The organism is Paraburkholderia sp. J67, assembly GCF_905220265.1.
Lineage (GTDB): Bacteria > Pseudomonadota > Gammaproteobacteria > Burkholderiales > Burkholderiaceae > Paraburkholderia.
This window is the reverse complement of sequence record NZ_CAJMZK010000002.1, coordinates 571,984-677,726: the sequence shown is the minus strand read 5'-3', so window position 1 is coordinate 677,726 and position 105,743 is coordinate 571,984. Positions and strand designations below refer to the sequence as shown.

The window sequence follows — 105,743 nt, the reverse complement described above, 5'->3', positions numbered from 1 at the left end:
TTGCTGCATCAGCAGCAGAGAAACGAGATTATGAGGCCTCTTTTCCGCTTCGTCAACCTCTTTTTTTGCGCTACCGCTTAAAAGCTGTTGGTCCGGCGAACCGCCGTTTCTTCCGGCAGTCTTCGCTGCGAACACGTCAGCAGCGAAGGAGCGGAATTCTAGTCGCATAGATGACATAGCGCAAGCGCTTTCTCGCCTCCCGGCGATCCGCCTCTTCCGCGGCCATCTCAAAAGCGCATCGTCGCGACGCAGCAACGCCTCCTCCTCCAGACACCCTGTAGGGCAAACCGATGGCCCGCGCGGAACAGACTAGAATATGTGGTTCTCCGCATCCCAACTCACAAGATTTATGCGCTCGCGAATCGCCAAACGCCTCCCTCCCGATGCCGACAAACTCGTCGGCCTGTCGCTCGCCCTGTTTGCATCGGGTAGCCGCACCGAAGACCGCTTCTGGGAGGCCAAGCTCGACACGCTGCTTTCGAAGGTCGTGCGCAACGGCAATCAGACTACGCTCGACGCCGCGCTCGATCATCTGCAGCAGAACCACCCGGATGCCTACGGCGCGCTCGCAGACATGGCCGAGACCCATAGCGAGTCGTTCATCGTCGAGCACGAAGGGGGGCAATACGAGGCGCTGCTCGTCGCTGCGCCCGTGCTCGCCTGGACGCGCTACGTGATTCCGTCAGGCCCGCTGAAGGCGGACGCGTCGGAAGCCTTGCGTACGCATCTACAAGCGCATGTGCTGGCAGGCGGCACGCGCGTCGCGATGGCGCCCTATCTCTATAGCATCGATCAGTTGCCGCGCCATCACGTCGAGACCTGGCGCCTCGCGCAACAGCTCACGCAGGCGGCGCTCAACGGGACGGTCGCGAAGGTCAGCGCGGGCGAGTTGCCTGAGACGTCGCCGATCCTCGCCGATCCGCGTTTCCTGCTGGCCGTGGTCGCAGCGCCCGTCGGCACGCCACTGTTCCGCTGGCAAGAAGAAGATAACGGCTCGCGCATTGAGCGCGGTCAATGTCTCGAGCAGTGGGCGACGCAAGGCGGCGCGAACCTGGCCGTCGCCATGCCGGGCTGCGAATTCGAATGTCTGTTGCCAGACGCCTACTACTCCGCCTGTCGCGATGCCGACGAGCGCGTACGCCCGCACACCATCCGTACCGCCGTGCGTTATCTGCTCGACACGATCGGCGCGACTGCGCAGGACCTGCGCGCCGTCGTCGCCGGCTTTGGCGAACGCCGCATCGACGAGTATCGCGTCGGCTTCACGAAGCGCGGCAGCAACGACGTTCTCTACGGCGTCGTCTGGCCACTTTATGGTCGTGAGAATGGCGATGCTGACATCGACGAAGAACCGGCCGAGGAAAATGTAGGAGGCGGCCCGCTCGAAGAGATCGTCGCGCTGCTGAAGGAATCGGGCATCACCGATATTCGCCGTCACGCCGGCCGCTTCGAGCCCGAGTACTGCGACGACTGCGGTGTGCCGCTCTATGCCGATCCCCTCGGTGAGATTGTCCATGCAGAGATGCCGGAAGATGCTGAGCCTGTTCAGCCACACTTCCACTAAGCAACACGTCGTTTTCCTACCCGGTCCCGCCTGAGTGCGGGATTTTTTTTTGCCCTATGTCCTACGCCATTTGGACAGGCCGTTGGAAGGTTCTCTTTTTGTCATGATGATGCTGTTGGCCCGGTTCAAAAGCGGCGTGTACAGCAGCTGTCGCGCCCGATATTTCGAGAGGCCTCATCCAGGAGGAGGGCATTCCATGCGGTTCGCAGTATTCAATCCGGACGCCGAAAGGCGCGAAGGGCTCAAGGCGCTGTTACGACAAATCGACCGACGCGCTCGTTTTAACGACGCACCCGACTGGCGCAGCGCCGAACGCGCGATGCAGCGCTTCACGCCGAATCTGCTAGTGATCGACTGGCACGAGGGAATCGTTCCTGGCGAGCTACGCAACTTTGCAAACCGGCACCGAACGCTGCCCATCGCCGTACTGGTGGATCGCACCGAACCGCCGCATGGCGTGAAGGCGGTGCTCGACGAAGGCGCGCGCGGCATCATCCGCCGCACCACCGATTCGATCCTGATCGTCAAGCTTCTCGAACTGATCCTGCTCGGCGGCGACCACCTACCCGCCGACATTTTCGGCCCGTCGTACTGCCCACCCGGCCCCTGGCCCGTTCCACCGCGCCGCAACGCCAAGGGCACGACCGTACTTCGCAAGGGACCGCCCAAGGTCGAACTCTCGCCGCGCCAGGAACAGATCCTCCGCTGCGTGCACATGGGCAACACGAACAAGATGATTGCCCGCGCACTCGGCATCAGCGAGGGCACCGTCAAGGTCCATCTGGCAAGCATCTTTCAGCAGCTCGGCGCGCCCAACCGCGCCGCCGCCGTGGCCATCTACCACGGCCTGCTGTCCAGCCAGCTACAGGTACTGCGAACGCGCCGCGAAAGCGCGGCTAAACCGTCGTACGGCGAGCACGGTCAGGTGCCGTTACGCAAGCGCAGCAAGACACCCTTCCGCTATCCGTTGCGGACAGACGACACCCTCGAGGCCCTGCCTCTCGCTGCGGAGCCGGGCACGACCTACGCCGCCACGGCTGCGGCCACGCCTGCGCCGCCCGTCGAACCGGAGCACGAAGCCGGCGAAGAGCAGGAGGGACCGCCCGGATGCGCACACCTTTTGCCCTCCAACGAGTAATATGAAGCACATGGGGTTCCTATATACGCCGCTTCCGCTTTGGGTGATCGTCGGTGCATGGATTGCATCGGCGGGTTTGCTTGCGCTCGCGTTATGGAACAACCCATTCAAGCGTCTCCAGGACGCGACGCTCCAGCACGTGTGGCTCGCCATCATCGTGGCCGTCGCCGTGCTGTGGGCGAGCAACGCGTGGCTCGAAGACGGCACCGTTCTGCATCTGCTCGGTGCCACCCTCGTCGTCACGCTGTTCGACTGGGGGCTTGCGCTCGTCGCCATGGCAGTGGTCGTCGTACTGGCCGCTGTGGTGTTCGATGCGCCCTGGGACGGCGTCGCCCTCACCTTCCTCGTGTTCGGCGCCTTCCCCGTGGGCGTCTCGGCTCTGTTGCAGCGCGCCAGCGTCGCATGGTTGCCCCGCAATCTCTTTATGTTCATCGTCGGCCAGGGCTTCGTCTCACCCGCCATCGCCGTTTCGGCCGCAGCTTATCTGGCGCTCGGCACGCACATGGCGCTCAATGGCAACTCGCTGCTCACGATACCCGCGGGCTATGCTTTCAGCGTATTCCTGCTCGCGTCGGGGGAAGCGTGGTTCACCGGCATGGCCACCGCGCTGATCGCCGTCTATCGCCCCGCGTGGGTCACGACCTACGACGTGCGGCGATATCGCCTCGGCGGCCCGCGCGCCTGATGCTCGCCTCACCCGTCGCCGGCCTTCCATCTGACGGGTTCCTCGAACGCCGCACTGTAAGCCTGCGCTAGAATGGCCCGGCTTCCGAACGCGTGGGCATCGAGCTTCGTTAACCCGCCAGCCACGCGCAAAGACGATCCCCGTAGCAGTTTGTGCGAATTATTTGTCCCAAGACTGGAACTCATACCAGCGCCGCGGCATCTTACGGTGCCTGACGTCCCACCCTCATCCAGAAAAAAACAGATGGACCGCAACAACGCATCCCGCCAGTTGCTGACCGTACTCGGCCGACTGGCCGCCTGCGCCGCGAGCCTGGCACTTCTCTGCTCGCTCCCGGCCCAGGCCGATCAGCTCGAACAGCAAAGCGATCTCGTCAATACCTATGTCACGCAGATGCACGCCGACCCATTGGTCGCCAGTTGCGCGGCACACGGCAAATTCATCGCCAGTACCTCGAGCGTGCTCGATCACGTCGAGTTTCCGCCCAGCTCCTTTGACAGCGCGCACGCCACCGTGACGCCCTGGAACGATTCGTTCGACGAAGGCAAGCAGCGCGTGAAGGTCGACACGATCGTGACCGTCGATGGCGTTGGCGTCCCGCAGGACAGCAGCCAGGCGCCCTACGATCTCAAATTCCGCTGCGGCTATGTGGGCCAGCAGATCCTCGCGTTCAGCTGGAACGATCCCGTGCCGCCGTCGCGCGCGCATAGCGAAAGCAGCGCCGCTGCGGGTGGGACTGCCGCGCATGTGAGCGGCAAGCACGGCGCCAAGTCGAAGAAGGCAACGGGCAAGGGCAAGAACTCGAAGAAGGCAACGTCGGGCAAGTCGAGCCACAAGTCGTCGGCGACGACGAAGAGCAGCACCAAATCGTCGACGAAATCTTCGAAGTCCACGGCAAAGAAGACCGCCACGAAGAAGAAGTCGACAACGCACTGATCTCGCGCACTTCGACCGAAGCGCATGCAGCTCGAAACGAAGAAGGGGGAAACGGCTCACACCGTTTCCCCCTTCTTTCATTGCGTAGCCGCGTTCAACACGCCGCTACGCCCCATCAAGCGATCAAGCAAACGTCTCGACGTGATGCAGGATGGCTTGCAGCATCGCGGCGCCAAGCGCGGCGCTACGCTCGCCGTTCCAGCCCACGCGCTCATCGGGCAGATTGGCGTTGTCCTTGAACGGCATTTCCAGCGTGAGCGACAGGCAGCCGTACTTGTGGCCGATGTACTTCGACGCCAGCTTGAGGGCATCCTCGCGATAGCGGCTCGCCTCGTAGCCGTGCTTGTCCTGGAAGTCCGGGCTCGCGATCTTGAAAGCCTCGATGAACGCCGTCTGCTCCTTGCGCTGCTGGTCGGTGAAGCCCGGCAGCATTTCCGATCCCGCCACGAACACGTAGGGCAGCGTTTCGTCGCCGTGGATGTCGAAGAACAGATCGCAACCGGTGTCCTCGATCGCCTCGCGCACGAGCAGCACTTCGGGGCTGCGCTGCGCGTCCGGCTCCATCCATTCGCGGTTCAGGTTCGCGCCCGCGGCGTTGGTGCGCAGATTGCCGTGACGGCTACCGTCCGGGTTCATGTTCGGCACGATGTGGAACACCGCGTGGTCGAACACCTTGCGCGCGACCGGGTCGCCTGCCCAGTCGCCCATGCCCGCGAGACGCTTCACGAGGCCTTCGACGAACCACTCGGCCATCGTCTCGCCCGGATGCTGGCGCGCGATGATCCAGACGGTCTTCTTGGGCTTGCCTGCGGGCGTGTCGTCGCCGGGAGTGGCGAGCGTGAGCAGCGACATCGGCCGGCCTTCGACGCTCTGACCGAGTTCGGTCAGCATCGCGTGCGGCAACTGCTGCATCATGCCGAGGAATTCCGAATGGCGCTCTTCGCCGTACGGCTCGAAATAGGCGTAATAGATGCTGTCGAAATCGGGCGTATGGTCGATGGTCAGCACCTTGCCGTCATACGAGGTCGGCACGCGGAACCAGTTCACGCGATCGTAGCTCGCCACCGCTTCGTAGTTGCGCCAGCCTTCCGGAAACGCGCAATCCGCCGCGTTCTCGAACGTCATCACGCAGCGCTCGCCGCGCACGCCCGAGATGCGGAAGTAGAACCACTGCGCGAATTCCGATTGATTGTCGGCGCGCACGCGCAGACGAATTTTTTCGGCCTCTTCGCACGACAGCACTTCGATCGCACCCGCGTCGAACTGGCTGGAAATGGAAATCGTCATGACTTTTCCTTCGCTGGGTCAGCAATCAATATCGTTGAGTCAAACCGCTCAGTCGGCAATGCGCCGGCGGAATACATAAGTGGCATCGTTCGATGCGTCCGCATCGAATGCATAGCCTTCGAGGTCGAAGGCCTTCAGCGCTTCGGGCTCGGCAATGCGGTTCTCGACCGCATAGCGCGCCATCAAACCGCGCGCGCGCTTCGCATGGAAGCTGATGATCTTGTAGCGGCCGCCCTTCCAGTCTTCGAAGACCGGCGTGACGACTGGCGCCGCGAGCTTCTTCGGCTTGACGGCCTTGAAGTACTCATTGGATGCGCAATTCACGAGCACGCGCGCGCCCTTGTTGTTGCGCTCCAATTGTGCGTTGAGCGCCTGCGTGATGCGCTCGCCCCAGAATGCGTAGAGATCCTTGCCGCGCGGATTCTCGAAACGGGTGCCCATCTCCAGACGATAAGGCTGCAACAGATCGAGCGGTCGCAGCACGCCATACAGCCCCGAAAGCACGCGCACGTGGTTCTGCGCGTAGTCGAGATCGGCGTGTGAGAGCGAGCGGGCATCGAATCCTTCGTAGACGTCGCCATTGAAGGCCAGCACGGCCTGCTTCGCGTTTTCGCGGCTGAACTGCGTCGACCAGTCGGCGTAACGCTGGAAGTTCAGGCGCGCGAGCGGGTCCGAGATGCTCATGAGCGTGCCGATCTGCTGCGGTGAAAGGCGGCGCAGGCCGTCGATCAACTCGGCTGCATCGTCCACGAAATCGGGGATGGTGTGAGTGTCGATGTGCGTCGGCGTGTCATAGTCCAGCGATTTGGCCGGCGACAGAACGATTATCATAGAGGCTTGCAGGCACACACGTGCCGATGTTCAAAGGCGAAAGCCCGATTGTAGCGAATTCACGAATGACCGGTCTCACGCCCCCTGATCACGCCCCCTCCCCGAGCGATGCCGCCCCGCTGGCCGTGGTGCTCGACTCCAACGTCTGGCTCGACATTCTCGTCTTCGACGATCCGCATACGCGGCCGATTCGCGCCGCGCTCGAACGCGGCACGCTCGCGGCGTTGATCGACGTGCGTTGTCAGGGCGAACTGGCCCACGTGCTCGACTATCCGCAGTTTCAGGGGCGCGGCACCGACAAGGCAGCGGCGCTCGCGAAACTAGGCACGCTGGTGCGCCTGATCGAACTGCCCGAATTGCCCGCCGATGCCCGTGCGCTGCCGCAATGCCGCGACCGCGACGACCAGAAGTTTCTGGAGCTGGCGCGCGCAAGCGGCGCGGCCTGGCTGGTTTCGAAGGACCGCGCCGTGCTCAAGATGGCCAGGCGCATTGCGCGCGATTTCGGTTTTCGCATCGCCACGCCCGACACCTTCGTGGCCGAATGCGCGCTGGCCCCCGAGGCAACCACCACGCCGACGGCATCCGAACCGTCGGCAGTCTGAGCAGGGCTGCCCTACAATCGGAATTTCGCAGCAGCCTTTCAAGACCTTCCCGTTCCACCGTCTTCCTACCATCCGCGCCATGAACGCACCGCATCCGTCGCAAGAGTCGCAGCAAAACCTGTTCACACCCTCATTTCCGTCGCGCCTGCCCAATGTCGGCACGACGATCTTTACGGTGATGAGCGCGCTCGCCGCCGAAAAAGGTGCGGTGAACCTGGGACAGGGCTTCCCCGATTTCGATTGCGACGCGCGCATCGTCGATGCGGTTGCGCAGGCGATGCGTGACGGTCACAACCAGTATCCGCCGATGGCCGGCGTCGCCGCGCTGCGCGAAGCGATCTCCGACAAGATCGCGAGCGTCTACGGCCGCCGCTACGACGCCGCCAGCGAGATCACGGTGACGGCGGGCGCCACCCAGGCGCTGCTCACGGCGATCCTCGCGACCGTGCATCCCGGCGACGAAGTGATCGTGGTCGAGCCGACCTACGACAGCTACCTGCCGTCGATCGAACTCGCCGGTGGCAAGCCCGTGTTCGTGACGCTCAACGCGCCCGATTACGCGATTCCCTTCGACAAGCTCGCAGCGGCCATCACGCCGAAGACGCGCCTGATCCTCATCAACACGCCGCACAACCCGACCGGTACGGTCTGGCGCGCCGAGGACATGCGCAAGCTCGAAGACATCGTGCGCGGCACCAACGTGCTGATCCTCTCCGACGAGGTCTACGAGCACATGGTCTACGACGGCCAGCCGCACGAGAGCGTCGCGCGCTATCCGGAACTGGCCGCGCGCAGCTTCATCGTCTCGAGCTTCGGCAAGACCTATCACGTGACGGGCTGGAAGCTCGGCTACGTAGCCGCGCCCGCCGCGCTCACGGCGGAATTCCGCAAGGTGCATCAGTTCAACGTGTTCACGGTGAACACGCCGATGCAGGTGGGCCTCGCCCACTATCTGCGCGATCCGAAGCCGTATCTGGAACTGCCCGCGTTCTACCAGAAGAAGCGCGACTTCTTCCGAGCGGGACTCGCCAACTCGCGCTTCAAGCTGCTGCCCTGCGAGGGCACCTACTTCCAGTGCGTCGATTACTCGGCGATCAGCGACCTGCCCGAGGCCGAGTTCTCGAAGTGGCTCACGGCGGAAATCGGCGTGACCGCAATTCCGGTCTCGGCGTTCTATCACGAAGCCCACGAATCGGGCGTTGTGCGCTTTTGCTTCGCGAAGCAGGAAAGCACGCTCGCTAGCGCACTCGAACGCCTCGCGCGCCTCTGATACAGGGCGCGCACGCGAGCACCCGCGCGATGCGTCCGCGAACGTCCAATCGTTGCGGCCCATCGCGCGAGAGGCGGCGCACTCAATCGAGCGCGCGCCTCGCTTCAATCACTGCGTCAGGCAGTCGCCTCGATATACGCCTTGCGATCGGCCGCGACACGCTGCGCCGCGGGCCGCTCGCCCACCGCTTTCACATACGCCTTCCAGTCCACGCCGGCCTCGGCGAGCATGTCGCGGCCGTAGATCTTCTGCGTGGCCATCGCAACGAGCGGCAGGCTCACGAACGCCGCCATATCGACGATGCCGAAGCTCTCGCCACGCGCGTAAGGCGCGAACGACGCGAGCCGCGTGAGACTCCCGAGATAGCGCTTCACGCGCTTCTCCACACTCTTCTTGACCTCGTCGCTCACTGTGCCGCCGAAGAACGCTTCGCCGTACAGCTCGCGCACGACCAGTTCCAGATGCGTTTCGATCACGGTGATCAGTTCGCGCTCCTTGGCCGCCTGCCAGGGATCGGCGGAAAAAATCCGCTTCTCGGGATAACGCGCCGCCAGATACTCGACGATCACTTCCGACTCGCACAGAAAGCCCAGCTCCGTCTCCAGGAACGGCACCTTGCCCGTGGGCGACTGCACGAGCTGCGCCTCGGCGAGCGGCAGTTTCGTCAGCACTTCCTCGAACTCGATGCCGTGCTCGAGCAGCACGAACTTGACCTTGTTGTAGTAGTTCGAGAGGGCAAAACCATGCAGCTTGATCATCCTCGTTTCCTCCTGGGGGCGACGGCCTGCAATCCCGCATCGGGTGAACCCGAAGTACACGGGATAAGCGCAGAACCTTTTTCATAAAAATGTACGACCGTGCTATTCTAAGCCACTCATGGAGCCACGCTTCCAATGACTTCACATCATTTCAATATTGAGACAACCGGCGTCGCGGCCGCCAGCGCATACCTCGCCGACACCTTCGCCAAAGTCACGGCAAAAGGCAAGCTCGGGCTGTCCCTCGCGCAGCCCGACGTCACTCCGTACACGCTTTCGAACGAGGCATCGCAATGAGCGCCGAACTCCGCACCTCCCGCCCGCAGAACCACGAATCGACGCTCGTCCTGACGCTGTCGAACCCCGGCGCGCGCAACGCGCTGCACCCCGACATGTACGCCGCCGCGATCGAAGCGTTCGACGCGGCCGAGCGCGATGAATCGTTGCGCGCGATCGTCCTCACGGGCGCCGACAACTTCTTCTGCGCAGGCGGCAATCTGAACCGCCTGCTCGAAAATCGCGCCAAGGATCCGTCGGTCCAGGCCGCCAGCATCGACATGCTGTCCCACTGGGCCACGGCCATGCGCCAGTCGAGCAAGATCGTGATCGCCGCCGTGGAAGGCGCGGCCGCGGGCGCGGGCTTTTCACTCGCGCTGGCCGCCGACCTGCTCGTGGCCGCCGAAGACGCCAAGTTCGTGATGGCCTATTCGCGCGTGGGCCTCACGCCCGACGGCGGCGGCTCGTGGTTTCTCTCGCGCGCGCTGCCGCGTGCGCTTGCCTTCGAAGTGATGGTCGAAGGCAAGCCGATCGGCGCGCCGCGTCTGGCCGATCTGGGTGTCGTCAATCGCGTGGTCAAGCCGCAGACCGCACTCGATGCGGCGCTCGCCTGGTCCGACGAACTCGCGAAGATCTCGCCTAACTCGGCCTCGCGCATCAAGGCGTTGACGAACGCCGCGCCGCTTCAGTCGCTCGATGCGCAACTCGTCGACGAACGCGAGAGTTTTGTGAGTTCGCTGCATCATCGCGATGGTCTCGAAGGTATCACCGCGTTCCTCGAAAAACGCACGCCGGTCTACAAGCGCTGATCAACAGGTGAGCCAACAATGAGCGAATTCCAGTTGCCCAAGCGCCGGCGCATCTATCTGATGCGTCACGGCGACGTCACCTATTTCGACGACAGCGGCCGCGCGATCGACCCCGATACCGTACCGCTCAACGAAACCGGCCGCGCCCAGGCCACCGCCGCGGGCGAGGCGTTTGCGCAGCAAGACGTGCGCTTCGACCGCGTGATCGTGAGCGGTCTGCGGCGCACGGTCGAGACCGCGCAGCGTGTGCTCGCCGCCACTGGCCAGCCGATCGCGCTGGAAGAGCAACCCGCGTGGCAGGAGATTCACGGCGGACGTCTGGCGGACATTCCGCCCGCCGATGTCGAGGACGCATTCCTGCGCGCCTTCGATGGCATCGTCCCCGAAGCGACGCGCTTTCTCGGCGGCGAATCCATCGGTGAACTGCTCGACCGCGTGCTGCCGGCGGTCGCCGCACTGCGCGCCGATGCCTCGTGGGACACGGCGCTGCTGGTCCTGCACGGCGGCGTCAACCGCGCGATCCTCTCGCACGCGATCACGGCAGGCGGGCGCCAGTTCTTCGGCCATCTCGCGCAGACCACGGGCTGCATCAACGTGCTCGACGTGGGCGCCGCACCCAGCGACTGGGTCGTGCGCACGCTCAATTTCGCACCGCCATCGTCGCTGCATCGCGACGTGCGCAACACAACGATGGAGATGCTGTACGCGCAATTCCTGCGCTATCGCCCCGAGCGCTAGCGCGGACCACCCATACTGGAGAAGGGAGACAAAAATGGCGCAAGCCACCCCGGATGGAGACAATCGCGACGCCCGCCTTTCAGCCGATCGCTCGACCGACTTTTCGGCGTTCGAAGGCACCCGCCCCGTCGCCGAGCGGCAGCGCTTCGATACGGCGACACTAGCCGCGTGGCTCGCGACGCACGTCGCGGGCTTCGAAGGTCCGCTCACCGTCGAGCAGTTCGCAGGCGGCCAGTCGAATCCCACCTTCAAGCTGGTGACGCCCTCGCGCAGCTACGTGATGCGCGCGAAGCCCGGTCCGAAGGCGAAGCTGCTGCCCTCCGCGCATGCGATCGAACGCGAGTACCGCGTGATGGATGCGCTCGGCGCTACCGACGTGCCGGTCGCGAAGATGCTGGCGCTGTGTGAGGACGAAGCCGTGATCGGCCGCGCGTTCTATGTGATGGAGTTTGTCGAGGGCCGCGTGCTGTGGGATCAGTCGCTGCCCGGCATGACGCGCGAGGAGCGCGGCGCGATTTACGACGAAATGAATCGCGTGATCGCAGCACTCCATAACGTGGACCCGAACGCGATCGGCCTCGCCGACTACGGCAAACCAGGCAATTACTTCGCACGCCAGATCGATCGTTGGAGCCGCCAGTATCAGGCGTCGGAGACGGAGTCGATCGACGCGATGAACCGCCTGATCGAATGGCTGCCGCAACATATTCCCGATGAAAGCAGCGAAGGCGCCGCACGCGTCTCGATCGTGCACGGCGACTTCCGCCTGGACAACCTGATCTTCCACCCCACCGAGCCGCGTGTGCTCGCCGTGCTCGACTGGGAACTGTCGACGCTCGGCAACCCGCTCGCCGATTTTTCGTATCACTGCATGGCGTGGCATGTGGAACCGGGGCAGTTTCGCGGCATCGGCGGGCTCGACTGGGCCGCGCTCGGCATTCCCGACGAAGAGCAGTATGTGCGCCGCTACCGCGAACGCACGGGTCTGACCATTCAGGGCGACTGGAACTTCTATCTTGCCTACAACATGTTCCGCATCGCGGCCATCTTGCAGGGGATCATGAAGCGCGTCGTGGACGGCACAGCCGCCAGCGCCCAGGCAGCCGATGCCGGCCGCCGTGCGAAGCCGATGGCCGAACTGGCCTGGCAGTACGCGCAGAAGGTGCGCTAAGCGAGCGCCTTCAAGTAGCACGCGTTTCCCGTATTCAATCCGCACTCGATTCCTGGTCGGTGCATTCTCAGTGCTCTATTTGCGAGGTTCTGGATGAATTTCGATTACACCCCGAAGGTGCAGGCGCTGCGCGAGAAACTGCTCGCGTTCTTCGACGAACACATCTATCCGAATGAAGCCGTCTATCACGCGGAAATCGAGCGCAATCGCGCCAATGGCAATCCGTGGGTGGCGACCGAGATCGTCGAACAACTCAAGGTGAAGGCACGCGAAGCGGGCTTGTGGAATCTGTTTCTGCCCGAGTCGCATCGCGGCGCGGGGCTGACGAACCTCGAATACGCACCGCTGTGCGAGATCATGGGCCGCGTCATCTGGGCGCCCGAAGTGTTCAATTGCAGCGCGCCCGACACCGGCAACATGGAGACCATCGAGCGCTACGGCAGCGAGGAGCACAAGCGCCAGTGGCTCGAACCCCTGCTGCAAGGCCAGATTCGTTCGGCATTCCTGATGACCGAACCTGAAGTCGCCTCGTCGGACGCCACCAACATCCAGACGCGCATCGAGCGCGACGGCGACGACTACGTCATCAACGGTACGAAATGGTGGTCGTCGGGTGCGGGCGACCCGCGCTGCGCGATCTATATCGTGATGGGCAAGACCGATCCCGATGCGCCGCGCCACGCGCAACAGTCGATGATCCTCGTGCCCGCCGACACCGCTGGCATCACCGTCAAGCGCCCGCTCACTGTGTTCGGCTACGACGACGCACCGCACGGTCATATGGAAATCAAGCTGGAAAACGTGCGCGTGCCGGCATCGAACATCCTGCTGGGCGAAGGGCGCGGCTTCGAGATCGCGCAAGGCCGTCTCGGGCCGGGCCGCATTCACCACTGCATGCGCCTGATCGGACTCGCGGAACGCGCGCTCGAATTCATGTCGAAGCGCGCCCTCTCGCGCGTCGCTTTCGGCAAGACCATCGCGCAGCAGACCGTCACGCAGGAACGCATCGCCGAGGCGCGCTGCATGATCGAGCAGGCACGCCTGCTCACGCTCAAGACCGCGTACATGATGGACACCGTCGGCAACAAGGGCGCGCGCGGCGAGATCGCGATGATCAAGGTGGTCGCGCCGAACATGGCCTGCCGGGTGCTCGACTGGGCGATCCAGGTGCACGGCGGCGGCGGCGTGAGCGGCGACTTCCCGCTGGCCTATTCCTATGCGCAGGCCCGCACGCTGCGCTTCGCCGACGGTCCCGACGAAGTCCACCGCAACGCGATCGCCAAGCTCGAGCTCGCGCGCTACATGGATGCAGGTGCGGCTTCGCGCGTGGAGTTGCCGGTTACGCGCTCATAAGCTGCGGGGAACGACTGGCGCATTGGTGGATGCGCCAGCTAACTTTCCGGCTGCATGGCCAGCGTTTTCGCCACGGCGGCGAGTGTGCGCCGCCGGATCCATCCGCTCGACGCACGTATGGCTAGCCAGTACGGAGTCATCAGCGCTTTCGTGCCCCACGACGGACAAGCGACGAAAGTTTCAGTGACGAGGCTGGCCTCGCTCTGCCCGTCGTCCGGCACGCGAAAGCGCAGTACCAGCTTCGCGACATCGGTACGCTTTAGCGCCAGGAACGCAGCGGCATCGGCCACATCCACCAGCCCGAAATCGGGACGCCAGAAGCGCCCGGCGAGACCGAATGTCAGTTCGCGTTCGTCACGATGCAAGGGCGTGAAATTCGCCAGGCCGAACGGCTCGCGCGTCGTGCCTCCCACACGCTGCCTGAGTCGATCGGGCCACTCGCGCACACTTAGCAAAACGTCGATCACGGGATCGCTGCGCGCATCGAATGCCGCGACGGCGTCGATGATGCGCGACGGCAGCGCCACGCCCACAGTGGCTTCATGCCGTTCGTAAAAGGTGTAATGCGAGAGCCAGGGCGAAGGTGACGCTGTTTGATCGGGCATCGTGTATCAGGGCGAAGCGCCCCTGTTTCAACGCAACGCGCCATGATGCCATCGACTGCCCGAAGCGCGATCCCACGCTGGCATTGAGGTCACTCGAGCGCCTTCTGCGGCGCACATCGAACTATGCTAACGTCCGCGAGATCCGGCGCGCGGCAAGCGACGATACAAGCGACGACAAGCACGCGCCTTCGTTCATGGAGCTTCAAGGAGTCACGATGATCGATGTCTATAGCTGGGCCACGCCCAACGGCCACAAAGTCCATATCATGCTGGAGGAAACCGGTCTCGAGTACCGCGTGCACCCCATCGATATCGGCGCGGGCGACCAGTTCAAGCCTGAATTTCTCGATATCAGCCCGAACAACAAGATCCCGGCCATCACCGATTCCGAAGGCCCGGCGCGCGCGGACGGCAAGCCGTTCTCCTTGTTCGAGTCGGGTGCGATCCTGATCTATCTGGCCGCGAAGACCGGCAAGTTCATGCCCGAAGACCTTGCCGCGCGCTATGACGTGCTGCAATGGGTGATGTTCCAGATGGGCGGCCTCGGCCCGATGCTCGGCCAGGCGCACCACTTCCGCATCTATGCGCCCGAGAAGATCGAGTACGCGGTGAACCGCTACACGAACGAAGCAAAGCGTCTCTATAACGTGATGGAAACGCAACTCGAAAAGACCGAATATCTCGCGGGCGATGAATACACCATCGCCGATATCGCTGCGTTCCCGTGGACACGTTCGTGGCAGAACCAGGGCATCGACCTCGATTCGCTTCCGAACGTGAAGCGCTGGCACGAGGCCATTGCAGCGCGGCCCGCCGTCCAGCGCGGCGTCGAAGTGCTCGCGAGCGCGCGCAAGCCGCTGATGGACGACAAGGCCAAGGAAATGCTGTTCGGCGCGACGCAGTACGCGAAGCACGACTCGAAAGCGGCCTGAGTCTCTCACCGTTAAGCCGATAAAAAAGGGCGTCTGGTTCTCAAGCAGACGCCCTTTTTGTTGCCGTCACACGCGGCGAATCAGAAGATCAGAAGTAGTGCCGCGAAATAAACTCGGCGATACAGGCGGGCCGCTCGCTACCTTCGCATTCGAGGCTCACGTTCCAGACCACCTGCGCGCCACCACCTTCGATGTCGGTGACTTCTTTCACGCCAAAGCGTCCGCGCAACTTCGCGCCCACCGGCACCGGCGAAGTGAAGCGCACACGGTTGAGCCCATAGTTGACGCCCATGCGTTGACGCAACGACACCGTCGATGCGAGCAGCACAGGCACGAGCGACAAGGTGAGAAAGCCGTGCGCGATCGGGCCGCCGAACGGCGACTCGCGGCGCGCACGCTCCGCGTCGATGTGAATCCACTGATGATCGCCCGTGGCATCGGCGAAACCCTGCACGCTCGGTGCGCTCACCTCGCGCCAGGGGCTCACGAAAGGCTCGGTGCCGACGAGCGCGCGCAGGGCGGCCAGATCGGCGATTTCCACAGTGGCAGCGACCTCGCTCATGCAGCGTCTCCCGTGTTGTGCGCGCCCGGATGGCGCAGTCCAAACAATCCTTTCGAGCTGACCGTGACGACGAGTTCGCCGTGCTGGTTGCGCCCTTCCCAGCGCGTTTCGACAATGCCGCGGTCGGGCTTGCTCTGCGAGACGCGCTTGCTGACGATGATGTTGAGCATCGACAGCGTGTCGCCCACGCGCACCGGCTTGATCCATCGGATCTCGTCGATGCCCGGCGAGCCCATCGAGGTCGAGTCCTTGAAGAAGTTGCGCACCAGCATGCCCATCATCGTCGAGCAGGTATGCCAGCCGCTCGCCACGAGTGCGCCGAACATCGATGCCTCGCCGGCGGCCTCGCTCAGGTGGAACGGCTGCGGATCGTACTTCTGCGCGAATTCCACGATTTCCTCGCGCCCGAACGTGTGCGAGCCCACTTCATAGGACTTGCCCACTTCGAGATCTTCATAACTCAAACCCATCGATGGCTCTCCGTTTCCTCTTTTACGCGTGCTAACGCGCGCTCACGCAGCGGCCTGCGCGAAACCCGGCACCGAAGCGAAACGTTCGAGGTGGTAATCGACGTCGCCAAGCGTGGTCTCGATGATCGCGAGCCGCTTGAACATGTGCGCCGCCGCGACCTCGTTGGTCACGCCCATACCGCCGTGCAACTGCACCGCCTGCTGGCCGACATGGCGCGCCGCCTGTCCCACGCGCACTTTCGCCGCGGAAATCGTGCGTCGGCGCTCGTCGGGCGATGCGCTACTGTAACGCGCCGCCGCGAGATACGTGAGCGAGCGGGCCTGCTCGCCGTGGATCAGCATCTCGGCCATACGGTGCTGGAGGGCCTGGAAGCGCGCGATCGGCACGCCGAACTGCTGGCGCGTCTTCGTGTACTCGACGGTGGCGTGATTGAGCGCGTCGATCAAGCCCACGGCTTCCGCGCACAGCAGGAAGGTGGCGTAGTCGGCGACCTGCTCCCACGTGGCCGCGCCCGCGTTGCCCAGACGCCGTGCACGCGCGCCGTCGAACTTGAGCGTGGCGGCGCGTTGGCCGTCGATGGTGCGATAGTCGCTGACCGTCACGCCCTGCGCGTCGTGCGCGACGATGAACAGCGCGACTTCGCCTGCCAGACGCGCCGGGACGATCCAGTAGTCGGCCTGTGCGCCGTGCTGCACGACCGACTTGCTGCCCGTGAGCGCAAAACCGTCGCCGGTTTCCTTCGCGCTCGTGGCAAGCGAGAACAGGTCGTAGCGTGCCTCGGGTTCGTGAAATGCCGGTGCGAGCTTGATTTCGCCCGTGGCGACGCGTTCGAGCATCGCAGCGTTCTCGGCATCATTTGCGCCTGCGAGCTTGAGCGCCTCGATCCCCACTGCGCTCGCCCAGTACGGCTCGACCACGAGCGCGCAGCCCAGTTCCTGCATGACCACGAGCATGTCGAAGGGCGCGCCGTCAAAACCGCCCTGCTCCGCCGGCACCGGCAGCGCCGTCAAACCGAGTTCGACGAACGCATTCCAGTGCGCGGCCGAGACGCCTTCGGGCGTCTTCACGATCGCCTGGCGCGCTTCGAAGCCGTAGTTCTTGTCGAGATAGCGACGCAGCGCGTCGGCGAGTTGCTGTTGCTCTTCGGTGAAATTGAAGTCCATTGCGCCGCTCCTCAAATCCCCAGAATCATCTGCGCGATGATGTTCTTCTGGATTTCGTTCGATCCGCCGTAAATCGACGTCTTGCGGTAGTTGAAGTAGTACGCCGCGAGCGGCGCTGCGTCGTCGTCGCCCGCCACCGAATGCGCGTGCTCGCCTTCGAGGAAAGCCGGATCGAACGGCGCGGCGAGCGGACCGACCGCATCGACCATCAACTCGGTCAGCGCCTGCTGGATTTCGGTGCCCTTGATCTTGAGCATGGAGGCTTCGGGACCGGGGCCGCGACCGTTGCCGCTGCTCGCGATCACGCGCTCGGCGGTAACTTCGAGCGCCATCAGCTCGATCTCGACGGCGGCCACGCGCGACGCGAAGACCGGGTCGTGCAGCAGCGGCTTGCCGTTTTTCTTCTGGTTCAGCGCGACGTGCTTGAGGAACGCGAGTTCGCGGTTCGATACACCCACGCGTGCGATGCCGGTGCGCTCGTGGCCGAGCAGATACTTGGCGTAGGTCCAGCCGCGGTTCTCCTCGCCCACCAGGTTCTCGACCGGGACCTTCACGTCCTCGAGGAACACTTCGTTGACCTCATGGTCTTCGTCGAGCGTGATGATCGGGCGCACGGTGATGCCGGGCGTTTTCATGTCGATCAGCAGGAAGGAGATGCCTTCCTGCTTCTTCGCGGCGGGATCGGTGCGCACGAGGCAGAACATCATGTCGGCGTGCTGACCGAGCGTGGTCCAGGTTTTCTGGCCGTTCACGACGTAGTGGTCGCCTTCGCGGACGGCGCGCGTGCGCAGCGAAGCGAGGTCGGAACCCGAACCCGGTTCCGAATAGCCCTGGCACCACCAGTCTTCGCCCGAGAGGATGCGCGGCAGATAGCGGCGCTTTTGCGCCTCGTTGCCGTACTTCATGATCACGGGCGCGACCATCGACACGCCGAACGGCAGGACCGGCGGCGCGCCGATGCGCCCGCATTCGTCATCCCAGATATGGCGCTGCGTTTCGGTCCAGCCGGGTCCGCCCCATTCGGCGGGCCAGGCCGGCGCCGACCAGCCCCGGGTGCCGAGCAGCTTGTGCCAGCTCGCGATGTCCTCGCGGCTCAGGCGTTTGTGATTGAGAACTTTGGCGCGCGTGTCCTGAGGCACATTGGCCTCGAGCCAGGTGCGGACTTCGGCGCGAAACGCGTCGTCGGTGGGGGTGTAGTCGAGATCCATGCGGTTTGTCTCCTGGCCGCGGCTGGTTGGGAGCGAACCCGAGCCGCGACGAAGACCCGCATGGTTACTGGAGCGGATCCTTCAACGCGGCCGGTACCGGCAGCGGCATCACATCGATGCCTTCTTCGACAAGGGCTCGCGCATCCTCCGCGGAAGCGACGCCGCGAATATTGCGCGCCGGCGCTTCGTTGTAGTGCATGCGCCGGGCTTCCTCGGCGAAACGGTCGCCTACGTTCTCCGTTTTCTCCAGGACCTCGCGAATCGCGCGCAACGCATGCGCCTGCCACTGCGCAGCCGGCCCGGCATGGGATGCCTGGCCCGCCGCAGCGGACGGCGCCTCGCTCGCACCCGACAGATTCAGCCGGGGCGCCGACGGCACGCGGGTCACATGGGTGGCGCCGCACATCGGGCAGGCGACCAGCTCGCGCGAAAGCTGCGATTCAAAATCGTCAGCGGAAGCGAACCAGCCTTCAAACCGATGGCCGTCTGGGCACTGTAAATCGAGGACCTTCATGGGGAATCAAGGCTTGCGTTGAAGTTTATCGCAAAACGAAAATTTCTGAACGATCGTTCGTAAAATTTCTCGACGGGGAAAACACCAATGTCGAGCGGATTTCTGGGCGGAGCGAAAACACGCCTGCACACCGTCCGGCGACCGGTGGTCGATTGTAGCGCCGTGCGAGACGCGCCGCTTGCCTTTGCCTGAAGCAAAATTGTGTCGCCGATGTGAAGACGGCGGCCTTGCGGGCCGCCGTCTTCGAGATGTTTGAAGCCGTCTCGCACAAAATCTGCGTGGCTTACTCCGGCTGCGCGAGCGGCCAGCTACCGGACAGCGCCTTTTCAAGCCAGAACGTGCCGATGATGGTCTTCACGTCCGTGATCTTGCCCTCGCGGACCCAGTCGAGCAGTTCGGGCAGCGTCGCCGTGAAGGTTTCCAGGAATTCGCCATCGTCGAGCTTCGACTCGCCCGCCGTGAGGCCGCGCGCGAGATAGATGTCGATGAACTCGGTCGAGTACGAAATCACCGGATGGATCTTGGTGAGATAGATGTACTCGCGCGCCTCATAGCCGGTCTCTTCCTTGAGTTCGCGTTTCGCGCAGGCGAGCGCGCCTTCCTGCGGATCGAGCTTGCCGGCGGGGAATTCGGTCATCACCCGTGCGAGCGGGTAACGGTACTGGCGTTCCATCAGCACGCGGCCGTCGTCGAACAGCGGGATCACCATCACCGCGCCCGGATGCTGGACGTATTCCCGCGTGGCGTGCTTGCCGTCGGGCAAGGCCACCGTGTCGCACTTGAGCGTGAGGAACTTGCCCGCGTGGAGCGTCTTGCTTTCCACACACGTCTCGGCGAGCGCCGGGTCGTGTTTCTGATCTTCAGCAGCCATGTTCAACCTCGGGAGGATCGGAATGGAGAGGCGCGGAAAACCGCGATGCAATTGAATATTCTTCGGAAAATGCAGCGCCCCGCTCTTGCGAGGCGCGTGCATCACGCCGGACGGCGTTTGACGAGATATTGCCAGGCGAAGCCGGGAAACGCGAACACGACAAAAAGACTGAACGTGATCGCGTAGAACTGCCAGCCCTGGTCAAAGCGGTTACCGGCGCGCGCTTCCAGCAGGAAGCCGAACGCGCCGACCACGAAATACAGCACGATCAGCTCGACGATGCGGATCCACGCGCTCTTTCTGGGCGCGCGCATCGGCATGATGCCGAGCAGACGCTGATTGAGAAACGGCAGGTTGGCGCCCGCGAGCGCCAACAACACGATAAACCAACCGGCTGCCGACATTACAGCGGCAGCGTGTGCGTGACGGCCTGCAAGCAGAGCGACATCAGCGGGCCCGGCACGATGCCGAGCACGAGCACGGCCACGCCATTGATCGTCAGCAGCGTGCGATTGGCCGCGTGGCCTTCGATCGGCGAGCTGTCCTGCGGCGCGTCGAAATACATCAGCTTGACGATACGCAGGTAGTAGAACGCGCCGAACAGCGACGTCACCACGGCGAGGATCGCAAGCCAGGTCAGGCCGGCGTTCATCGTGGCTTCGAGCACGGCGAGCTTCGCGTAGAAGCCGACCGTCGGCGGAATGCCGGCGAGCGAGAACATCACGAGCATCATGACGAACGCTAGCATCGGGCTGCGATGGTTCAGGCCCTTGAAGTCGTCGAGCGTTTCGGCTTCGAAATCGTGGCGAGCGAGCATCATCACCACGCCGAACGCGCCGAGCGTCGTGATCAGGTAGACGATGCTGTAGAACATGGCCGAGCTGTACGCGCTCGCCGCACCCGTCGCCTTGTTGTCGACGATGCCGGCCAGCAGGCCGAGCAGCACGAAGCCCATGTTCGAGATGGCCGAGTAAGCCAGCATGCGCTTGACGTTACGCTGGACGATACCCGTGATGTTGCCGACGATCATCGACAGCGCCGCGAGAATGATCAGCATTTCCTGCCAGTCCACGGCCAGCGGCAGCAGACCCATGACGAGGAAACGCACCGCCCACGCGAAGGCCGCCACCTTCGGGCCGCCGCCGGTGAGCAGCGTCATGGCCGTCGGTGCGCCCTGATAGACGTCGGGCACCCACATGTGGAACGGCACCGCGCCCATCTTGAACGCCACGCCCGCGACCACGAACACCACGCCGAACAGCAGCACGATGTCGTTGATATGGCCCGAGGCGACCGCCTTGAACACGTCGGACAGATCGAGCGAGCCGGTCGCGCCGTACAGCATCGAGATACCGTAGAGCAGGAAACCCGAAGCGAGCGCGCCCAGCACGTAGTACTTCATGGCCGCTTCGTTCGACTGCGAGGCGTCACGGCGCAGCGCGATCAGCGCGTAGAGCGAGAGCGACATCAGCTCGAGGCCGAGGTACAGCGTGAGGAAGTTGTTGCCCGAGATCATGACGATCTGGCCGAGCAGCGAGAACATGCCAAGCAGGAAGAACTCGCCCCGGAACAGGTCACGGTCTTCGAGGTACTTGCGCGAGTACACGATCGACACGGCATAACCGAGCGTGACCACCGACTTCATCGCGCTGGCGAACGGATCGATCACGTACATGCGCGTGAAGTAGTAGTTCACGTGCGGGTCGAACGCGTTCACCGCGAACCAGATGCCGGCGACGACCGTCGTCAGCAGCGCGATGAGATAGGTCGTGCGCCGGCCCGAAGGACCGGAGAACGTGTCGTTGAGCCACGCGACGATGATGCCGGCGAGTACCAGCGCATCGGGTAGCAGAGCGTTCATAGGGGCGTTTGGCATGATCTTTTGTTCCTCCGCTCGGTATTACTGTGACAGCGGCAGTTTCGACACTGCGACGTGGGAGAGGAGGTTTTCCACGGAAACGTGCATCACATCGGTAAAGGGCTTCGGGTAGATGCCCATGAAAAGCGTAAACAGCGCGAGTACCACGAGAATCCCGTATTCGCGGCAGTTGATGTCCTTCAGCTCGCGGACATGATCGTTCGCGACCGCGCCAAAGTACACCCGCTTGTACATCCACAACGTGTAGGCCGCGCCCAGGATCAGCGTGAACGCCGCCCCGAATGCGATCCAGAAGTTGTACTTCACAGCCGCCAGAATCACCATGAATTCGCCGACGAATCCCGAGGTGCCCGGCAAACCGCAGTTGGCCATCGCAAACAGCATGGCCAGCGCCGCGAACTTCGGCATCGTGTTGACGACGCCGCCGTAATCGGCGATCTGACGCGTATGCATGCGGTCATACAGCACCCCGATGCACAGAAACATGGCGCCCGAGACGAAGCCGTGCGAGATCATCTGGATGATCCCGCCTTCGACCGCGAGCTGGCTCGACGGGCCGAACATAAAGAAGCCGAGCGTGACGAAGCCCATGTGGGCGATCGACGAATACGCGACCAGCTTTTTCATGTCCGACTGCACCATCGCCACGAGGCCGATGTAGATCACCGCGATCAACGACAGCGTGATAATGCCCGGCGCCAGGTAGTGGCTCGCGTCCGGCGTGACCGGCAGCGAGAAACGCAGGAAACCGTACGCGCCGAGCTTGAGCATGATGGCAGCCAGCACCACCGAACCGCCCGTGGGCGCTTCGACGTGCGCGTCCGGCAACCACGTGTGGACCGGGAACATCGGCACCTTGACGGCGAACGCGAAGAAGAACGCGATGAACAGCAGAATCTGCGGCGTCATCGCAAGCTTGGCGTCCTGCCAGGCGGCGAGTTCGAACGTACCCGTCACGCGGTAGAGATACAGCAACGCGATCAGCATCAACAGCGAGCCGGCCAGCGTGTACAGAAAAAACTTGAAGGCCGCATACACGCGGTTCGGGCCGCCCCACACCCCGATGATGATGTACATCGGGATCAGCGTGGCTTCGAAGAACACGTAGAACAGCAGGCCATCGGCGGCGCAAAAGACGCCGATCATCAGACCCGACAGGACAAGGAAGGCGGCGAAATACTGCGCGACGTCTTCCTTGATGACCTGCCAGCCCGCGATCACCACGATCACGGTAATGAGCGCCGTGAGCACCACGAACCACATCGCGATGCCGTCGATGCCCAGGTGATAGGCAATATTGAACCGGTCGATCCAGAGCGACTTCTCCTCGAACTGCAGCGCAGCCGTGGTGGTGTCGAAGCCCGAGATGAGCGGAAGCGTAACGAGGAAACTAAGCACTGAACCGATGAGCGCGAGCCAGCGGGCTCGGCCCGGGTTCCGGTCGGAACCCACTACTAAAACGATGATGCCGAAGATGATCGGCATCCAGATCGCAATACTGAGAATCGGGGTTGCGTGCATGCGTTTCCTCGCCTTATTTGCCGCTGAGCGTTACAAACAGGGTAAGGAGGCCAAGCATGCCAATGATCATGGCGAATGCGTAGTGATAGATATAGCCGGATTGCAGGAAACGAATGACAGTTGCAAACCAGCCGATAAACTTGGCGCTCCCGTTCACGACGCCGTCGATCACGACGACATCGCCCTCCTTCCACAGACCGCGACCGATAGCGACTGCTCCGCGTGCGAAGACGATTTCGTTGATCTTGTCGAGGTAATACGCGTTTGCCAGCAGCTTGTAGACCGGTGCGAACGTGCGCTGCACGACGGCCGGCAGATCCGGGCGCTTCATGTAGAAGAACCACGCCACCACCACACCCGCGAGTGCGAGCCACACCGGAGCGCCCGAGAACGCATGCGCGCCCATCGCGGCCCAACCCTGGAACTCTTCGGCCATCTCGGTCAGACCCGGATGGTTCTGGCCGATGAAGATCACCTTGTCGAACGCCACGCCGCTCTGGAAGAACGAGCCGAACAGCAGCGGCTGGATCGCGTAGGCGCCGGCAATGATCGACGGAATTGCGAGCAGGACGAGCGGCAGCCAGATCACCCACGGCGACTCGTGCGGCACGTGCACGTGATGATCGTCGTGACCGTGATCGCCGTGGCCGTGGGCTGCTTCGATCGCCATCGGCGATTCCGGATGCTTCGGACCGCGGAAGCGCTCTTCACCATGGAACACGAGGAAGTACATGCGGAACGAGTACAGCGCCGTCACGAACACGCTCGCCACGACCGCGAAGTACGCGAAGCCCGAACCTGGCAGGTGCGAGAGCTTCACGGCGTCGATGATCGAATCCTTCGAGTAGAAGCCCGAGAAGAACGGCGTGCCGATCAGCGCGAGCGAACCGACGAGCGAGGTGATCCACGTGATCGGCATGTACTTGCGCAGGCCACCCATGTTGCGCATGTCCTGGTCGTGGTGCATACCGATGATGACCGAGCCCGCGGCAAGGAACAGCAGCGCCTTGAAGAACGCGTGCGTCATCAGGTGGAAGATCGCGACCGGGTAAGCCGAGACACCGAGCGCCACCGTCATGTAGCCGAGCTGCGAGAGCGTCGAGTACGCGACCACGCGCTTGATGTCGTTCTGCACAATGCCAAGGAAGCCCATGAACAGCGCGGTAATGGCGCCGATCACGACGATGAACGAGAGCGCGGCGTCCGAGAGTTCGAACAGCGGCGACATACGCGCGACCATGAAGATACCGGCCGTCACCATGGTTGCCGCGTGAATCAGCGCGGAGATCGGCGTCGGGCCTTCCATCGAATCGGGCAGCCAGACGTGCAGCGGGAACTGCGCCGACTTACCCATTGCGCCGATGAACAGGCAGATACACGAAACCGTCAGCAGGTTCCACGAGGTGCCCGGGAACGTCAGCGCGGCGAGTTCGTGGCCCTTCGCGAACACGTCGTTGTAGTTCAGCGAACCGCCGTACGCGAGCAGGAGACCAATGCCCAGCAGGAAGCCGAAGTCACCCACGCGGTTCACGAGGAACGCCTTCATGTTCGCGTAGATGGCGCTTTCACGCTTGAAGTAGAAGCCGATCAGCAGGTACGAAACCAGACCCACCGCTTCCCAGCCGAAGAACAGCTGCAGGAAGTTGTTGGCCATCACGAGCATCAGCATCGAGAACGTGAAGAGCGCGATGTACGAGAAGAAGCGCTGGTAGCCCTCTTCTTCCGCCATGTAGCCGATCGTGTAGATGTGCACCATCAGCGACACGAAGGTCACGACGATCATCATGAGCGCCGTGAGCGAGTCGACGAGGAAGCCCACTTCGAACTTCATGCCGCCGACCGACATCCATTCGTAGACGGTCGCGTTGAAACTCGCACCACCCAGCACGTCGAAGAACGTCATGCACGAGAGCACGAACGCAATCGCGACGCCGAGAATGGTGACCGTATGTGCGCCAGCGCGCCCCACTGTCTTGCCGAACAGACCCGCGATGAGCGAGCCGGCGAGTGGAGCCAGCGGAATCGCCAGCAGCAAGTTTTCGTTGAGTGTCGTAGCCATAACCGCCTGCCTTAGCCTTTGAGCTGATCGAGATCCTCGACATTGATCGTGTCGAGGCTGCGGAACAGAGTCACAAGAATAGCCAGACCAATTGCTGCTTCCGCCGCCGCAACTGTAAGCACGAAGAACACGAAAATCTGTCCGTGAACGTCACCGAGATAATGCGAGAACGCAACGAAGTTCGTGTTCACCGCCAACAACATCAGCTCAATCGCCATCAGGATGATGATGACGTTGCGCCGATTCAAAAAGATACCAACGATCGAGATCGCAAACAGGATCGCGCCGAGGACGAGGTAATGGGCCAGGGTCAACATGGTGGTTCGCTCCTTCGCGCTTAGCTCTTTGTTGCGGGCGCGGCCGGCGCGGCACCCTGCGCCGCCGGGGCGGCTGCAGCGGCATCGGCCGACGCGGCTTCCTCGACTTCCGGCACTTCGACCACGGCCTGCATCTTCACGAGGCGCACGCGGTCCTGGCGACGCACGCTGACCTGCTTCGACACGTCCTGGCGCTTGCTGTCTTTCGGCTCGCGCACGGTCAGGCCGATCGCCGCGACGATCGCCACCAGCAGCACGAGGCCTGCGACTTCGAACGCGAAGATGTAGTCGGTGTAGATGATCTTGCCGATCAGATGCGTGTTCGAGATCGACGACGCAGCCGCGGCCGAGGTGTCGGCCACGGGCGACGTGGTCGCGCCATAACCGTGCCAGAGGATCAGCGCGGTTTCGACCACCATGATCGCGCCCACGATGGTCGCGACCGGGATGAAGCGCTTGAAGTCGCGGCTCAGCACGTCGACGTTGATGTCCAGCATCATCACCACGAACAGGAACAGCACCATCACCGCGCCCACGTAGACGAGCACCAGCAGGATCGCGAGGAACTCGGCCTCCAGCAGCATCCATACCGCGGCCGCGTTGAAGAACGCGAGCACGAGAAAGAGCGCCGACGAGACGGGGTTGCGCGAGGTGATCACCTTCATCCCTGATAGCGTGAGCAACAAGGCGAAGATGTAGAACAGGACGGTCGTGAATTCCATGATTACTGGTTCATCGTTGAGGCCATCATAAGGCGGATTGCGCAGCGCAAACTGGCGGCCAGACCAGGGAGCGCCGCGCCGCGAGGGTCGGCATGCAGGGTCGCCGCGATTTCAGGCGCAGGCGTGCCCCGCAGCCGGCCCGAACCGCGGGCCGATGCAGCGTCAAACTGAAGATCAACGGTACGGTGCATCTGCTGCCTTGTTTGCCGCGATCTGCGCTTCGTAGCGGTCGCCGACAGCCAGCAGCATTTCCTTGGTGAAGTACAGGTCGCCACGCTTCTCGCCGTGATACTCGAGAATGTGCGTTTCGACGATCGAATCCACCGGGCAGCTCTCTTCGCAGAAACCGCAGAAGATGCACTTGGTCAGATCGATGTCGTAGCGCGTCGTGCGGCGCGTGTTGTCGGCGCGCACGTCCGATTCGATGGTGATGGCCATCGCCGGGCACACGGCTTCGCACAGCTTGCACGCGATGCAGCGCTCTTCGCCGTTTTCATAGCGGCGCAGTGCGTGCAGACCGCGAAAACGCGGCGACATCGGGGTCTTCTCTTCCGGGAACTGCACCGTGAACTTGCGCTTGAAGGTGTAACGACCCGTCAGCGCGAGGCCCTTGAGCAGCTCGGTCAGGAAGAACGTCTTGAAGAAGTTTTGGATAGCGGTCATGTTTCTTTCGCCCCTTATTTCCAGATGCTCAGCGGCGACATATACCAGAAACCGACCACGATCAGCCACACGACGCACACCGGAATGAACACTTTCCAGCCAAGACGCATGATCTGGTCATAGCGGTAGCGCGGGAACGTCGCGCGGGCCCAGATGAAGACCGACAGAAGGCAGAAGACCTTCAACACCAGCCAGAACACGCCGGGGATGAAATCGAGGAAGCTGAACGGCGCGCTCCAGCCACCGAGGAACAGCGTGGAAGCCAGCGCCGAGATCACGATCATGTTGATGTACTCGGCGAGGAAGAAGAGCGCGAAGCCCATCCCCGAGTAATCGACCATGTGACCCGCGACGATTTCCGACTCGCCTTCCACCACGTCGAACGGGTGACGGTTGGTTTCGGCGAGGCCCGAGATGAAGTAGACGACGAACATCGGCAGCAGCGGCAGCCAGTTCCACGAGAGGAACGTGATGCCCCAGTTCGCGAAACGACCGTGCATCTGGCTCTGGACGATGTCCGAGAGGTTCAGGCTGCCCGACACCATCAGCACCACGACGAGCGCGAAGCCCATCGCGATTTCGTACGAGACCATCTGCGCCGCGGCGCGCATCGCGCCGAGGAACGCATACTTCGAGTTCGAAGCCCAGCCCGCGAGAATCACGCCGTAGACGCCGAACGACGAGATCGCCATCACGTAGATGAGACCCGCGTTGATGTCGCCGAGCACCGCCCCCGCCTGGAACGGAATCACCGCCCAGACCGCGAAGGCCGGCACCACCACCATGATCGGCGCGACCATGTAGACCCAGCGGCTCGCCTGGGCGGGCTGGATCACTTCCTTGAGCAACAGCTTCAGGACGTCGGCGATCGGCTGCAGCAGACCGCCCGGGCCGACGCGGTTCGGGCCCAGACGCACGTGCATCCAGCCGATGAGCTTGCGCTCCCACAGGATCAGGTAGGCCACGCACAGCAGGATCACCACCGAGACGACGAGAATGCGCACCAGCGCCCACACCGTGGGCCACGCCACGCCGAGCAGCTGGCTGCCGCCTGCATTGATCGTATCGAACAAGCTCATTTACGCCTTCTCCACCAGCAGTTCACCGAACAGGCTGCCGAGTTGCGCGCCGGCCGGCGTCGCCGCCGACACGCGCACCGCCGTCGGCGCAAGATTCGCATCGCGCGTCGCGGGCGCCGTCACCGACAGCTCGCCCTGACGCACGCGCACCGCGTCGCCTTCCTTCAGACCGAGCTGGTCGAACAGCGCAGCCGGCAGGCCGACCGTGTTCGCCACGCGAGCGGCCGTCGTGAGGTGCAGCGCTTCGGAGCGGCGCACGATCGGATCGGCGTGATAGATGGGCACGTCAGCGATACGTTCGAAGCGGCCTTCCGCCGCCTTCGCGACGCTGCCGCGCGCGACCGTGGCGCTGGCCTTGTTCGACAGACGCGCGTCGAAGCTGCCGTCGCCGATTGCCTTGCGGCGCACTTCTTCAGCGGCGTCGTATTCGAAGCCGGACAAGCCCATCAGCGTGCCGAGCACGCGCAGGACCTTCCAGGCCGGACGCGTGTCGCCGAGCGGGCGCACGACGCCGTTGAAGGTCTGCACGGTGCCTTCGGCGTTGACGAAGGTGCCCGACGTTTCCGTGTACGGCGCGATCGGCAGCAGCACGTCGGCGTAGTCGAGGCCGGTCTTGAACGGCGAGAACACGGCGACCATTTCGGCCTGCGCGAGCGCGGCGCGGGCGGCAGCCGGGTTGACCGTGTCGAATTCGGGTTCGACGTTGAACAGCAGATAACCCTTGCGCGGCTGCTCGAACACTTCGCGTGCGTTCAGACCGTCGCGGCCCGGCAGTGCGCCCACGAGGTGCGCACCGACCGTGTTGGCGGCTTCGCTCAGGAAACCGAGCGTCGCGCCCGTCGTGTCGGCGATGAACTGCGCAGCAGCGTGCAGACGCGAGAATTCCGGATGCTGGACCGCGGCGTTGCCGAGCAGCACGAAGCGGCGCTCGCCGCTCGCGAGCGAGGCGGCAACCTGCTTCGCGGCGTCAGTCGCTTGCGCGCCGGCGAAACCTTCGGGCAGTGCCACACCCTTCGCTTCAGCGACGGCGGCAGCGATCGCAGCGAGCTCGTCGAGCCATGCCGACGGCGCAGCGACGATGCGTTGTGCGTTCGGTATCAGCGAACCATCGGCCGTCGCGTTCAGGAAGGACACCTGCGCCCCGCCCTTCGCAGCCTGGCGCAGACGCGCGGCGAACAGCGCGTGGTCACGGCGCAGGAACGAACCGATAACGAAAGCCGAGTCCGCGTAGGACAGATCGGCGATCTTCGTGCCGAGCCACGGCGCGCCTTCGAGCGGCGCCGAGAAGTCGCTCTGACGCAGGCGGAAGTCGACGTTCGGCGTGCCGATCGCGTCCGCGAGCTGCTTCACGAGATGCAGTTCTTCGAGGGTGCTATGCGGGCTGACCAGCGCGGCGAGCATGTTTTCGCCGTGATCGTCGCTGATACCGCGAATGCCCTTCACCACGTAATCGAGCGCGGTCTGCCAGTCGGTTTCCACCCACTCGCCGCCCTGCTTGATCATCGGGCGCGTGAGGCGGTCTTCCGCGTTCAGGCCTTCGTACGAGAAACGATCCTTGTCCGAGATCCAGCATTCGTTGACGGCTTCGTTCTCGAACGGCAGCACGCGCATCACGCGGTTGTTCTTGACCTGCACGACGAGGTTCGCACCGGTCGAATCGTGCGGGCTCACCGACTTGCGGCGCGACAGTTCCCACGTACGCGCCGAGAAGCGGAACGGCTTGCTCGTGAGCGCGCCGACCGGGCACAGGTCGATCATGTTGCCCGACAGTTCCGAATCCACGGTCTTGCCGAGGAAGGTGCTGATTTCCGAGTGCATGCCGCGACCGAGCATGCCGAGCTCCATCACACCGGCGATCTCGTCGCCGAAGCGCACGCAGCGCGTGCAGTGGATGCAGCGCGACATCTCTTCCATCGAGATGAGCGGGCCGACGTTCTTGTGGAACACGACGCGCTTTTCTTCGCTGAAGCGCGACGCCGACTTGCCGTAACCGACGGCCAGATCCTGCAACTGGCACTCGCCGCCCTGATCGCAGATCGGGCAATCGAGCGGGTGGTTGATCAGCAGGAATTCCATCACGGCTTGCTGACCCTGCACGGCCTTGTCCGACGTCGTGCGCACGACCATGCCTTGCGACACCGGCGTCGCGCACGCGGGCACGGCCTTCGGCATCTTTTCGACATCGACGAGACACATCCGGCAGTTGGCCGCGATCGACAGCTTCTTGTGATAGCAGAAGTGCGGAATGTACGTGTCCACGCGCTGCGCAGCCTGGATCACCATGCTGCCCTCGGGCACCTGCACCTTCTTGCCGTCTATTTCAAGTTCAACCATGATGGTTAATCGTCCCTAACCTGTTACCGCTCAATTTCTCAGCGGCATTCCCCGTTACACCGCTAGTGCGGCGTGCCACGTGGTTCGCGCACCGCGCGCTGTCCTTGCTCGCCCTTTCAGGCAGCCACCGTTTCCGAGGCCGCATGCGAGCCGGCGTGACCGCCGACGAGACAACGCTTGTTGTGCACGTGATATTCGAATTCGTCCCAGTAATGCTTGAGCATGCCGCGCACCGGCATGGCCGCCGCGTCGCCGAGCGCGCAGATTGTACGGCCCATGATGTTGCCCGCGACCGAGTTCAGCAGATCCAGGTCTTCCTGGCGGCCCTGACCATGCTCGATACGGTTCACCACGCGATACAGCCAGCCCGTGCCTTCGCGGCAAGGCGTGCACTGACCGCACGACTCTTCGTAGTAGAAGTACGAAAGACGCAGCAGCGAGCGCACCATGCAGCGCGTTTCGTCCATGACGATGACCGCGCCGGAGCCGAGCATCGAGCCCTGCTTGGCGATGGAGTCATAGTCCATGTCCGTCTGCATCATCAGGTCGCCCGGAATGACCGGCGCCGACGAGCCGCCCGGAATCACGGCCTTGAGCTTCTTGCCGCCGCGCACGCCACCGGCGAGTTCCATCAGCGTCGCGAACGGCGTGCCGAGCGGAATCTCGTAGTTGCCCGGACGCTCCACGTCACCCGAGATCGAGAAGATCTTGGTGCCGCCGTTGTTCGGCTTGCCGAGTTCCATGTAGGCCTGCGGGCCCACGGTCAGCAGGAACGGGACGGCTGCGAACGTCTCGGTGTTATTGATCGTGGTGGGCTTGCCGTACACGCCGAAGCTCGCCGGGAACGGCGGCTTGAAGCGCGGCTGGCCTTTCTTGCCCTCGAGCGATTCGAGCAGCGCCGTCTCCTCGCCGCACACATACGCGCCATAGCCATGGTGCGCGTGCAGCTGGAACGAGAAGTCCGAGCCAAGAATGTTGTCGCCGAGCAAGCCCGCGGCGCGCGCTTCATCCAGCGCGGCCTCGAAGCGGCGATACACCTCGAAGATCTCGCCGTGGATGTAGTTGTAGCCCACGGTGATGCCCATCGCGTACGCGCCGATCGCCATGCCTTCGATCACGGCATGCGGATTCAGGCGCAGGATGTCGCGGTCCTTGAACGTACCCGGTTCGCCCTCGTCCGAGTTGCAGACGAGATACTTCTGCCCCGGGAACTGACGCGGCATGAAGCTCCACTTCAGGCCAGTCGGGAAACCCGCGCCGCCTCGGCCGCGCAGACCACCGGCCTTGACGTCGGCGATCACCTGTTCGGGCGGCACCTTGCCTTCGACGATACGGCGCAGCTGCGCATAACCGCCGCGCGCAACGTAGTCCTGGAGATGCCAGTTCTCGCCGTTGAGGCCCGCGAGAATCAGGGGTTTGATGTGACGATCGTGCAACGCAGTCATTTCGCAAGCTCCTCGAGCAGCTGGTCGATCTTCTCGCGGCTCATGAAGCTGCACATACGGTGGTTGTTCACGAGCAGCACCGGTGCGTCGCCGCACGCGCCCATGCATTCACCTTCTTTCAAGGTGAACTTGCCATCCGACGTGGTTTCGCCGAAGTCGATACCGAGCTTCTGCTTCAGGTATTCCGCGGCGCCTTCCGCGCCGCCATCCGGGCCGAGCTGACACGGCAGGTTCGTGCAGAGCGTGATCTTGTGCTTGCCGACCGGCCGGGTCTCGAACATCGTATAGAAGGTGGCCACTTCCTGGACGGCAACCGGCGGCATGCCGATGTAGTCGGCCACGAACTGCATCAGTTCGGGCGACAGCCAGCCATGCTCTTCTTGAGCCACGGCCAAAGCCGCCATCACGGCGGACTGTCGCTGATCGGCGGGGTACTTCGACAGCGCGCGATCGATTTCTTTCAGGCCTTCAGCTGAGATCATTTTCAGACACGACTCTTTCAATTCCTACCGTTTCAATTCCCGCCAGACAAACTCCTGCCGCGCGTTACGCATTCCTGCTCGCTGCGACAGATGTGGCGTTCCCGGTATTTCGCCGCGCGCCCTGCTTTTCGCTGGCGCGCCGGCAGTTTGCTGCTTAGCGGTCGATTTCACCGAACACGATGTCCTGTGTACCGATGATCGTGACCGCGTCGGCAATCATGTGACCGCGCGCCATTTCATCCAGCGCGGCCAGGTGGGCATAACCCGGTGCGCGGATCTTCAGACGATACGGCTTGTTTGCGCCATCCGACACCAGGTAGATGCCGAATTCACCCTTCGGATGTTCGACGGCAGCGTAAGCCTCGCCCGCCGGCACATGGAAGCCTTCCGTGAAGAGCTTGAAGTGGTGAATCAGCTCTTCCATGTTCGACTTCATGTTCACGCGTGACGGCGGCGCAACCTTGTGATTGTCGACCATCACGGGGCCAGGATTCTTGCGCAGCCACTCAATGCACTGTTTCGCGATCCGGGTGGACTGACGCATTTCTTCGACACGCACGAGGTAGCGGTCGTAGCAATCGCCATTCACGCCCACCGGAATGTCGAAGTCCAGTTGGTCGTAGACTTCGTACGGCTGCTTCTTGCGCAGATCCCACTCGATGCCCGAACCGCGCAGCATCGCACCCGTCAGACCGAGTTGCATGGCGCGCTCTGGGCTCACCACGCCGATGCCCACGAGACGCTGCTTCCAGATGCGATTGTCGGTGAGCAGCGTTTCGTACTCGTCGACACAGCCCGGGAAGCGCGTGAAGAAGTCGTCGATGAAGTCCAGCACCGAGCCCTGGCGCGCTTCGTTCATCTTCGCGAGCGCCTTCTCGTTGTGGATTTTCGACGCCTTATATTGCGGCATTGCGTCCGGCAGATCGCGATAGACACCGCCCGGACGGTAATACGCCGCGTGCATACGCGCGCCCGACACCGCCTCGTAGACGTCCATCAGGTCCTCGCGCTCGCGGAACGCATACAGGAACACCGCCATTGCGCCGACGTCGAGCCCGTGCGAGCCGATCCACATCAGGTGGTTCAGCACGCGGGTGATTTCGTCGAACAGCACGCGGATGTACTTCGCGCGGATCGGCACTTCGAGGCCGAGCAGCTTTTCGATCGCGAGCACATAGCCGTGCTCGTTGACCATCATCGACACGTAGTCGAGACGGTCCATGTACGGCACCGACTGAATGAAGGTCTTGCTCTCGGCGAGCTTTTCGGTCGCGCGATGCAGCAGGCCGATGTGCGGATCGGCGCGCTGGATCACTTCGCCGTCGAGCTCGAGCACGAGGCGCAGCACACCGTGCGCTGCCGGGTGCTGCGGGCCGAAGTTGAGCGTGTAGTTCTTGATCTCTGACATGCGACCCTCTTAGTGTTTCCTCAGACCACCGTAACGATCCTCGCGGATCACGCGCGGCGTGATCTCGCGCGGCTCGATCGTAACCGGTTGATAGACTACCCGCTTCTGCTCCGGGTCATATCGCATCTCGACATAACCGGAAACCGGGAAGTCCTTGCGGAACGGATGGCCAATGAAACCGTAGTCGGTCAGGATACGGCGCAGGTCGGGGTGGCCTTCGAAGACGATACCGAACAGGTCGAACGCTTCACGTTCGTACCAGTTGGCCGAATTCCAGATCTCGACGACGGAGGGAACGATGGGCACTTCGTCGTCCGGCGCGAACACGCGCAGACGCAGACGCCAGTTGTTTGTGATGGAGAGCAGCTGCGAAACGGCCGCAAAACGCGGACCGTCCCAGGCGCCGTCGCCATAGGTTTGATAGTCGACGCCGCACAGGTCGATCAACTGTTCGAAGCGCAGCGACGCATTGTCGCGGAGTTCCGTCGCAACATTGAGGTAATCTACCGCCTTTATGACCAAGGTCAACTCACCGAGCTTTTCAGTGAGGCTGACGATGCGCGCACCAAGGGTCGCTTCGAGGTTCGCTTTCAGGGTCTCGAGTTTGCTTGCCATATTGTGGGGAGGCGCTTGGCCTTTATTGACGGGCGATGGTGCTAGTGCGGCGAATCTTCGCCTGCAACTGGATCACCCCGTAGACCAGGGCTTCCGCTGTAGGCGGGCAACCTGGCACATAGACGTCGACCGGCACGATGCGATCGCAACCGCGCACGACCGAATACGAATAATGGTAGTAACCGCCGCCGTTGGCGCAGGACCCCATCGAGATGACCCAGCGCGGCTCGGCCATCTGGTCGTAGACCTTGCGCAGTGCCGGCGCCATCTTGTTGCAGAGGGTACCGGCGACGATCATGACATCGGACTGACGCGGACTCGGGCGAAACACCACGCCGAAGCGGTCGAGGTCATAACGGGCCGCGCCCGCGTGCATCATTTCGACCGCGCAACACGCCAGGCCGAACGTCATCGGCCACAGCGAGCCGGTGCGCGTCCAGTTGATCAGCTTGTCAGCCGTAGTGGTGACAAACCCTTCCTTCAAGACCCCTTCGATACTCATGTGCTTTCCACTCCAGCGGACGGCCTGCAGTGTCCCCACAGTGCCGCCCATGCTATCCGGCGATTTAACCCGTCATTCCCAGTCGAGACCGCCCTTCTTCCAGATGTAGGCAAAGCCCAGCAGGAATTCGAGCAGAAACAGCATCATCGACAGGAAGCCCGGCCAGCCAATGTCGCGCAGGGCTACGCCCCACGGAAACAGGAATGCCGTTTCGAGGTCGAAGATGATGAAGAGAATGGCCACGAGGTAATACCGTACATCGAACTTCATGCGCGCGTCTTCGAACGCTTCAAAGCCGCACTCGTACGGTGAATTCTTTTCGCTGTTGGGGCGATTGGGACCGAGGATCTTGCCGATGCTGACCAGCGCCACGCCCAGACCAAGACCTACGAGAAGGAACAACAGGACGGGGTAATAGGTAGCGAGGTTCAAGGCTATCCTCTATCGGGTTGGTTCTGAGGTTCCGCAGGAGAACTTCTGGTCGCTCCGCGGGAATTGCTTTACGTACTTCGCGCTGCGAACGAAACAAACACGACGTATAAAGCAAAAATGCCAGCCGAAGCTGATGAAGCAAGCGGCTGGCATTTTATCGAATACATTGGTGCCGACGGCGAGACTCGAACTCGCACAGCTTTCGCCACTACCCCCTCAAGATAGCGTGTCTACCAATTTCACCACGTCGGCACTACATGCAATCCGGGACAACAATTTATTGAAACCCGCGAATCGCTTCAAGACTTAAATTCTAACCCGTTCTGGCGATTTGTTCAATGCACAAAAACAGATTTTTGAAACTTTATTTCGGAACGTCGTTACCAGGAGCCGATGCTGCTGCCGACGATGCCACTGCCGGAACGCTTGCATTGGACGCTGCGGAAACACTCGCTGCGACCGGCGCCGAAGCTACGACCGGGGCTGCTGCCGAACCGCCAAGCACGCCCGCCGAAGGCTTCGCATGATACGACCCCAGGTAAGTTAACGCAAGCGTCGACACGAAAAAGACCGTTGCGAGAATTGCGGTGGTACGCGACAGGAAGTTCGCGGAACCGCTCGCGCCGAACAGGCTGCCCGACGCGCCGCTACCGAAAGCCGCGCCCATGTCGGCACCTTTGCCGTGCTGCAGCAATACGAGGCCGATCACCCCGAGCGCCGACAGAAGCTGAACGACGATAATCAACGTTTTCAAATACAGCATCACACTCACCTGAGTCCTGGTTGAACGCACCCTCGTTCGAGGATGCGCAGAGTCGGCCGGCACGGCCCTCGCAAGAGTCGCCGTGCGGAACCTTTAGCCCGCGACGCTCGCGCCCGCCGCAGCGGCCGCGCAGATCGCGAGGAAATCTTGTGCCTTGAGCGATGCGCCGCCGATCAGGCCGCCATCGATATCGGCCTGACGGAACAGCTCCGCCGCATTCTCCGGCTTCACGCTGCCGCCGTACAGCAACGGTACGTCCGCCACGCTCGCACCCTTGGCGGCAAGACGCGCACGCAGAAACGCGTGCACCTGCTGCGCCTGCTCCGACGTAGCGCTCTTGCCCGTGCCGATGGCCCACACCGGCTCGTAGGCGACGACGATTTGCGCCGCTTCCTGCTCCGACAGCACGGCCAGCACCGCATCGAGTTGCGCGCCGACGACCTGTTCGGTCGCGCCGCTTTCGCGCTCTTCCAGCGTCTCGCCTACGCAGACGATTGGCGTCACGCCGGCTGCCAGCACGCGCTGCGTCTTCACCGCGACGAGTTCCGAGCTTTCACCGTGATAGGCGCGACGCTCCGAATGCCCAACGATCGCAAAGCCTGCCTCGAAATCGGCAACCATGCCCGCGGCCACTTCGCCCGTGTAGGCGCCCTGTTCATGCGCCGAGACATCCTGCGCACCCCACACCACGCGGCTTGCGCCAAGCAGCGCCTGGGCCTGAGCGAGATAGGGGAACGGCACGCACACGCCGACACGGACGTCGGCCGGCAGCGCCTGAGCGCCCTGCGCGACGCCTTCGAACAGTGCAGCGTTGGCCGCCACGCGGCCATGCATCTTCCAGTTACCGACTACGAGCTTCGATCGTTGATTCGTCATTGTTCCGGTTGCTGTTAAAAGCGGACGCAAAACACATCATTTTACTGCGTGTAATCGAAGTGGGTCAAACCGACCCACTCTTCACGCACGAAAAATTTGCGTCGACAAAGGCAGAAAATAATCAGGAAAATCAAGCGCGAACCCCATCGTCACGATTAACGGGGACGCGCATGCCGCACGGAGACGGGCAAGCGATCGTTAAGCCGCCTGACCCCAATCGAGCACGATCTTGCCGATGTGCTCACTGCTTTCCATCAGCGCGTGGGCCTCGGCGGCCTGTGCAGCCGGGAACACCTTGTAGACGACCGGCTTGATGCGGCCATCTTCGAGCAGCGGCCAGACCTGCTCCTTCAAATCCCGGGCGATCTGCGCCTTGAACTCGACCGAGCGGGCACGCAGCGTCGAACCCGTGACGGTCAGACGGCGGCGCAGGATCTCGCCCATGTTGAGTTCGGCCTTCGAGCCGCCGAGCGTTGCGATCAGCACGATGCGCCCGCCCGTCGCCAGCGCCGACAGCTCGCGCGACACGTAGCCGCCCGCCACCATGTCGAGGATCACATCCACGCCGCGATCGTTGGTGAGCGACTTCACGACATCCACGAAATCTTCGCTGCGGTAGTTGATCGCGCGCTCCGCGCCGAGCGCCTCGCAGGCGCGGCACTTCTCGTCCGAACCAGCGGTCGCGAACACGCGAAAGCCCAGGGCATGCGCGATCTGGATCGCCGTCACGCCGATCCCGCTCGAACCGCCCTGCACCAGCAAGGTCTCGTTTTCGCCACCCTCGCCGTGGCCCAACTGGGCGCGCTGGAACACGTTGCTCCAGACGGTGAAGAACGTTTCGGGCAGCGACGCGGCCTCGATATCGCTCAGCCCCTTCGGCACCGGCAGACACTGCCCGAGCGGCGCGATCACATACTCGGCGTAACCGCCGCCCGCGATCAGCGCGCACACGCGGTCACCCTGCTTCAGACCAAACGGATTGTTATTCGGGTCGATCGTGCCGCCGACGATCTCGCCTGCCACTTCGAGCCCCGGCAGATCCGAGATACCCGGCGGCGGCGCATACGAACCCTTGCGCTGGAACACGTCCGGGCGATTCACCCCCGACGCGCTCACCTTGATCAGCACTTCACCGGCTTTCGGCTCGGGCATGGGGCGCTCGCCCAGCTTGAGCACGTCCGGCGCACCGAATTCGGTTATTTCGACAGCCTTCATCTTCCGTCTCCCCAAGGTCTGGATGGCACTACCCGCGCGGTGCCTCGCAACTGCTCATTGTCATAAAAAAACGGCCGGCGCGCTCGTCGCGCTGCCGGCCGTTTCAGCCAACCGCCTTACTGCTGCGGTTCGCCTTGCGGTGCGGTGCCGCCATTGGCTTGCTCATTGAGCAGCGCCTTGGCCGACAGACGCACACGACCCTTCTCGTCCGTCTGGATGACCTTGACCTTCACGATCTGGCCTTCCTTCAGATAGTCGTTGATGTCCTTGATGCGCTCGTTGGCGATCTCGGAGATGTGCAGCAGACCATCCTTGCCCGGCAGCAGGTTCACGATCGCGCCGAAGTCCAGCAGCTTGAGGACCGCGCCTTCGTACACCTGGCCCACTTCGACTTCAGCCGTGATGTTCTCGATGCGCTTCTTCGCTTCGGCCATGCCTTCGCTCGACGTCGAAGCGATGGTCACAACGCCGTCGTCCGAAATGTCGATGGTCGTACCGGTTTCTTCCGTCAGCGCGCGGATCACCGAGCCACCTTTGCCGATCACGTCGCGGATCTTTTCCGGGTTGATCTTGATGGTGATCATGCGCGGAGCGTATGCCGACAGCTCCGTGTTCACGCCCGACACCGCCGAGGTCATCTTGCCGAGGATATGCAGACGGGCTTCGTGCGCTTGCGCGAGCGCGACCTGCATGATTTCCTTGGTGATGCCCTGGATCTTGATGTCCATCTGCAGCGCGGTCACGCCAGCTTCCGTACCCGCCACCTTGAAGTCCATGTCGCCGAGGTGATCTTCGTCGCCGAGGATGTCGGTCAGCACCGCGAACTTGTTGTCTTCGAGGATCAGGCCCATCGCGATACCCGCGACGTGCGCCTTCATCGGCACGCCAGCGTCCATCAGTGCGAGGCAACCGCCGCAGACCGAAGCCATCGACGACGAACCGTTCGATTCGGTGATTTCCGAGACGACGCGGATCGAGTAGCCGAATTCTTCGGCGCTCGGCAGGCACGCGACCAGCGCGCGCTTGGCCAGACGGCCGTGGCCGACTTCACGGCGCTTGGGCGAACCAACACGGCCCGTTTCGCCGGTCGCGAACGGGGGCATGTTGTAGTGAAGCATGAAGCGGTCGCGGTACTCGCCTTCGAGCGCGTCGATGATCTGCTCGTCGCCCTTGGTGCCGAGCGTCGCGACGACCAGCGCCTGCGTTTCGCCACGCGTGAAGAGTGCCGAACCGTGCGTGCGCGGCAGCACGCCAGTGCGAATTTCGATCGGGCGAACCGTGCGCGTGTCACGGCCGTCGATACGCGGCTCGCCGTTCAGGATCTGCGAACGGACGATCTTGGCTTCGATGTCGAACAGCATGTTGCCGACGGTCGCCTTGTCGGCCGCCGTCGTGCCGGCCGCAGCCGCGTCTTCTTCGAGCTTCGCCGACGTCGCTGCGTAGACTTCCTTCAGCTTGGTCGAACGCTGTTGCTTGTCGCGCAGCTGGTACGCAGCGAGCAGGTCGCTGTGAGCCAGTTCCGTCACGCGTGCGATCAGCGCTTCGTTCTTCGGGGCCGGTTGCCAGTCCCACTCGGGCTTGCCACCGTCGCGCACCAGTTCATGGATCGCGTCGATCGCCGTTTGCATCTGCTCGTGGCCGAACACGACCGCGCCGAGCATCACGTCTTCCGGCAACTGGTCGGCTTCCGATTCGACCATCAGCACTGCGCGTTCCGTACCGGCGACGACGAGGTCGAGGCGCGACTGCTTGCTTTGCGAGCGCGTCGGGTTCAGAACGAATTCGTTGTCGATGTAGGCCACGCGTGCGGCGCCGACCGGGCCGTTGAACGGCAGACCCGAGATGGCCAGCGCAGCCGACGCGCCGATCAGCGCGGGGATGTCAGCCGGGATTTCCGGGTTGATCGACAGGACGTGGATCACGACCTGGACTTCGTTGTAGAAACCTTCCGGGAACAGCGGGCGCAGCGGACGGTCGATCAGGCGCGAGATCAGCGTTTCGCCTTCCGACGGACGGCCTTCGCGGCGGAAGAAACCGCCCGGGATCTTGCCGGCCGAATAGGTCTTCTCGAGGTAATCGACGGTGAGCGGGAAGAAGTCTTGACCCGGCTTGGCCGTCTTCGCGCCGACGACGGTCGCGAGCACGACGGTATCTTCGACGTCGACGATGACGGCGCCGCTCGCCTGACGGGCGATTTCACCGGTTTCGAGGCGCACATTGTGCTGGCCCCATTTGAATTCCTTCACGACTTTATTGAACATGGTCATGTCACTCACTCCTTACTCATTTGTTATGCGGCGCCCGCACACGCGGGCGACACGGCAAGACAGAGATCCAGCGCCGCGCGGCAAGAGTAGTGTTATGCCATTCCAGCGGAGCACGCGAGACGGCTGAGACGAACTGCCGCGCACGCACGATCTGCTGGAATGACACAAAGCTCTGCCCCGTGGCCCAGCCCTGCTGCCTGGTGTAGTGCCTTGTACTGCCTGGTACTGCTATCCGGTGCGCATCGCGAGAAGCGGACCGTTCAAAAACAAAATGCCTGTATCAGTGGAACTGACACAGGCATCTTTCTGGAAGACCTTCCGGTTACTTGCGCAGACCCAGCTTTTCGATCAGAGCGCGGTAACGATCAGCGTCCTTGCCCTTCAGGTAGTCGAGCAGCTTGCGACGGCGGCTAACCATGCGCAGCAGACCGCGGCGGCTGTGGTGATCCTTCGCGTGCGACTTGAAGTGGCCAGTCAGTTCGTTGATACGCGACGTCAGGAGTGCAACCTGAACTTCGGGCGAACCCGTGTCGCCGGTGCCACGCGCGAATTGCGCGACGATGTCGGACTTCTTGATATCTGCTACGGACATTTTGCTTTTCCTTTAAAACAAACGAGCGGTCACGGAAGAAAGGCCGTGCCGTGCTTGATTCCTACCCACCGCGAAATACGGCGAGTCCGGCATTGTAGCACAGCCACATCGTCCCGCGACCGGCCCGGCTACGAGCAGGTTCAGGGGCGCTTCATCCGGCAGACCGTGGCGGGCACGGTGCGCTCCGCAGGCAGCGCCAGCACGGTGCGGAACCCGTAGCCCGAGCCCTCGTTGTCGTAGCGCACGCCGGGCGTGCCCTGCTTGTCCATCTGCATGACGTAAAGGGGCTGGATCACCTGATGATCGTCGGCGCGCATCCACATCGGATGGAAGCCATTGTCGAAACGCATCCCCTCCAGCGCCTTCGCGACCGCCTCGGGCTCGGACGAACCGGCCTTATGCATCGCCTGGGCGAGCATTTCCACCAGCATCGACATGCGCAGCACCGGGTAGTCGTCCTGTGCACCCGGGTAGCGCGCACGGAAGGCCTGATACCAGGCGTCCGAAGCTGCGCCGCCGGCGTTAGGGTGCCAGTCGGCCACGGCGATCACGCGCTTGACGCCCGCGTCGCCGAGCGCTGCCGGAGCGCCGAGGCTATTGCCGTAGAACGTGTAGAACGTCGTGTCGAGCCCCTGCTCGCGCGCAGCCTTCACGAGCAGCGTGAGGTCGTTGCCCCAGTTGCCGGTGATGACGGCGTCGGCGCCCGAGGCGCGGATTTTCGCGATGTACGGCGAGAAATCCTTCACCCGGCCGACCGGGTGGAACTCGTCGCCCACCACGGCGATGTCCGGGCGCCGCTTGCCCAGCGCCCCGCGTGCGAGCGTGCTCACGTCATGGCCGAAGCTGTAGTCCTGATTGAGCAGATAGACCTTCTTCACCGATTTATCGGCGGCGATCACGTCGGCGAGCGCATCCATGCGCATGCCCGCGTGGGCGTCGAAGCGGAAATGCCAGAAGCTGCAACCGGCGTTGGTGAGCGCGGGATCGTCGGCGGAATAGTTGAGGAACAGCTCGCGATTGTCCGGCTCGCGCGCATTCTGCCGGTCGATCGCCCCGATCAGCGCCGCCGCCACCGCCGAGCTGTTGCCCTGAAGGACGAAGCCGATATGACGATCCTGCGCCGCGCGCAGTTGCATCAGCGCGGCTTCGGTGCTGCCCTTGCTGTCCAGCACGACCAGTTCAAGCGGATGCCGCCCGTCGGGCAGCGCCACGCCACCCGCCGCGTTCGCGCGTTCCACGCCGAAGCGCAGATTGCGCTCGACGGCCGCGCCCGCATCGGCGAACGGCCCCGACATGCCCTCGATCAGCGCGAGCTGGATCGGTTTGCCCGTGGGCGCGGTATCCGTTGCCTGCGTTGCCTGCGCAATCGTTGCGCCCAACGCGAACAGCCCCACCGCTGCCGTCAGCATGCCCAGCAGTGCGCGCCGTGTGGTTCGTGCCTTCATGCGCCTATTCCTCGTCTCTGGCCCAGATGAAGCGCGGATCATAGGACGCGCGTGCCCAACGCCGCAAGCCCGGCACCGCTCATCGAGCCTTCCCGCGAAATCGTGACGTGTCAAAATATCGGTTCCATAACTGGTCCCGACCGCTGGTTCAGAAGCGGGTGGCGACTGGTTCGAAATCGTACGATCCGCACGACTCGCACGACGTCCGACAAGCGCGTGCGCCCCGGAGACTTCATGCTCAACCGCCTTTCCCCTGTCTTCACTGCCCGCCTGCCGCGTCGGTTGCTCGTCGCTGCTCTCGGCGCGCTCGCGCTCGCCGGGTGCGTGCCGCCGTGGCAGCAGTTTCACGCGGGCGACGATGCCCAGGCCGTGATCGCCCGCTTCGGCCAGCCGCGCGAAGTCTACGACCTGCCCGACGGCGGCAAGCGCCTGATGTGGCCCACCCAGCCAATGGGCGAAGTGACGGTCGCCGCCGACATCGACGGCAGCGGCAAGGTCGTCAACGTACGCCAGGTGCTGCAACCCAACGAGTTCTACAAGGCCGAGATCGGCAAGTGGACGCGCACCGACGTGCTCGTGAACTTTGGCCGCCCGGTAGAAACCGCCTACTTCCCGCTGATGAAACGCGAAGCGTGGACCTATCGCTATCTGGAAGACGGCGTCTGGTACATGCTCTACAGCTTCTACTTCGACGACCAGGGCATCCTGCGCCTCACACAGAAAACGCCCGACCCGTTGCACGATCCCGACCGGCGCAGCCTGTTCTGACCGCCTCGCTAAAGGCGGGCGGGCGGCAAAACGCAAAAACCCCGCACTCTCGCGAGTGCGGGGTTTTTCTTTAACCGCCGTGCCGATGCTTACGAACGCTGCGGATTGAGCTTGTCGCTATCCGAATGCAGCTTGTTGAGCGCCGAGATATACGCCTTGGCCGAGGCCGCGACGATATCCGGATCGGTCCCCACGCCGTTGACGATACGGCCAGCCTTCGACAGACGCACCGTCACTTCGCCCTGCGCCTGGGTGCCGGTCGTGATGGCATTCACCGAGTACAGCAGCAATTCCGAACCGCTGCCCACTTCCGTTTCGATCGCGTTGAACGTCGCGTCCACCGGGCCGTTGCCGGCGGCTTCGCCCGTGACTTCCGAACCGTCCGCCGAGAACACGATGCGTGCATGCGGACGCTCGCCCGTTTCCGAACGCTGCGAGAGCGAGACGAACTTGTAGTGCTCCTTCTCCTGCGCTTCAGCCGACTCTTCCGTCACGATCGCGATGATGTCTTCGTCGAAGATTTCGGCCTTACGGTCGGCCAGTTCCTTGAAGCGTGCGAACGCGCTGTTGAGCTCGCCTTCGCTGTCGAGCGTGATGCCCAGTTCCTGCAAACGCTGCTTGAACGCATTGCGGCCCGAGAGCTTGCCGAGCACGATCTTGTTCGCGCTCCAGCCCACGTCTTCCGCGCGCATGATTTCGTAGGTGTCGCGCGCCTTGAGCACGCCGTCCTGGTGGATGCCCGAAGCGTGCGCAAAGGCGTTCGCGCCAACCACCGCCTTGTTCGGCTGCACGACGAAACCGGTGATCTGCGAGACGAGCTTCGAAGCCGGCACGATCTGCGTCGTGTCGATGCCGAGATCGAGGCCGAAGTAGTCCTTGCGGGTCTTCACGGCCATGACGATTTCTTCGAGCGAGGTGTTGCCCGCGCGCTCGCCCAGACCATTGATCGTGCACTCGACCTGACGCGCGCCGCCGATCTGCACGCCGGCCAGCGAGTTCGCCACGGCCATGCCGAGGTCGTTGTGGCAGTGCACCGAGAACACCGCCTTGTCCGAGTTCGGAATACGCTCGCGCAGCGTCTTCACGAGGTTGCCGTAGAGTTCCGGCACGCCGTACCCGACCGTATCCGCGATATTGATCGTGGTCGCGCCTTCGTTGATGACGGCTTCGAGCACGCGGCACAGAAAGTCCATGTCCGAGCGGCTGCCGTCTTCCGGCGAGAACTCCACGTCGTTGGTGAACTTGCGTGCGTAACGCACTGCCAGTTTGGCCTGCTCGAGCACCTGCTCCGGCGACATGCGCAGCTTCTTCTCCATGTGCAGCGGCGACGTGGCGATGAAGGTGTGAATGCGGAAGTGATCGGCGGGCTTGAGCGCGTCGGCTGCGCGCTGGATGTCCTTGTCGTTGGCGCGGGCCAGCGAGCAGATCGTGCTGTCCTTGATCATGCCGGCGATCGTGTGGATCGCGTCGAAATCGCCGTTCGAGCTGGCCGCGAAGCCGGCTTCGATGATGTCGACCTTCATGCGCTCGAGCTGCTTCGCGATGCGGATCTTCTCTTCCTTCGTCATCGACGCACCGGGCGATTGTTCGCCGTCACGCAACGTCGTATCAAAAATGATGAGCTTGTCTGCTGCCATTTTGGGTCTCCGGGGGGACTTGTTCAGTGTCTAAAAACGGATTTTGGGTGTTCGCGCCACCGATGGCGACGCTGACAATGAACGAGGCTTACGGAGGGCGAGCGAGATCAGCGCGGCAGGCGCGCTAGCGCTAGCGTGCTTAGTCGCGCGCCGGCTTGAAGGGAGAAGAAGGGGAACTGGATGCTGTCCATCCGCCGACTATAGCCGGATTCCTTCGATAGCGCAATCCGGGGCAGCGCGCGTTTTCGCATCGCAAAAAAACAAAAAGGGCCGCGCTAGCGCGCGGCCCTTTGCATGACGGTAATCGAGACGCCCTACCGCTCGCGCGGCGACGACCGTGCCGGGTTATTGCGCCCGCGCATGGCCTGCCAGCCCCAGAACACATAGCCCGAAAGGCCGTACAGCACGAACAGACCGAACAGCATCAGCGGCGGATCGGACGACACCAGCACGAACGCCACCACCACGAGCAGCGTGGCCGCGAACGGCACACGATGGCGCACGTCGAGCGCCTTGCCGCTGTAGAACGGCGCGTTCGACACCATCGTCACGCCCGCGTAGATCGTCAGCACGAACGCAACCCAAGGCAGCCACGACAGCTTCACCGGCACGCGGTTATCGGTCGAGAGCCAGACGAAGCCCGCGATCAGCGCGGCCGCGGCCGGGCTGGGCAAGCCCTGGAAGAAGCGCTTGTCGACCACGCCGATGTTGGTATTGAAGCGCGCGAGCCGCAGCGCGGCGCCGGAGCAATAGACGAAGGCCGCGAGCCAGCCCCAGCGACCGAGGTCCTTGAGCACCCACTCGTACATCACGAGCGCCGGCGCGACACCGAACGAGACCATGTCGGAGAGGCTGTCGAACTGCTCGCCGAACGCGCTCTGCGAGTGCGTCATGCGCGCCACGCGACCGTCCATGCCGTCGAGCACCATCGCCACGAAGATAGCGATGGCCGCGATTTCGAACCGCACGTTCATGGCCTGCACGACGGCGAAGAAGCCGCAGAACAGCGCGGCCGTCGTGAACGCGTTGGGCAGCAGATAAATGCCGCGCTTTTTCAGGAATTCCTGGCGCGCGGCACGGCGGCCCGCCGCGGCGCCCACCGCCTCCTGCGCAGCCTTGTTGCGGCGAAACGGGCGCGGTAGTGGCGCACCGCCGGGATTACGGGGTCGACGCGGTTTGAGTCCGGCCATCGCTGCCCTCCTTATGCGGATTGGGTCGGCAATTCAGCGAGGATCGTCGACGAGGCAGATACCTTCTCGCCGATCGACACGCGCGGACGGCTGCCCACCGGCAGATACACGTCGACGCGCGAACCGAAGCGGATAAAGCCGTAGCGCTGGCCGCGCGAGAGCGGCTCGCCCGCACGCACGTAGCAGAGAATACGACGCGCGATCAGGCCCGCGATCTGCACGGAGGTAACGGTCGTGCCGTCGGCCATCGTGAGGACCACGGCGTTGCGCTCGTTCTCGGTCGAGGCCTTGTCGATGGCGGCGTTCAGATACGCGCCCGGGAAGTATTCGACCTTGGCGACGGCGCCGTCCACGGGCGAACGTTGCGAATGCACATTGAATACGTTCATGAACACGCTGATCTTCAGCGCTTCACGGTTGGCATACGGGTCGTGCGCAGTTTCGACTGCGACGATACGGCCGTCAGCCGGGCACAGCACGGCGTTGGCCTGGGTGGGAATCGGGCGCGGCGGATCGCGGAAGAACTGAACGACGAAGATCAGGATCAGCCAGAACGGCCATGCGTAGCCGAAGCCTGCGACCGCATGGATCAGGAGCGTCACGACGGCCGCAATGGCGATGAACGGCCAGCCTTCGCGCGCGATGATCGGATGAGGGTAATTCATGGTGGCTTCGCAGTTATTATAAAAACCGTAGCATAGCAAAAGCCGCCCAGGCTTCTTCTCACCTGGGCGGCTTTTGTTTGAGTCCTACTTGAGCCCGACGGCTGCGCTGCAGTCAAAACCGCACAGCCAATCGGAGCAGCTCTGTCAGATTAGTTCTTCGACTGGTCGACGAGCTTGTTTGCGGCGATCCACGGCATCATTGCGCGCAGCTTCGCACCGACCGTTTCGATCTGGTGCTCGGCGCCCAGACGACGGCGCGATTGCAGCGTCGGAGCGCCAGCCTTGTTTTCAAGGATGAAGCTCTTCGCGTATTCGCCGGTCTGGATGTCCTTCAGGACTTCCTTCATGACCTTCTTCGTCTCGGACGTGACAACGCGCGGGCCCGTCACGTACTCGCCGTATTCGGCGTTGTTCGAGATCGAGTAGTTCATGTTGGCGATGCCGCCTTCATAGATCAGGTCGACGATCAGCTTCAGTTCGTGCAGGCACTCGAAGTACGCCATTTCCGGCGCGTAACCTGCTTCGACCAGCGTTTCGAAGCCAGCCTTGATTAGCTCGACCGTACCGCCGCACAGCACGGCTTGTTCGCCGAACAGGTCGGTTTCGGTTTCTTCGCGGAAGTTCGTTTCGATGATGCCGGCACGGCCGCCGCCGTTCGCTGCTGCGTACGACAGGGCGATGTCACGTGCTGCGCCCGACTTGTCCTGGTGGACAGCGATCAGGTGGGGCACGCCGCCGCCTTGCGAGTACGTACCGCGAACCGTGTGGCCCGGCGCCTTCGGCGCGATCATGATGACGTCCAGATCCGCACGCGGGATCACCGCGCCGTAGTGGACGTTGAAGCCGTGCGCGAATGCCAGCGCTGCGCCGTTCTTGATGTTCGCGTGAACTTCCTTCGCGTAGACGTCGGCGATCTGCTCGTCCGGCAGCAGCATCATGACGACGTCGGCGCTCTTCACCGCTTCGGCCACTTCCTTGACCTGCAGGCCTGCGTTCTCAGCCTTGCTCCACGATGCGCCGTTCTTGCGCAGACCGACCGTGACGTTCACGCCGCTGTCTTTCAGGTTCAGCGCGTGTGCGTGGCCTTGCGAGCCGTAACCGATGATCGTGACCTGCTTGCCCTTGATGAGGGAGAGATCGGCGTCCTTGTCGTAGAAAACTTTCATGTTGGTTCCTTGGCGAGATACTGGTGAAATTCGTTTACTGCTTTAGCTTTTGCTGCACCGGATGCCGCGTGTCGTAACCGCCGCATCCGGTCAAGTTCCGGTGCAAGATCGACTGTGGTCGGGTCACACCTTCAGAATGCGCTCTCCGCGCCCGATGCCCGAGCCGCCCGTGCGAACGGTTTCGAGAATGGCGGTTGCGTCGATCGCTTCGATGAACGCGTCGAGCTTGTCGCTCGCGCCCGTCAGTTCGATCGTGTAGGTCTTTTCGGTGACGTCGATGATGCGGCCGCGGAAGATATCCGCCATCCGTTTCATCTCCTCACGTTCCTTGCCGACCGCCCTTACCTTGATCAGCATCAGCTCGCGCTCGATGTGGGCGCCCTCGGTAAGGTCGACCACTTTCACCACCTCGATCAGGCGGTTCAGATGCTTCGTGATCTGTTCGATCACGTCGTCCGAGCCAATGGAAACGATGGTCATGCGCGACAGCGAACGGTCTTCGGTCGGCGCCACCGTCAAGGTTTCAATGTTGTAGCCGCGTGCGGAGAACAGACCGACCACGCGCGAAAGCGCGCCCGGCTCGTTTTCCAGCAGAACGGAAATGATGTGTCTCATGATGTGATCCGCGATTTATCCAGTTTGACGAGGTGGCCGCCCTCCCCCGCGAGCTCGCGCGCCCCTTGTGTGGACGCGCGCCGCGCGAGGTCGCAACGGCACCGTTCGAATACCGTTACAGGTCTTCCGAGCCGAGCAGCATCTCTGTGATGCCCTTGCCGGCCTGAACCATCGGCCAGACGTTTTCGGAAGGGTCGGTCTGGAAATCGAGGAACACCGTGCGGTCCTTCAGGCGCAGCGCTTCTTTGAGCGCCGGCTCGACGTCCGCAGTCTTTTCGATGCGCATGCCAACGTGGCCAAACGCTTCGGCGAGCTTCACGAAGTCAGGCAACGCATCCATATAGGAATGCGAATAACGCTTGCTGTATTCGATCTGCTGCCACTGGCGAACCATGCCCAGATAGCGGTTGTTCAGCGAGATGATCTTCACGGGCGTGTCGTACTGCTTGCAGGTCGACAGTTCCTGAATACACATCTGGATCGAACCTTCGCCCGTGATGCACAGCACGTCGTCGTCCGGGTGGGCCATCTTCACGCCCATCGCCGCCGGCAGGCCGAAGCCCATCGTGCCGAGACCACCGGAGTTGATCCAGCGGCGCGGCTGGTTGAAGCGATAGAACTGCGCGGCCCACATCTGGTGCTGGCCGACGTCCGAACATACGAAGGCGTTGCCGCCCGTGAGTTCCCACGCCTTTTCCACCACGTACTGCGGCTTGATGATTTCGCTCGAACGGTCGAACTTCAGGCAGTTCTTTTCGCGCCAGCCTTCGATGTCCTTCCACCAGTCGGCGAGCGCCTCGGTGTCGGGACCGTGTTCGGCGTGCTGAAGCTGCTCGATGAGCTCCTTGAGCACTTCCTTGACGTCGCCCACGATGGGGATATCGACTTTCACACGCTTCGAGATCGACGACGGGTCGATGTCGATGTGAATGATCTTGCGCGGACGCGAAGCGAAGTGCGCCGGGTCGCCGATCACACGGTCGTCGAAGCGCGCTCCGATGGCGATCAGCACGTCGCAGTGCTGCATCGCCATGTTGGCTTCGTAGGTGCCGTGCATGCCGAGCATGCCGAGGAACTTGCGGTCGCTTGCGCGATAGCCGCCCAGACCCATCAGCGTGTTCGTGACCGGGTAGCCGAGCAGATCGGCGAACTGGTTCAGTTCGCGCGACGCATCCGCGAGGATGATGCCGCCGCCGGTGTAGATATACGGACGCTTGGCCGAGAGGAGCAGCGAAACCGCCTTGCGGATCTGCCCCGAATGGCCCTTGGTGACCGGGTTGTACGAGCGCAGCGCGACGTTCTTGACCGGTTCATACGCGCACGGCGTCTTCGACACGTCCTTCGGAATGTCGATCAGCACGGGGCCGGGACGGCCAGTGCGCGCAATGTAGAAAGCTTTTTTGACGGTAGCGGCGAGATCGCGCACGTCCTTCACGAGGAAGTTGTGCTTCACGCAGGGACGCGTGATGCCGACCGTGTCGCACTCCTGGAAGGCGTCTTGACCAATCGCGGCGGTAGGCACCTGGCCGCTGATGATCACCATCGGGATCGAGTCCATATAGGCCGTCGCGATGCCCGTCACCGCATTGGTGACGCCAGGTCCCGAGGTCACGAGACACACGCCGACATTACCGGTCGAACGCGCATAGGCGTCGGCCGCGTGCACGGCTGCCTGTTCGTGGCGCACGAGAACGTGCTGAATCTTGTCCTGCTTGTACAGCTCGTCGTAGATGTAGAGTACCGAGCCGCCGGGATAGCCCCAAATGAATTCGACCTGCTCGTCAGCGAGCGCCTTCATCAGCACGGTTCCGCCGATAGAGGTTTGAGCTTGAGGGTCAGATTCTTGCGAAGAGGGGACCGACGTGGAGAATTCCGCGCTGGGCATATTCATCATTCACCTTTCGAATTTTCGGCAAAAAATTGATCGGGTGCTCTCTGCCGGGCTTGTGGCTCGGGTTCAAGCGGCGCGTCCAGTTGACAGATGAGCCTCATGGGCCACACCTGAATTGAGACAAGTCACTTATGTTGCGAACCGTCGAAGATAGCGGCTCGAAAGCATTCGGTCAAGCGCTTATTGTGCAATTCCCGCTCATGACGCCGACATCGGGAATAAACGTTGCATGCACGACGAATCCGCATGCAGACCACTTGCGGACCGGTATGGCGGACGCAGGCGGCAGCCCCCGCGGCCGAGTCGCATCCGCAGAATCGGCCATCGCTCGCAAGGTTCATGCAAAATCCCCGGAAGCCCGCTGAAAGCGGAGGAAGCGCTTGCTCCTGGGTCTGGCGCAAACCCGTGGCCGGGCAATTACCCTGCTTGTGCGAAAATTTGCTAGCATCCGCCAGTTTTACGACATTTTTCGAACGATTACGCGTACGCTGGTAGCGGCGCCCTGCAACGGATGGCATCAGACAAGGAACTCGCCGATTTCCTGGCGGGCGTCGAAAGACGCGCATTCAAGCAGACGGTCTACGCCGTGCGCGACGACGACGCGTCGCTGGACATCGTGCAGGACGCGATGATCAAGCTCGCGGAAAAATACGGAGATCGTCCCGCCGCGGAATTACCCCTGCTCTTCCAGCGTATTTTGCAGAACACGATGCACGACTATTTTCGTCGGCAGAAAGTACGCAATACGTGGGTGAGCCTTTTCTCGTCTCTCGGCGGTGCCGACGACGAGGAATTCGACATTCTCGAAACTTTCGAATCCGAGTCGGGATCGGCGGGCGCGGAGAGTAGTGAGCAGCAGATCGAGCGCAAGCAGGTCCTCAAGCTGATCGACGACGAAATCCAGAAATTACCGGCACGTCAACGGGAAGCGTTTCTGATGCGTTACTGGGAAGATATGGATGTCGCCGAAACCGCCGCCGCCATGGGCTGCTCCGAGGGTAGCGTGAAAACGCACTGCTCGCGGGCTACGCATACATTAGCCCAGGCGCTCAAGGCCAAAGGAATCACGCTATGAGCTCCGCTCCCGAGAACAAAGATCTAGAGTTCGTGCAGGGGATGCGCCGCGCGCTCGATGAGAGCGCCGCAAGCCTCCCCTCCACCACGACCGCCCGCCTCACCGCCGCCCGCAAGGCCGCGCTCGCCCGCAAGAAGGCTGAGCCGGTGCTCGTGCGCGTGCCCTCGCTCGCCGCAGCCGGCGTGGGTGCAGGTATCGGCGTGATGCCTGGTGGTCTGCCGCCGCGCCGCCGTTCGGCGTTGACGCGCTTCGCGCTCGCCTGGCCGCTCGCGGCACTGGTCGCCGGCCTGTTTGCCATTGCGTATTTCGAAGATCAACAACGCACCGCAGAACTCGCCGACATCGACGCGGCAATGCTGAGCGACGACTTGCCGCTCACGGCCTATCTCGATCACGGGTTCAACGCGTACCTGTCGCGCGCGCACTGAAGCGGGGGAATTACGGGGTGAGTTACAAGCGCGGCCTGGCCGTTGTCATCGGATGCGTGGTCACGGCCCTGGTGTCGTATGCGGCGACGTATCCACGCTTTCACCCCGAGCCCTCGGCGCCGGATACGGCCGCCGCTGCGGCGCCCGTCCAGGGCCAGGCCTCGGCCTCGGATGCGGCCGCCCCAGCGGTCCTTGCGCCCGCACCCGGCAACGACAATGCGGATAACCCTCTTTCCTGGGCACGCCTGACCGACGTGCAACGCACCGCGCTCGCGCCGTTCGCCAGCGAATGGGACACCTTCAGCGACGCACGTAAGCGCAAATGGCTGCGAATCGCCGCGCGTTATCCGAAGATGACGCCCGATCTGCAAAAGCGCCTTCAGGACCGCATGACCGAATGGGTCCGCATGACGCCGGAGCAGCGCCGCGTCGCGCGTGAGAACTATCAGGTCTCGAAGGAACTGCCGCCACAGGCGCGCCAGCGCGCATGGAAGGCGTATCAGGCACTCTCGGAAGATCAGAAGGAAAAGCTCGCCGCCAGCGAACGCAAGCGCCGCACCGTGGTGAGCGCACCGCCAAGCGGCAACAAGAGCGAGATCCGCGACATCGAGCGCCTCGTGAACGAGCGCGAGCATCGCGCCCGCGCCCGTACGGCCGCCGGGGCGTCGGTGCCGCCCGGCGCGCCTGCGCCCGCCGCGCCGGGCCAGCCCGGCACCTCCGGGCAGCTCGCCGAACCGCCCGCCACCGCGATGTCGGCCAGCATTCCCGCCGCGGGCAGCTTCGAACCGGCGATTCCGATACCCGTGTCGCCTGCGGAAGCACCGGCGGCGTTCAAGGGTTCCTGATCTCGCACCCGGGCGAACTGACTACACGGTTCGCCCACGCCGGTCGCCCACGCCGGTCGCCCACGTTTTCCCGCGTTTCTCGCCGCCTCTGTTCGCGGTTATGCTCACGGTGTCCCGTCCCCTTTGCGCCCGCATGGCGCTCATCTGACGCCAACTCGACGCGAATTCGACGCCACCGTGACCGAACACGCCACCGCTGCGCCCACCGTCACCGCTTCCCCACCGCCTGCGCCGCATGAAGCCACGCCGCCTGTCAGCGTCCGCCGGCGACTCGCCGCACTGCTCTACGAGAGCGTGTTGCTCTTCGGCGTGGTCTTTCTCGCGGGCCTGGCCTTCAGCCTCGTCCTTCAGCAGCGCAACGGCTACACACATCACCGGTTGATGGCCGTCTGGATCGCACTCATCGCAGGCGCGTACTTCGTCGGTTTCTGGCGGCATGGCGGCCAGACGCTGCCGATGAAAACCTGGCGCCTGCGCGTCGTCGGCCCCGACGGCGCGCCGCCGGCCGTCAGCCGCGCCGTACTGCGCTATCTCGCCGCCTGGCTCTGGTTCCTGCCGCCGCTCGCCCTGCATCCCCTGCTAAACCTGAGCGTGCCCCATACGCTCGTGCTCGCCGCGATCTGGTTCGTACTCTGGGCCGCCAGCGCGCGACTGAGCCGCGAGCGGCAATTCCCGCACGATCGCATTGCGGGGACACGCATCGTCGCCGTGCCGCGATAAAGCAAACTGTCGCCGCCGCACCACGTCATCAAGACGTCACGTGAGCACCGGCGAACGTGGCACGCCTGCGCATCGACTCCGTACGCGCCAATCCCCGCGCGGCAGCACCGCGCCCCACCCCGTGCTAACAAGGACTGCGTAACAAGACCTTCTTGTGACTGTCACGGCTGAGTCACGGCCACATGGCGCAATGCGCGTATTGCAACCTGCCGCGTGAGCCATGGCCCAGAAGACGTCCGCGACCCCACTGTTCCGGCAGACCTCCGGATCGGGCGACGACCCCGCCGCCTTCCACTCAGGTCCTGGCGCCGCCGCGTTCCCGACGCCGACGCTGCCGCTCAAGGACATTGATTCCGCCGATTCGCACGACGACGATCACCCTGCCCCGCATCGCTACCGCACGATCTGGCTGTCCGATATTCACCTCGGCACCGGCGGCTGCCAGGCGAACTATCTGCTCGACTTCCTGCGCCACAACGAGTCGGATTACCTCTACCTCGTCGGCGACATCATCGACGGATGGCAGTTGCGCAAGGGCTGGTACTGGCCGCAGGCGCACAACGACGTCGTGCAGAAAGTGCTGCGCAAGGCCCGCAAGGGCACCCAGGTGGTGTACATCCCCGGCAATCACGACGAGGGCGCGCGCCAGTTCTGCAACCTCGCGTTCGGCGACATCCACGTGCGCGAGGAAGCGTTCCACACGACGCTCGCCGGCAAGCGCCTGTGGGTCGTGCACGGCGATCTGTTCGACGGCGTGATCCAGCACGCCAGGTGGCTCGCCTACCTGGGCGACTCGGCCTATACCGTGATCCTCGTGCTCAACCGCTGGTTCAACCGCGTGCGCGCGAAGCTCGGCTTCCAGTACTGGTCGCTCTCGCAGTACCTCAAGCATCAGGTCAAGAACGCGGTGAACTTCATCTCCTCGTTCGAGCGCGTAATGACCGACGAAGCGCGCCGGCGCGGCTGTGACGGCGTGGTGTGCGGCCACATCCACAAGGCCGAGATCCGCGAGATCGACGGCGTGCTCTATTGCAACGACGGCGACTGGGTGGAAAGCCTCTCGGCGCTGGTCGAAACCTTCGAGGGCGAATTGCGCATCGTCTACTGGACCGTGATGCAGTCGCCACAAGCCCAGGGCGCCACGCGCAAGGCGCGCGTAAGCGCAGCCTGACGCATGGACGCCGCGCTTGCCACGACAACCACGATTGCCTGAGCGCCACTCCAACACCCCAACCCCGAGAGCCGACGACCGATGAAAGTAATGATCGTGACCGATGCATGGGAGCCGCAGGTCAACGGCGTGGTACGGACCCTGAAGAACACGACGCGCGAGCTGATCGCGCTCGGCCATCAGGTCGATCTGCTCACGCCGCTCGAATTCCGCACGATCCCGTGCCCGACCTACCCGGAAATCAAGCTTTCGCTGTTTCCCAAACGGCATCTGCGCGAGCGCATCGACGCCTTCGGCCCCGACGCGATCCACGTCGCCACCGAAGGCCCGCTCGGGCTAGCCGCGCGCCGTTATGCGATCGAACACAACCTGCCGTTCACGACCGCCTACCACACGCGCTTTCCCGAATACGTGCAGGCGCGCTTCGGCATTCCGCTGTCGGCCACCTACCGCTTTCTGCGCTGGTTCCACAAGCCCTCGCTCGCGGTGATGGCGCCCACGCCCGTCGTCAAGACCGACCTGGAGAAGTTCGGCTTCACGAATGTCGTGCTGTGGACGCGCGGCGTCGACCTCGAGATCTTCGAGCCGATGGAGTCGAAGGTGCTCAACACCGCCCGGCCGATTTTCCTCTACGTAGGGCGCGTAGCCGTCGAGAAGAACGTCGAGGCCTTCCTCAAGCTCGATCTGCCGGGTTCGAAGTGGGTCTGCGGCGAAGGCCCGGCGCTCGCCGAGCTGAAGTCGCGCTATCCCCAGGCGAACTACCTGGGTGTGCTGAGCCAGCCCGAACTGGCCAAGGTCTACGCAGCCGCCGATGTGTTCGTGTTCCCGAGCCGCACCGACACCTTCGGCCTCGTGCTGCTCGAAGCGCTGGCCTGCGGCACGCCGGTGGCCGCCTACCCGGTCACCGGCCCGATCGACGTGCTGGGCACGGGCGGCGCGGGCGCGATGAACACCGATCTGCGCGAAGCCTGTCTGGAAGCGCTCAAGATCGAGCGCAGCACGGCGCGCGAGTGGGCCGAACGCTTCTCCTGGACCGCGGCGTCCGAGCAGTTCGCCTCGCACCTCAAACCGCGCGCGCGCACGACGATGCAGGAAAGCAGCGCGGCGGCTTAAGACACACCCGCCACACCGAGCCCCCCCTGGACCGGAGCGACGACGATGAACCGGCCCCTGGCCCCGCCTGACGCCGAAGACGACGACACGCTGACTGAAGCCGCCGCGCCTGATCAACCGGGCGCGGCGCATTCGGACACATCATCAGACGTTTCCCGCGCAACGGGACAAAACGCGTGCGATACTGCGCCATCCACTCGCACCGTTATGGCCCCACGTCCTTCGTCACCATCGCACGCCTCTGCCGCGTCTCGCGATTCCGAGACGCCGCAAGCCAATACGCCGCCCACGCGCGGCGTCCCCACGACCGTCCATGTGGGCGGTGCAGCCAATCCACCCCAGAGCGCGCCGCAAAGTCCGCCGGCCGGGCACACGCAGGCGGACCCACCCGAGCCGCCGCACCTGCACGAACCGCTCGGCCCCGACGATCCGCTCGCCCCGCTGCCGTTCAACCCGTACAAGGGCAACCGCGGCCTGATGCGCGCGTGGAAGGCGCTCCAGTACTCGATCAAGGGTTTCCGCACCGCGATCCGCGAAGAAAGCGCGTTCCGCCAGGAACTGACGCTCGCGGCCATCATGGTGCCGATCGGCATCCTGTTGCCGGTCGAGCCGGTCGAGCGCGTGCTGCTGCTCGGTTCGGTGATGCTGGTGCTGATCGTCGAGTTGCTCAATTCGAGCATCGAAAACGCCGTCGATCGCATCGGCCTCGAGCGCAACGAGCTCTCGGGCCGCGCCAAGGATCTCGGCAGCGCCGCCGTGACGGTCGCGCTTATCACCTGCGTGATGACCTGGGGTTTGATCCTCGTGCCGCGCTTCGGCCCCACCCTGCTGCACTGGATCGGCACACGCTGAAGCCGCGGTGAAGCCGATCTGCCGGGCGCATTCCGCGCGCGCCCGGCCAGTTACTCGCGCCCGCTCACCTTCACGACGAACCGGGCGCCGATTTTCTTCATTCCCGGAAGCCACCTTTCGCGCGCCTGGCGTCGGTTTATAATCGAACGACAGTCTTAAAAAACGACCAACCGCGTCCGGGCACTCACGCAGCAGCATACGCGGCAGCGTTGCTCGCCCGACGCCGCACTTTCAGGGCCGGACGACATGGATGCGAAACCTCCCCGCCGCACACGCGAACGGATACTAGAACTGTCGTTGAAACTGTTCAACGAGATCGGCGAGCCCAACGTCACCACGACGACCATCGCCGAGGAAATGGAGATCAGTCCAGGCAACCTGTACTACCACTTCCGCAACAAAGACGACATCATCAACAGCATCTTCAGCCAGTTCGAGCAGGAGATCGACAAGCGTCTGCGCTTCCCCGACGACCATCGCGCCACCATCGACGAGATGTGGGCGTATCTGCAATACATGGTCGATTTCACGTGGCGCTACCGCTTCCTGTACCGCGACCTGAACGACCTGCTCGCGCGCAACCGCACGCTGGAGATGCACTTCAAGCAGATCATCAGCCACAAGGTCGCGTTCGCGAAGCAGTTCTGCGACCAGCTCGTGGAAGACGGCGAGATGGTCGCCACGCCCGCCGAGATCGCCGTGATCTCGACCAATATCGGCGTGATCGCCACCTACTGGCTCTCGTACCAGTTCGTGATGAACCCGCGCAAGTACAACGACCAGGAAGCGATCCGCCACGAACTGCATCAGGTGAGCGTGCAGATCGTCTCGCTGATGGCGCCTTATCTGCGCGGCCGCGCGAAGCAGCTTTTCGACGATCTCGTCTCGGGCAAGCATCCGAAGCGCGAGTTCTACGACTATCTGCCACCGCGCGACGGCGCCCCGAAAGACAGCAAGGAAACTCGCGAATGAAAGCGGTATGTGTGTATTGCGGCTCCTCCCACGGAGCCAAACCGGTCTATAACGAAGCGGCGCAGGCATTCGGACGCGCGCTCGTGCAGGCGAATCTCGCGCTCGTGTACGGCGGCGGCAAGGTCGGCCTGATGGGCGTGATCGCCGATACGGTGATGGCCGAAGGCGGCCGCGCGATCGGCGTGATCCCCGAGTTGCTGGTGGACAAGGAAGTGGGCCACAACGGCCTGACCGAGTTGCACGTCGTGCCCGACATGCATCATCGCAAGAAGATGATGGCCGATCTCTCGGACGGTTTCGTCGCGCTGCCCGGCGGCGCGGGCACGCTCGAAGAGCTGTTCGAGGTCTATACGTGGGCGCAGCTCGGCTATCACCAGAAGCCGGTCGGCATCCTCAATATCGACGGCTTCTACGATCCGCTCGTCACGATGCTCGATCACACCGTGCGCGAAGGCTTCATGCGTCAGACCTACCTTGATCTGCTGCAGATCGACAGCGATCCCGCGGCGCTGATCGGCAAGCTTCAGCACTATCACGCGCCCGCGAAGGACAAGTGGGCCGATCTGCGCGAGAACGTGTAAGGCACAGCCTCGGAGGAGACTCTAGATGGGCAAGGTCGTCCTGATCACCGGCGCGAGCCGCGGCATCGGCCGCGCGTGTGCGCGCCTGCTTGGCGCACGCGGCTGGACCGTGGGCGTGAACTATCTGCACAACGCGCCGGCCGCCGAGGAAACCGCGGCCGAAGTGGGCCGCGCGGGCGGCCATGCGCGCGTGCTGCACGGCGATGTAGCGAACGAAGCCGATGTCGTCGCGATGTTCGACACGCTCGAAGCGGCGTACGGGCGCATCGACGCGCTCGTCAACAATGCAGGCATCGTCGCGCCCTCCTCTCGCGTCGCCGACATGGACGCCGAGCGTCTGAAGCGCATGTTCGACGTGAACGTGTACGGCGCGTTCCTGTGCGCACGCGAAGCGGCACGGCGCATGTCGAAAGATCGCGGCGGCGAAGGCGGCGCGATCGTCAATGTATCGTCGGCGGCGTCGCGGCTGGGCTCGCCCAACGAGTACATCGACTATGCGGCCTCCAAGGGCGCGATCGACACCCTGACGATCGGCCTCGCCAAAGAGCTAGGCCCGCAGGGCGTGCGCGTGAATGCGGTGCGGCCCGGCCTGATCGACACGGACATCCACGCCAGCGGCGGACGGCCCGAACGCGCCGCCGTGCTGGGCGCGCAGACGCCGCTCGGCCGCCCCGGCAGCGCTGACGAAGTCGCCGAAACGATCGTGTGGCTCCTGAGCGATGCGGCGTCCTATGTGACGGGCGCGTTGCTCGACGTGAGCGGCGGGCGCTGAGCCCGAATCCCTCTAAAACCGCCGTCTAAAACCGCGAGCCGGGTTCGCGCAGAAACGCGGCCTCGGCCTCGCTCGTCGCGCGCCCCAGTTGCGCATTGCGATGCGGGAAGCGGCCAAAGCGCTCGATGACATTGGCGTGGCGCACGGCGTAATCGTAGTAGCTCTTCGCTTGCGGCTCACTCGCGAGTTCGCCGAATAAACGCAGCGATTCGCGCTGCGCCTCGGCGGACTCGGCGTGTTCGAACGGCAAATAAGCGAACACGCGATGCTGAAGGGTCGGCAGCCGCCGATCGTCGCCGCGCGCAACCATCGCGCGGGCGACGGCGAGCGCCTTCTCATCGGCGGAAAACGCGTGCGGCGTATCGCGATGGCAGTTGCGCGAAAACTGGTCGAGCACGATCACTAGCGCAAGCGCGCCTGCGGGCGTCGCGCACCATGTATCGATTTCGCCAGCGCGGGCGGCGGCAAGCAACGCGCCAAAGCGCTCGCGCAACATCGCATCGAACGCCGCGTCCTTCTTGAACCACATCTTGCGTTCGAGACCGTAATCCGCCGATTCTGGCGCGCCGAACCAGAAGTCGAGCACTTCACCAATGCGCGGATCGGTTGCATCAGACGTGGTGTTCATTCCACCAGTTCCAGCACGAGGCGGCGCGTGCGGGCGCTCTTCTTCTCCAGCTTCGCCACCCTCAACGCGCCGATTTCACGCGTGTTCTGCACATGCGTGCCGCCACAAGGCTGCAAATCGACGCCGTCGATGCGCAACAGGCGCACGCGCCCTAGCCCCATCGGCGGCTTCACGCTCATCGTGCGCACGAGTTCGGGACGCTGCGCCATGTCTTCATCGGTGATCCATTCGGTCGCCACCGGATGCGCACCGGCGACCAGTTCCGCGAGCCGCGCCTCGACCTGCTCGCGCTCGATTGGCTCGACGGTAGCGAAATCCAGACGTGCGTACTCGGCCGTGATGCTGCAACCGTCGACGGCATACGGCAACACGGCGCACATCAGATGGCTGGCCGTATGCAGGCGCATATGCCGATGACGGCGCGCCCAGTCGATCTCGGCGCGCACACGATCGCCTGCGGCCAGACGCGCGAGCAGCGCCTCCTGGCCAGGCGCGGGAAGATGCAGCGCGTCGTCGGGCGTCGCGCCTTCGAATTTTGCCTTGCGGGTATCGGCGATCTGGATGCGCGTGCCATCGGCAAGCACCAGCGCGCCCGTATCGCCCGCCTGGCCGCCGCCCAGCGGATAGAACACCGTCTGGTCGAGTTGCACGCCCGCTTCGCTCACGGCGAGCACGGTGGCTTCGCAGTGCGTCAGATAGGCGTCTTCACGGAAAAGCGCACGGGTTGCGAACGTTGCGAAAGGGTTCGCTGCTGTCATCGGCTGTCTCCTTGTTTTTGCGTGGGTGCTGCACAAGGTTCCATTATCGCGATGCGTGCGCGGTCGCAAAATACAGCCGGTTTCGCGCCGCGCCGGACTGTACCGGCGCACTCACCGGGCCAGTCGGCTTCGGGCAAATCGAGGGCGGATCGCGTGCGGATCAGCCCGGACGGTTGCGCATCCAGTCGGCCGTGTCGAAAAACGAGTGCAGCAGGCGCTCGCGCAGCGGCTCGGCGAGGCCGATATCTTCCATCGCCCAGGCCATGCAGCGCAGCCACTGATCGCGCTCCGAGGAGGCGATCGCAAACGGCAGATGACGCGCGCGCAGACGCGGATGGCCGAAGCGCGAGATGTAATGGTCCGGGCCGCCCATCCAGCCGCACAGGAACCAGAACGTCTTGTCGCGCGAGCCGTCGAGCGTGGGCGGATGCAGCGCGCGGATGCCCGCGAACTCGGCTTCGAGGTCCATCAGGTCATAGAAACGGTCGACGAGTTCGCGCACGCGCGCCTCGCCGCCGATGAGTTCGAAGGCCGTGGGTTGTTGCGGCGCTTCGTCGACAGGATCGGTCATACAGTGGATTCGATACGAAAACGGGGGCGGCAACGCACGCGCTTGCACACTGACGCGCGCCGCCGGGCAAAAGCCCATTTTCGCATAGCGGCGCACGGCCCGAATGCCACGGCCTCAGGCCCGGGCGTGCGCTTCGTTCAGGCGAGCGTCGAGCCCGCCTTCACGCATCGCGCAGCGATTGCAACGCGGGCCGCGCCAGCACATGACGCAGACTGATCCAGCCGCCCACGCCCGCGCAGGCCACGCCCGCCACGATCCCGGCGGGCACGAGCCACGGATCGAACGGGAGATAGAACTCGAACACGCGCGTCGCCAGCACCGAGCCCACGATCTGCGCGCCCACCGCCGCCATCAGGCCCGCGAGCGCGCCCACCGCGACAAACTCGGCGATCTGCACCGAGCGCACCTGCGCGTGCGAGGCGCCCAGCGCGCGCAACAGCGCCGACTCGCGCATGCGCTCGTCGCGCGTGCCCGCGAGCGCCGCGTAGAGCACCAACACGCCTGCGGCGAGCGTGAAGATAAACAGGAACTGCACCGCGCCGATCACCTGCTCCAGCATGCGCTGGATCTGCGCGAGGATCGGGCCGATGTCGATGGCGGTCACGTTCGGATACTGCGCGACCAGCCCGTCCACCACGGCGCGCTGCGACTCGGGCAAATGGAAGCTCGTGATGTAGGTGGCCGGGAAATCGCGCAGCAACGCGGGCGGCATCAGCACGAAGAAGTTGACCTTGAACGATCCCCAGTCGAGCTTGCGCACGCTCGTGACGGGCGCGCTCACGTCGAGACCGGCCACGTCGAAGGTCAGCAGGTCGCCGGGCTTCACCTGAAGAAGTTTCGCCAGGCCCTGCTCGATCGAGAGTTGCGGCGTGCTCGCGTCGCCGTACCAGGTACCCGCCTCGATACGGTTGTCGCTCGGCAGTTGCGTCGTGTAGGAGAGATTGAACTCACGATCGACCAGCCGCCGCGCATCCTCGCTCTTGTAGTGCTCGGGATTCACGGGCTTGCCGTTGATCGTCGTGAGACGGCCGCGCACCATCGGTTCGAGATCGGGATTCGCGATGCCATGCGCGGCGAGCCACGCGGCCACCGCGTCGCGCTGTGCGGGCTGGATGTCGATGAGGAATTCGTTCGGGGCATCGGGCGGCGCGGACTTGCGCCAGCCGTCGATCAGGTCGTTGCGCGTCATCGCGATCAGCAACAGGCACATCAGGCCGATGGCGAGCGAGGTGATCTGCAACGCGCTCGCGCCGGGACGGCGCTCCAGCGACGCCAGCGCATAACGCCAGCCCACGCCCGCGCGCGCCTCCAGACCATTGCGCTGGCTGCGCGCCACGCGCGCCGCGCCCCAGAGCGCCAGCCGCGCAATGGCCGCGAACACCAGCAGCCCGAGCGCAAAGCCGCCCGCAACGATGCCGCCGAGCTTGAGCTCACCGGCGGCCAGCACAAGCAGCCCCGCGAACAGCGCGATACCGACGCCGTACGCCACCCAGGCGGTGCGGCTCTCGTCGCCCCACTCGCGGCGCAGCACCCGCACGGGCGGCACGCGCGTGAGCGGCAGCAGCGGCGGCAACGCGAAACCCATCAGCAGGACAAGTCCAGCGGCAATGCCTTCGAGCGCGGGCAGCGGCCCCGGATACGGCAGCGCGACCTCGATCAGCGTGCCGAGCCACGCGAGCAGCGCGAGATGACCCGCATACCCTAGCGCCACGCCGATCGCGCCGCCCACCAGGCCAAGCCCCGCGAATTCGAGCACAAAGATCGAGCGCAGCGTGCGCTGGCTCGCGCCGAGGCAGCGCATCGCGGCGCAGGCATCCAGATGGCGGCGCGTATAGCGGTGCGCGGCCATCGCGATCGCCACGGCCGCCAGCAGCGCGGTCAGCAGCGAAACCAGCGTGAGGAAATGGCGCGCGCGTTCGAGCGTCTGGCGCACCTGCGGCTGGCCATCGCTGAGCGATTCGAGGCCGACGCCGCGCATCTTGCCGCCATCGACCCGCGCATGCGCCCACGCGGCGAACTGCGCGACGGCCGGATCGGCGCCCGCGACCAGCAGCCGGTAGGTCACGCGGCTGCCGTAGCCCGTGAGGCCCGTCGAGGGCAGATCGGCCGCGTTGAGCATCAGGCGCGGCGAGAAGTTGACGAACGAGAAGCCGCGGTCGAGTTCGCGCGTGATGATCGCGCCCACCGTCAGGGTGCGCGTGCCGACCTTGACCGTACCGCCCACGTGGAGTTTGAGCGCATCGAGCAATTCGTCGTCGAGCCAGACCGTTCCCGGCGGCGGAATGCCTTCTGCCGCATGATCGGGCGCGCCCGGCGCGGATGCGATGCGCAACGCCCCCCGCAACGGATAGCCGGACGAAACCGATTTGACTGCGGCGAGGCGCGTGGGAGCCTGAGCGCCAGCGCCAATGGTCGGTGGCACGCTGACCATGCTCGGGAAGATCGCCGTGGTCGCCGTGCGCAGCGCCAGCGACTGCGCCTCGCGCGCGAACATCGGATCGACGGGATGATCGGCGCGCACGATGAAGTCAGCGGCGATCATGCGCCGCGCGTCGCGCTCCAGTCCGCGCTGAAGGCGGTCGGCGAGAAAGCCGACGCTCGACAGCGCCGCCACCGCCAGCACGAGGGCGAGCAGCAGCATGGTCAGTTCGCCCGCGCGCCAGTCGCGCGCGCTCATGCGCGCAGCGAGGCGCACGAGGTCGGGCCAGCTCAGGGAGGTGCGTACAGAGGCTGCCGGCGCGGCAGTCGAAGGAGATGGGGAAGGATTAGCACCGTTCAATCGTGACGGCTCCGCAATGAGAAGCGCGTAACCACATGCGTGGCCATGCCGCGAAAACCGCCCTGCACCCCGCGCCACAGGCGCGGCAGCGCCCAGGTCGCGACCAGCAGGAAAGCGACCAGCATCACGAGAAAAAGTAGCGGCATGAAAAACGCGAGCAACACGCCCACGAAAGTCATGCCGTCCTCGGCACTGGAAGTGACGACGTTCGAAACCGGTTCGGGCGAAAAGTTGATGAGCGCGCGCGTGCCGGCCTTGGCCAGATGTGCCGTTCCGGCAAGCGTGCCGCCTGCGAGCGCGGCGATCGTCAGCACCGCCGGATCGGCGTGGCCGAGCGCGCCGGCGGCCAGCACGGCGCCCGCCGGAATACGGATGAAGGTGTGGACCGCATCCCACAGCGAATCGAATGCGGGGACTTTATCGGCGAGGAATTCGAGCACGGTGAGCGCGGCGGCGACCCCGATCACCCAGGGCGAAGACAGGATCGCGAGCGTGTCGGGAAGATGGATGACGCCCAGACGCTGCATCACGCCGGCCATCAGGACCGTCAGGTAGAGGCGCAGGCCACTGCCCCAGGACAGGCCCGCTGCGAGAGCTAAGGGTTCCAGCATGACTGCCTCCTCGCGCGAGGCTCGCGCGGCGCCGCTCTCCACGAAACGTGGCGTAGCGCGGCGTCTGGATGCCCGAGGCAGCGAAACGGGACACAAACAGACGGCGGCGCTCGCGGCGTCCGCGGCGCTTGAGTGTTATCGGGTGTGATCGGGTATGACGGGTGTTGACCGTCTCATTATAGCCACGCCCGCTGCGCCGCCGCAGGGCGGTTTTGCCCTTGTGCTGCGCCCGCGCCACGTTTGACAGCGGACAAAACGCACGAAAATGCGCGCTGGATCACCTGGGCGCTCGCGGCCTCCGCCCGAACGTCGTGCAAGCGGCTCAGGCGGCAGACGAGAGCTTGAGTCCGATGAGGCCCGCCACGATCAACCCGGCGCTGAGCACACGGGCAACGCTCACGGCTTCGCCCATCACGACGATGCCAAGCACGAACGCGCCCACCGCGCCAATACCGGTCCAGACCGCATACGCGGTGCCCAGCGGCAACTGGCGCATCGCGAGCGCGAGCAGCCAGAAACTGCCGAGCGCCGTCACGACGGTGAAGACCGAGGGCCAGAGTCGCGAAAAACCTTCGGAGGACTTGAGACCGGTGGCCCACGCTACTTCGAGCAGGCCAGCAATGAGGAGATAAAACCAGGGCATGAGGAACGCTCCATTCGAAAAATGGGGCCGTCCCCGAAAAAAGAAAAAGCGCAAGGCCGTCCTTACGCTTTTGTAAGTATAGCAAACCGATCCACGGCCGGCTTATTGCACGCCCACCAGCCGATACCCCACCCCGGTCTCGGTGACGATGTGCTCGGGCTGTGCGGGATCGCGCTCCAGTTTCTGGCGCAGATGCGCCATATAGATGCGCAAATAATGGCTGCTTTCGACATGCGACGGGCCCCAGACCTCGCGCAGCAGTTGCCGGTGCGTCAATACACGGCCCGAATCGCGCACCAGCGTCGCGAGCAGCCGGTATTCGATCGGCGTGAGGTGCACGGCAGCGCCCTCGCGCGTCACCTGACGCAGCCCCAGATCGACGGTTACAGCGCCAAAGCTCACCTGCGGCGCTTCGTTCGCCCCGCCGCGGTTGCGGCGGCGCAAATGGGCACGGATGCGGGCTAGCAACTCCGACACGCCAAACGGTTTGGTCAGGTAATCGTCGGCGCCCGCATCGAGCGCGGCCACCTTCTCGCTCTCCTGGGTGCGTGCCGACAGCACGATCACCGGCAGATCGCTCCAGCCGCGCAGCTCGCGGATCACGTCGAGGCCGTCCGTATCGGGCAGCCCCAGATCGACGATGACGAGATCGGGCTTGCGCGTGGCCGCTTCCACCAGCCCTTGCTTGCCGGTTTCGGCGTCGTAGACAGCAATGCCCTCGCCTTCCAGCGAGGCGCGCACGAAGCGGCGGATCTGCTTTTCGTCTTCGATCAGGACAACGGAGAGACTCGGGTCACTCATGGGCGGCATTCGAATCGAGGGGTTTGACTGGGGCGCCGTGCGGATCGTCCATGTGTTCGTCATGACCAGCGGCTTCCGGATCATCAACGGGCAGCGGCGGCGGCTCTTCCACGGGGAGCGCGAACCAGAACGACGCGCCTTCCACACAGCCATCGGCGCTCAGTCGATTGGACGCGCCGATTGTACCGCCGTGCGCCTCCACGATCGCCCGGCAGATCGCGAGTCCAAGGCCGATGCCGGGCTTGGCCGATTCCTTCTCGCCGCGCGTGAACTTCTCGAACACGCGCTCGCCCATGCCCGGCGGCAAGCCCGGCCCTCGATCGTCGATGCTCACGCGCACGAAAGGTTGTCCGCCCTCCACCACGCGCCGCGCGGCGATCGTGAGCGGCGTATCGAGCGGCGTGTATTTCGCGGCGTTTTCCAGCAGATTCGAGAACAGGCGCTCCATCAACACCGCGTCGAGCTGCAACAGCGGCAAGCCGTCTTCGAGCTTCACCTGCACCGGATGACGCGCAAGCACGCGACGGCACGCGGCCAGCGCCGCACCGACGGTTTCCTCCAGCAGCGTCCACTGGCGGTTGAGCTTGAGGCTGCCCGCCTGCAGCCGCGCCATGTCGAGCAGATTCGTGACGATGCCGGTCATGCGCAGCGCCTCGTCGTGGATCGCCTCGATCAGCTCGCCCGAGCGCTCGTTCTGCGGATCGTGCGCGCTGGTGCTCGGCTCGTGCGTCTGCGCAAGCATCGACGAAAAGCCGACGATGGCCGTGAGCGGCGTGCGCAGATCGTGCGAGATCGCGGAAAGCAGCGAGTTGCGCAACCGTTCGGACTCCATGTTGACGAGCGCGTCGCGCGCGATCTCCACGTAGTGCACGCGTTCGAGCGCAAGCGCGATCTGCGCGGCGAAGGCGTCGAGCATGCGCTGCTGCTCGGGCACCTGCAATTCGCGCGCGTCGCGCGTGACCACGGCCAGCACGCCGCGCGTGCGCATCGGCGCCTTCAGCGGCAGATAACGCGCCGCCGCCGCGGGCAACGTGTCGGTGCCGTGGCCCGCTGGCTTCTGCTGGTCGTAGACCCACTGGCCCACGTCGATGTCGAGGTGCGAAGCGTCGAGCATGATCTGCGGATCGGGGTCCTCGATCTTCTGCTGGACCTTGTCGGCGCTATCGGGCAAGAGGATCGCCACGCGCGCGCCGAACACCTCGCTCACATGACGGCTGCCGATCGCCACGATCTGCTCGGTCGCAAGCGCCGCGGCCAGTTCGCGCGCCATCGCATACATCGCACCGGTGCGCTGTTCGCGCCGCTGCGCGACGCTCGCCTCGCGGCGCAGGCTCGAAGTGAGATGGCTGATGACGAGCGAAGTCAGCAGCATGCCCACGAAGGTCAGCAGATATTGCGTGTCGCTGACCGAAAACGACAGGCGCGGCGGCACGAAGAAGAAGTCGTAAGCGGCCACGCTGGCGAACGAGAGCAGCACGCCGGGACCGCGCCCGAGCTTCGTCGCCGTGAAGATCACGCCGAGCAGATAGAGCATCACCAGGTTGGTGAGTGCGATGCGCTCGTTCAGCTCGTTCGCGAGCAAGGTGATGCAGGCGCAGATCACGAGCGCGGCCACGTAAGCACGCGGCGGCGAGCGCTGCGCGCCGCCCTGCCCGATGGCGATGCGCCAGGCGTTGGCCGCGCGCGCGGCGGCCGAGCCGCCCTCGAACGCTTCACGGCCATTTAGCCGGTCGATCTCGTTGCCGCTCGCGCGCACCAGCGTCAGATCGGCATCGCCGGCCTTTTCCGCCAGACGCTCGCCGAACGGCCGCTGCAACCAGCGCGAAAAGCCCGAGCGCAGCGAGGCGCCCGCCACCAGTTTCGACACATTGCGCAGCCGCGCATAGCCTGCGAGCGTGACGGCAGCATCCTCGCCCGCGAGCGTCGAGGTTTCCGCACCCAGTTCGGCGGCGAGCTTGAGCGCACCGAGCGTGCGCTCGCGGATCGCGTCGGGCAGGCGCTGAAGCTTCGGCGTCTCCACATAAACGGCGATCCAGTCCGCCTTGAGGCTGGCCGCGAGCCGCGCCGCCGCGCGCACGAGCGCGGGCGCCTCGGGACCTGGGCCGACGCACACCAGCAGCCGCTCGCGCGCCTGCCAGACGTGCTGGATCGAGCGATCGGCACGGTACTCGTGCATCTGCGCATCGACGCGATCGGCGGTGCGGCGCAACGCGAGTTCGCGCAGGGCGATCAGATTGCCTTTGCGGAAGAAGTTGCGCACCGCGCGCTCGGCCTGGGCGGGCAGATAGACCTTGCCGTCGCGCATGCGATCGAGCAGTTCCTCGGCGGGCAGGTCGACCAGGGTGACTTCGTCGGCGCCGTCGAACACGCGGTCGGGCACGGTCTCCCAGACGCGGATGCCGGTGATCTGCCCCACCACGTCGTTGAGGCTTTCGAGGTGCTGGACGTTGACCGTGGTGTAGACGTCGATGCCCGCGTCGAGCAGTTCGTAGACATCCTGCCAGCGCTTCATGTGACGCGCGCCCGGCACGTTCGAATGTGCGAGTTCGTCGACGAGCACGAGCTGCGGCTTGCGCGCGAGCGTGGCGTCGAGATCGAATTCGTCGAGCACACGCCCGCGATACGCCAGCCGCTGACGCGGCAGGACGTCGAGCCCGTTCGTGAGCGCGGCGGTCTCGCTGCGCCCGTGCGTTTCGACGATGCCGACCACCACGTCCACGCCTTCGTCGGCGCGGCGGCGCGCGGCCTGCAACATCGCGTAAGTCTTGCCGACGCCCGCCGAGGCGCCAAAGAAAATCTTCAGCTTGCCGCGGCGGCGTTTTTCTTCCTCGCGCTGGAGGCGGTCGAGGAGCTCGTCGGGATCGGGACGGTTCATGCGGCTTGGGCGGGGGGTGTTCGCGTTCAGGACAAGAAGGGCAGCAGCCACGACGATCGTCTCACCGTGGCGCGGAATTGGCAAACCGCACGCCGCGCAGGCGGCGTGCGGTGCGCTCGCATCGAATCAAACCGAAGCGCTCAGCTCACCTGCTTGCCGTCGAGCGCCAGATTCAACTCCAGCACATTCACACGCGGCTCGCCGAAGAGGCCAAACTGGCGGCCCTTCGTATAACGATCCACGAGCGCCTGCACATCGTTCACGTTCAGATTGCGCGCCTTCGCGACGCGCGCGACCTGGTACGCGGCGGCGGCCGGCGAGATCTCGGGGTCGAGCCCGCTGGCCGACGAGGTCACGAGATCGGCGGGGATCGGCTGCGAGACATCGGTGCCCGCGGCCTTCAGGGCGTCGATACGGCCTTTGACTTCATCGGCGAGCGCCGGGTTGGTCGGCCCGAGATTCGAGCCGCCCGAGCCTTGCGCGTTGTACGGCATCGGCGACGTGGCCGAGAGGCGGCCCCAGAAGTACTGGGGCGCGTCGAACTGCTGGCCGATCAGCTCGCTGCCCACGACCTTGCCATCCACTTCGACGAGGCTGCCGTTGACCTGGCGATGAAACACCGCCTGGCCGAACGCCGTCATCACGGCGGGATAGACGAGACCGGTGATCGCCGCGAGCACGGCGAAGAGCACGATCAGAGGACGAAACTGCGCTTTCATATGCATTCCTGTCGAAAATCGGACCGAGGGATCAAACCCAGCCGAACGCGGCCAGCACCATGTCGATCAGCTTGATGCATGGGAATGGCAGCAGAATGCCGCCCAAGCCATAGACCAGCAGATTGCGGCGCAAGAGCGTCGCCGCGCCGAGCGGCCGGTACTTCACGCCCTTGAGCGCGAGCGGAATCAGCATCACGATGATGAGCGCGTTGAAGATCACCGCCGAGAGGATCGCCGACGCCGGCGACGTCAGATGCATGACGTCGAGCACACGCAGTTGCGGATACGTCGAAGCGAACGCGGCCGGAATGATCGCGAAGTACTTGGCGACGTCGTTGGCGATCGAGAAGGTCGTGAGCGAGCCGCGCGTCATCAGCATCTGCTTGCCGATCTCGACGATCTCGATGAGCTTGGTCGGGTTCGAATCGAGGTCGACCATGTTGCCCGCTTCCTTCGCGGCCTGGGTGCCCGTGTTCATCGCCACCGCCACGTCGGCCTGCGCGAGCGCCGGGGCGTCGTTGGTGCCGTCGCCCGTCATCGCGACGAGCTTGCCTTGCGCCTGGTGCTCGCGAATGGTCGCGAGCTTGGTTTCGGGCGTGGCCTGGGCGAGGAAGTCGTCCACGCCCGCTTCGGCGGCGATCGCAGCGGCGGTCAGGCGGTTGTCGCCCGTCACCATCACGGTCTTGATGCCCATCTTGCGCAGCTCGGCGAAGCGCTCCTTGATGCCGCCCTTCACCACGTCCTTCAACTCGATCACGCCGAGCACGCGGGCCACGCCTTCGTGCATTTCCGCCACCACGAGCGGCGTGCTGCCGCGCCGCGCAACCTCGTCCACGGCCGTATCGACTTCGGCGGGAAAGCGGCCATTGTGTTGCGCGACGTAGTGCTTGACCGCGTCGGCCGCACCCTTGCGGATCTCGCGACCCGGCATGTCCACGCCGCTCATGCGCGTCTGCGCGCTGAAAGCGAGGAACACCGCGTGCAGCGCCGCCATATCGCGCTGGCGAATGTTGAAGCGCTGCTTGGCGAGCACGACGATGCTGCGCCCTTCCGGCGTTTCGTCGGCGAGCGACGCCAGTTGCGCGGCGTCGGCGAGCACTTCCTCGCTCACGCCGGGCGCGGCTACGAAGGCGGACGCCTGACGGTTGCCGAGCGTGATCGTGCCGGTCTTGTCGAGCAGCAGCACGTCCACGTCGCCCGCCGCTTCCACGGCACGACCCGAGGTGGCGATCACATTGGCCTGCATCATGCGGCTCATGCCCGCCACGCCGATCGCCGAGAGCAGCCCGCCGATGGTGGTCGGAATCAGGCACACGAGCAGCGCGGTGAGCGCGGTGATCGTGACCACGTGGCCCATCTTCGCGGCTTCGACCGAGAACATCGAGAACGGCAGCAGCGTGGCGGTCGCCATCAGCAGCACGATCGACAGCGCGACCAGCAGGATCGTCAGCGCGATTTCGTTGGGCGTCTTCTGGCGCTTGGCGCCTTCGACCATCGCGATCATGCGGTCAAGGAAAGCCTCGCCCGGATTGGCCGTCACCCGCACGACGATCCAGTCGGACAGCACGCGCGTGCCGCCCGTCACCGAAGAAAAGTCGCCGCCCGACTCGCGGATCACCGGCGCCGATTCGCCCGTGATGGCCGATTCGTCCACCGACGCCACGCCGTCGACCACCTCGCCGTCGGCGGGGATCACGTCGCCGGTCTCGACCAGCACCACGTCGCCGCGACGCAATTCGGTGGCCGTCGTGATGCGGATCGGCGACTTCGGATGCGGCTCGTTGAGCTTCTTGGCCATCACGTCGCGCTTGGCCTGACGCAGCGAAGCCGCCTGCGCCTTCGAGCGGCCTTCAGCGAGCGCTTCGGCGAAGTTCGCGAACAGCACCGTGAACCACAGCCACAGCGCGACCGCGAGAATGAAGCCCGCGGGTGCTTCGGCCTGGCCCATCAGCGCCGCGATCCAGAGGATCGTCGTGAGCACGCTGCCCACGTAGACGCAGAACATCACCGGATTGCGCAACTGGGTGCGCGGCGTGAGTTTCCTGAACGAATCCACGATGGCCGGACGCAGCAGCGCCGGATCGAACATGGACCGTGTTGCACTATGTTGTGTCATTTGATGAAGTCCCGGTTCAATGCACGCCCAGCATGATCAGATGCTCGACGCCTGGTCCCAGCGCGAGCGCGGGCACATAGGTGAGCGCGCCCACCAGCAGCACCGTGCCGAGCAGCAGCACCACGAAGAGCGGGCCGTGCGTGGGCAGCGTGCCGCCCGTGACGGCGATGCGCTTCTTGCTCGCGAGCGATCCGGCGATGGCGAGCACCGGCACGATGGTGCCGAAGCGGCCAAACCACATCGCCACGCCCAGCAGCCAGTTGTAGAACGGCGTGCTGACCGTGAGGCCCGCGAACGCGCTGCCGTTGTTATTGGCGGCCGAACTGAACGCGTAGAGGATTTCGGAGAAGCCATGCGCGCCCGGATTGGCGATACCGGCCTTGCCCGCGTCGGAGAGCACGGCGATCGAGGTGCCGAGCAACACCAGCAGCGGCGTGAGCAGGACGACGATCGACACCATCTTCATTTCGAACGATTCGATCTTCTTGCCCACGTATTCCGGCGTGCGGCCAATCATCAGACCGGCGACGAACACCGCCAGCAACGCGAACACGAGCATGCCGTACAGACCCGAGCCCACCCCGCCGAAGATCACTTCGCCCAACTGGATGAAGAGCATGGGCACGAGGCCGCCGATCGGCGTGAGCGAATCGTGCATGCCGTTGACCGCGCCGCACGAGGCCGCCGTGGTGGCCACGACGAAGATGCCCGTCTGCGCAATGCCGAAGCGCGTTTCCTTGCCTTCCATGTTGCCGCCGGCCTGCAAGGCGCTGGCGTGCTGATCGACGTTGAGCGACGTGAGCATCGGATTGCCTGCCTGCTCCGCCGACAGTTCGACGCCCACCGCCACGGCAAACGCAATCGTCATCACCGCGAGCACTGCCACACCCTGCCTGCGATCGCCCACCATGCCGCCGAACACGAGGCACAGCGCCGCCGGAATAATCAGGATCGCCAACATTTCGACATAGTTCGAGAACGGCGTCGGGTTCTCGTACGGATGTGCGGAGTTCGCATTGAAGAAGCCGCCACCGTTGGTGCCGAGCATCTTGATCGCTTCCTGCGAGGCGACCGGGCCCATGGCGAGCGTCTGCGTCGTCACCTTGGTGTCGACCGTAACGGCATTGCCCTTCGCGTCCTTGACCGGATTGCCCTGGGCGTCCAGCTTCGGCGCCGCGTAGGTCGTGGTTTGCAGCGTGGGCACGTCCTGATAGGACTTGAAGTTCTGGATCATGCCCTGGCTCATCAGCAAGCCTGCGACGAGCGCCGACATCGGCACGAGCACATAGAGCGTGGTGCGCGTGAGATCGACCCAGAAGTTGCCGATGGTCTGCACCGAATGGCGGGCGAAGCCACGGATCAGCGCGATGACCACCACGATGCCCGTCGCCGCGGAGAGGAAGTTCTGCACGGTCAAGCCAAGCATCTGCGTGAGGTAGCTCACCGTCTGCTCGGGCGAGTAATCCTGCCAGTTCGTGTTGGTCACGAAACTCACGGCCGTGTTGAACGCGCCGTCCGGCGTCATCGCGCCGAATTGTTGCGGGTTGCCCGGCAGCCATCCTTGCACGCGCAACAGCAGGTAGAGAAAGAGCGCGCCGAACACGTTGAACGAGATGGTGGCGAACGCATAGTGCTTCCAGCTCATCTCGGCGTTCGGATCGACGCCCGCGATGCGGTACAGCAGATTCTCGACGGGCGCGAAGAGACGCACGACGCGCGAGCGCCCATCGAGCACCCGCGAGAGATAGCCCGCCACCGGCACCGCCAGCGCGAGCAGGACGACGATGAAAACGCCGGTCTGTAGCAGATTGTTGGTGTTCATTCGATATCCTCCGCGCGCAGCAGCGCATGGACGAGATAGACGAACAGCAACAGCGTCGCCGTCCCCGACAGCCAGAAGATCCAGGTCATGAGCGCGCTCCCGTTAGGGACTGGGCGTCCCGATACTGGGCGTCCCGATCGGCGCGGCGAAACTGCATGAGCTTCTCGCAGCCCGCGATCAACGCGTAAGCGAGCGCGGCGAAAGCCGCCAGCCCCCCGATATACAGCACATCCATTGTCGTTTTCTCCATTACGGATGACGGATGGCGGTAAGGTACGTTTTATCGCGTTAATTCCGGATCAAAGCTTGGGGTGGGCGTATAAAAAAGGTGTAAACGACGCGCAGCGAGGCGCCAATGAAAAGGGCGCACATGACTGGCATGCGCGCCCCTGGTTTGCAGCTTCCGCGATATCGCCGCGATTTACGGCATGAGGATCGTCGACCCCGTGGTGCGTCGCGCTTCGAGATCGGCATGCGCCTGGCCCACGTCCTGCAATGCGTAGCGCTGATTGATCGACGTCTTCACCTTGCCCGAGGCGATCACCTCGAACAGTTCCGCCGACATCGCCTCGTAGTCGCTGCGTTTGGCGATATACGAGAACAGCGTCGGGCGCGTAAAGAACAGCGAGCCGCGGCCCGAGAATTCCGACGAATCGATCGGCGGCAGCGGCCCCGATGCGTTGCCGAAGCTCACGAACATGCCCAGCGGCGCGAGGCAGTCGAGCGACTTCATATACGTGTCCTTGCCGATCGAGTCGTACACCACGGGCACGCCCGCGCCCTGGGTGATCTCGCGCACGCGCGCCGTGAAGTCCTCGCGCGTGTAGACGATCGGATGGTCGCAGCCGTGCGCCTTCGCAATCTCGGCCTTCTCGTCCGAGCCGACCGTGCCGATCACGGTCGCGCCCAGCGCCTTGGCCCATTGGCAGACGATCAGGCCCACGCCGCCCGCGGCCGCCTGGATCAGGATCGTGTCGCCGGCCTTCACGCGATAGGTGCGACGCAGCAGATATTGCGCGGTGAGCCCCTGGAGCATGACCGACGCGGCCTGCTCGTCGCTGATCGAGTCGGGCAGGCGGATCACCTGGTCCGCGCGCAGCACGCGCTCCTGCGCATACGCGCCCGGCGGGCGGCCAACGTAAGCCACGCGCTCGCCCGGCTTCACGCTCGTCACGCCCGGGCCCACGGCCACGACCTCGCCCGCCGCTTCCATGCCGAGCCCGGCGGGCAGCGGCTGCGGATAGAGGCCGGTGCGAAAGTACACGTCGATGTAGTTGAGCCCGCACGCGCTCTGCTTCACGCGGATCTCGCCGTCACCCGGTTCGCCCACTTCGACATCGACCCACTTCATTACTTCGGGGCCGCCGGGCTGTTCGTATCGGATTGCCTTGGTCATCGTGTCTCTTCCAGTCAGGGATGGAGTGGCGATCTGAGGCACGCGCTCAGATCACGTCCTTCATACGCAGCGTCAGCACGTCGAGAATCATGCGCGCCGTCGAGATATTGGTCGCGCACGGCACGTCGTGCACGTCGCAGGCGCGCACGAGCGCGTTGATGTCGGGTTCGTGCGGCTGCGGCGTCATCGGGTCGCGCAAAAAGATCACCACGTCGACATTGCCTTCGGCCAGTTGCGCGCCGATCTGCAAGTCGCCGCCATGCGGACCCGAAAGCATGCGCTCGACCTTGAGGCCGTGCGCGGCCTCGATGCGCCCGCCGGTCGTGCCGGTCGCGAGCAGGTCGCAGCGGCGCAACGTATCGACGTATTCGCCGGTGAGCCTGACGATGTCGTCCTTCTTGTGATCGTGCGCGATCAGTGCGACGCGGGTGGGCATGGGTTCGGCTCCTGGCTACGGTTGGGTTGATTCGGTTGCATCGGCTGAGGCAACGGTTTGCATCCTGGCACGTCAGTAGGTGCCGGGATAGGCGCCGCCGTCGATGAGCCAGTTCTGACCGGTGATATAGCCCGCATGCACGCTGCACAGGAACGCACAGGCGCGGCCGAACTCCTCGGGCGTGCCAAGGCGCCCAGCCGGGATCGACTTCATGCGGCGCGCGCGCGCTTCGTCCAGCGACAGATGGCTTCGCTCGGCCTGCGCGACGATGGTGGCCTGGATGCGATCGGTGTCGAACACGCCGGGCAGCAGGCTATTGATCGTCACGCCCGTGCTCGCGACCTGGCGCGCCACGCCTGCGACGAAGCCGGTGAGGCCCGAGCGCGCGCCGTTCGACAGGCCCAGCACGTCGATCGGCGCCTTCACCGACGAACTCGTGATGTTGACGATGCGGCCGAAGCCGCGCGCGATCATGCCGTCGATGGTCGCCTGGATCAGCTCGATCGGCGTGAGCATGTTGGCGTCGAGCGCGGCGAGCCACTTTTCGCGCGTATAGGTGCGGAAGTCGCCCGGCGGCGGGCCGCCCGCGTTGTTGACGAGGATGTCCGGCGACGGACACGCAGCGAGCGCCGCCGCACGGCCCTCTGGCGTGGTGATGTCGCACGCCACGGCCTTGACTTCGACGCCCGTCGTCGCGCGGATGTGCGCGGCGGTTTCCTCGAGCGTGCTCAGCGTGCGCGCGGCGATCGTCACGTTCACGCCTTCGGCCGCGAGCGCCTCGGCGCAGCCGCGCCCCAATCCCTTGCTGGCCGCGCACACCAGCGCGGTGCGTCCTGCGATGCCCATGTCCATCGTGTTCTTCCTCGTCACTCGCGTGACAGTTTGATAACAGCGTGAAAGCGGAAGTCGGCCGCGGTTGGCCCGTAGCGAGCCAGCTTGACCACTCGTCCCCGTCCGATTTTTGCGATTCTAGAAGAATCGGCCGATGCGCGTGGGACGCGGATTCGCTCCTGCCCCCTCTCCCGATCGGCTGGCATCGCCGCCCGCGCCCGAGCGCAGTTCCTGGATCGGTTCCCGCGCGCATCCCGTATACTTGCGGCTGTAGCGCGGTCCCGCGCTGCCGCGAGCCGCGCCGGATGCGTCATCTGGCCGCCAGCCGCGCGCGCCGGGCCGCGTTCGCCGTGCGCCGCGCCGCCCGTTTCAGGTGCAGCGCGACGCCGGCCCAACCCATTCCCCCGATATTTCTTGCAGCCTTGTGCGCCCCGCCATGAAACAGGACAGCCGCTTTCCGAATCTCTTCATCCTCGATCACCCGCTGATCCAGCACAAGCTCACCCATATGCGCGACAAGGACACGTCCACGCGCACGTTCCGCGAGCTGCTGCGCGAAATCACGCTGCTGATGGGCTATGAAATCACGCGCGACCTGCCGGTCGCGTCGCGCCGCGTGCAGACGCCGCTCGTCGAGGTCGACGCGCCCGTGATCGCGGGCAAGAAGCTCGCCATCGTGCCGGTGCTGCGCGCGGGCGTGGGCATGTCCGACGGCCTGCTGGAGCTGGTGCCGTCGGCACGCGTGGGTCACATTGGCGTGTATCGCGCCGACGATCACCGCCCGGTCGAATACCTCGTGCGCCTGCCCGATCTGGAAGACCGCACCTTCATCCTGTGCGATCCGATGGTCGCCACGGGCTACTCGGCCGCGCACGCCATCGACGTGCTCAAGCGCCGCGGCGTGCCCGGCGATCGCATCCTGTTCCTCGCGCTGGTGGCCGCCCCCGAAGGCGTGGACGTGTTCCAGAAGGCGCATCCGGACGTCAAACTCTACGTGGCTTCGCTCGACTCGCACCTGGACGGGCATGCCTACATCATCCCGGGTCTGGGCGACGCGGGCGACCGCCTGTTCGGCACCAAGAACTAAGCTCGCCCAGGCGAGCGCAAGCGGCCCGGCCTCCACGGCCGGCGCCGCTCGCCTGCGCGGCGCCCCCGGCGCGCGCGGTGTCCACCGCCTCACGCCGCCCCCTTCCCCGTTTTCACCGGGCCACCCGCCCGCAGGAATCTCCCGGACGGCCCAGGCCAGAGGGTTGCGGCGTGATAAAATTCAGGTCCACCTGAGGATCGTGACGGTCCGAGGGCGGCCTGGCCTTGGGCTCACCACGGAACGCAGCGCAGCATGGCGTGCCGGATTGGGCGTCCCTCACGGGTCTGGGCTTGCCCCTCGCGCGCGCCGTTTGGCCGGCACCTCGCAGCACGCCACGCACCGCCGCGCGAGCGGCCCCGCAGCGGCCCGTTGCTGCATCCCTGCCCCAACACGGCCCCAGGCGGACAGACACTCGAAGACATTGAGGCCGCATGGCGCGCACGCGTTCCATGCCGCGCCCGGTCATCGTATTGAGCACGATATAGCGCACTGCGGCATCGACACCGCGGCATCGACAATTGCACCATGCACGCAACACGCGTGCGACGGAGAAAGGTATGGCGGGTCATTCGAAATGGGCCAACATCAAGCACAAGAAGGCAGCTGCTGACGCGAAGCGCGGCAAGGTCTGGACGCGGCTCATCAAGGAAATCCAGGTGGCGGCGCGCATGGGCGGCGGAGAAGTCGACTCGAACCCGCGCCTGCGCCTGGCCGTGGACAAGGCCTATGACGCCAACATGCCCAAGGACAACATCAACCGCGCGATCCAGCGCGGCGTGGGCGGCGTCGATGGCGCGAACTACGAAGAAATCCGTTACGAAGGCTACGGCATCGGCGGCGCGGCCGTCATCGTCGACACGATGACCGACAACCGCACCCGCACGGTCGCGGAAGTGCGCCACGCGTTCTCGAAGTTCGGCGGCAACATGGGCACGGACGGCTCGGTCGCGTTCCTGTTCGATCACGTCGGCCAGTTCGTGTTCGCGCCGGGCACCTCGGAAGACGATCTCATGAACGCCGCGCTCGAAGCCGGCGCCGACGACGTCGTGACCAACGAAGACGGTTCGATCGAAGTGGTTTGCCCGCCGTTCGAATTCCAGAAGGTCAAGGACGCGCTCGAAGCCGCGGGCTTCAAGGCGGAAATGGCCGAAGTCACGATGAAGCCGCAGACGGAAGTCGAATTCACGGGCGACGACGCCGTGAAGATGCAGAAGCTGCTCGACGCGCTCGAAAACCTGGACGATGTCCAGGAGGTGTACTCCAACGCGTCGATCGCCGACGAATAACGGCATCGGCGCGGCGCCGCGGGCTTGGGTCCCGGGGCGCTCCGGCGGCGCGCACAGGCTTCACGCCCGCGCCCGCCCGCAACGCTTTTCACGGCTGGCGCATCGTGCGCCAGCCGCAACTGTTTCTGGTTCAGGTCTTTCGGGGATTCTCATGAAGTTACTCGTCGTCGGTTCAGGCGGCCGTGAACATGCACTGGCGTGGAAGCTCGCCCAGGCGCAGCGCGTCCAGCTCGTCTACGTCGCACCGGGCAACGGCGGCACCGCGCAGGACGAGCGGCTCGCCAACGTCGACATCACGGACATCAACGAGCTCGCCGATTTCGCCGAGCGCGAGCAGGTGGCCTTCACCGTGGTCGGCCCGGAAGCGCCGCTTGCCGCGGGCATCGTCAACGTGTTCCGCTCGCGTGGCCTGAAGGTGTTCGGCCCCACGAAGGAAGCCGCGCAGCTCGAAAGCTCGAAGGATTTCGCCAAGGCGTTCATGAAGCGCCATAACATCCCGACCGCCGCCTACGAAACCTTCTCCGACGCCACGGCTGCCCACGCCTACGTCGAGAAGAACGGCGCGCCGATCGTGATCAAGGCCGACGGCCTCGCCGCGGGCAAGGGCGTGGTCGTGGCGATGACGCTGGAAGAAGCGCATCAGGCGATCGACTCGATGCTGGCCGACAACAAGCTCGGCGATGCCGGCGCGCGTGTCGTGATCGAGGAATTCCTCGCTGGCGAAGAAGCGAGCTTCATCGTCATGGTCGACGGCAAGCACGTGCTGGCGCTGGCGTCGAGCCAGGACCACAAGCGCCTCCAGGACGCCGATCAGGGCCCGAACACGGGCGGCATGGGCGCTTACTCGCCCGCCCCCATCGTCACGCCGCAGCTGCACGCGCGCGTGATGCGCGAAATCATCCTGCCGACCGTGGCGGGCATGGAGAAGGAAGGCATTCGCTTCACGGGCTTCCTGTACGCCGGTCTGATGATCGACGCGCAGGGCAATCCGAAGACGCTCGAATTCAACTGCCGCATGGGCGACCCGGAAACGCAGCCGATCATGGCGCGCCTGAAGGGCGACTTCTCGAAGGTGTTCGAGCACGCCATCGCCGGCACGCTGGATCAGGTCGAGCTGGAATGGGACCGCCGCACCGCGCTGGGCGTGGTGCTGGCCGCGTACAACTACCCGGAAACGCCGCGCAAGGGCGATCGCATCAGCGACATCCCGGCGGAAACGGCCGATTCGGTCACGTTCCATGCGGGCACGCAGTTCGTCGACGGCAAGCTCGTCACCTCGGGCGGCCGCGTGCTGTGCGTGGTGGGTCTCGCCGATTCGGTGCGCAGCGCGCAGAACGTCGCGTATGAAACGGTGAACCGCATCTCGTTCGATGGCATGCAGTATCGCCACGACATCGGCTACCGCGCCGCGGGACGCAAGCAGTAACGCAGTCCGGGCGCGGCTTCGATACCGATCCGATACCGTTTCGATATCGAAGCCGCGCCCGGCTCGCGGTGTGCCCATGTGGCTTGAACACAGGACGCATGGGCACGCCGCGCGGACCGACGGCGATCCGTCGGTACCCCAGATGCAGTCGCGCGCGTCATCCGTCCCCTTCCAGGATCGACGGGACGGCGCTCACGGGGCCGCAACCGCGCAGATCGGCGTAAACTCGATAAACCCGTCAGGCAGTACAACGGGCCACGTCGACGCCTTGCCCGCCGCGACGGCCGCACCGCGCGCGATCTGCACTTTCCGAATCCGAACGCAATCCTGGCGCTGCCGGCTTTGAGCCTCGCCCGCCCATCATCGATGACCGAAACGATTCAAACCGGCGTGGCGCCCGACAGCGCGACGCATGACAGCACTGCCGTGCGCAGCTGGCTTTCGGGCCTGCAGACGCAGATCGCCGACGCGCTCGGCGCCTTCGACGGCACGCCCTTCGCCACCGACACGTGGCAGCGCGCGCCCGGCGAGAAGCTGCGCGGCGGCGGCTGCACGCGCATCCTCGAGAACGGCCAGTTCTTCGAGCGCGGCGGCATTGGCTTTTCGGACGTGCAGGGCGACGCCCTGCCGCCCTCGGCCACGGCCGCGCGCCCCGAACTCAACGGCCGCGGCTTCGAGGCAATGGGTGTCTCGCTCGTGCTGCACCCGCGCAATCCGTATTGCCCGACCGTGCACATGAACGTGCGCCTGCTGATGGCGACCAAGGCCGGCGAAGCGCCCGTGTTCTGGTTCGGCGGCGGTATGGATCTGACGCCGTATTACGGTTTCGAGGAAGACGCGCAGCACTTCCACCGGGTCTGCCGCGACGCGCTCGCGCCCTATGGCGACGAGCTCTATCCGCGCTTCAAGCAATGGTGCGACGAGTACTTCTTCCTCAAGCACCGCAACGAAGCGCGCGGCGTGGGCGGCATCTTCTTCGACGACTACGCCGCGGGCGGCTTCGAGCAGGCTTTCGCGATGGTGCGCAGCGTCGGCGAAGGCTTTCTCAAGGCCTATCTGCCGATCATCGAACAACGCCGCGCCATGCCTTATGGCGAAGCCGAGCGCGAATTCCAGGCGTACCGGCGCGGCCGCTACGTCGAGTTCAACCTCGTCTGGGACCGTGGCACGCATTTCGGCCTGCAAAGCGGCGGACGTACCGAGTCGATCCTCATGTCGATGCCGCCGGGCGCAAGCTGGCGCTACGACTGGCAGCCGCAGGCGGGCACGCCGGAAGCGCGCCTTTACAGCGACTTCCTGCCCGTACGCGACTGGGTCTGACACCGTGACGAAGCTCTCGATCACCCCGGACGCACCCGCCCTCGCGCGCCGTGTCGGCCTGCTGGGCGGCACGTTCGATCCGATCCACGAAGGCCATCTGGCGCTCGCGCGCCATTTTGCCCGCGTGCTCGATCTGACCGAAGTGATCCTGCTGCCCGCCGGCCAGCCCTGGCAAAAGCCCGAGGTAAGCGCGGCCGGGCATCGGCTCGCCATGACGCGCCTCGCCGCGGCCACGCTGGCGCTGCCGGGCGTCACGGTCACGGTCGACGCCGACGAAATCGAACACGACGGCCCCACCTACACGGTGGAGACGCTGCGCCGCTGGCGTGCGAAGAGCGAAAGCAACGCACAGGCCGCGCTGACGCTGCTGATGGGCGCGGATCAGTTGCTGCATCTGGATTCGTGGCACGAATGGCGCGAGCTGTTCGCGCTCGCGCATCTGGGCGTGGCGAGCCGCCCCGGTTTCGACTTTGCCGCGCTGCCGCCCGAAGTGGGCGCCGCCGTGGCCGAGCGCCGCGCCGACGCCGCCACGCTTGGCTCCACGCGCTGCGGCCATCTGCTGATCGACGAGACGCTCGCGCTCGACGTGTCCGCCACCGAAATCCGCCAGGCTATCGGTCTGACGGGCACGAAAGGTACGGCGGACGCACAAACAACGACACCCGGCGGCCCGGCCGCCGGCAAGCTTCCCGCAGCAGTGCGGGACTATATCCATCAACATCATTTGTACAGGCACCACGGGTAAATATGGACATCCGCAAACTCCAACGCGCAATCGTCGACGGTCTCGAAGACGTCAAGGCACAAGACATCCGCGTCTTCAACACGAGCCACCTCACCGAGCTGTTCGATCGCGTGATCGTCGCGAGCGGCACCTCGAACCGCCAGACCAAGGCGCTCGCCTCCAGCGTGCGCGAGAAGGTCAAGGAAGCCGGCGGCGACATCATCAGCACCGAAGGCGATGACATCGGCGAATGGGTGCTGGTGGATTGCGGCGACGCGGTCGTCCACATCCTGCAACCCGCGCTGCGTCAGTACTACAACCTCGAAGAAATCTGGGGCGACAAGCCGGTGCGCGTGAAGCTCGCGGCCAACACGGGCTTCGTGGGCGCACGCCCGAGCGAACCGATGGACGACGAGGACGAAGACGAAGGCGAAGCACCGGTCGCGGCGAAAAAGCCCGCGCGCAAGACGGCTGCGCGCAAGAGCGCGAAGTAAGCGCCTTGTCTCGAGCTATCTCGCGCTATCTCACGATCACGTACACGTTGCGTCTGGCACCATGAAACTGCATATCGTCGCCGTCGGCCACAAGATGCCGGACTGGATCGCCGAGGGCTTCGAGGAGTACACGAAGCGCATGCCGCCCGAGCTGCGCATCGAGCTGCGCGAGGTGAAACCCGAGCAGCGCTCCTCGGGCCGTTCCGCCGAGAGCGTGATGGCCGCCGAGCGCACGCGCATCGAAGCGGCGCTGCCGAAGAACGCGCGCATCGTCGCGCTCGACGAACGTGGCAAGGACTGGACCACGATGCAGCTCGCCCAGGCATTGCCGGGCTGGCAGCAGGACGGGCGCGACGTGGCGTTCCTGATCGGCGGCGCGGACGGGCTCGATCCTCAGCTCAAGGCACGCGCCGACACGCTGCTGCGCCTCTCCTCCCTGACCCTGCCTCACGCGATGGTGCGCGTGCTGCTCGCCGAGCAGCTTTACCGCGCCTGGACCATCACGCAGAATCACCCCTATCATCGCGTTTGAATTGCGTTGAATAGCGATTAAAGCGGTGCGCCTGACGCGCGTACCGGGCCATGCGCGCCGCATCTGCCGCGCGTCGGCCCGGTTCGGCGTGACGCGCGCGCGGCGCTTCAGTGCCTGATGCCCAACAGGTGCCAGGCCCGCACGCGCTTCAGGCGCTCATCCGATCTCCGCCTCATCAAGACGTCAACACGCCCCGATGACCACCTCCGCGACTTATCCGTTCGTCTATCTCGCCTCGCAGAGCCCGCGCCGCCAGGAACTGTTGCAACAGCTCGGCGTGCGCTTCGAACTGCTGCTGCCGCGTCCCGACGAAGACGCCGAAGCGCTCGAAGCGGTGCTGCCCGGCGAAACCGCCGCCGTCTACGTCGAGCGCGTCTGCGCCGCCAAGGCCGACGCCGCGCGCGCCCGGCTCGTGGCGGGCGCGCATGCGCACGCGCCGATCCTGACCGCCGACACCACGGTGAGCATCGACGGCCACATCCTCGGCAAGCCGCACGACGCCGCCGACGCCTACGCCATGCTCGAACGCCTCGCGGGCCGCGAGCACGAAGTGCTCACGGCCGTGGCCGTCGTCAACGCCGAAGGCGTGTGCCTGCCCGTCGCGGTCTCGCGCTCGCACGTGCGCTTCGCAGCCGCCCTGCCTGCCGCCATCGCGCAATACGTAGCGAGCAAGGAACCGTTCGGCAAGGCCGGCGCCTACGGCATCCAGGGCCGCGCCGCCGAATTCATCGAGCGAATCGACGGGTCCTATTCGGGTATCATGGGTTTGCCACTTTTTGAAACGGCCGCCCTTCTGCGCGCCGCGAGCATCGACTTCTAAAACAAATCATGAACGAAGAAATCCTGATCAACGTCACGCCTCAGGAGACGCGTGTCGCGTTGGTCCAGCAAGGCGCAGTGCAGGAACTTCACGTCGAGCGCACGCTGTCGCGCGGACGCGTCGGCAACGTCTATCTCGGCAAGGTCGTGCGCGTGCTGCCGGGCATGCAATCCGCGTTCATCGACATCGGCCTCGAACGCGCGGCCTTCCTGCACGTGGCCGATATCTGGCATCCGCGCCTCGCGGGCGAACCGCATACGCCGGCCCATCATCAGCCGATCGAAAAAACCGTCTTCGAAGGCCAGACGCTGATGGTGCAGGTCGTGAAAGACCCGATCGGCACCAAGGGCGCGCGGCTGTCCACCCAGGTGAGCATCGCGGGCCGCACGCTCGTGTATCTGCCGCAGGAACCGCATATCGGCATCTCGCAGAAGATCGAGAGCGAGGCCGAGCGCGAAGCCGTGCGCGCGCGCCTGACCGCCGTGCTGCCCGCCGACGAGAAAGGCGGCTACATCGTGCGCACCATCGCCGAAGATGCAACGAGTGAAGAACTCGCCGCCGATGTGGCCTATCTGCGCAAGACGTGGACGACGATCCTCGCCCAGGCGCAGCGCCTGCCCGCGACCAGCCTGCTCTACCAGGATCTGAATCTTGGCCAGCGCGTGCTGCGCGACTTCGTCAACGACGAAACCACGCGCATCCAGGTGGATTCGCGCGAGACCTTCCAGAAGCTCAGCGAATTCGCCAGCGAATTCACGCCCGCCGTGCAGCCGAAGCTGCATCACTACACGGGCGAGCGGCCGCTCTTCGACCTTTACAACATCGAGGCCGAGATTCAACGCGCGCTGTCACGTCGCGTGGATCTGAAGTCGGGCGGCTATCTGGTGATCGACCAGACCGAGGCGATGACGACGATCGACGTGAACACGGGCGGCTATGTGGGCGCACGCAACTTCGACGACACGATCTTCAAGACCAATCTCGAAGCGGCGCATACGATCGCGCGGCAATTGCGGCTGCGCAATCTGGGCGGCGTGATCATCATCGACTTCATCGATATGGAGAACATCGAGCATCGCGATCAGGTGCTCGGCGAGCTGAAGAAGGCGCTTTCGCGCGATCGCACGCGCGTGACGGTAAATGGCTTCTCGCAACTTGGGTTGGTGGAGATGACGCGCAAGCGCACGCGCGAGTCGCTCGCGCATGTGCTGTGCGAGCCGTGCCCGACTTGTCTCGGCAAGGGGCAGGTGAAGACGGCGCGTACCGTTTGCTATGACGTGCTGCGCGAGATTCTGCGTGAGTCGCGACAGTTCAATCCGCGCGAGTTTCGCGTGGTGGCGTCGCAGCAGGTGATCGATCTGTTTCTCGAAGACGAGTCGCAACATCTGGCGATGTTGATCGACTTTATCGGCAAGCCCGTGTCGCTGCGGGTGGAGTCGAATTTGAGTCAGGAGCAGTACGATATTGTGTTGATGTGAGGGGTGCAGGCGCGGTAGATCGTTCATCGATTCCGAAGCGCCTCTTGCCAGGACTACGCATTAAAAAAGCCGACTCTCACGAGCCGGCTTTTTCGTTTGGGGGTGACGCTAGAGCAAACGCAAAGCGCAGCGCCGCGTATCATCCAGGATCGGATCGTTGAAGCACGAATGGCTATCCCGACAGATCGGTCGTCGCACCGCGTCTTTACACGCCTACGCGCGTTCGCGCATGCCTCACTGCGCACCACGAGTTGACAAATACAACCGTCGCGCCGCTCGCCGATGCAAGACATGGACAGGAATGAAAAATCTCTACATTGAAAGTTTGCGCCGTGAGGCGCGCGAGTACCACCGCAACCACCAATGGCGCCTTCAAAACGGCCTGTTCATACCTCACGCTTACCCAGAGGAAAACAGGAAGCAGTTGTCATGGTGGGACGACGTCGGCTTTATCTTGAACAAGCGCCGCGTCATGGTGAACTGGCGACACCCACGATGTGCTTATCAAGACGCAATAGAGAAAGTGGTGACATCAGAGATTGCCCAGCCTGCCGAGTACGATGGCTGGCGCGAAGGCGGCGAACAGATCTATCGCAAGCTCGGGCGATCGAGAAAGAAAATAGTCGGGATCACACACAGTTCGCCAACGCCCGGATGGTCCGACTATTTCGCGGCATTCAGGGCTCGCGAGGAGGAGTTGATGCTCAGCGGCATCGACCTGGATATTCGGCCTGCGATGCGCGTTAGCTGGTGTTACTGGGCAACTCTCGTAGACCTGATCGCGCCAATCGAGGTCCGCTCCAACGATGACGTAGTGAAACTGGCGTCCATTGCGCGGCGGCTGCTGAAACGAGAAACGAGTGTCGCAGGTGAATGGCCTGGATACAGCTATGGGCGTAATGATTGGCTGGCCGAAGCGGAGAAAAGGAAGCAACGCGGCTGAGCGAGCGTCCTCTCCGAAAGCGCGTGCCGCTACGCAACGGCCCGCTACGGTCGAGAACTGCTCGCGGCCGGAGGATATGCGCAGATGACGCTGTCAAGCGCCTCAAAGGCCCCACATTTCAGCGACTATCATTCAGCTATTCCCCCCCAGGAGCCCCGCCGTTGAATCACCAGCGCGCCACCCTGTCCCAGCTCGGCGAATTCGACGAAGTCGTCGACGTACGCACGCCGCTCGAATATGCCGAAGACCACATGCCCGGCGCCATCAACGCGCCGGTCCTCAGCAACGAGGAGCGCGTGATCGTCGGCACGCTGTACAAGGCGTCGCCGTTCGACGCCACGCGCGTGGGCGCAGCGATGGCGGCACGCAACATCGCGATGCATCTCGACACCACTTTCGCTGACCGTCCGCGCAACTGGCGCCCGCTCATCTACTGCTGGCGCGGCGGCAAGCGCTCGGGCGCGATGACGGCGATGTTCAACATGATCGGCTGGCGCGCGCGGCAGCTCGAAGGCGGCTACAAGCGCTACCGCCACAGCGTCATCGAGACATTGAGTGCACTGCCCGGCCAGTTCCGTTTCGTCGTGCTCGCCGGGCCCACGGGCAGCGGCAAGACGCGTCTGCTGCATGCGCTCGGTCAGGCGGGCGCGCAGACGCTCGATCTGGAAGATCTCGCCGCGCATCGCGGCTCGCTGCTCGGCGCGTTGCCTTCGCGCGGGCAACCCGCACAGAAGGCGTTCGATACCTCGCTCGTACAACAATTACGCCGCTTCGATGCCGCGCAACCGGTCTTCGTCGAGGCGGAGAGCCGGCGCATCGGTGCGATTACCTTGCCGATCGCGCTGGTCGAACGCCTGCACGGTGCGCCCTGCGTAGTCGTCGAGGTGGCGCGCGATGAGCGTGTGTCGCTGCTGCTGGAGGAATACGGGCATCTGCTGGACGATCGGGACTATTTTCGCGAGCAGTTGCTCAAGCTCACGCCGTTGCATGGACGTGAGCGCGTCGCGTCGTGGTGTCAGTTGCTCGACGAGGACCGGCGCGCGGCGTTGTCCGAAGCGCTCGTCACGCAGCATTACGATCCGGCCTACACGCGCAGCACGCGCAAGCACTTTGCGGCGCTCGCGCACGCGCCGCACTTCACGTTTCATCCGATGTCGGCCGATCCGGTCGAGGAAGCGCGCGTCCTGCTCGCACAATTGCGAGGCGACATGGCACCCGGAACATGCTGAGAAATACGCGCTGAGAAATGCATGAAGGCCGCCGGCAAATCGCCAGGCGGCCTTCAACAAAACTGCGGAATCACTACAGAGAAACTACCTGGAAACTGCGGGAAAAAGCGCCCGGACACCCATTCCGTGCCCGGGCGAAACCATCGGAGTGCCGACGGTGGAGGTTTCTTTCGAAGGGGTTTGCGCGCTGAGCCAGACACTTCGCGCTACCCGCTCACTACGCACGCCGTACCGCCCTCCCGCGGCCCGGCGCGTCTGTCATGCGGTGGGTCGCTTAACGCGTGTACATCGCGTTCCAGTCTTGCTGCGACACCGTGGCGCCGCGCACACCCGATTCCGACGCATTCGCGACACCGCCGTAGGCGCTGTTGCCATTACGCGCGGCAACCTTGGCTTCGGCTGCCTGGATCGCGTCGGGGTAATGGGCCTGGTCGCCATCGCCGACGTGGTAGCCAACCTGTTGCAGCTGGACGAGTTCGGCGCGCACCTGGGCGCGGGTGACGGGCGATTGCGACTGGGCGAACGATGCGACCGGAACGATAAGGGCAGCGGCAACGGCAACGGCTTGGATCAGGGACTTCATGGTAACGACCTCCAGTTTGGACTAGACGGTCGACGTGCGACGGTATGTGCATGCGACCGATGTACGCATCGTAGGCTTATCCATCCCTAGGGTTAACCCGCAAACTTATATAAGACTCTTCCAGGTCGCGGAAGAATCGCTGGAGGCGCCACGGGACGGTCGTTTCAGGAGGGACAGATCAGACGGAACGAGGGTGACGCCCGTTAGCCGAGGGCGCACCCAACGTTATTTCGACGAAACGATGTCTGCCGCGAGGGCGAGCAGCGCGTCGATGTGAGCGGCCACACTCGCGTCGTAGCGAATGGCGGGATGCGCGCCAGGCCCGGCAGCCGCTTCGATGCGCCTACCACGCGCGGCGACCGCCGCTTCGAGCATGCGGCGCAGGCCGGCAGCGTCATCGGGTCGGAACACGTATTTGGCGTCGTCGTCGATGGCGTCGCAGCAGCCGATGTTCGACGAGAAGATCACGGGCGTGCCGCACATCACCGACTCGATGCCCACCAGGCCGAACGGCTCGTACTTCGAGGCAAGAATCGTGAAATCGGCCGCCCGATAGACATTCTCCAGATCCTTCACGTAGCCGATGTAGCGCACACGCTGGCTCGCGCGTTCGGGCGGGCGCCCCGCCACGGCCACGACGACGGGCAGATCGAGCGCCTCGACCACCGACTGGATCAGCGGCAAACCCTTGCGTTCGTGGCTGCTCGACGGGAACAACAACACCGTCTCGTGCTCGCCGAAACCGTATTGCTTGCGCAGCGCGGCGCGCGCGGCGTCATCCACGGGCGAGAAGCGTGCGCCGTCGACGGGCGGGCACAGCACGCGGATTTTCGCGTCGTCCACGCCGTAGAGTTCGAGGAGTTCGTCGCGCATGAGATCAGAATGCGCGACGATCACGCGCGATTGCGCATATTGCCGGCTCTCGAGTTCGATCTGGCGCTGATCGGAGCCGCGCAATTCACGCCCCGTTGCGCGCAGGAAGCCGCGATGCGTACCGCCGCAGATGGCGATCTCCGACGAGTCCACCCGGTTACAGCCGATCAGCACATCCACCCGGGCGCGCCGGCGCAGCGCGGCAAGGCGCCACGAGAACCAGCGGTCGCGCAGTTTGCCGGGCAGGAGCGAGACATTGATGCGATGCGGCTCGACCTGCGCATATTCGCCCAGGGACGGATCGAACTTGCGTGCAAAGAACGCCGGGCGCATACCGTGCGCAGCGAGCCCCTGGACGAGGTCCATCGCATAACGTTCCAGCCCGCCGCTGTGCTTGAGCGCGTTCGCGGAAATACCCAGCTTCATGAACCGTCCGACATGTGAATTTTTGTGCAGAAGTCGCGTGGCGCCGATTATATAGCCCCCCATTCAGGCTCTGCGGGAGGAAAGCTTGCGTAAGTCCCGTGTCCGCGTGCGCCACCCCGGCCATTGCGCGAGCCCCAAATGCGCTCCGGTATAATCGACCGGCTTTTGGGCACTACAGCGTCCATCCCTGGCCGCGCGGCACCGTCGTCGCGCTGCGGCCATATCGACACAACAAATTGACTGCCCGTCCGATTTGCGCCGGCCGACATGAATCACGATACAACGACACACCCTCGCCGCCTGGCTCCAATCGTTTCCTTCCTGCTGCTGCTTGGTCCGGCCACGAATCTGGTCTGGCGCGGCGGCACCGGTTACTGCTTTTTCCTGCTGCTGGCGTTCGCGCTCTGGGGCCTGTACGCCTGTCGGCGCGAGCCCGGCTACTTTGCGCCGTGGCGCGATTACCGCTGGTACACGGCCGCCATGCTCGTGCCGCTCGTCGTGATCGTCGTGCAACAGGCGCTCATGGGTTATTGGGCGCCCCATCAGTTCGATGCGCTTTCGCGCTTCGCGCTCGCGCTGCCGGTCTTTCTGCTGCTCAGTCGCGTGCCGTCCCGCAATCTCACCGCCGTGGGCTGGGGCTGCGCGTTCGGTGCGCTCGCCGCGACCGCCTGGGTGATCGTCGATCGCCCGGTAGGCGGCTGGAGCGACGCGGAACGCCTCAACAACTACTACACGAACGCGATTCCCTTTGGCGATACGGCCCTGCTATTCGCCTTCCTCGCCGTGTTCACGTTCGGCTGGGACAGCAAGGCGCGCCCGCTCGCGCTAGTGGTAAAGCTTGCCGCGCTGCTCGCGGGCGGCTTCGTCTCCTATCTCTCGGGAACGCGCGGCGGCTGGATCGCGATTCCGGTTTTCATGTTCCTGCTGGGCGTTCAGTACGGCTGGTTCACGCACTGGAAGCGCGTGGTGGTGGCCGTGGCGCTGGTCGCCGTGGCGGCCGGCGCGCTGCTGTCGACGGAGCGCATCCAGCACCGCGTCGCGGATGTCAGTTCCGACGTCGCGCTCATGCAGCACGGCGACAAGGACACCTCGGTCGGCCTGCGCCTGCAACTCTGGAGCGCGTCGATCCGGCTGTTCGAACGCCATCCGGTCTACGGCGTCGGCAAGGGCCGTCTGGAAGCCGCGCTGGGAGACCTCGCCCAGCATGGCGAAGCGAGCCAGCAGATCGTCAACGAGCGCGCGCATAGCGACTTCTTCTCGGCCATCGCCGAAATGGGCGCGCTCGGCGCCCTGAACCTGCTGCTGATTTACTTCGGCACGTCGGTGTACTTCTGGCGCGCCCGCCGCGACGCCGATGCGGTGATCCGCACGGCCGCCTGCAGCGGCCTCGCCGTGTCGTTCAGCACGATCCTCTTCGGCCTCACGATCGACGTGCTGGTGCCGATCCAGGTCATGGTGCTGATCTCGCTGCTCACCGCGACGTTCCTCGCGACCATCGTGTCGCGCCGACGCGAGATCGCCGCCGGGATCTGATCCGAAAGCTCCGCGTCTTTTACCGGCACAAAAAAACGGCCCATCGCGTCTGACGCGATGGGCCGTTTCTCTTTGCGAAGCCGTAGCTGACGCTACAGGCTTCGCACGCTACAGCCGCTAGAGACGCTTCAAGCGCCTCAAGCCGCGCTCTGCTGGAACTGGATCTTATGCAGATGGGCGTAGAGCCCGCTCTGTTCGAGCAGTTGCTGGTGCGAGCCACGCTCGACGATACGACCCGCTTCCATCACGAGGATGCGGTCGGCGCGCTCGATGGTCGACAGGCGGTGCGCGATCACGAGCGTCGTGCGGCCCTTCATGAGCGTTTCGAGCGCGGCCTGGACATGGCGCTCCGATTCCGAATCCAGTGCCGAAGTCGCTTCGTCGAGGATCAGGATCGGCGCGTCCTTGTAGATGGCGCGCGCGATCGCGAGACGCTGGCGCTGACCGCCCGAGAGCTTCATGCCGTTGTCGCCGACCATCGTGGCGATGCCGTCCGGCAGCGCCGCGATCGTGTCCCACAGGTTGGCCGCGCGCAACGCCTTCTCGACGCGCTCGGGGTCGGCCTCCTGGCCATAGGCGACGTTGTTCGCGACCGTGTCGTTGAAGAGCGTGACGTCCTGACTCACCATCGCGATCTGGCTGCGCAGCGCGTGGATGTCGTAGTCGGGCACAGGCACGCCGTCGACGAGAATCTGACCGCCGCTCGGATCGAAAAAGCGCGGCAGCAGGTTCACGAGCGTGGTCTTGCCGCTACCCGACGGGCCCGCCAGCGCGATCATCTCGCCCGGCGCGGCGGTGAAATGCACGCTCTCCAGGATCGGACGGCCCTCTGGCCCATAGGCGAACGAAACGTTGCGGAACTCGATCTCGCCGCGCGCGCGTTCGAGCGGCTTGCCGCCGCCTTCGGGCTCGGCCGGTTCGTCGATCAGGCCGAAGATCAGCTCGGCGGCCGTCATACCGCGTTGCAGCGGCTGGTTCACGTCGATCAGATGCTTGAGCGGCGAGATCACGAGCAGCATCGCGGTGACGAAGGAAACGAAGCCGCCCACCGTGGTCTGGTCGTGCGACGCCTGCACCACGGCGATCGTCACCACGACCGCGAGCGCGATCGAGGCGAGGAACTGCGTGATCGGCTGGGCGAGACCGCCGGAGACCGTCATGCGCATCTGGTAGCCGCGCAGCCGCTTGCTCAGCTCGCCGAAGCGGTCCATCTCGTACTTTTCGCCGTTGTGGACCTTGACCACCTTGTAGCCGCCCACCGTCTCTTCGACGATGTACGACAGGTCGTTCGTGAGCAGCTGGTAATCGCGGTTCAGGCGGCGCAGGCGCCGGTTGATCTTGCTGACGAGCCAGCCGATGGCGGGCAGCAGCACGGCCACGATCAGCGTGAGACGCCAGTTGAGAATGAACAGATAGCCGAGCAGGAAGATCACCGTGAGCGAGTCGCGCACCGAGGTCACCAGCACGGACATCAGCACGTTCAGGATCTGGTTCACCTCGAAGACGATCGCATTGATGATCGTGCTCGCCGTCTCACGCTGGAAGAATCCGACGCTCGCGTGAATCATGCGCTCGAACATCTTCAGGCGCAGCTCGAGCAGGATCCGGTTGGAGACGTACTGCAACAGATAGCCCGACGCGTACTGCGCGAGCCCGCGCACCAGCGAAAGGCCGATCACGGCGACCGGAACGAGCCATTTGGCGACCGGGCTGCCCTTGGTGCCGAAACCGTGGTCGAGCAACGGTTTGAGCAGCGCGGGAATGCCGGCCTCGGTCGCGGCCACGATGGCCAGCGTGATGACAGCGGCGATCGACACCCCCAGGAGCGGCTTGAGATAGGGCCACAGCCGGCGGCCGACCGAGCCCGGGTTGGAGGCCTGGCCATCGCCGATCGGCTTGCTGAGGGTGGATTGTCGGGGCGTTTCGCTCAAGGAATCCTCTGGAAAGCGTGTTCTGAAAACAAGCGCGGCGGCGTCGGGAGGACGCTGCGGCAGCGCGGTACGCATTGTATACGGTCGGCGCGACGGCCCGCTCGATCTGACGGGCGGCCGGGCTACCCGCCACGCATGGTCTGGCTCATGGTCTAGAATACGCAGCTCTGCGCTCCTGGCCCTGCCAGGTTGAGCAATACACCGTCCATAAGCAAAAATCAGCGTGCAACCGTACCGGTTCGCCGCTTGCGTTTTCTCTTCAGAATCAGAACAGGCGTCCACTCCATGTCCGACGGACTTTCCCCGACGCGCCCAGGCCTTGCGGCCAACGGCACCGCCACGCTTTCCGTGATCGTGGTGGCGATGAACGAGGCGCACGACATCGGCGAGTGCCTGGAATCGGTGCGCGGGCTCGCGATGGAAACCATCGTGTACGACTCGGGCAGCACCGACGGCACACCCGATATCTGCCGCGCGCTCGGCGCGCGCGTGGTCGAAACCGACTGGCCAGGCGACGGCCCCCAGAAAAATCGCGCGCTCGATCAGGCGCGCGGCGACTGGGTCATCTGCCTCGACGCCGACGAGCGTCTGAGTCCCGAGCTGCGCACTGAAATCGCCGCGCTCCTCGCCGAGGGCACGCCGCATAACGCGTTCAGCACGCCGCGCCGTTCGAGCTTTTGCGGGCGCTTCATGAATCACTCGGGTTGGTGGCCCGATCGCATCGAACGGCTGTTCCGGCGCGGCAGCGCGCGTTTCACCGATGTGCGCACACATACGCATCTAGAGATTCAGGGCACGATCGGTCGCCTCGACGGCCCGATCATCCATATCTCGATGCCGGACCTGCACGAGGCACTGGAAAAAACCAACGCATATTCGAGCGCAGGCGCGCTGACGATGGCCGAGGCGGGCAAGCGCTCGTCGCTCGCCAAGGCGCTCGGCAAGGGCTTCTGGGCGTTCTTCCGCACGTGGGTGATACGAGCGGGCTTCCTCGACGGCGCCGAAGGGCTGATGTTGGCGATCAATAACGCCGAAACGACCTACTATCGCTACGCCAAGCTCGCGCTGCTCACGCGCGACGGCAAGGTCGCGAAAAAACGCTAAAGCACGCTAAACAGCGTTCGCAACGAAAAACGGGCGGCCCATCGAGGCCGCCCGTTTTGTATGCATACGAACAACAACCGTCAATAGACGATCTCGATCGAACTACCCGCGAACTCGCCACGCAGTGCGGCGAGCAGATCGTCGGTGGGCTTGACGCGCCACGCGTCGCCCAGACGCACTTCGCCTTCCGCACGCGCATTGCGATAAACGATCTGCACCGCGAGGCCGTTCGGAATCACCACCTGCTCGCGCTCGCGGCCCCGGCCGCCGAAGCCGCCACCACCGCCATCGCGACCGCCACGACCGCGTGTCTCGACCACCGGCGCGGGCAGCGAATCATCGGGCTTGGCGCGATGCGCTTCGAGCACCGTGCGCAGCGCTCCCGCGTCGGCGTTGCCGTTCATCTGCACCTTCACGGCCTGGGCGTAGCGGCTGCGCGCGCGCTCCAGATCCATGACGGTATCGACGGTAAAGCGAATGCCGCCCGTGAACGCGTCGTTGCGCGCGCCACCTTGCACGACCAGCAGTTCGTCTTCCTTGAACAGCGCCTTGTGCGCCTCGTACTGCTCGTTGAACACCGTCACTTCGCACTGGCCGGTGCCGTCGTCGAGCAAGGCGATCAGCATCTTGCCGCGCTGGGTCATCTGCGTGCGCAGCGAGGCGATCACGCCCGCCACCAGCTTGTCGCGCCCTTCCTTCAGTTCGCCGATCTTCTGGCGTACGAAGCGACGCACTTCGTCCTTATAGGCATCGAACAAATGGCCCGACAGATAGAAGCCGAGCGCGCCCTTCTCTTCCTGGAGCTTGCGCTTCTCTTCCCACGCCGGTTCGTCGACGAGTTCGTGTGCCGCGAGCGGTGCGTCGCCCATGTCGAAGAGGCCCGCCTGCATGGCGTTGGCGCTCGCCTGCTCGGCGGCTTCCATCGCCATCGGCACGGAGGCGATCAACTGCGCGCGGTTCGCGTGGATCGTGTCGAACGCGCCCGCGCGAATCATCGCCTCGATCGTGCGGCGATTCACGAGGCGGCGGTCGATGCGTTCGCAGAAGTCGAACAGGTCCTTGAACAGACCGTCCTCTTTACGCGCGCGCAGGATTTCCTCGATCGCGTTCTGGCCGCTGCCTTTGATCGCGCCCAGACCGTAACGAATCGTGCGCGAGCGTTTGCCTTCGGCGACGTTGGCATCGGCGACCGGCTCGAAGCGATACGCCGACGCGTTGACGTCGGGCGGCAGCACCTTGATGCCGTTGGTAATGCAGTCCTCGAAGAGAATCTTCACCTTGTCGGTGTCGTCCATGGCGAGCGACATATTCGCCGCCATGAATTCGGCCGGATGGTGCGCCTTGAGCCACGCCGTGTGATACGCGAGCAGCGCGTACGCCGCCGCGTGCGACTTGTTGAAGCCGTAGCCCGCGAACTTCTCCATCAAGTCGAAGGTTTCGTCGGCCTTCTCGCGCGTGAGACCGTTCTTGGCCGCGCCTTCCGCGAAAATCTCGCGGTGCTTGGCCATTTCCTCGGGCTTCTTCTTACCCATCGCGCGACGCAGCAAGTCAGCGCCGCCCAGCGAGTAGCCGCCGATGATCTGCGCCATCTGCATCACCTGCTCCTGATAGACCATGATGCCGTAGGTCTCTTTCAGAACAGGTTCGACGCGCGGATCGGGATACTCCACCACTTCGCGGCCATGCTTACGCGCGCAGAAGCTCGGGATCAGGTCCATCGGGCCCGGACGATACAAGGCCACGAGCGCGATGATGTCCTCGAAGCGGTCGGGCTGCGCGTCCTTCAGCATGCCCTGCATGCCGCGGCTTTCCAGCTGGAACACGGCGACCGTATTCGCTTTCTTGAGGATCTGGAACGACGGCACGTCGTCGAGCGGTACGTCGGCGAGCGACCAGCCTTGCTTCGACGGATCGAGCATGCGGATATAGCGCTCGGCCCAGTCGAGAATCGTGAGCGTGGTCAGACCCAGAAAGTCGAACTTCACGAGGCCGACGGCTTCCACGTCGTCCTTGTCGTACTGGCTCACGACACCGCTTTCGTCGCCCTGGGTGTAGAGCGGGCAGAAGTCCGTGAGCTTGCCGGGCGCGATCAGCACGCCGCCCGCGTGCATGCCGACGTTACGCGTGAGACCTTCCACCAGCTGCGCGAGATCGAGCAGCTGATGCACTTCGTCTTCGTTGTCGTAGCGCTCCTGCAGGAGCGGCTCTTCCTTCATCGCGTCGGCGATGGTGACGTGCTTGCCCGGCTTGAACGGAATGAGCTTGGCCACACCGTCGGTGAAGTTGTAGCCGAGGTCGAGCACGCGGCCGATGTCGCGCACCGCCGCCTTCGCCGCCATCGTGCCGAAGGTCGCGATCTGCGAGACCGCGTCGGCGCCGTACTTGTCCTTCACGTACTGAATGACGCGGTCGCGCCCGTGCTGGCAGAAGTCGATGTCGAAGTCGGGCATCGAGACGCGTTCCGGATTCAGGAAACGCTCGAACAGCAGGTTGTAGCGCAGCGGGTCCAGATCGGTAATGCCGAGCGCGTAGGCAACGAGCGAGCCCGCGCCCGAACCCCGGCCCGGGCCCACCGGCACGCCGTTGTTCTTGGCCCAGTTGATGAAGTCCGCAACGATCAGGAAGTAGCCCGGGAAGCCCATCTTGATGATGGTCCCGCACTCGAAGTCCAGCCGTTCGTTGTAACGCGCGCGTTCGGCTTCGCGCTCGGCTTCGTTCGGATACAGCTGCACGAGGCGCTTTTCCAGGCCTTCGAGCGAGAGCTGCTTGAGGTAGTCGTCGAGCGACATGCCGTCGGGCGTCGGGAACAGCGGCAGCTTCGGCTTGCCGAGTTCGAGCGTCAGATTGCAGCGCTTGGCGATTTCGATCGTGTTCGCGATCGCCGAGGGGATGTCCGCGAACAGCGCGGCCATTTCTTCCTGCGTCTGAAAACGCTGGTCGGTCGTGAAGCGCTTCTGACGACGCGGATTCGCGAGCATGTCGCCTTCCGAAATACACACGCGCGCTTCGTGCGCGGTGTATTCCTCGGCGGTCATGAACTGCATCGGGTGCGTGGCGACCACGGGCAGTTGCAGTTCTGCCGCAATCGCGACGGCCTGCTCGACATATTGCTCGCTGCCCGCCTGGCCGCAGCGTTGCAGTTCGAGGTAGTAGCCGCCCGGGAACAGCTTCGCCCAGCGTTGCGCATGGCGCTTCGCGCTTTCGACATTGCCGGCCGCGAGCGCGAGGCCCACGTCGCCCTGCTGGGCGCCCGAGATCGCGAGCAGCCCTTCGCCGAGCCCGGCTTCGAGCCACGCGACATCGACTTCCGCACGGCCGCGATATTGATTCGTGAGCCACGCCTTCGAGAGCAGCTCGCACAGATTCAGGTAGCCGACCTTGTCCTTGACCAGCAGCAGCAGGCGCGAGGGTTTGTCGCGGTCGTCGGGATTCATGATCCAGACGTCGCAACCGGCAATGGGTTTGACCCCTTTGCCACGGGCCTCCGAGTAGAAACGGACGAGACCGAATGCGTTGCTCAGGTCGGTGAGCGCGAGCGCGCCCTGGCCGTCCTTGGCCGCCGCCTTGACGAGGTCGTCGAGGCGCACGATGCCGTCGGCAATCGAGAATTCGGAGTGGACGCGAAGATGGACGAAGCGGGGATCTGACATGGGCGACATTGTACCTCTACGATCCCGCGATTTTCGCCGCCGCCGGCGTGCGCCAATGGGTGCGCGAACGGCGATGGCAGCCGATGCGCCAACGCGGGGCCAACTTGCGCGCCGTCAGCGCGGCGCGACACTCGCGGGCACGAGACAACGCGCTGCAGGTGCCCCGCGGCCCGGTTGAGGGATAATAGAGGATTGCGCCCGCCGCACCGCACGCGGGCCCCACCGATTCAGCTTTTAGTGTTTGGCCATGCGTATCCTCAATCTTTCCTCCTACCAGTTCGCGACACTCGAAAAGAACGTCGAATGGCGTCCGCTCGTGCTGGCGCGCTGCCATGAACTCGATTTGCGGGGCACGATCCTGCTCGCGCCCGAAGGCATCAACCTGTTCGTCGCCGGCGACGAACCGAACGTGCGCGCCTTTATGGAGTACGTGCGCACCGATTCGCTCTTCGAAGGCAAGTTCGCCACGCTCCAGTTCAAGGAAAGCTTCTCGGAAACGCGGCCGTTCAATCGCATGCTCGTGCGCCTGAAGCGCGAGATCATCACGATGAACAAGCCGGCGATCCGGCCCGAAGAAGGCCGCGCGCCGTCGGTCTCGCCGGTCGTGCTCAAGGAATGGCTCGATCGCGGCCACGACGACGAAGGCCGTCCGGTGGTCATGCTCGACACCCGCAATGACTTCGAAATCGACGTGGGCACCTTCGATGCGGCGCTCGACTACCGTCTCACCAAGTTCAGCGAATTCCCCGGCGTGATCGAGGCCAACCGCGCCGATCTCGAAGGCAAGACCGTGGTGTCGTTCTGCACGGGCGGCATCCGCTGCGAAAAAGCCGCGATCCACATGAAGGAAGTGGGGATCGAGCACGTCTATCAGCTCGAAGGCGGCATCCTGAAGTACTTCGAGGAAGTGGGCGGCGCGCACTACAACGGCGACTGCTTCGTGTTCGACCAGCGCACCGCGCTCAATCCGCAGCTCGAACCGACCGACATGGTGCAGTGCTTCGCCTGCCGCGCCATCGTCACGCCCGCCGAACAGGCCTCGCCGCTCTACGAGGTCGGCAAGAGCTGCCCCGCGTGCCATCCGGCGCGCACGCAGGACACGAACGCCGCCGCGCACGCCGCAGCGTAACGCGCGCGTGGGCGCACCCGCTTCCGGCTATCGCGGGCGCTTCGCGCCCTCGCCCACCGGCCCGCTGCATTTCGGCTCGCTCGCCTCGGCGCTCGCGAGCTGGCTCGACGCGCGCGCGCATGACGGCGCGTGGCTCGTGCGCGTCGAGGATATCGACGGCCCGCGCACGGTGCCCGGCGCCGCCGAGGACATTCTCGCGACGCTCGAACGCTTCGGCTTTCACGCCGATGAACCGCCCGAGTGGCAAAGCCAGCGCATCGGTCTGTATCGCGCGGCGCTCGACGCGCTGATCGCGTCGGGCCATGTCTACCCTTGCGGCTGCACGCGCAAGGAAATCGCCGATTCGCAACTGCACGCGCACCGGCGCAACACCACGCTGATCTACCCCGGCACATGCCGCAGCGGCCTGCACGGCAAGACCGCGCGCGCCTGGCGTCTGCGCGTGCCCGACGACGCGCCCGAAGGTGTGAACAATCCCGCACTGACGCGCTTCGACGACCGCTGGCAAGGCCCGCAGCAACAGGATCTGGCGAACGAAGTCGGCGATTTCGTGCTGCTGCGCGCCGACGGGCAATGGGCGTATCAGTTGGCGGTGGTCGTGGACGATGCCGCGCAGGGCATCACCCATGTCGTGCGCGGCGCGGACCTGCTCGACTCCACGGCGCGCCAGATCTGGCTGCAACAGTGCCTCGACGTGCCGACGCCCACGTACCTGCACGTCCCCGTCGTCACCAACGCCGACGGCGAAAAGCTCTCGAAGCAGACCGGCGCGCAGGCGCTGGACGCGGCACGGCCACTGGAGGCGCTGCTGGCCGCCGCCCGGCATCTGCAACTCGATCTGCGCGATCGCACGCCTGCCACGCTCGAAGCGTTTCAGGCCGATGCGATCGAGGCGTGGAAGCAACGTCTGAAGCAGTTACCGACGTAGGCCCAACGCGAAAAAACCGCGCCACAAGAGAAAACGGCGTGCCGGGTATCCACCCGGCACGCCGTTTTTGCGTCTAAAGCGCGTCGACCGTGAAGTCGACCGTGAAATCAGGACGACGACGAAGACGTCGGCTTGTTGCGCCAGCCCGCACCCAGGCCGCCCAGCAGTGCCGCGAGCGGCTGCTTCGACTTCTGCGTCGTCGAGGCGGGCGCGTTGTTGTCTTCGACCTTGCTGCGCGCCGTCGGCGACGGCTCGTAGGGCTTCAGGAAGAATTCGTCGATGTGCTGCGTGCGATGGTGATGCGGGCGCTCGAAGCTGCCGGTGCGGCGATGGCCGCGCTCGCCGCGTGCTTCACGGCCTTCGCGCTCACCACGGGCTTCGCGACCTTCGCGGCTCTCGCGACCTTCATGGCCGTCGCGCTCGCGACGGCGGCTGCTGCCTTCGTGATGCGCGACCGGCGTATCGACCACCAGATGCTCGATCGTCAGCGGACGCTTGATGAGCTTCTCGATATCGGCGAGCTGCTTCTTCTCGTTCGGGCTGCACAGCGACAGCGCGTCGCCGGTCGCGCCCGCGCGGCCTGTCCGGCCGATGCGGTGCACGTAGTCTTCGGCGTTGAACGGCAGGTCGAAGTTGATGACGGCCGGCAGTTCCGCGATGTCGAGACCGCGCGCGGCCACGTCGGTTGCCACCAGCGCTTCGATCTCGCCGCGCTTGAAGGCTTCGAGCGCCTGCATGCGCTCGTTCTGCGAGCGGTCGCCGTGAATCGCGGCGGCCACGATGCCCTGCTTTTCGATCTGGCGCGCGAGACGGCTCGCGCCGATCTTGCTGTTGCAGAACACGATCACCTGCTTCAGACCGCGCGCGCGGATCAGTTGCACGACCGCGCCGGTCTTGTCGCCCTCGGCGACTTCATAGACGATCTGCGTGACGTTCGCATTCGTCGAGTTGCTGCGCGCGACTTCGATGGTCTGCGGCGTGCGCAGGTAGGTTGCGGCCAGCTTCTTGATTTCCGGCGAGAACGTGGCCGAGAACAGCAGCGTCTGACGCTCCTTCGGCAGCAGGTTCAGGATGCGTTGCAGGTCCGGCAGGAAGCCCATGTCGAGCATGCGGTCGGCTTCGTCGAGCACGAGCATCTGCACCTGGCCGAGGTTCGTGGTCTTCTGCTGCACGTGGTCGAGCAGTCGGCCAGGCGTCGCGATCAGGATTTCGACGCCGCGGCGCAGCTCTTCCGATTGCGGGTTCATGTCGACGCCGCCGAACACCACGGCGCTACGCAGCGGCGTGTGCTGCGCGTAGGTGCGCACGTTGTTGGCGACCTGGTCGGCCAGCTCGCGCGTGGGCGTGAGGATCAGCGCGCGCACCGGATGGCGGGCGGGCGATGCGCTCGTGCTCGCCATCGGCAGGAGGCGTTGCAGGATCGGCAGCGAGAAACTGGCGGTCTTGCCGGTGCCGGTCTGGGCGGCGCCCATCACGTCACGGCCCGTGAGGACCACGGGAATGGCCTGCGCCTGGATCGGCGTGGGCGTCGTGTAGCCCTGCTCCTTGACCGCCTTGAGGATGTCGGGCGCGAGGCCGAACTGATCGAAGGTCGCAGTGCTGGGCTTGACGTCGGTGTCGGACATGGTGGGTTTCGCTATAAAGGCGCTAGGCGCACGAGGCGCCATGCGCCTCAAATAATCACTGCGGGACTGCGGTGGTGCTGGCAGACGCTGCGTGGACGCAGCCTGGTTCTGCCGGGATTGCCCGGGGCGCCCGGCCTGACAAGAACAGGACCGGTCGCTGCGGACAGCTTGCGGAACGGCCCGCTCGCGCGGACAGGAGCCGTTGGGTGCGGAGTGCGCGGGGTGCGCTGGCTGGCTGCCGCGCTCGACCCGGTCAATCCATTCAACCCACTCGTAGGCTCCGGGGGCCTGGTGTGGCCCACCGAGGCTCGTTCCCATATTTACGCGCGCACGCGCCGCGAATTCCGTCGGGCGCCTCTCGCTGCGTGGCGGCGCGTGCTCGCTGGCCCGGCCGCTTCAGTCCTGCTCAAGTCCTCACCGGCGGACCTGCGTCATGCAGGCGCAATCCGGCGAAAGGCCGGTATTGTAGCACCTCGGCATAAATCCCTATGGCCGCAGGGGCGGCCTTCTGCCAACAGGGCACTGCACATGTTCCGCCCCTTTTTTGATGTCGAGCGCGCCTACCCTTACCAGGTCTCGCGCATCACCATCAGCCGCAGCTCGGTCATGTCTTCCATCGCGTAGCGCACGCCCTCGCGGCCGAGGCCCGAATCCTTCACGCCGCCATACGGCATGTTATCGACGCGAAATGACGGAATATCGTTGATGACCACGCCGCCCACATCGAGCCCGTCCCACGCGCGATGCGCGTTGGCGAGCGAATCGGTGAACACGCCCGCCTGCAGGCCGAAGTCACTGTCGTTGACGATGTCCAGCGCCGCGCCGAAATCGTCGAAGCGCTCCAGAATCGCCACCGGCCCGAAGGCCTCGCGCCGGTAGAGATCGGTGTCGCGGCCCACGTCTTCCAGCAGCGTCGCCTCGAACATCGCGCCGTCCACCGTTCCGCCCGCGATGATCTTCGCGCCCGCCAGCACCGCGCTCTCCATCCAGCCGGCGAGGCGTCTGGATTCCGACTCCGAGATCATCGGCCCGACGAAGGTCTTTTCGTCCTTCGGGTCGCCCATCTTGAGCGTCTTGACCTTGGCGATCAGCTTGTCGCGCAGCGCGTCGTAGAGCGATGCGTGCACCAGAATGCGCTGCACGCCGATACAGCTCTGCCCCGACTGGTAATACGCGCCGAACGCCAGCCGCTCCACCACGTAATCGAGCTTCGCGCCCTGATCGGCGTCGACGATGGCCGCCGCGTTGCCGCCCAGTTCCAGCACCACCTTCTTCTTGCCCGCCTTCTTCTTGAGATCCCAGCCGACCACGGGCGAACCGGTAAACGACAGCAGCTTGAAGCGCTCGTCGGTAGTGAAAAGATCGGCGCCATCGCGATGCGCGGGCAGAATCGAAAACGCGCCCTTGGGCAGATCGGTTTCCGCGAGCACCTCGCCGATGATGAGCGCGCCCACCGGCGTGCGGCTCGCGGGCTTGAGCACGAAGGGCACACCCACCGCGAGCGCGGGCGCGACCTTGTGGGCGGCCAGGTTGAGCGGGAAATTGAACGGTGAGATGAACGAGCACGGGCCGATCGGCACGCGCTTGACGTAGCCGTGATAGCCCTTCGCGCGCGCCGAGATTTCGAGATTCACGATCTCGCCGTCGATGCGCACGCTCTCTTCGGCCGCCACGCGGAAGGTGTCGATCAGACGCGTGACTTCGCCGCGCGCATCGTTGATTGGCTTGCCCGCTTCGATGCATAGCGCCATCGCCAGTTCGTCGAAGCGCTCGCGAAAGCGCGCTACGCAGTGGTCGATCACGGCCTGGCGCTTGAACGGCGGGAAGGCGCGCAGCGCGGGCATCGCGGCCTCGGCCGCGGCAATGGCCTGGTCGATCGCGCGTGCGTCGGCGAGCGCCACGCGCGTGGCGACTTCGCCGCTATATTTGTCGGTGACCTCGAGATCGGTGTTGGCGGCGACGGCCTCGTTCGCCAGATAGTACGGATAAGTCGGTTTGAGCATGACGCGTTCTCCGCAAGGATGCGGCGCGCCACGTCACACCAGGTCAAATCCAGTCAAACCCGGTCACGCCGCGCCGAAGGTAGTGCGATGCGCCGGAGCGCGCGCTCCGGCGACAGGTTCACCGGTGCCCGTTCACAACTGCGCGCTCAGGCGCTTGATCTCGCGATTGAGCATGCGCTCGTTGTCCGAATAGTCGATGGGCACATCGATCACATGCACACCCGGCTCGGCGAAACACTGCTTGATCAGCGGCCCGAGTTGGTCCGCCGCGCTCACGCGATGGCCGTGCGCGCCGTAGCTTTGCGCGTAATCGACGAAATCGGGGTTCTGCAGCGTCATGCCGTAATCGGGGAAATTCATGTTCTCCTGCTTCCAGCGGATCATGCCGAAAGCGTCATCGCGCAACAGCAGCACGACGATGTCGAGCTTCAGGCGCACCGCCGTCTCCAGTTCCTGCGAGTTCATCATGAAGCCGCCGTCGCCGCACACGGCCACCACCTTGCGCTCGGGATGCACGATCTTGGTGGCGATCGCCGAGGGCAAGCCCGCGCCCATCGAGGCGAGCGCGTTGTCGAGCAGCACCGAATTGGGTTCGCGGGCGCGGTAGTAGCGCGCGAACCAGATCTTGTACATGCCGTTATCGAGACACAGGATGCCGTCCTCGGGCATCGCGTGATAGACGTCGTGCACGAGCCGCACCGGATACATCGGAAAGCGCTCGTCGTGCTGGCCTTTGGCGAGATGGGCGTCGAAGTGGCGCTTGATCTCCTCGAAGCGCGCGAAGTCCCAGGCGTGTTCGCGCGGCTTGAGCGCCTCTTTGAGTTGCCACACGGCGTTGGCGATATCGCCCACCACCTCGATCTGCGGGAAATAGACCGGATCGACCTCGGCACCGAGGAAGTTCACATGGATCACGGTCTTGCCTTCGGCGCTGCGCATGAAGAACGGCGGCTTCTCGATCACGTCGTGGCCGACGTTGATGATGCAGTCGGCGTGCTCGATCGCGCGGTGCACGAAGTCGCCATCCGAGAGCGTGGCGTTGCCGAGCCAGAGTGGATGCGATTCGTCGATCACGCCCTTGCCCATCTGCGTGGTGAAAAACGGGATGCGGGTCTGGTCGACGAATTCGCGCAGCACGTTGCGCGTGGTCTTGCGATTGCCGCCCGCGCCGATCATGAGCAGCGGATGGCGCGCCGAGCAGATCGCCGCGACCGCATGCGCGACCGCTTTTTCCTCGGCTACGGGACGGCGGCTGAAACTCTTCGGAATGGGCTTGCCGTCGCCCTCTTCGTCGGCCACGTCTTCGGGGAGTTCCAGATGCACGGCGCCGGGCCGCTCCTGCTCGGCCTGACGGAAGGCCTCGCGCACGAGCGCCGGAATATTGCCGATGGAAACGATCTGGCGCGCGTACTTGGTGAGCGGCTCCATCATGCGCACCACGTCGACGATCTGAAAATGGCCCTGCTTGCTGGATTTGATGGGCTTTTGCCCGGTGACCATCAGCATCGGCATGCCACCGAGCTGCGCGTAGGCCGCGGCGGTCACGAAGTTGGTCGCGCCGGGGCCCAAGGTGGACAGACACACGCCGGTGCGCCCCGTCAGCCGTCCGTAAGTGGCGGCCATGAAACCCGCGGCCTGCTCGTGACGCGTGACGATCAGACGAATCGTCGAGCGCCGCAGCGATTCGAGCAGATCGAGATTCTCCTCACCGGGAATGCCGAAGATGTACTCCACGCCCTCGGCTTCGAGCGCCTTCACGAACAGATCCGATGCTTTCATCGACCACCTCGCGGGAATGGTGCGGAAGGTTCGAAAGCGTCCGCCCGGCAGCCGCCCTTCCCTTCGCATGGCCGACAGATTACTCCGGCAGAACGGATCGCGTCGCGAAGCGCGCAGTCCGCCGTCCGGGCGCGACTCGCGCGTCAGCGCATGATCGTGGCGCAGCCTGCGACGATGGGTTTCGCGTTGGGGTCGGCCATAGTGTCGTAGAGATCGGCGCCCGGTCCCTTGGTCCACCACGCGTAGTTCGAGCCCACGTAGCGCACGCCCGACGCGGCAACCACGCCGACCAGCAACAGCTTGCGGCCCTCCACGGGCACGAGCGCGAAGCTTTGGCCGTTGGACGCGTTGAGATAGCTGACCTTGAAGGTCTTGCCGTTGGCGCAGGTGTAGCTGAAGGTCTGACGCGACTGGACGTGGATGTCGCGAATGTCGAGCGGCGCGCCGTTGCTTGCGTTACCGGATGCCGCGTGCGCGGCGGGGGCGACGAAAGCCGCCGACGTGCCGCCGACGAGCGCGAACGCCGCGATCGCGCGCGTGACGGTTTTGCGTAATGAAGCGGGGAAAGCGGATGTGCCGGTGTGGGCGTCGATCATGGCGTTCTCCTGGCGTGGACAGCCGAAAGGAAGAGACATGAGCGAGCGCGGGTCACGGATCGATCACGTCGGCGCAGGCATCGGTGGGCGCGGCGGCGACGTGACCGACAACCGGCACGATCTTCAAACCCGCCGAAACGATGCGGCACGGCGCGGCCGCCAGCCCGCACCCGGAAAGCGCACCGATACACACCATCACGGCGACCCAGCGCACCCGGCGCAACACGAGCGATCCGACCATACCCACCTCCCTGCCTCTACTGACACGATAACCCGGCATGCACCGGCCGCGTTATGCGGGTGTACACCGGGCGAGCGCGCGATTATCGCGTGCGCGGGGCGCGCGCAGCTTATGCAGGATCAGCCCCGATGTACGATCAAGGCCAATCAAACTGCGCGACGCCACTCAAGCCGCGGCGTTTCAGTTCGATGCGTCG

The 105,743-nt window shown here is 64.5% G+C and carries 100 protein-coding genes, 1 tRNA gene and 1 pseudogene (1 of these 102 running past the window's edge); 38 read left to right on the top strand and 64 right to left on the bottom strand.

Annotated features, from left to right (window positions below; translation table 11 throughout):
• Positions 1-349: 349 nt before the first annotated feature.
• The 4 genes from U5782_RS06925 (at position 350) to U5782_RS06910 (ending at position 4,323) form a co-directional block, all read left to right on the top strand.
• Positions 350-1,564: a DUF2863 family protein gene (locus U5782_RS06925; RefSeq protein ID WP_322043062.1), complete on the top strand. Its 1,215-nt coding sequence runs from the start codon at positions 350-352 to the stop codon at positions 1,562-1,564.
• A gap of 196 nt (positions 1,565-1,760) precedes the next feature.
• A complete protein-coding gene (locus U5782_RS06920) occupies positions 1,761-2,702 on the top strand; it encodes a response regulator transcription factor (RefSeq protein WP_322043061.1) in 942 nt (313 codons plus the stop codon).
• Positions 2,703-2,712: 10 nt separating this feature from the next.
• A complete protein-coding gene (locus U5782_RS06915; protein ID WP_322043060.1) occupies positions 2,713-3,387 on the top strand; it encodes an energy-coupling factor ABC transporter permease in 675 nt (224 codons plus the stop codon).
• A gap of 243 nt (positions 3,388-3,630) precedes the next feature.
• A complete protein-coding gene (locus U5782_RS06910) occupies positions 3,631-4,323 on the top strand; it encodes a BspC domain-containing protein (RefSeq protein WP_322043059.1) in 693 nt (230 codons plus the stop codon).
• Positions 4,324-4,446: 123 nt separating this feature from the next.
• Here the strand turns inward: U5782_RS06910 and U5782_RS06905 are convergent, their stop codons facing one another.
• Positions 4,447-5,610 carry a M14-type cytosolic carboxypeptidase gene (locus U5782_RS06905; RefSeq protein WP_322043058.1) on the bottom strand — a complete coding sequence of 388 codons (1,164 nt, stop codon included), beginning with the start codon at positions 5,608-5,610 and terminating at the stop codon, positions 4,447-4,449.
• Between the two features lie 48 nt (positions 5,611-5,658).
• Positions 5,659-6,441, bottom strand: coding sequence for a peroxide stress protein YaaA (yaaA, locus tag U5782_RS06900; RefSeq protein WP_322043057.1), 783 nt, complete (start codon positions 6,439-6,441; stop codon positions 5,659-5,661).
• 65 nt (positions 6,442-6,506) lie between these two features.
• Here yaaA and U5782_RS06895 point away from each other — a divergent pair, with 65 nt between their 5' ends.
• Together U5782_RS06895 and U5782_RS06890 are read left to right on the top strand one after the other, a co-directional pair.
• On the top strand, positions 6,507-7,043 hold the full coding sequence (locus U5782_RS06895) for a putative toxin-antitoxin system toxin component, PIN family (protein ID WP_322043056.1): 537 nt from the start codon (positions 6,507-6,509) through the stop codon (positions 7,041-7,043).
• 79 nt (positions 7,044-7,122) lie between these two features.
• Complete coding sequence (locus U5782_RS06890) at positions 7,123-8,313, top strand: pyridoxal phosphate-dependent aminotransferase (RefSeq protein WP_322043055.1); 1,191 nt, start codon at positions 7,123-7,125, stop codon at positions 8,311-8,313.
• 116 nt (positions 8,314-8,429) lie between these two features.
• Here U5782_RS06890 and U5782_RS06885 read toward each other — a convergent pair whose 3' ends face one another.
• Positions 8,430-9,071, bottom strand: a complete 642-nt coding sequence (locus U5782_RS06885; protein WP_322043054.1) for a glutathione S-transferase — start codon at positions 9,069-9,071, stop codon at positions 8,430-8,432.
• A gap of 135 nt (positions 9,072-9,206) precedes the next feature.
• On the opposite strand from U5782_RS06885, the gene U5782_RS06880 reads away from it, so the two are divergent.
• From U5782_RS06880 to U5782_RS06860, 5 genes are all read left to right on the top strand, one after another.
• Positions 9,207-9,368, top strand: coding sequence for a hypothetical protein (locus tag U5782_RS06880; protein ID WP_322043053.1), 162 nt, complete (start codon positions 9,207-9,209; stop codon positions 9,366-9,368).
• Positions 9,365-10,156, top strand: a complete 792-nt coding sequence (locus tag U5782_RS06875) for an oxepin-CoA hydrolase, alternative type (RefSeq protein WP_322043052.1) — start codon at positions 9,365-9,367, stop codon at positions 10,154-10,156. Before U5782_RS06880 ends, U5782_RS06875 begins: the two co-directional genes overlap by 4 nt.
• A gap of 18 nt (positions 10,157-10,174) precedes the next feature.
• A complete protein-coding gene (locus U5782_RS06870; protein ID WP_322043051.1) occupies positions 10,175-10,894 on the top strand; it encodes a histidine phosphatase family protein in 720 nt (239 codons plus the stop codon).
• A gap of 34 nt (positions 10,895-10,928) precedes the next feature.
• Entirely contained in the window at positions 10,929-12,065 is a 1,137-nt protein-coding gene (locus tag U5782_RS06865) for a phosphotransferase (protein WP_322043050.1), read from the top strand.
• Positions 12,066-12,158: 93 nt separating this feature from the next.
• Entirely contained in the window at positions 12,159-13,418 is a 1,260-nt protein-coding gene (locus tag U5782_RS06860; RefSeq protein WP_322043049.1) for an acyl-CoA dehydrogenase, read from the top strand.
• A gap of 38 nt (positions 13,419-13,456) precedes the next feature.
• On the opposite strand, the gene U5782_RS06855 is transcribed toward U5782_RS06860, so the two are convergent.
• Positions 13,457-14,023: a hypothetical protein gene (locus U5782_RS06855; protein ID WP_322043048.1), complete on the bottom strand. Its 567-nt coding sequence runs from the start codon at positions 14,021-14,023 to the stop codon at positions 13,457-13,459.
• A gap of 215 nt (positions 14,024-14,238) precedes the next feature.
• Here U5782_RS06855 and U5782_RS06850 point away from each other — a divergent pair, with 215 nt between their 5' ends.
• Positions 14,239-14,955 carry a glutathione binding-like protein gene (locus tag U5782_RS06850; protein ID WP_322043097.1) on the top strand — a complete coding sequence of 239 codons (717 nt, stop codon included), beginning with the start codon at positions 14,239-14,241 and terminating at the stop codon, positions 14,953-14,955.
• 88 nt (positions 14,956-15,043) lie between these two features.
• Here the strand turns inward: U5782_RS06850 and U5782_RS06845 are convergent, their stop codons facing one another.
• From U5782_RS06845 to U5782_RS06710, 28 genes are all read right to left on the bottom strand, one after another.
• A complete protein-coding gene (locus tag U5782_RS06845) occupies positions 15,044-15,517 on the bottom strand; it encodes a MaoC family dehydratase (protein WP_322043047.1) in 474 nt (157 codons plus the stop codon).
• Positions 15,514-15,987 (bottom strand): MaoC family dehydratase, encoded by a 474-nt coding sequence (locus tag U5782_RS06840; RefSeq protein ID WP_322043046.1) that lies wholly within the window; start codon positions 15,985-15,987, stop codon positions 15,514-15,516. The genes U5782_RS06845 and U5782_RS06840 overlap by 4 nt, the downstream gene beginning before the upstream one ends.
• Positions 15,988-16,029: 42 nt before the next feature.
• Complete coding sequence (locus tag U5782_RS06835; protein WP_322043045.1) at positions 16,030-17,151, bottom strand: acyl-CoA dehydrogenase; 1,122 nt, start codon at positions 17,149-17,151, stop codon at positions 16,030-16,032.
• 11 nt (positions 17,152-17,162) lie between these two features.
• On the bottom strand, positions 17,163-18,359 hold the full coding sequence (locus tag U5782_RS06830) for an acyl-CoA dehydrogenase family protein (RefSeq protein ID WP_322043044.1): 1,197 nt from the start codon (positions 18,357-18,359) through the stop codon (positions 17,163-17,165).
• Positions 18,360-18,423: 64 nt separating this feature from the next.
• Positions 18,424-18,873, bottom strand: a complete 450-nt coding sequence (locus U5782_RS06825; RefSeq protein WP_322043043.1) for a DUF1178 family protein — start codon at positions 18,871-18,873, stop codon at positions 18,424-18,426.
• Positions 18,874-19,156: 283 nt separating this feature from the next.
• Positions 19,157-19,744, bottom strand: a complete 588-nt coding sequence (locus U5782_RS06820; protein WP_322043042.1) for an NUDIX hydrolase — start codon at positions 19,742-19,744, stop codon at positions 19,157-19,159.
• A 101-nt stretch (positions 19,745-19,845) separates the two neighbouring features.
• Positions 19,846-20,148 carry a DUF2818 family protein gene (locus tag U5782_RS06815; RefSeq protein WP_322043041.1) on the bottom strand — a complete coding sequence of 101 codons (303 nt, stop codon included), beginning with the start codon at positions 20,146-20,148 and terminating at the stop codon, positions 19,846-19,848.
• Positions 20,148-21,620, bottom strand: a complete 1,473-nt coding sequence (nuoN, locus tag U5782_RS06810) for an NADH-quinone oxidoreductase subunit NuoN (RefSeq protein WP_322043040.1) — start codon at positions 21,618-21,620, stop codon at positions 20,148-20,150. The genes U5782_RS06815 and nuoN overlap by 1 nt, the downstream gene beginning before the upstream one ends.
• Before the next feature lie 24 nt (positions 21,621-21,644).
• Positions 21,645-23,144 (bottom strand): NADH-quinone oxidoreductase subunit M, encoded by a 1,500-nt coding sequence (locus U5782_RS06805; RefSeq protein WP_322043039.1) that lies wholly within the window; start codon positions 23,142-23,144, stop codon positions 21,645-21,647.
• Positions 23,145-23,157: 13 nt separating this feature from the next.
• Positions 23,158-25,203 carry an NADH-quinone oxidoreductase subunit L gene (gene nuoL, locus U5782_RS06800; RefSeq protein WP_322043038.1) on the bottom strand — a complete coding sequence of 682 codons (2,046 nt, stop codon included), beginning with the start codon at positions 25,201-25,203 and terminating at the stop codon, positions 23,158-23,160.
• A gap of 11 nt (positions 25,204-25,214) precedes the next feature.
• On the bottom strand, positions 25,215-25,520 hold the full coding sequence (nuoK, locus tag U5782_RS06795) for an NADH-quinone oxidoreductase subunit NuoK (protein WP_006052894.1): 306 nt from the start codon (positions 25,518-25,520) through the stop codon (positions 25,215-25,217).
• 20 nt (positions 25,521-25,540) lie between these two features.
• Positions 25,541-26,242 carry an NADH-quinone oxidoreductase subunit J gene (locus tag U5782_RS06790; RefSeq protein WP_322043037.1) on the bottom strand — a complete coding sequence of 234 codons (702 nt, stop codon included), beginning with the start codon at positions 26,240-26,242 and terminating at the stop codon, positions 25,541-25,543.
• A 174-nt stretch (positions 26,243-26,416) separates the two neighbouring features.
• Positions 26,417-26,905 (bottom strand): NADH-quinone oxidoreductase subunit NuoI, encoded by a 489-nt coding sequence (gene nuoI, locus U5782_RS06785; RefSeq protein ID WP_322043036.1) that lies wholly within the window; start codon positions 26,903-26,905, stop codon positions 26,417-26,419.
• A 14-nt stretch (positions 26,906-26,919) separates the two neighbouring features.
• Entirely contained in the window at positions 26,920-27,984 is a 1,065-nt protein-coding gene (gene nuoH, locus U5782_RS06780; RefSeq protein WP_322043035.1) for an NADH-quinone oxidoreductase subunit NuoH, read from the bottom strand.
• Positions 27,985-30,318 (bottom strand): NADH-quinone oxidoreductase subunit NuoG, encoded by a 2,334-nt coding sequence (gene nuoG, locus U5782_RS06775; RefSeq protein ID WP_322043034.1) that lies wholly within the window; start codon positions 30,316-30,318, stop codon positions 27,985-27,987.
• Positions 30,319-30,434: 116 nt separating this feature from the next.
• On the bottom strand, positions 30,435-31,763 hold the full coding sequence (gene nuoF, locus U5782_RS06770; protein ID WP_322043033.1) for an NADH-quinone oxidoreductase subunit NuoF: 1,329 nt from the start codon (positions 31,761-31,763) through the stop codon (positions 30,435-30,437).
• Complete coding sequence (nuoE, locus tag U5782_RS06765) at positions 31,760-32,245, bottom strand: NADH-quinone oxidoreductase subunit NuoE (RefSeq protein ID WP_322043032.1); 486 nt, start codon at positions 32,243-32,245, stop codon at positions 31,760-31,762. The genes nuoF and nuoE overlap by 4 nt, the downstream gene beginning before the upstream one ends.
• 154 nt (positions 32,246-32,399) lie before the next feature.
• Positions 32,400-33,653 (bottom strand): NADH-quinone oxidoreductase subunit D, encoded by a 1,254-nt coding sequence (locus U5782_RS06760; RefSeq protein ID WP_322043031.1) that lies wholly within the window; start codon positions 33,651-33,653, stop codon positions 32,400-32,402.
• A 9-nt stretch (positions 33,654-33,662) separates the two neighbouring features.
• Positions 33,663-34,268 carry an NADH-quinone oxidoreductase subunit C gene (locus tag U5782_RS06755; RefSeq protein ID WP_322043030.1) on the bottom strand — a complete coding sequence of 202 codons (606 nt, stop codon included), beginning with the start codon at positions 34,266-34,268 and terminating at the stop codon, positions 33,663-33,665.
• 22 nt (positions 34,269-34,290) lie between these two features.
• A complete protein-coding gene (locus U5782_RS06750) occupies positions 34,291-34,770 on the bottom strand; it encodes a NuoB/complex I 20 kDa subunit family protein (RefSeq protein ID WP_027819582.1) in 480 nt (159 codons plus the stop codon).
• Between the two features lie 72 nt (positions 34,771-34,842).
• Positions 34,843-35,202: an NADH-quinone oxidoreductase subunit A gene (gene ndhC / locus U5782_RS06745; protein ID WP_027819583.1), complete on the bottom strand. Its 360-nt coding sequence runs from the start codon at positions 35,200-35,202 to the stop codon at positions 34,843-34,845.
• Between the two features lie 167 nt (positions 35,203-35,369).
• Positions 35,370-35,454: transfer RNA gene (locus U5782_RS06740), tRNA-Leu, on the bottom strand.
• A 112-nt stretch (positions 35,455-35,566) separates the two neighbouring features.
• Positions 35,567-35,965 carry a preprotein translocase subunit SecG gene (gene secG, locus U5782_RS06735; RefSeq protein WP_322043096.1) on the bottom strand — a complete coding sequence of 133 codons (399 nt, stop codon included), beginning with the start codon at positions 35,963-35,965 and terminating at the stop codon, positions 35,567-35,569.
• 93 nt (positions 35,966-36,058) lie between these two features.
• Positions 36,059-36,841, bottom strand: coding sequence for a triose-phosphate isomerase (gene tpiA, locus U5782_RS06730; protein WP_322043029.1), 783 nt, complete (start codon positions 36,839-36,841; stop codon positions 36,059-36,061).
• A 198-nt stretch (positions 36,842-37,039) separates the two neighbouring features.
• A complete protein-coding gene (locus tag U5782_RS06725; RefSeq protein WP_322043028.1) occupies positions 37,040-38,056 on the bottom strand; it encodes an NAD(P)H-quinone oxidoreductase in 1,017 nt (338 codons plus the stop codon).
• Between the two features lie 116 nt (positions 38,057-38,172).
• The gene (gene pnp / locus U5782_RS06720) at positions 38,173-40,323 is read right to left on the bottom strand and encodes a polyribonucleotide nucleotidyltransferase (protein ID WP_322043027.1); all 2,151 of its coding nucleotides are present in this window, start codon (positions 40,321-40,323) and stop codon (positions 38,173-38,175) included.
• A 322-nt stretch (positions 40,324-40,645) separates the two neighbouring features.
• Positions 40,646-40,915, bottom strand: coding sequence for a 30S ribosomal protein S15 (gene rpsO, locus U5782_RS06715; protein ID WP_027795476.1), 270 nt, complete (start codon positions 40,913-40,915; stop codon positions 40,646-40,648).
• Between the two features lie 140 nt (positions 40,916-41,055).
• Positions 41,056-42,324, bottom strand: coding sequence for a branched-chain amino acid ABC transporter substrate-binding protein (locus U5782_RS06710; protein ID WP_415914265.1), 1,269 nt, complete (start codon positions 42,322-42,324; stop codon positions 41,056-41,058).
• 270 nt (positions 42,325-42,594) lie between these two features.
• On the opposite strand from U5782_RS06710, the gene U5782_RS06705 reads away from it, so the two are divergent.
• Positions 42,595-43,128, top strand: coding sequence for a hypothetical protein (locus U5782_RS06705; protein WP_322043025.1), 534 nt, complete (start codon positions 42,595-42,597; stop codon positions 43,126-43,128).
• 89 nt (positions 43,129-43,217) lie between these two features.
• Here the strand turns inward: U5782_RS06705 and U5782_RS06700 are convergent, their stop codons facing one another.
• From U5782_RS06700 to U5782_RS06675, 6 genes are all read right to left on the bottom strand, one after another.
• Positions 43,218-44,765, bottom strand: a complete 1,548-nt coding sequence (locus U5782_RS06700; protein WP_322043024.1) for a 2-isopropylmalate synthase — start codon at positions 44,763-44,765, stop codon at positions 43,218-43,220.
• A gap of 314 nt (positions 44,766-45,079) precedes the next feature.
• Positions 45,080-45,955 (bottom strand): CDP-diacylglycerol--serine O-phosphatidyltransferase, encoded by an 876-nt coding sequence (gene pssA / locus U5782_RS06695; protein ID WP_322043023.1) that lies wholly within the window; start codon positions 45,953-45,955, stop codon positions 45,080-45,082.
• Between the two features lie 11 nt (positions 45,956-45,966).
• Positions 45,967-46,620 (bottom strand): phosphatidylserine decarboxylase, encoded by a 654-nt coding sequence (locus U5782_RS06690; protein ID WP_103701416.1) that lies wholly within the window; start codon positions 46,618-46,620, stop codon positions 45,967-45,969.
• Between the two features lie 149 nt (positions 46,621-46,769).
• Entirely contained in the window at positions 46,770-47,816 is a 1,047-nt protein-coding gene (gene ilvC / locus U5782_RS06685) for a ketol-acid reductoisomerase (protein WP_415914264.1), read from the bottom strand.
• 93 nt (positions 47,817-47,909) lie between these two features.
• Positions 47,910-48,401: an acetolactate synthase small subunit gene (ilvN, locus tag U5782_RS06680; protein ID WP_027795483.1), complete on the bottom strand. Its 492-nt coding sequence runs from the start codon at positions 48,399-48,401 to the stop codon at positions 47,910-47,912.
• A 115-nt stretch (positions 48,402-48,516) separates the two neighbouring features.
• The gene (locus tag U5782_RS06675) at positions 48,517-50,292 is read right to left on the bottom strand and encodes an acetolactate synthase 3 catalytic subunit (protein WP_322043095.1); all 1,776 of its coding nucleotides are present in this window, start codon (positions 50,290-50,292) and stop codon (positions 48,517-48,519) included.
• Positions 50,293-50,803: 511 nt separating this feature from the next.
• Between U5782_RS06675 and U5782_RS06670 the strand changes: the two genes are divergently transcribed.
• From U5782_RS06670 to U5782_RS06625, 10 genes are all read left to right on the top strand, one after another.
• Positions 50,804-51,367, top strand: a complete 564-nt coding sequence (locus tag U5782_RS06670; RefSeq protein ID WP_322043022.1) for an RNA polymerase sigma factor — start codon at positions 50,804-50,806, stop codon at positions 51,365-51,367.
• Positions 51,364-51,795, top strand: coding sequence for a DUF3619 family protein (locus U5782_RS06665; RefSeq protein ID WP_322043021.1), 432 nt, complete (start codon positions 51,364-51,366; stop codon positions 51,793-51,795). The genes U5782_RS06670 and U5782_RS06665 overlap by 4 nt, the downstream gene beginning before the upstream one ends.
• A gap of 17 nt (positions 51,796-51,812) precedes the next feature.
• Positions 51,813-52,640, top strand: coding sequence for a DUF3106 domain-containing protein (locus U5782_RS06660; protein WP_322043020.1), 828 nt, complete (start codon positions 51,813-51,815; stop codon positions 52,638-52,640).
• 177 nt (positions 52,641-52,817) lie between these two features.
• Positions 52,818-53,360, top strand: a complete 543-nt coding sequence (locus U5782_RS06655; protein WP_322043019.1) for an RDD family protein — start codon at positions 52,818-52,820, stop codon at positions 53,358-53,360.
• Positions 53,361-53,580: 220 nt separating this feature from the next.
• Positions 53,581-54,531: a UDP-2,3-diacylglucosamine diphosphatase gene (locus U5782_RS06650; protein ID WP_322043018.1), complete on the top strand. Its 951-nt coding sequence runs from the start codon at positions 53,581-53,583 to the stop codon at positions 54,529-54,531.
• An 81-nt stretch (positions 54,532-54,612) separates the two neighbouring features.
• Positions 54,613-55,644, top strand: a complete 1,032-nt coding sequence (locus U5782_RS06645) for a glycosyltransferase family 1 protein (protein ID WP_322043017.1) — start codon at positions 54,613-54,615, stop codon at positions 55,642-55,644.
• 207 nt (positions 55,645-55,851) lie between these two features.
• Positions 55,852-56,496 carry a diacylglycerol kinase gene (locus U5782_RS06640; RefSeq protein WP_322043016.1) on the top strand — a complete coding sequence of 215 codons (645 nt, stop codon included), beginning with the start codon at positions 55,852-55,854 and terminating at the stop codon, positions 56,494-56,496.
• 246 nt (positions 56,497-56,742) lie between these two features.
• Positions 56,743-57,468: a TetR/AcrR family transcriptional regulator gene (locus tag U5782_RS06635; protein ID WP_322043015.1), complete on the top strand. Its 726-nt coding sequence runs from the start codon at positions 56,743-56,745 to the stop codon at positions 57,466-57,468.
• Entirely contained in the window at positions 57,465-58,049 is a 585-nt protein-coding gene (locus tag U5782_RS06630; protein WP_322043014.1) for a TIGR00730 family Rossman fold protein, read from the top strand. The genes U5782_RS06635 and U5782_RS06630 overlap by 4 nt, the downstream gene beginning before the upstream one ends.
• Positions 58,050-58,074: 25 nt before the next feature.
• A complete protein-coding gene (locus tag U5782_RS06625) occupies positions 58,075-58,821 on the top strand; it encodes an SDR family oxidoreductase (RefSeq protein ID WP_322043013.1) in 747 nt (248 codons plus the stop codon).
• A gap of 25 nt (positions 58,822-58,846) precedes the next feature.
• On the opposite strand, the gene U5782_RS06620 is transcribed toward U5782_RS06625, so the two are convergent.
• The 16 genes and pseudogenes from U5782_RS06620 to U5782_RS06545 form a co-directional block, all read right to left on the bottom strand.
• A complete protein-coding gene (locus U5782_RS06620; protein WP_322043012.1) occupies positions 58,847-59,449 on the bottom strand; it encodes a DUF924 family protein in 603 nt (200 codons plus the stop codon).
• A complete protein-coding gene (locus tag U5782_RS06615) occupies positions 59,446-60,207 on the bottom strand; it encodes an alanyl-tRNA editing protein (protein ID WP_322043011.1) in 762 nt (253 codons plus the stop codon). Before U5782_RS06615 ends, U5782_RS06620 begins: the two co-directional genes overlap by 4 nt.
• A 160-nt stretch (positions 60,208-60,367) precedes the next feature.
• Positions 60,368-60,778 (bottom strand): group II truncated hemoglobin, encoded by a 411-nt coding sequence (locus U5782_RS06610; RefSeq protein WP_322043010.1) that lies wholly within the window; start codon positions 60,776-60,778, stop codon positions 60,368-60,370.
• A 160-nt stretch (positions 60,779-60,938) separates the two neighbouring features.
• On the bottom strand, positions 60,939-63,455 hold the full coding sequence (locus U5782_RS06605) for an ABC transporter permease (protein ID WP_322043009.1): 2,517 nt from the start codon (positions 63,453-63,455) through the stop codon (positions 60,939-60,941).
• Between the two features lie 98 nt (positions 63,456-63,553).
• Positions 63,554-64,168: a DUF4126 domain-containing protein gene (locus tag U5782_RS06600; RefSeq protein WP_322043008.1), complete on the bottom strand. Its 615-nt coding sequence runs from the start codon at positions 64,166-64,168 to the stop codon at positions 63,554-63,556.
• A 322-nt stretch (positions 64,169-64,490) separates the two neighbouring features.
• The gene (gene sugE / locus U5782_RS06595) at positions 64,491-64,811 is read right to left on the bottom strand and encodes a quaternary ammonium compound efflux SMR transporter SugE (RefSeq protein ID WP_322043007.1); all 321 of its coding nucleotides are present in this window, start codon (positions 64,809-64,811) and stop codon (positions 64,491-64,493) included.
• A gap of 102 nt (positions 64,812-64,913) precedes the next feature.
• Positions 64,914-65,612: a two-component system response regulator KdpE gene (gene kdpE / locus U5782_RS06590; RefSeq protein WP_322043006.1), complete on the bottom strand. Its 699-nt coding sequence runs from the start codon at positions 65,610-65,612 to the stop codon at positions 64,914-64,916.
• A complete protein-coding gene (locus U5782_RS06585; protein ID WP_322043005.1) occupies positions 65,605-68,487 on the bottom strand; it encodes a sensor histidine kinase KdpD in 2,883 nt (960 codons plus the stop codon). The genes kdpE and U5782_RS06585 overlap by 8 nt, the downstream gene beginning before the upstream one ends.
• Positions 68,488-68,627: 140 nt before the next feature.
• Positions 68,628-69,206 carry a potassium-transporting ATPase subunit KdpC gene (gene kdpC / locus U5782_RS06580; RefSeq protein WP_322043004.1) on the bottom strand — a complete coding sequence of 193 codons (579 nt, stop codon included), beginning with the start codon at positions 69,204-69,206 and terminating at the stop codon, positions 68,628-68,630.
• Between the two features lie 31 nt (positions 69,207-69,237).
• Entirely contained in the window at positions 69,238-71,322 is a 2,085-nt protein-coding gene (gene kdpB / locus U5782_RS06575) for a potassium-transporting ATPase subunit KdpB (protein WP_322043003.1), read from the bottom strand.
• A 16-nt stretch (positions 71,323-71,338) separates the two neighbouring features.
• Complete coding sequence (gene kdpA, locus U5782_RS06570; RefSeq protein WP_322043002.1) at positions 71,339-73,144, bottom strand: potassium-transporting ATPase subunit KdpA; 1,806 nt, start codon at positions 73,142-73,144, stop codon at positions 71,339-71,341.
• Positions 73,141-73,233, bottom strand: a complete 93-nt coding sequence (locus U5782_RS06565; RefSeq protein ID WP_322043001.1) for a potassium-transporting ATPase subunit F — start codon at positions 73,231-73,233, stop codon at positions 73,141-73,143. The genes kdpA and U5782_RS06565 overlap by 4 nt, the downstream gene beginning before the upstream one ends.
• 53 nt (positions 73,234-73,286) lie before the next feature.
• Positions 73,287-73,379: pseudogene (locus tag U5782_RS06560) on the bottom strand (potassium ABC transporter ATPase); the annotation flags it as partial.
• 186 nt (positions 73,380-73,565) lie between these two features.
• The gene (locus U5782_RS06555) at positions 73,566-74,540 is read right to left on the bottom strand and encodes a quinone oxidoreductase (RefSeq protein WP_322043000.1); all 975 of its coding nucleotides are present in this window, start codon (positions 74,538-74,540) and stop codon (positions 73,566-73,568) included.
• 46 nt (positions 74,541-74,586) lie between these two features.
• The gene (locus U5782_RS06550) at positions 74,587-74,976 is read right to left on the bottom strand and encodes a methylglyoxal synthase (RefSeq protein WP_322042999.1); all 390 of its coding nucleotides are present in this window, start codon (positions 74,974-74,976) and stop codon (positions 74,587-74,589) included.
• A 72-nt stretch (positions 74,977-75,048) separates the two neighbouring features.
• On the bottom strand, positions 75,049-75,828 hold the full coding sequence (locus U5782_RS06545) for an SDR family oxidoreductase (protein WP_322042998.1): 780 nt from the start codon (positions 75,826-75,828) through the stop codon (positions 75,049-75,051).
• 415 nt (positions 75,829-76,243) lie between these two features.
• On the opposite strand from U5782_RS06545, the gene upp reads away from it, so the two are divergent.
• The 11 genes from upp (at position 76,244) to mnmH (ending at position 87,146) form a co-directional block, all read left to right on the top strand.
• On the top strand, positions 76,244-76,894 hold the full coding sequence (gene upp, locus U5782_RS06540) for a uracil phosphoribosyltransferase (protein WP_027819625.1): 651 nt from the start codon (positions 76,244-76,246) through the stop codon (positions 76,892-76,894).
• 557 nt (positions 76,895-77,451) lie between these two features.
• Positions 77,452-78,180, top strand: coding sequence for a YebC/PmpR family DNA-binding transcriptional regulator (locus U5782_RS06535; RefSeq protein WP_322042997.1), 729 nt, complete (start codon positions 77,452-77,454; stop codon positions 78,178-78,180).
• Positions 78,181-78,331: 151 nt separating this feature from the next.
• Positions 78,332-79,606, top strand: a complete 1,275-nt coding sequence (gene purD, locus U5782_RS06530; protein WP_322042996.1) for a phosphoribosylamine--glycine ligase — start codon at positions 78,332-78,334, stop codon at positions 79,604-79,606.
• A gap of 366 nt (positions 79,607-79,972) precedes the next feature.
• A complete protein-coding gene (gene hemF / locus U5782_RS06525; RefSeq protein ID WP_322042995.1) occupies positions 79,973-80,926 on the top strand; it encodes an oxygen-dependent coproporphyrinogen oxidase in 954 nt (317 codons plus the stop codon).
• A 4-nt stretch (positions 80,927-80,930) separates the two neighbouring features.
• A complete protein-coding gene (locus tag U5782_RS06520) occupies positions 80,931-81,671 on the top strand; it encodes a nicotinate-nucleotide adenylyltransferase (RefSeq protein ID WP_322042994.1) in 741 nt (246 codons plus the stop codon).
• Between the two features lie 2 nt (positions 81,672-81,673).
• Positions 81,674-82,144, top strand: a complete 471-nt coding sequence (rsfS, locus tag U5782_RS06515; RefSeq protein ID WP_322042993.1) for a ribosome silencing factor — start codon at positions 81,674-81,676, stop codon at positions 82,142-82,144.
• Positions 82,145-82,205: 61 nt separating this feature from the next.
• The gene (rlmH, locus tag U5782_RS06510) at positions 82,206-82,676 is read left to right on the top strand and encodes a 23S rRNA (pseudouridine(1915)-N(3))-methyltransferase RlmH (RefSeq protein ID WP_103701478.1); all 471 of its coding nucleotides are present in this window, start codon (positions 82,206-82,208) and stop codon (positions 82,674-82,676) included.
• Positions 82,677-82,872: 196 nt separating this feature from the next.
• Positions 82,873-83,496, top strand: coding sequence for a Maf family protein (locus U5782_RS06505; protein ID WP_322042992.1), 624 nt, complete (start codon positions 82,873-82,875; stop codon positions 83,494-83,496).
• An 8-nt stretch (positions 83,497-83,504) separates the two neighbouring features.
• The gene (gene rng / locus U5782_RS06500; RefSeq protein ID WP_322042991.1) at positions 83,505-84,974 is read left to right on the top strand and encodes a ribonuclease G; all 1,470 of its coding nucleotides are present in this window, start codon (positions 83,505-83,507) and stop codon (positions 84,972-84,974) included.
• A 301-nt stretch (positions 84,975-85,275) separates the two neighbouring features.
• Positions 85,276-85,917 (top strand): hypothetical protein, encoded by a 642-nt coding sequence (locus tag U5782_RS06495; RefSeq protein ID WP_322042990.1) that lies wholly within the window; start codon positions 85,276-85,278, stop codon positions 85,915-85,917.
• A 161-nt stretch (positions 85,918-86,078) separates the two neighbouring features.
• On the top strand, positions 86,079-87,146 hold the full coding sequence (mnmH, locus tag U5782_RS06490) for a tRNA 2-selenouridine(34) synthase MnmH (RefSeq protein ID WP_322042989.1): 1,068 nt from the start codon (positions 86,079-86,081) through the stop codon (positions 87,144-87,146).
• Positions 87,147-87,420: 274 nt separating this feature from the next.
• Here the strand turns inward: mnmH and U5782_RS06485 are convergent, their stop codons facing one another.
• Positions 87,421-87,729: a DUF4148 domain-containing protein gene (locus U5782_RS06485; RefSeq protein ID WP_322042988.1), complete on the bottom strand. Its 309-nt coding sequence runs from the start codon at positions 87,727-87,729 to the stop codon at positions 87,421-87,423.
• Between the two features lie 225 nt (positions 87,730-87,954).
• Positions 87,955-89,028 (bottom strand): glycosyltransferase family 4 protein, encoded by a 1,074-nt coding sequence (locus U5782_RS06480; protein WP_322042987.1) that lies wholly within the window; start codon positions 89,026-89,028, stop codon positions 87,955-87,957.
• 267 nt (positions 89,029-89,295) lie between these two features.
• On the opposite strand from U5782_RS06480, the gene U5782_RS06475 reads away from it, so the two are divergent.
• Positions 89,296-90,561 (top strand): O-antigen ligase family protein, encoded by a 1,266-nt coding sequence (locus U5782_RS06475; protein ID WP_322042986.1) that lies wholly within the window; start codon positions 89,296-89,298, stop codon positions 90,559-90,561.
• A 137-nt stretch (positions 90,562-90,698) separates the two neighbouring features.
• On the opposite strand, the gene msbA is transcribed toward U5782_RS06475, so the two are convergent.
• Positions 90,699-92,453, bottom strand: coding sequence for a lipid A export permease/ATP-binding protein MsbA (gene msbA / locus U5782_RS06470; protein ID WP_322043094.1), 1,755 nt, complete (start codon positions 92,451-92,453; stop codon positions 90,699-90,701).
• Between the two features lie 324 nt (positions 92,454-92,777).
• Here msbA and U5782_RS06465 point away from each other — a divergent pair, with 324 nt between their 5' ends.
• Entirely contained in the window at positions 92,778-93,596 is an 819-nt protein-coding gene (locus U5782_RS06465) for a glycosyltransferase family 2 protein (RefSeq protein WP_322042985.1), read from the top strand.
• Positions 93,597-93,676: 80 nt separating this feature from the next.
• Here U5782_RS06465 and dnaE read toward each other — a convergent pair whose 3' ends face one another.
• Positions 93,677-97,255 (bottom strand): DNA polymerase III subunit alpha, encoded by a 3,579-nt coding sequence (dnaE, locus tag U5782_RS06460; protein WP_322042984.1) that lies wholly within the window; start codon positions 97,253-97,255, stop codon positions 93,677-93,679.
• A gap of 238 nt (positions 97,256-97,493) precedes the next feature.
• On the opposite strand from dnaE, the gene U5782_RS06455 reads away from it, so the two are divergent.
• Both U5782_RS06455 and gluQRS read left to right on the top strand, forming a co-directional pair.
• Entirely contained in the window at positions 97,494-98,375 is an 882-nt protein-coding gene (locus U5782_RS06455) for a sulfurtransferase (RefSeq protein ID WP_322042983.1), read from the top strand.
• Positions 98,376-98,382: 7 nt separating this feature from the next.
• Positions 98,383-99,303, top strand: coding sequence for a tRNA glutamyl-Q(34) synthetase GluQRS (gene gluQRS, locus U5782_RS06450; RefSeq protein WP_322042982.1), 921 nt, complete (start codon positions 98,383-98,385; stop codon positions 99,301-99,303).
• Between the two features lie 107 nt (positions 99,304-99,410).
• Here gluQRS and U5782_RS06445 read toward each other — a convergent pair whose 3' ends face one another.
• The 6 genes from U5782_RS06445 to purT all read right to left on the bottom strand — a co-directional run.
• Positions 99,411-100,928 (bottom strand): DEAD/DEAH box helicase, encoded by a 1,518-nt coding sequence (locus tag U5782_RS06445; protein WP_322042981.1) that lies wholly within the window; start codon positions 100,926-100,928, stop codon positions 99,411-99,413.
• Between the two features lie 566 nt (positions 100,929-101,494).
• On the bottom strand, positions 101,495-102,931 hold the full coding sequence (locus U5782_RS06440; RefSeq protein ID WP_322042980.1) for an aldehyde dehydrogenase family protein: 1,437 nt from the start codon (positions 102,929-102,931) through the stop codon (positions 101,495-101,497).
• A gap of 132 nt (positions 102,932-103,063) precedes the next feature.
• Positions 103,064-104,710 carry an acetolactate synthase large subunit gene (locus U5782_RS06435; RefSeq protein WP_322042979.1) on the bottom strand — a complete coding sequence of 549 codons (1,647 nt, stop codon included), beginning with the start codon at positions 104,708-104,710 and terminating at the stop codon, positions 103,064-103,066.
• Positions 104,711-104,853: 143 nt separating this feature from the next.
• Positions 104,854-105,306, bottom strand: a complete 453-nt coding sequence (locus tag U5782_RS06430; protein WP_322042978.1) for an MliC family protein — start codon at positions 105,304-105,306, stop codon at positions 104,854-104,856.
• 52 nt (positions 105,307-105,358) lie between these two features.
• Positions 105,359-105,547, bottom strand: a complete 189-nt coding sequence (locus U5782_RS06425) for a DUF6726 family protein (protein WP_322042977.1) — start codon at positions 105,545-105,547, stop codon at positions 105,359-105,361.
• A gap of 180 nt (positions 105,548-105,727) precedes the next feature.
• On the bottom strand, positions 105,728-105,743 hold the final stretch of the coding sequence (gene purT, locus U5782_RS06420) for a formate-dependent phosphoribosylglycinamide formyltransferase (protein WP_322042976.1). Its footprint extends 1,208 nt past the window's final position; the window shows 16 of its 1,224 coding nt (coding positions 1,209-1,224); the start codon falls outside the window, past its right edge — the gene reads right to left on this strand; its stop codon occupies positions 105,728-105,730.

Coding starts and splice junctions, on each gene's coding strand:
- U5782_RS06925 (WP_322043062.1), top strand. CDS start 350: ATGCGCTCGCGAATCGCCAAACGCCTCCCTCCCGATGCCGACAAACTC.
- U5782_RS06920 (WP_322043061.1), top strand. CDS start 1,761: ATGCGGTTCGCAGTATTCAATCCGGACGCCGAAAGGCGCGAAGGGCTC.
- U5782_RS06915 (WP_322043060.1), top strand. CDS start 2,713: ATGGGGTTCCTATATACGCCGCTTCCGCTTTGGGTGATCGTCGGTGCA.
- U5782_RS06910 (WP_322043059.1), top strand. CDS start 3,631: ATGGACCGCAACAACGCATCCCGCCAGTTGCTGACCGTACTCGGCCGA.
- U5782_RS06905 (WP_322043058.1), bottom strand. CDS start 5,610: ATGACGATTTCCATTTCCAGCCAGTTCGACGCGGGTGCGATCGAAGTG.
- yaaA (WP_322043057.1), bottom strand. CDS start 6,441: ATGATAATCGTTCTGTCGCCGGCCAAATCGCTGGACTATGACACGCCG.
- U5782_RS06895 (WP_322043056.1), top strand. CDS start 6,507: ATGACCGGTCTCACGCCCCCTGATCACGCCCCCTCCCCGAGCGATGCC.
- U5782_RS06890 (WP_322043055.1), top strand. CDS start 7,123: ATGAACGCACCGCATCCGTCGCAAGAGTCGCAGCAAAACCTGTTCACA.
- U5782_RS06885 (WP_322043054.1), bottom strand. CDS start 9,071: ATGATCAAGCTGCATGGTTTTGCCCTCTCGAACTACTACAACAAGGTC.
- U5782_RS06880 (WP_322043053.1), top strand. CDS start 9,207: ATGACTTCACATCATTTCAATATTGAGACAACCGGCGTCGCGGCCGCC.
- U5782_RS06875 (WP_322043052.1), top strand. CDS start 9,365: ATGAGCGCCGAACTCCGCACCTCCCGCCCGCAGAACCACGAATCGACG.
- U5782_RS06870 (WP_322043051.1), top strand. CDS start 10,175: ATGAGCGAATTCCAGTTGCCCAAGCGCCGGCGCATCTATCTGATGCGT.
- U5782_RS06865 (WP_322043050.1), top strand. CDS start 10,929: ATGGCGCAAGCCACCCCGGATGGAGACAATCGCGACGCCCGCCTTTCA.
- U5782_RS06860 (WP_322043049.1), top strand. CDS start 12,159: ATGAATTTCGATTACACCCCGAAGGTGCAGGCGCTGCGCGAGAAACTG.
- U5782_RS06855 (WP_322043048.1), bottom strand. CDS start 14,023: ATGCCCGATCAAACAGCGTCACCTTCGCCCTGGCTCTCGCATTACACC.
- U5782_RS06850 (WP_322043097.1), top strand. CDS start 14,239: ATGATCGATGTCTATAGCTGGGCCACGCCCAACGGCCACAAAGTCCAT.
- U5782_RS06845 (WP_322043047.1), bottom strand. CDS start 15,517: ATGAGCGAGGTCGCTGCCACTGTGGAAATCGCCGATCTGGCCGCCCTG.
- U5782_RS06840 (WP_322043046.1), bottom strand. CDS start 15,987: ATGGGTTTGAGTTATGAAGATCTCGAAGTGGGCAAGTCCTATGAAGTG.
- U5782_RS06835 (WP_322043045.1), bottom strand. CDS start 17,151: ATGGACTTCAATTTCACCGAAGAGCAACAGCAACTCGCCGACGCGCTG.
- U5782_RS06830 (WP_322043044.1), bottom strand. CDS start 18,359: ATGGATCTCGACTACACCCCCACCGACGACGCGTTTCGCGCCGAAGTC.
- U5782_RS06825 (WP_322043043.1), bottom strand. CDS start 18,873: ATGAAGGTCCTCGATTTACAGTGCCCAGACGGCCATCGGTTTGAAGGC.
- U5782_RS06820 (WP_322043042.1), bottom strand. CDS start 19,744: ATGGCTGCTGAAGATCAGAAACACGACCCGGCGCTCGCCGAGACGTGT.
- U5782_RS06815 (WP_322043041.1), bottom strand. CDS start 20,148: ATGTCGGCAGCCGGTTGGTTTATCGTGTTGTTGGCGCTCGCGGGCGCC.
- nuoN (WP_322043040.1), bottom strand. CDS start 21,620: ATGCCAAACGCCCCTATGAACGCTCTGCTACCCGATGCGCTGGTACTC.
- U5782_RS06805 (WP_322043039.1), bottom strand. CDS start 23,144: ATGCACGCAACCCCGATTCTCAGTATTGCGATCTGGATGCCGATCATC.
- nuoL (WP_322043038.1), bottom strand. CDS start 25,203: ATGGCTACGACACTCAACGAAAACTTGCTGCTGGCGATTCCGCTGGCT.
- nuoK (WP_006052894.1), bottom strand. CDS start 25,520: ATGTTGACCCTGGCCCATTACCTCGTCCTCGGCGCGATCCTGTTTGCG.
- U5782_RS06790 (WP_322043037.1), bottom strand. CDS start 26,242: ATGGAATTCACGACCGTCCTGTTCTACATCTTCGCCTTGTTGCTCACG.
- nuoI (WP_322043036.1), bottom strand. CDS start 26,905: ATGACCGCTATCCAAAACTTCTTCAAGACGTTCTTCCTGACCGAGCTG.
- nuoH (WP_322043035.1), bottom strand. CDS start 27,984: ATGAGCTTGTTCGATACGATCAATGCAGGCGGCAGCCAGCTGCTCGGC.
- nuoG (WP_322043034.1), bottom strand. CDS start 30,318: ATGGTTGAACTTGAAATAGACGGCAAGAAGGTGCAGGTGCCCGAGGGC.
- nuoF (WP_322043033.1), bottom strand. CDS start 31,763: ATGACTGCGTTGCACGATCGTCACATCAAACCCCTGATTCTCGCGGGC.
- nuoE (WP_322043032.1), bottom strand. CDS start 32,245: ATGATCTCAGCTGAAGGCCTGAAAGAAATCGATCGCGCGCTGTCGAAG.
- U5782_RS06760 (WP_322043031.1), bottom strand. CDS start 33,653: ATGTCAGAGATCAAGAACTACACGCTCAACTTCGGCCCGCAGCACCCG.
- U5782_RS06755 (WP_322043030.1), bottom strand. CDS start 34,268: ATGGCAAGCAAACTCGAGACCCTGAAAGCGAACCTCGAAGCGACCCTT.
- U5782_RS06750 (WP_027819582.1), bottom strand. CDS start 34,770: ATGAGTATCGAAGGGGTCTTGAAGGAAGGGTTTGTCACCACTACGGCT.
- secG (WP_322043096.1), bottom strand. CDS start 35,965: ATGCTGTATTTGAAAACGTTGATTATCGTCGTTCAGCTTCTGTCGGCG.
- tpiA (WP_322043029.1), bottom strand. CDS start 36,841: ATGACGAATCAACGATCGAAGCTCGTAGTCGGTAACTGGAAGATGCAT.
- U5782_RS06725 (WP_322043028.1), bottom strand. CDS start 38,056: ATGAAGGCTGTCGAAATAACCGAATTCGGTGCGCCGGACGTGCTCAAG.
- pnp (WP_322043027.1), bottom strand. CDS start 40,323: ATGACCATGTTCAATAAAGTCGTGAAGGAATTCAAATGGGGCCAGCAC.
- rpsO (WP_027795476.1), bottom strand. CDS start 40,915: ATGTCCGTAGCAGATATCAAGAAGTCCGACATCGTCGCGCAATTCGCG.
- U5782_RS06710 (WP_415914265.1), bottom strand. CDS start 42,324: ATGCTGACGGCAGCGGTGGGGCTGTTCGCGTTGGGCGCAACGATTGCG.
- U5782_RS06705 (WP_322043025.1), top strand. CDS start 42,595: ATGCTCAACCGCCTTTCCCCTGTCTTCACTGCCCGCCTGCCGCGTCGG.
- U5782_RS06700 (WP_322043024.1), bottom strand. CDS start 44,765: ATGGCAGCAGACAAGCTCATCATTTTTGATACGACGTTGCGTGACGGC.
- pssA (WP_322043023.1), bottom strand. CDS start 45,955: ATGGCCGGACTCAAACCGCGTCGACCCCGTAATCCCGGCGGTGCGCCA.
- U5782_RS06690 (WP_103701416.1), bottom strand. CDS start 46,620: ATGAATTACCCTCATCCGATCATCGCGCGCGAAGGCTGGCCGTTCATC.
- ilvN (WP_027795483.1), bottom strand. CDS start 48,401: ATGAGACACATCATTTCCGTTCTGCTGGAAAACGAGCCGGGCGCGCTT.
- U5782_RS06675 (WP_322043095.1), bottom strand. CDS start 50,292: ATGAATATGCCCAGCGCGGAATTCTCCACGTCGGTCCCCTCTTCGCAA.
- U5782_RS06670 (WP_322043022.1), top strand. CDS start 50,804: ATGGCATCAGACAAGGAACTCGCCGATTTCCTGGCGGGCGTCGAAAGA.
- U5782_RS06665 (WP_322043021.1), top strand. CDS start 51,364: ATGAGCTCCGCTCCCGAGAACAAAGATCTAGAGTTCGTGCAGGGGATG.
- U5782_RS06650 (WP_322043018.1), top strand. CDS start 53,581: ATGGCCCAGAAGACGTCCGCGACCCCACTGTTCCGGCAGACCTCCGGA.
- U5782_RS06645 (WP_322043017.1), top strand. CDS start 54,613: ATGAAAGTAATGATCGTGACCGATGCATGGGAGCCGCAGGTCAACGGC.
- U5782_RS06640 (WP_322043016.1), top strand. CDS start 55,852: ATGGCCCCACGTCCTTCGTCACCATCGCACGCCTCTGCCGCGTCTCGC.
- U5782_RS06635 (WP_322043015.1), top strand. CDS start 56,743: ATGGATGCGAAACCTCCCCGCCGCACACGCGAACGGATACTAGAACTG.
- U5782_RS06630 (WP_322043014.1), top strand. CDS start 57,465: ATGAAAGCGGTATGTGTGTATTGCGGCTCCTCCCACGGAGCCAAACCG.
- U5782_RS06625 (WP_322043013.1), top strand. CDS start 58,075: ATGGGCAAGGTCGTCCTGATCACCGGCGCGAGCCGCGGCATCGGCCGC.
- U5782_RS06620 (WP_322043012.1), bottom strand. CDS start 59,449: ATGAACACCACGTCTGATGCAACCGATCCGCGCATTGGTGAAGTGCTC.
- U5782_RS06615 (WP_322043011.1), bottom strand. CDS start 60,207: ATGACAGCAGCGAACCCTTTCGCAACGTTCGCAACCCGTGCGCTTTTC.
- U5782_RS06610 (WP_322043010.1), bottom strand. CDS start 60,778: ATGACCGATCCTGTCGACGAAGCGCCGCAACAACCCACGGCCTTCGAA.
- U5782_RS06605 (WP_322043009.1), bottom strand. CDS start 63,455: ATGAGCGCGCGCGACTGGCGCGCGGGCGAACTGACCATGCTGCTGCTC.
- U5782_RS06600 (WP_322043008.1), bottom strand. CDS start 64,168: ATGCTGGAACCCTTAGCTCTCGCAGCGGGCCTGTCCTGGGGCAGTGGC.
- sugE (WP_322043007.1), bottom strand. CDS start 64,811: ATGCCCTGGTTTTATCTCCTCATTGCTGGCCTGCTCGAAGTAGCGTGG.
- kdpE (WP_322043006.1), bottom strand. CDS start 65,612: ATGAGTGACCCGAGTCTCTCCGTTGTCCTGATCGAAGACGAAAAGCAG.
- U5782_RS06585 (WP_322043005.1), bottom strand. CDS start 68,487: ATGAACCGTCCCGATCCCGACGAGCTCCTCGACCGCCTCCAGCGCGAG.
- kdpC (WP_322043004.1), bottom strand. CDS start 69,206: ATGAAAGCGCAGTTTCGTCCTCTGATCGTGCTCTTCGCCGTGCTCGCG.
- kdpB (WP_322043003.1), bottom strand. CDS start 71,322: ATGACACAACATAGTGCAACACGGTCCATGTTCGATCCGGCGCTGCTG.
- kdpA (WP_322043002.1), bottom strand. CDS start 73,144: ATGAACACCAACAATCTGCTACAGACCGGCGTTTTCATCGTCGTCCTG.
- U5782_RS06565 (WP_322043001.1), bottom strand. CDS start 73,233: ATGACCTGGATCTTCTGGCTGTCGGGGACGGCGACGCTGTTGCTGTTC.
- U5782_RS06555 (WP_322043000.1), bottom strand. CDS start 74,540: ATGACCAAGGCAATCCGATACGAACAGCCCGGCGGCCCCGAAGTAATG.
- U5782_RS06550 (WP_322042999.1), bottom strand. CDS start 74,976: ATGCCCACCCGCGTCGCACTGATCGCGCACGATCACAAGAAGGACGAC.
- U5782_RS06545 (WP_322042998.1), bottom strand. CDS start 75,828: ATGGACATGGGCATCGCAGGACGCACCGCGCTGGTGTGCGCGGCCAGC.
- upp (WP_027819625.1), top strand. CDS start 76,244: ATGAAACAGGACAGCCGCTTTCCGAATCTCTTCATCCTCGATCACCCG.
- U5782_RS06535 (WP_322042997.1), top strand. CDS start 77,452: ATGGCGGGTCATTCGAAATGGGCCAACATCAAGCACAAGAAGGCAGCT.
- purD (WP_322042996.1), top strand. CDS start 78,332: ATGAAGTTACTCGTCGTCGGTTCAGGCGGCCGTGAACATGCACTGGCG.
- hemF (WP_322042995.1), top strand. CDS start 79,973: ATGACCGAAACGATTCAAACCGGCGTGGCGCCCGACAGCGCGACGCAT.
- rsfS (WP_322042993.1), top strand. CDS start 81,674: ATGGACATCCGCAAACTCCAACGCGCAATCGTCGACGGTCTCGAAGAC.
- rlmH (WP_103701478.1), top strand. CDS start 82,206: ATGAAACTGCATATCGTCGCCGTCGGCCACAAGATGCCGGACTGGATC.
- U5782_RS06505 (WP_322042992.1), top strand. CDS start 82,873: ATGACCACCTCCGCGACTTATCCGTTCGTCTATCTCGCCTCGCAGAGC.
- rng (WP_322042991.1), top strand. CDS start 83,505: ATGAACGAAGAAATCCTGATCAACGTCACGCCTCAGGAGACGCGTGTC.
- U5782_RS06495 (WP_322042990.1), top strand. CDS start 85,276: ATGAAAAATCTCTACATTGAAAGTTTGCGCCGTGAGGCGCGCGAGTAC.
- U5782_RS06485 (WP_322042988.1), bottom strand. CDS start 87,729: ATGAAGTCCCTGATCCAAGCCGTTGCCGTTGCCGCTGCCCTTATCGTT.
- U5782_RS06480 (WP_322042987.1), bottom strand. CDS start 89,028: ATGAAGCTGGGTATTTCCGCGAACGCGCTCAAGCACAGCGGCGGGCTG.
- U5782_RS06475 (WP_322042986.1), top strand. CDS start 89,296: ATGAATCACGATACAACGACACACCCTCGCCGCCTGGCTCCAATCGTT.
- U5782_RS06465 (WP_322042985.1), top strand. CDS start 92,778: ATGTCCGACGGACTTTCCCCGACGCGCCCAGGCCTTGCGGCCAACGGC.
- dnaE (WP_322042984.1), bottom strand. CDS start 97,255: ATGTCGCCCATGTCAGATCCCCGCTTCGTCCATCTTCGCGTCCACTCC.
- U5782_RS06455 (WP_322042983.1), top strand. CDS start 97,494: ATGCGTATCCTCAATCTTTCCTCCTACCAGTTCGCGACACTCGAAAAG.
- U5782_RS06445 (WP_322042981.1), bottom strand. CDS start 100,928: ATGTCCGACACCGACGTCAAGCCCAGCACTGCGACCTTCGATCAGTTC.
- U5782_RS06440 (WP_322042980.1), bottom strand. CDS start 102,931: ATGCTCAAACCGACTTATCCGTACTATCTGGCGAACGAGGCCGTCGCC.
- U5782_RS06435 (WP_322042979.1), bottom strand. CDS start 104,710: ATGAAAGCATCGGATCTGTTCGTGAAGGCGCTCGAAGCCGAGGGCGTG.
- U5782_RS06430 (WP_322042978.1), bottom strand. CDS start 105,306: ATGATCGACGCCCACACCGGCACATCCGCTTTCCCCGCTTCATTACGC.
- U5782_RS06425 (WP_322042977.1), bottom strand. CDS start 105,547: ATGGTCGGATCGCTCGTGTTGCGCCGGGTGCGCTGGGTCGCCGTGATG.